Consider the following 108596-nt stretch of genomic DNA (forward strand, 5'->3'; position numbering starts at 1 on the left):
CTCAAGGCGATCTTCGAGGAACGCGGCCTCACCGAAGGCAACACCGGAGAACCCGGCGACTACGTCATCGAAAAGGCCTTCGTCGAGAAGTGAGGGCGGCGGGGAGGACGTCGAGCTCTGCCGACTCTGGATTGCTTCGCTGTGCGCGCAGTGACTCCGGTCACTCCGCGCGGGCCCCTTTCTCAGGCCCCCCCACCCGCAGGATCTCCGGATCCGCCTCGCGGTCGCTCTCGTCCTTGAGCTGCGTCCCGCTGAGCTGCAGCGCGAAGGCCTGCCTCACCAGCCAGGCGATCTTGTAGGCTGCCGCAACGGCATCGAGTCCGCCGGACCGGATGTTGGAGACGCAGTTGCGGTCGGCGTCGGTCGCCCCGACGCGCGGGCCGAAGGTCATGTAGGCGCCGAGGCTGTCCGGCGCCGACAGCCCCGGCCGCTCGCCGATCAGCATGATGCAGAGCCGTGCGCCGAGGCGCTGGCCGATCTCGTCGCCCAGCGCCACCCGCGCTCCCTGCGCCAGCACCACCGGCGCGAGACTGAGGCCCCAATGAGCCGCATAGGCCTTGAGATGCGCGAGGAGCGGAACGGCGTTGGCCGCGACCGCGCGCGAGGACAGTCCGTCGCCGATGACGATGACGATGTCGCAGCCCTTGGCCTCGTCGCCGAGAGCCCTCGCACTCTCCGGCGCCAGCCGCCGGCCGAGATCGGGCCGGCGCAGATAGACCGAGCGCTCCGTCGCATCCGAGCGGACGGACAGGCTGCGGCAGCCCAGCGCCGCGACCTCGGCCTCGAGGCTCGCGAGATCGAGCGGCACATGAATCGCGTCGCGGGCGGCGGCATGGGCGAGCTGGAAGCGCAGCACCTCCCGCGTCGGCTGGCTCGCGCCGGTGCGGCCGAGGCCGATCCGGGCCGGAGTCAGATCGGCGAGCCGCGCCCAGAGCGTCTCGGCCGGGTTGGGGGGGCGGTCGGGAGGGCTCATGCCGCAAGCCCCAGCGTGCGGGTGAGCTGCGGCAGCGCCGCCGCCTCCCCGCGCAGCCGGCCGGCGGCGTCGACGATGCCCGCCCGCTCCAGCCAGGCCTCGAACTCGGGCGCGCGGCGCAGACCAAGCACCTCGCGGATATAGAGCTGGTCGTGGAAGGAGGTGGACTGGTAGTTCAGCATCACGTCGTCGGCACCCGGAATGCCCATGATGAAATTGATCCCGGCCGTGCCCAGCAGGGTCAGGAGCGTGTCCATGTCGTCCTGATCGGCCTCGGCATGGTTGGTGTAGCAGATGTCGCAGCCCATCGGCAGGCCGAGCAGCTTGCCGCAGAAATGGTCCTCCAGCCCGGCCCTGATGATCTGCTTGCCGTCATAGAGATATTCCGGGCCGATGAAGCCGACCACGGTGTTGACGAGCAGCGGCGCGAACTGGCGCGCCACGCCATAGGCCCGCGCCTCCAGCGTCTGCTGGTCGACGCCGTGATGGGCGCCGGCCGAGAGGGCCGAGCCCTGCCCGGTCTCGAAATACATCACATTGTCGCCGACCGTGCCGCGCTTCAGCGAAAGCCCCGCCTCGTGACCTTCCTTCAGCACGGCAAGATCGATCCCGAAGGAGCGGTTCGCGCTCTCCGTTCCCGCGATCGACTGGAAGACGAGGTCGATCGGCAGCCCCTGCTCGATCAGCGCGATGGTGGTGGTGACATGGGTCAGGATGCAGGATTGCGTCGGCATCTCGAGCTTGGCGATCAGCCCGTCGAAGAGCCGCGCCAGATCGGCCATGACCTCAACGGAATCGGAGGCCGGATTGACGCCGATCACCGCATCGCCGCAGCCATACATCAGCCCGTCCACCACGGACGCCGCGATGCCGGCCCGGTCGTCGGTCGGGTGGTTGGGCTGCAACCGGACCGAAAGCCGCCCGGCCAGCCCGATCGTGTTGCGAAAGCGCGTGACCACGCTGGCCTTGCGCGCAGCGAGGATGAGGTCCTGGTTGCGCATCAGCTTGGAAACGGCCGCCGCCATTTCGGGCGTGATGCCGCGGGCGATCCGAGCCAGCACGGCGGCATCGACCGCATCGGATAGCAGCCAGTCGCGAAAGCCGCCGACCGTCAGATGCGCGATCGGCGCGAAGGCCTGCGCATCGTGGCCGTCGATGATGAGGCGGGTGACTTCATCCTGCTCATAGGGAACGAAGGTCTCGCTGAGGAAGGCCTTGAGCGGCACATCGGCGAGGCAAAGCTTGGCAGCGACGTTCTCCTGCGCCGAGCCGGCGGCAATGCCGGCCAGCATGTCGCCGGAGCGCAGCGGCGTGGCCTTCGCCATCACCTCCTTGAGGTCGGCGAAGTGCCAGCTCTGCTGCCCGATGATGGTGCGGTAGGCCATGGCGCTGGTCGTGTCCTGCTGGAGCTCGATATTACGAATGCCGATCGGTCGCATCGTCATGGCGAGGCGCGGAGCGACGAAGCAGTCCAGGGGGCTGGGTCGAACGGCCAGCCAAGTCCCCTGAATTGCTTCGCTGCGCTCGCAATGACGGGCCGTACCGGCAGCACCATCACTAGCACGAACGATGCCAGATCGTTCTACCCGGCCGCCACATGCACGCCCGGCCGGCGCCCGTCATTCCACTTCCCGCCAAGCGCGCGCTCGATCTGGGCCGCCAGTTGCAGCAGCAGCCCGTCCTGCGCCTGCGCGGCCTGCGCGTGGATGCCGAAGGGCAGCCCGTTCTCCTGCCGGCCCATCGGCAACGAGATCGCCGGGATGCCGCAGAGATTGGAGAGCGGCGTATAGGCGAAGAACTCCCAGAGATGGCCGAACCAGTCGAGCACGTCGGGATTGTCGCTCGTCGTCAGATATTCGCTCGTCCCGATTGTCGGCGTCGGCAGCGCCGTGATCGGGGTCAGGATGATGTCCCAGTCCTGGAAGAAGGCGCCGAAGCCGCGCGCCGTCGTGTTGAACACGCCCTGCATGCGGTGGCGCTCGGCATAGGCGATGTCCTTGCCCGCCTCCCAGATGCGGATGTTCATCGGCTCGATCAGCGCTTCCGGCGGCCGGGTGAGCCCGCGCGTTTCCAGAAGGCCGGCAATGACCTGCGCGAAATTGCTGATGTAGCAGGTCGTCTGCGCCGCGAAGGCGGCCCGCAGATCGACCGCCGGCAGCGCCCAGTCGACATGGTGGCCGAGCCCTTCCAGGAAGCGCCCGGCCTTTTCCAGCTCGGCCACGATGGCCGGCGTGGCGCGATAGCCGCCCCACTCATGCGAGAGCGCGATCCGCAGCCGGCCGGGGTCGCGCCGGATCAGCTGCGTGTAGGGCTCGGGCGCCGTCCAATAGGGCATGAACTCGCCGGGCGCACCGCCCCGGCAGGCATCGACGAAGGCTGCCGTGTCGCGCACCGTGCGGCTGTGGCAACCCTGCGCGGAGACATAACCGCTGATGTCGGAGAGGTTCGGGCCGATCGAGAAGACGCCCCGCGAGGGTTTAAGCCCGATATTGCCGTTGAACCCGGCCGGGATGCGGATCGAGCCACCGCCATCCGTGGCATGCGACATCGGCACGACGCCGGCCGCGACCATCGCCGCGGTGCCGGCCGAGGAGCCACAGGTGGTGTAGTCGGTGTTCCAGGGATTGCGGGTGACATAGAGCGCCGGGTTCTCGGCCGAGCTGCAGACGCCGAATTCCGGCGTCGTCGTGCGCCCCATCAGATTGAGGCCCGCCTTGCGCATCTGCCCGGTGAGGAAGGCGTCTGCCACAGGCCGGTTGCCGCGCATGAACAGCGAACCCTGCTCCTGCAGCCGGCCCTTCAGCGTCGGGCCGAGATCCTTCATCAGGAACGGCACGCCGCCGAGCGGGCCGGACGGGTCGAGCCCATCCTTCAGCGGATCGGCCACGACATCCTCGAAGACCTCGACGACGGCGCTCAGCGCCGGGTTGGTCTTCGCGATACCGGCGGCGGCCTGCGCCGCGAGCTCGGCCGCCGTCACCTCGCCTTGGCGCACCCGCTCCGCCAGAGCCACCGCGTCATGGCAGGCCCACTCCTCCCAACTCATCGCGAGCGTCATGACTCGTCCTCAGGCCGCGGACCGCGTCTCGACGAGACGCGCCAGCAGGCTCGCACCCACCGGGAGGATGCCGTCGTCGAGCACATAGGCGGGGTTGTGCACCGGCACGTCGCCGGCATGGCCGACCCAGGCATAGGCACCCGGCACCACCTGCAGCATGTCCGCGAAATCCTCGCTGCCCATCATCGCCTTGGGCTCGGTCAGCACGTTGTCCGCCCCGACGATCTCGGCCGCGGCCTCGATCACCGCCTGCGTCGGCGCCTCGTGATTGACCAGCACGTTGAAGATGTTGCGGATATCGACGTCGATCGTCACGCCGAAGGTCGCAGCCGTTCCCGCCGCGATCTCGCGCATGCGGCTGCGGATCAGGTCGCCGGTCGCCTCCGAGAAGGTGCGGATGGTGCCGGCCAGCACCGCCTCCTCCGGAATGACGTTATACGCCGAGCCGGCATGCATCTGCGTGATCGAGAGCACGGCCGCCTCGCGCGGGTCGGCGTTGCGGCTGACGATGGTCTGCAGCGCGGCTGCGAGGCTCATCGCCACGACGATCGGATCGCGCCCCATCTGGGGCATCGCGCCATGGCTGCCCTTGCCGGTGATCCTGATGTCGAAGAAGTCGGCGCCGGCCATGGCCGGTCCGGGGAAGACCGAGATCTGGCCGGGCGCGAGCTGCGGGGCGTTGTGCAGCCCGTAGATCTCGTCGCAGGGGAAGCGCTCGAACAACTTCTCCGCGATCATGCGGCGGGCGCCGCCGAGCCCCTCCTCGGCCGGCTGGAAGACGAAGATCGCCGTGCCCTTGAAGCCGCGGTTCTCGGAGAGGTAGCGCGCCGCGCCCAGCAACATCGTCGTGTGCCCGTCATGGCCGCAGGCATGCATGGTGCCGGCCACGGTGGAACGCCAGGGCAGGTTCGTGATCTCCTGGATCGGCAGCGCGTCCATGTCGGCACGCAGGCCGATGCGCTTTCCGGAACCGCCCGTTCCGTGCAGCACGCCGACCACGCCGGTCGTGCCGATGCCGCGATGCACCTCGATGCCCCAGCCCGCCAGCTTCTCGGCGACGATGCCGGAGGTGCGGACCTCCTCGAAACCGATCTCGGGATGGGCATGAAGATCGCGCCGGATCGCGGTCAGCTCATCCGTGAAGGCATCGATCTGGGGCAGGACAGGCATGGCGGCTCCGGAGGCGGACGGCGAAGGAGAGTCGGGCGAGGCGATCGGCCCGCGCCGAGGTAATCACGCAGCGCTGGCCCCTCCAAGCTGCAATTTCGCGCCCCCGCTGCGCCTTCAGCGGGCAGCTCGGCCCGGCTTGCGCGCCGAGACGATGAAGCGGTCCTGGCTCGCGCGCTCCAGCCGCTGGTGCAGCGGCATGAACTTGCCTTGCGCCCGGTGGATCGCGGAGAGGTCGCGGTCGATGCGCGCTTCCGCGAAACCCGCCTCCCCCAGCAGGCGTACGATCTCTTCCGGCCGGCAGCCTTGCGAGAAGTAGACCCTCGAGACGATGTCGTTATGGACTGCGACATGAGCGGCCGGCGGCGGCAGGTCGACGAAGCGCTTCGCCAGCTTCGCCGCGAACCGAAGCAACGCGCCGTTGCCCGGCCGCGGATTGATCATGTCGACATCGACGATCGCGACACGTCCGCCGGGCTTCAGCACCCGGAACCATTCGCGGAAGGCCCCGGGCGGGTCCGGCAGCGTCCAGACCAGATGGCGCGTGGCGACGACGTCGTAGGTCTCGGAGGGCTCGAGCGTGTCCTCGGCATCGCCCGCATAGAGGCGGATCGGCTTGCCGGCCGTCTTCGCCCGTGCGCGTGCCAGCATCGCGTCCGAAAGATCGAGCCCGGTGACCTGATAGCCCAGCTCGGCGAGGAGCAGAGAAATGACGCCCGTGCCGCTGGCGAGGTCGAGCGCCTTCGCGCCGGTCCCGACATCGCCCAGATGCCGGCGGAACAGTGCCAGCCAGCCCTGCCGCTCATCGGCCGAGAAGATCTCATGCCCCGGCATCGTATCGAAGGTTGCGGACCGGGAGGACCAGTAATCGCGGATCTCGTCCTTGAGGCTGCTGTTGTGACGCAGTGTCGGCATGGTCGTGAAGGTCCGTCTGGCGGGTCGTGCGGGCTGACCACGGCTGCGTTGCGATAAGCAAGATCGAGATGTCCGACAAGTCGATAACTTGCTTTGGAATAATTCCAGACAAGCAGATCTTGCTGGTTACAAGCATTCTAAAAGATAGTTGTTGACCCTTTCCCGCCGCTCGACCTAGAGCCGCCGCTGTCAGGCTTCGCGGCCGGCGGCAAATGTCGCCCCGGCCCGCGGAGCCCTCTTCGATCGTCCGGAAAGGCCCGAATCATGTCCCTGCGCGCCCTCGCCACTGCCGCTGCGCTCGGCCTGTCTCTGTTCGGCGTGGCCTTCCCGGCCCATGCCGAGAAGGTGAAGGTCACCGACGTGCTCGGCCGTACGGTCGAGGTCGAGGCCCCGGTCCAGCGCGTCATCCTCGGCGAAGGCCGGCAGATGTATTTCGTCGCCGCGCTCGACCGCGAGGACCCGTTCAAGCGCGTCGTGGGCTGGCGCGACGATCTGCCCAAGGCCGATCCGGACAGCTACAAGGCCTATCTCGCGCGCTATCCGCAGATCGCCAAGATCCCCACCTTCGGCGGCATCAAGGACGGCGCCTTCGATATCGAGCAGGCGATCGCGCTGAAGCCCGACGTGCTGCTGATGAACATCGAGTCGAAGGTCGCCAGCGACGAGGCGCAACTCGTCGACAAGCTCGCCTCCCTCGGAATCCCGGTCGCCTATGTCGACTTCCGCGAAAAGCCCTTCCAGAACACCGAGCCCTCGATGCGGCTGATCGGCAAGCTCTTCGGCAAGGAGAAGCTGGCCGAGGACTTCATCGCCTTCCGCTCCGCCGAGATCGCCCGCGTCACCGACCGGCTGGCCAAGGTCAAGGACCTCAAGCGCCCGCTCGTCATGATGGAGCGCGCCGGCGGCTATTCCGACGATTGCTGCATGTCCTTCGGCAACGAGAATTTCGGCAAGATGGTCGATATCGCCGGCGGCAAGAATTTCGCCAGCGATCTCATCCCCGGCACCTTCGGCACGGTGAACCCTGAGGCGGTCGTCGCCTCGAACCCCGACGTGGTGATCATCACCGGCGGCAATTGGGGCGCCTATGTCCCCGGCGGCGCCTGGGTCGGCCTCGGACCGGGCTCGGACCTGATCGAGGCCCGCCGCAAGCTCGTCAACCTGGCGCAGCGCCCGGCCTTCGCGCAGACCAAAGCCGTCAAGGACAACCGCGTCCACGCGATCTGGCACCAGTTCTACAACAGCCCCTACCAGTTCGTCGCGATCCAGGAGATGGCGAAGTGGATCCATCCGGAGTTGTTCAAGGATATCGACGCCGGCGCCACGCTGAAGACGCTTCACGAGCGCTTCCTGCCCCTGCCCTACGAGCCGGGCTACTGGGTCTCGCTCGAGCGCAAGTGAGAACCCCGTGAGCATCGCCTTGGGAACGCAGGGAGCGGCCAGCGCCCGGGAGACCTATCGGGCCCTGACCTGGCGGCGCTGCCTGATCCTGACAGGGCTCGGTGGGCTGCTGCTGGCGAGCTTCGTCGTCGACATGATGCTCGGTCCGGCACGCTTTAGCGCCAGCCAGGTGCTGAGCGCCCTGTTCGACCCTGCCGGCGTCGCCCCGGCCCTGCGCGTGGTAATCTGGGACATCCGCCTGCCCGTCGCGCTGATGGCGGTCGTCACCGGCGCCTCGCTCGCGATCGCCGGCGCCCAGATGCAGACGATCCTGAACAACCCGCTCGCCAGCCCCTTCACGCTCGGCATCTCGGCCGCGGCGAGCTTCGGCGCGGCGCTGGCCCTGGTCTTCGGGGTCGGCATCCTGCCCTTCGCGATCGACTACATCGTGCCGATGAACGCCTTCATCGTGGCGATGGGCGCCGCGCTCCTGATCCATCTGCTGAGCCAGCGCCGCGGCGTCACCACCGAGACGGTGGTGCTGCTCGGGATCGCGCTGGTCTTCACCTTCAACGCCCTGCTCTCGCTGCTGCAGTTCTTCGCCAGCGAGCAGGCACTGGGCGCGGTGGTGTTCTGGATGATGGGCTCGCTGACCAAGGCGAGCTGGCAGAAGCTCGCCATCACCTCGACCGTGCTGCTCGTCACCCTGCCCTTCTTCATCAACCGTGCCTGGGCGATGACGACGTTGCGGCTGGGAGACGACAAGGCCGCGAGCTTCGGCATCAATGTCAGGCGCCTGCGCCTGGAGGTGATGCTGCTCGTCAGCCTGCTGGCCGCGGTACCGGTCTCCTTCGTCGGCACCATCGGCTTCATCGGCCTGGTCGGCCCGCACATCGCCCGCATGGTGATCGGCGAGGACCAGCGCTTCTTCCTGCCCGCCTCGGCGCTGGCGGGCGCGGCGATCCTTTCGGCCTCCTCGGTCGTCTCGAAGTCTTTGATCCCGGGCCTGATCTTCCCGATCAGCATCGTCACGGCGCTGATCGGCGTGCCCTTCTTCTTCAGCCTGATCATGACCAGCCGGAAGCGCTCATGGTAACGCTCGCGCTCGACGAGGTCGGCGTCGCCTATGGCCGCAACATGGTCCTGCGCGGCATCACGACGCCCGCGCCGCTGCAAGGCGGCGAGATCGTCGCGGTGATCGGGCCGAACGCCGCCGGCAAGTCCAGCCTGTTCCGCCGCATCGCAGGCCTCGCCTCCGGCCCCGGCTCCGTGACGGTCGGCGGCGACAGCCTCGTGGCGGGCCGTGCCCAGCCGCGCATCTGCTACCTGCCGCAGGACACGGCGGTGAACGCCGTGCTCAGCGTCTATGAATCGATCCTGCTCGCCTTCAAGCAGGGCGGCTCCTGGTCGGTCAGCGACGCGGAACTCGCCCGCATCGACCATGTGCTGCGCGCGCTCGACATCGAGCACCTCGCCTTTCGGGGCCTGGGCGAATTGTCGGGCGGCCAGCGCCAGCTCGTCTCCATCGCGCAGACCCTGGCGCGCGAGCCCGACATCGTCCTGCTCGATGAGCCGACAAGCGCGCTCGACCTGCACCGCCAGTTCGACGTGCTGACGCTGATGTCCCGCCTCACCCGCGAGCGCGGCATCCTGACCCTGGTCTCGATCCACGACCTCAACCAGGCGCTGCGCTTCGCCGACAAGGTCATGGTGCTGGCGGATTCGACGCTGAAGGCGCTCGGCACTCCGCGCGAGGTGGTGACCTCGCAGCTTCTGGCCGATGTCTACCGCGTCAGCGCCCGGATCGAGGGCCAGCACGCATCGACCTATGTGGTGGTCGAAGGCGCGCTCTGAGCGAGAGCGCGCATCGTCTCAAGGCTTGATCAGCCCGGCCGTCTTCGGCAGCCAGAGCGCGAGCTCCGGGAAGAAGGTCACCGCCAGCACGATGCCGAGCATCGCGACGATGAAGGGCGGCACCTCGCGGAAGATCTCGGAGAGCGGCGTGCCCGTCAGCCCCGCCATGACGAACAGCAGCAGCCCGTGCGGCGGCAGCGTCAACCCCACCATCATGTTGAGCACGACGACGATGCCGAAATGCACGAGGTCGATGCCGAGCCCCTGCGCCACCGGCACGATCAGCGGCACGATGACGAGCAGGATCGTCACCTCATCGAGCACGATCGCCAGGAACAGCATCAGCAGGTCGACGATCAGCAGGAACTGCGTCGCGGTCAGGTGCCAGCCGAGCAGGGTCGACTGGATGAGCTGCGGGACGCCCTCATTGGCGACCGCATAGTTGAAGACGAAGGCGCCGCTCATGATCAGGGTGATCATCGCGGTCGCCTTCACCGTCTCGCCCATGACGTCGAGGAGCTGGCCGAGTTTCAGCGTGCGGTAGACCACGAAGGCGAGGATCAGCGCATAGCTCGCCGCGATGGCAGCCGCCTCCGTCGGCGTCGTCACGCCCGAATAGATCAGGCCGAGCAGGATGCCGGGCAGCGCGAGCGGCGCCAGCGCCCGGCCGAAGATCGCCGGCATCGCGCTCCACGGCACCCGCGCTTCGCGCGGGAAGTCGCGGCGCCGCGCGATGATGCCGATCACGAGCATGAGCGCCAGCGCCATCATGCCGGCCGGCACCAGCCCGCCGAGGAACATCGCGCCGACCGAGGCATTCGCGATCAGCGCGTAGAAGATCATCGGGATCGAGGTCGGCATCAGCGGGCCGAGCGTCGCCGAGACCACCGATGTCGCAGCGGCGAAGCCGCGCGGATAGCGGCCGTTCTTCGTCATCATCCGCGCCACGACCAGCCCGGGGCCGGAGGCGTCCGCGACGGCCGAGCCGCTCATGCCTGAGAAGATCAGGTTCGAGACGACATTCACCTGGGCGAGCCCGCCCGGCAGATGCCCCACCATGGCCGAGCCGAAGCCGAGCAGCCGCTCGATCACGCCGCTCGCGTTCATCACATTGGCGACGAAGATGAAGAGCGGCACCGCGATCAGCAGGTAGGAATTGTAGAGCCCGTTCATCGTCTGGTCGACGACGAGCCCGACATCCTGATGCGTCGAGACCATATAGGCAAAGCCCGCCGCCAGCATCGACAGGCCGAGCGGCGCGCCAAGCACGGCCGCGACCGTGAACACGCCGAGGAGAACCCAGAGACCTTCGGACATTCTCTGTGCCTCAGATGAAGGAACGCCAGCGCGGTCCCAGCAGCCGCAGCACGAGCCAGAGGCTGCGCAGGACGACCGCGACCAGGAACAGGCCGAAGCAGGAATAGATGAGGTCGAGCCTGAGGTTCAGCACAGGCGTGCGCTCGCGCCACAGGAACATCAGGTAATCGAGCGAGCCCGGAAGCGACCAGGCGAAGATGCCGCCGATAAAGAGCGCCCGCGCCAGGGCGACCCAGCGCTTCCAGCCTTCGCCGAGCGGCCGGTAGACCAGATCGAAGGTGATCTGCTCGCGGTCGCGCACGACGAAGGCGTTGGCCCAGAAGATGATCCAGATGAACAGGATCACCGAGACCTCGTCCGCCCAGGCCGCCTCGTCATGCTCCAGATAGCGCGTCACGATCTTGTAGTTGAAGATCAGGAAGACGAGCGCGAAGAGCAGCGCCGGCACGAGTGCCGCGAAGCGGCGCAGGCCGGCTTGCCAGCCCGCCTGCGCGAGGTCCTCGGTATGCCGGCCGGGCTGCATCGGCTCAGGCCCCGGCGACGCGCTTCAGCCAGGCCATGTCCCAGGCCTTGGTGATGTCGGCGCCCGCATAGGCCTTGTCGGCCGCCTCCCGGAACGGTCCGAGATCGATCTTGTCGACGCTGAGCCCCCGGCCCTGCAGCGCGTCGATGATGCCGGCCTCGTCGGCAAGCCGGCCTTCGTCGCCGGCCTTGGCCGCCTTGCGCGCCGCGGCCTGGAAGCCGTCCTGCTGCGCCTTCGACATTCTGGCCCAGACCGGCTTCGCCACCGCGAAAAACACCGGCTGCACCATATGCGAGGTCATCACGACCTGCTCCGAGACCTCGTAGAGCTTGGCCGCGTTGAAGATCGAGAGCGGGTTTTCCTGCCCGTCGACCGTGCCCGTCTTCAGCGCCAGGTAGACCTCGGGCATGCCGAGCGGCAGCGGGCTGACGCCCAGCGTGCGGCCGAGCAGCAGCCATTCCGGCCCGGCCGGCATCCTGAGCTTGACGCCCGCCAGATCGGCCGGGCCCTTTACCGCCCGCCTGGTGCGCAGCGAAACCTGCCGCGTTCCGAGATAATGCGTCGCGACGATCTCGATGCCCATCTTGTCGGCGACGATCTTGCGATAGGCCTCGCCCTCCGGCCCGTCGAAGACGCGCCTCAGCTGGGCGTAGTCCTTGAACAGATAGGCGCGGTTGAGGAAGCCCACCTCGGGGATCTGCTGCGCCACCTCGAAGGTGGTCATCGTGCTCATCTCGAGATTGCCGCGCTGCAAGGCGGGCACCTCGGTCCCCTGCTTGAACAGCGTCGACGCCGTATGCACGGCGACGTTGATCCCGAGCGAGGCCGCGGCGACCTCGCTCTTGAGCTGCTCCAGGGCCTTGGCGAGGAAATCGCTCGGCGGGGCCGCCGTCGAAATCCGGATGGTGAGCGGCGCCTGCGCTTGCGCCGGTACCTTGGCGCCCGCTCCGAGCGCCGCCAGCGCCAGCCCTGCCGTCATGCTGCGTCGTGTGATCATCGCCTCATTCCCCTCGTTGTTTGAATGCGGCCGGAGCCGGTGACAGGTCGATCAGCGCGGCTCCCGGATCTCGACCGACAACGTGCCGATGCCCTCGATCGCGGCCTCGACGCTGTCGCCCACCGCAAGGAACGTGCCCTTCGGCACGCCGACGCCTGCGGGCGTGCCGGTCAGGATCAGGTCGCCCGGATCGAGCGTCATGATCCGCGACGCGGTGGCGATCTGCTCGGCGAGCGAGAAGATCATGTCGGTGGAACGGCCGTCCTGCTTGGTCTCGCCATTGACGGAGAGCTTCAGCCCGATGTTCTGCGGATCGGGGATGGCCGAGGCCGGCACGATGCGCGGGCCGATCGGGCAGCAGGTGTCGTTCGCCTTCCCGGCCACCCAGTCGAGCTTGTAGAAGGTCTCGGGCGCCCGGTTGTGGTCGCGGGCGGAAAAGTCGATCGCGACGGTGTAGCCCGCGACATGCTGCATCGCCTGATCGACGGAAACGTTGCGCGCCGTCTTGCCGATGACGGCGGCGAGCTCGATCTCCCAGTCGAACTTCTCCGTGCCGATCGGCATGTGCACCGTCGCGCCCTCGCCGACGATGGCGTTGCGCGGCGGCTTCATGAAGAAGAACAGCCGCTGCTCCTCCTTCTTCGCGCCCGGCATGCCCATCTCGGCGAGGTGGTCGAAATAATTGGCGCCGGCGCAGAGGATCTTGCCGGGATAGAGCAGCGGCGCGAGACGGCGCGAAGGCTCGAGCCGGTCCGTCTCGTCCAGCATCCCGGCCGCACGCCCGAGCGCCGCTTCGGCCCTGCCCCAATCGGCGAACAGCCCGGCGATACTCGTCTGGCCGGCCAACCCGGCGCGCGCCAGCGAGGGCTCCAGCCGATACAGCGCACCTCGCGCCTCGATGCAGGCAACGGCCGCGCCGCCGACCTCGACCGTGGCCAGAGCCCATTCCATCGCACCTGCCGGCATGTCCGTTCCTCATTCGCGGCTTGCTATGAGATCAGACTGATTTTATAAAATGGTCAAGTCAACATGAAATCGGAGCGGCCGCCCCGCATGAGCGACACGCTCACCGACATCCGCTCGCAGGCCGAGCGGGCCTATCAGCGCCTCAGGGGCGAGATCCTGCATGGCGACCTGATGCCGGGCGAGCGACTGCGCGCCAACGATCTGCAGGACCGCTTCCAGCTCGGCCTGACGCCGATCCGCGAGGCGCTCATGCGCCTGTCGAGCGAAGGGCTGGTCTCGGCGGAGACGCATCGCGGCTCGCGCGTCAGCGAAACCTCTCTGCCGGAATTCTCGGACTTGATGGCGACGCGCCGCCAGATCGAGCGGCTGTGCCTGACGCAGGCCATCGCGCGCGGCGACGCCGCCTGGGAGGCAGAGATCGTCGCTGCGATGCACCTGTTGTCGCGCACCCCGCTGCCCGCCTCGCCCGACGACCGCGAGGCGGCGGCGCTGTGGGAGGCCCATCACCGCCGCTTCCACCAGGCGCTGGTCTCCGCCTGTGGCTCCGACTGGCTGCTGCGCTTCTGGTCGATGCTCGCCGACCATTCCGAGCGCTACCGCAAGCTCAGGCTGCTCCACCGGCACGAGGCGCAGGCCGAGGTCCGCGACGTCAACAGCGAGCATGCCGCGATCATGGATGCCGTGCTCGCGCGCGATGCCGACAAGGCCTGCGCGCTGCTCGACGCGCACCTGGCCGCCACCGAAACCAGCGTGCTGCGCCTGCTGCGGGCCGGAACAAGCGAAGAGGAGACCGCAGGATGATCATCCGTTCCGCCGTGCTCGAAGGCGATGTGCCGGAGGCCGACCGCGCCCATTTCGACCGGCAGATGGTCGAAACCGTGCTGCCCGCGATTCGCCGCTATCCCGGCATCCGCGACGTGACGATCCGCTGGCGTGCCGAGCAGGAGGACGGCGCCCCGCCGGTCTACCTGACCTTCGATCTCGTCTTCGGCAGCCTGGAGGCGATGCATGCGGCGCTCGCCAGCGAAATCCGGCAGGAGGTCCGCGCCGAGCTCGGCACGATCATGCCGTTGTTCAAGGGCCGGGTCTATCATCTGATCCTGCGGCAGGACTGACCGCCCTCCGGAAGCCCTGCGGCCCTGCCATGTGTCGGCTGCGCTTCTGCGGCCGGCCCCTTATGCCTAGCATCCATTCAGGCACCGAAGGACCGCGATTCACGCTGCCCTCTCGCTCTGGATGATGTTGATGACCAATCCGCTCGCACCCGTTCTCGATCACATCGATACGCAGCGTGACGCCTTCCTCGGCCGCCTGATCGATTACCTGCGCCACCCCAGCATCAGCGCGGAGAATATCGGGATCAACGAAGTCGGGACCCTGCTCGTCGAGATGCTGACCGGGATCGGACTGGACGCGCAGCTCGCGCCGAGCGAAGGCCACCCGATGGTGATCGGCCGCTGGGAGAAGGCGCCCGGCAAGCCGACCGTGCTGCTCTACGGCCATTACGACGTGCAGCCTGCGGACCCGCTCGACAAATGGGTCTCGCCGCCCTTCGAGCCGACGATCCGCGACGGGCGGCTCTATGCGCGCGGCGTCGGCGACAACAAGGGCCAGCATTTCGCCCAGATCCTGGCGCTCGAATCGCATCTCAAGGTCAACGGCACCCTGCCCTGCAACGTCATCCTGCTGCTGGAGGGCGAGGAGGAGATCGGCAGCCCGCATATCGCGGCCTTCGCACGCAAGAACCGCCATCTGCTCGAGGCGGACCTCTCCATCACCGCCGACGGGCCGCGCCATGCCAGCGGTGCGCCGACCATCAAGTTCGGCTCGCGCGGGGTGATCTCCTTCGAGCTGCGCTGCCGCCACGCCAGCCGCGACGTCCATTCCGGCAATTTCGGCGGCGTTGTCCCCAACCCGATCTGGACGCTCGTCCACCTGCTCGGCACCATGAAGAACGCCGAGGGCGAGATCACCATCGACGGCTTCAACGATGGCATCGAGCCGCCCGCGGCTGAAGAGCTGGCAGCGGTCGAGCGCCTGCCGCTCGATCTCGAAGCCTTCAAGCAGGGCCTCGGCCTGTCCCGCCTCGACGCGCCGGCCGACCGCCCCTTCTACGAGCGCCTCTGCTTCCGCCCGACGCTGACGATCAACGGTTTCCACGGCGGCTATGGCGGGCCGGGCAGCAAGACCGTGCTGCCGAACGAGGCCTTCGTGAAATGCGATATCCGTCTGGTGGAGGCGCAGGACCCGGTCGATATCCTGAACAAGGTCAGGGCCCATGTCGGCAAGCATGCCCCGGAGGTCGAGCTGATCGCCGAGGAGAACGGCATGCAGCCTTCCAAGACGCCGATCGCTTCCCCCTATACCGCGCCGCTCAGGCGCGCCTTCGTCGCGGCGCAGGGCCGCGAGCCGTTGCTGATGCCGGCCGGCTTCGGCAGCCTGCCGAATTACGTCTTCACCAAGATCCTCGGCATCCCGGCCTTCGTCACGCCCTATGCAAACCATGACGAGGCCAATCACGCCCCCAACGAGAACATGACGCTGGACTGCTTCCACGAGGGCGTGCGCACCGGCGCGGCCGTGCTGCACGAACTGGGGGCACTGGCAGAGCGGGACTGACCCTCGAGGCCTCGGCCTGGTCGAGCAGCCTTGCGAACGCGGTCATTCCGGACAAGCCGCCTTAGCGGCGCCGATCCGGGATCCATGCCTGAACCTTCATCGGCAACGCTCCGGCCTGGATCCCGGGTCAAGCCCAGAATGACCGAGCGCTCCCGGGCCCTTAGACACGGCGTCAGACGTCCACATCACCTCTGCGGCCGCGCCAGACGAATCCGAGCGCCCACAGGCTCATCGCCATCAGCGCGAACCAGGTCAGCGCATAGATGAGATGGGTGTTGCGGAAGGCGATGACCGTCATGCCGCCCTGCGGCGAGGGGCCGGGCTCGGACGCCGCGTCGGCATCGACGAAATAGGGCGCGACCTCGCCAGGTCCTTGCTCTCCCAGGCCCCGCGCCTGTGCGATCGCGGCGACATCGCGCGAATACCAGCGCCCAGCCGCGGGGTCGTTGCTGCGCAGGAAGCCGCCGCCGGGCTCGCTGAGGCGCAGCAGGCCGGTGACGCGCCTCGCGCTCGATGGTCCAGCAGGCGCCATCTGCCCCTCGGGCAGGAAGCCGCGATTGACCAGCACGGTGAAGCCGCGCTCGTCGCGGAACGGAGCGATCAGCCAGAAACCGGGTCCGCGCCCGGTGACGGCCTTGGTCAAGGTGCCGGCGGCGGGCAGATACCGGCCCGAAAGCGACACCCGCCGATACTCGCTGCTGGCGGCGCTGATCGAGGGCCACACCGTCGGGCCGGGCGCCGGCACAGGGTCGGCGTGGACGCGGGCATCGACGCGGGCGATCAGATCGAGCTTCCAGGCCCGCCGCTCCACCTGCCAGAAGCCGAGCACGGCAAAGGCGAATGGAAGAAGCGCCAGCAGGGCGAGAAGCGCCATGCGCGCCATGCCCCGCTTAGGCGGCATGGCGGCCGCCTCGGCCACCGCCGCCTCACATCGGATGGTTGCCGGGCGCCATCGGCATCATGTTGCTGTTGAGGTGGTACATCACCCACAGCGACCCTGCGAGCATGATCACCACGATGACGACGGTGAAGATCAGCGCCATCATCGACCATCCGCCTTCCGAGCGCGTGTTCATGTGCAGGAAGTAGATCATGTGCACCACGATCTGCGCCGCGGCGAACAGCATGATCACGATGGCGGTGGTGGTCGCGTTGCCGAGCACGTCGCCCATCACCAGCCAGAACGGGATCGCGGTCAGGATGACCGAGAGGATGAAACCCGTCAGGTAGCTTCGAAAGCTGCCGTGAGAGGCACCGCCGTGATCGTCATGGCCATGCCCGTGATCGCCATGGAGGTCATGGGCAAGGCTGCTATGGGCCTGCGTCGCGCCCACGTCGTTGTGAGATCCGCTCATTTCAGCACGCCCATCAGATAGACGAAGGTGAAGACGCCGATCCAGATGACGTCGAGGAAGTGCCAGAACATCGACAGGCACATCAGCCGGCGGCGATTCTCCGGAATGAGCCCCCGCTGGCCGACCTGGACCAGCAGCACAGTGAGCCAGATCAGGCCGAAGGTGACGTGCAGCCCGTGCGTGCCGACCAGCGTGAAGAAGGACGACAGGAAGGCGCTGCGCATCGGCGTCGCGCCTTCGGCGATCATGTGATGGAACTCGTAGAGCTCGATGCTGAGGAAGGCGAGGCCGAACAGCGCCGTGACCACGAGCCAGCCCTGGACCGCCGCCTTGCGGCCCTTCTCCATCGCCAGCATGGCGAAGCCATAGGTGATGGACGAGAACAGCAGCATGGCGGTGTTCACCGCCACCAGCTTCAGGTCGAAGAGATCGGCGCCCGAGGGGCCGGCGGCGTAGTTGCGGCCGAGCACGCCATAGGTCGCGAAGAGGACTGCGAAGATCAGGCAGTCGCTCATCAGGTACATCCAGAACCCGAGCATGGTCGAGTCGCCGGGGTGGTGGACCTCCTTGTCCTCGAAGACGTGGAAGACGGGCACGCCGCCGTCGGTCTGGTGGGCTGTCGCCTTGCTCATCGTCGGCCCCTCAGACCCGCGCCGCAGCGAGTGCGCGGCTGCGCCGCTCTTCTTCGCGCACCACCTCCTCGGCCGGAATGTTGTAGTCGCGGTCGTAGTTGAAGCTGTGGGCAATGGCCGTGACGATGATCGCGAGGAAGCTCAGCGCCGCCAGCCACCAGACATACCAGACCAGCGCCAGCCCGCAGATCGTGGCGAACGCCGAGATGATCACGCCCGCGCCGGTGTTCTTCGGCATGTGGATCGGCCTGAACCCTTCGAGCGGGCGCTGGTAGCCGCGCTTCTTCATGTCCGCCCAGCTGTCATGGTCGTGCACCATCGGCGTGAAGGCGAAGTTGTAGGCTGGCGGCGGCGAGGACGTCGCCCATTCCAGCGTGCGCCCGTTCCAGGGGTCGCCGGTGACGTCGCGCAGCTTCTCGCGGTTCATCACGCTGACGACGATCTGCACCAGGAAGCTCAGGATGCCGAACAGGATCAGAACCGCGCCGATGGCCGCGATCACGAACCAGATCTGCAGCGAGGGATCGTCGAAATGGTTCACCCGGCGCGTCACGCCCATCAGGCCGAGCACGTAGAGCGGCATGAAGGCGACGTAGAAGCCGATGACCCAGAACCAGAAGGACATCTTCCCCCAGAAGTCGTCGAGCTTGAAGCCGAACGCCTTGGGGAACCAGTAGTTGATGCCGGCGAAGGCGCCGAACACGACGCCGCCGATGATGACGTTGTGGAAATGCGCGATCAGGAACAGGCTGTTGTGCAGCACGAAGTCGGCCGGCGGAACCGCGAGCATCACGCCGGTCATGCCGCCGATGACGAAGGTGATCATGAAGGCGAGCAGCCACATCATCGGCAGCTCGAAGCGGATGCGTCCGCGATACATCGTGAACAGCCAGTTGAAGATCTTCGCCCCCGTCGGGATCGAGATGATCATCGTCGTGATGCCGAAGAAGGAGTTCACGCTCGCGCCCGAGCCCATCGTGAAGAAGTGATGCAGCCAGACGAGATAGGACAGGATGGTGATGACCACCGTCGCATAGACCATCGAGGCGTAGCCGAAGAGGCGCTTGCCGCAGAAGGTCGAGGCCACCTCCGAATAGATGCCGAAGCAGGGCAGGATCAGGATGTAGACCTCGGGGTGGCCCCAGATCCAGATCAGGTTCACGTACATCATCGGGTTGCCGCCGAGATCGTTCGTGAAGAAGTTCGTGCCGACATAGCGATCGAGCGTCAGCAGCGCGACGGTGCCGGCGAGGACCGGGAAGCTCGCCACGATCAGGACGTTGGTGCACAGCGCCGTCCAGGTGAAGACGGGCATCTTCATCATGTCCATGCCGGGCGCGCGCATCTTCACGATGGTCGCGATCAGGTTGATGCCCGACAGTGTCGTGCCGACGCCCGCGATCTGCAGCGCCCATAGATAGTAGTCCATCCCCACCCCGGGCGAGTAGGCCTTGCCCGAGAGCGGCGGATAGGCGAGCCAGCCGACCTTGGCGAACTCGCCGACGAACAGCGAGGCCATGACGAGCACGACGCCGCCGACGGTCATCCAGAACGAGAAATTGTTGAGGAACGGAAAGGCCACGTCCCGCGCGCCGATCTGCAGCGGCACCACATAGTTCATCAGCCCCGTGACGAGCGGCATCGCCACGAAGAAGATCATGATCACGCCATGGGCGGTGAAGATCTGGTCGTAGTGATGCGGCGGCAGATAGCCCTCATTGGCGCCGAAGGCGATCGCCTGCTGGCCGCGCATCATCAGCGCGTCGGCGAAGCCGCGCAGCAGCATGACGATGCCCAGCACCATGTACATGATGCCGATCTTCTTGTGGTCCACGCTGGTGAACCACTCGCGCCAGAGATAGCCCCAGGCGCCCAGCTTGGTGATGAGCGCAAAGAGGCCGAGGCCGCCGATCGCCACGGCCGCGAAGGTCGCGACCAGGATCGGCTCATGATACGGGATCGCCTCGAAGGTGAAGCGTCCGAAGACGAGAGGCCACCAGTCGGGATAGGAATTCATCGTAACCTCGGATCGCTAGTCGCAGAGCCCGCCAGCCCGGAGGCGGCGGCCCGTCGATGGTCCAGCATCTCAGTTGGCAGCGCGGGCGGGCAGGCCGTCCTTGCCGTAGACGTCGGTCGGCGAGCAGATCGCGGTGACGAAAGGCCGCGGGCCGAGCGGCTCGCCGCCGCGGCGCGTCGTCTTGTCGTAGTGGAGCGCCATCACCGTGTGGATGCCCTCCTTGCCGCCGCCGCCCTTGGCATCCATCGCCATCATGTCGCGCATGCACATCTTGGTGCGGTCGACGCACATATTGAGGACGGCGTCGAAGAGATCGGGCGCGACCGTGCCGAACTGGCGCGGCTTCTCCCGCTCGCTCGGCCGCTCCAGCACGAGATATTCCTCGCGGCCGAGCTTCTCGGTCTTTTCGCGTGCCTGCCTGACCCAGTCGTCGAAGCCGCCGCCTTCCAGCCCTTTGAAGCGGAAGCGCATGCCGGAGAAGCCTTCGCCGCTGTAATTGGCCGAGAAGCCGTCGAAATCGCCGGCGTGGTTGATGACCGCATTCAGCTTCGTCTGCATGCCGGGCATGGCGTAGATCTGCCCCGCGAGCGCCGGGATGAAGAGCGAGTTCATCACCGAGGACGAGGTGATGTGGAACTCGATCGGCTGGTTCACCGGAGCCACCACCTCGTTGACCGAGGCCACGCCCTGCTCCGGGTAGATGAACAGCCACTTCCAATCCAGCGCCACGACCTGGATGATCAGAGGCTTGCGCTCCCTGCCCTGCGCCGCCTGCTGCGAGGTCTGGATCGGCTGGCTCGCGCTGATGCGGTTGAGCGGCCGGTAGGGGTCGAGCAGATGCGTGCCCATCCAGGTGATCGCGCCCAGGATGATGACGATCAGCAGCGGGATCGCCCAGATCACCACCTCGAGCGGCAGCGAATGATGCCAGTCGGGATCGTATTCGCTTTCCGCCGCCGCCCGATAGCGCCAGGCGAAGAACACCGTCAGCGCCATCACCGGGATGATGATCGCCAGCATCAGCGCGACAGAGATCAGCATGATGTTCCGCTGCTGCAGTGCAACGTCGCCGGATGGCGAAAGGAGCACCGCCTGGCACCCGCCGAGCAGGGCAAAAAGCGGCAAAACAGCGAGAATGCGGCAGGTTCTCACAGAACCAGTCCCCCGTTTCCGGATTATTGACGGCCGTTCTAGCTCAATATCTTGCACTGCACAGAGGACAGAATGTCCCATTGGCAGTGTTTGACGCTCCGGTCATATGCGCCGTATTCATGACTCAGGTCACACCCGCAGACTACCCGGTTTCGGCGCGAACGAGGAAGCCCCTGATGAGCGCGCAAGCAGCGTCCCCCTTGGAAACGCACCTCACCGACGAAAAGGGCCGGGACCATGTCTCGCCGGGCGAGATCGCCATCGGCGTGATCATCGGCCGCACCTCCGAGTATTTCGACTTCTTCGTCTTCGGCCTGGGCTGCGTGCTCGTCTTTCCGCAACTGGTCTTCCCGATGGAAGACCGGCTGACCGGGACCATCTATTCCTTTGCGATCTTCGCGCTGGCCTTCCTGACCCGCCCGATCGGCTCGGTCCTGTTCATGGAGATCGACCGGCGTTACGGGCGGGCGACCAAGCTGACGATCTCGCTCTTCCTGCTCGGCGGCTCGACGGCCGCGATCGCCTTCCTGCCGGGCTACGAGACCATCGGTGCCTGGTCCGCGATCATTCTCTCGGTCTTCCGGCTGCTGCAAGGCATCGCGCTCGGCGGCGCCTGGGACGGGCTGTCCTCCCTGCTGGCGCTCAACGCCCCGACCGAGCGGCGCGGCTGGTACGCGATGTTGCCGCAGCTCGGGGCGCCCATCGGCTTCATCCTCGCGGCCGGCCTCTTCGCCTTCTTCGAGGGGGCGCTGTCGACGCAGGACTTCATCGGCTGGGGCTGGCGCTACCCCTTCTTCGTCGCGCTGACCATCAACGTCGTGGCGCTGTTCGCCCGGCTGCGCATGGTCTCGACCCATGAATTCGCGCAATTGATGGAGACGCGCGAGCTGATGCCGACGCCGGTCCTCCAGCTGGTGCGCAAGCGCGGCAGCGCGCTGGTGCTGGGAGCCTTCGTGCCGCTGGCCAGCTTCGCGCTGTTCCACCTCGTCACGATCTTCCCGGTGAGCTGGATCAACCTCTTCACCAACCGCTCGGTCTCCGAGTTCATGATCGTGCAGATGGCGGGCGGCGTCGTCTGCGCGGGCGCCATCGTGACCTCCGGCCTGATCGCCGACCAGATCGGCCGCCGCAAGGAGCTGATCCTGTCGGCGGGGCTCGTCGCGCTGTTCAGCGTCAGCAGCATCGTCGCCCCGCTCCTCTTCGGCGACAGCCTCGCCGGTCAGACGGTCTACGTCATCATCGGCTTCGGCCTGCTCGGTCTCTCCTACGGCCAGACGGCCGGCGCCGTCGCCTCGAGCTTCGGTGTCCAGTACCGCTATACGGGCGCGGCGCTGACGCACGACCTCGCCTGGCTGATCGGCGCGGGCTTCGCCCCCCTGGTCGCCCTGACGCTGTCGAGTCAGTTCGGCCTGGCCTGGGTCGGGGTCTACCTGCTGTCGGGCGCGGTCTGCACCCTCGTGGCGCTCTGGCTCGACCGCCGCATCGAGGCTCGCTACGGCTAAAGCTCTGAGGCGGGTCAGCGCCCGCGCCACACGGGCGGGCGCTTGGCGAGGAAGGCTTCCATCCCCTCGCGGAAATCGGCGCTGGTGTAGCAAAGGCCCACCAGATCGTCGCCGTCGAGGCCCTGTGCGGAGGCCGCAACAAGCCGGCGCATCGCCTCCTTCGTCGCTCGCAATGTCAGCGGCGCATGACCTGCGATCACCGTCGCAAGCTCGCGTGAGCGCCTCATCAGCGCCGCGTGATCGGCCAGAAGCTCGCTGTAGAGCCCGATGCGCCGCCCCTCCTCCGCCTCGACGAGCCGGGCAGTGAAGACGATGTCCTTCACCAGGGCCGGGCCGAGCAGCGCGGCGAGACGCGCATAATTCGCCATCGACAGGCAGTTGCCGAGCGTGCGCGCGATCGGGAAGCCGAAGCGGGCGCTCTCGGCCGCGATCCGCAGGTCGCAGGCAAGCGCGATCGCCGCGCCTCCACCCGTGACCGCCCCGGCGATCGCCGCGAGCGTCGGCACCGGACAGCGCTCGATCGCATCGATCACCGCCTCGATCTTCTGCTCATAGGCCAGCGCGTCCTCGGCCGTCGCGAAGCTGCGGAACTGCGCGATGTCCGTCCCGGCCGCGAAAGCCTTGTCGCCCGCCCCGGTGACGACGATGACGCGCGGGTCCCCATGCGCCTGCGGCGCCCGGCAGATCGCGGCCAGCCCGTCATACATGCCGTAGGTCAGCGCATTGCGCGCCTGCGGCCGGTTCAGGGTGACCGTGCCGATTCCATCCGCGACCTCGTAAAGAATTTCCGCATCCATCCCGGCCATCTCCCTCAGCTGCGGCCAGCGGAACCTCCCGACCGGCATCGCGCAAGACAAAAGTGATCCGTGGGCGCCCCCAGCGGCCGGAGGCGAAGGTCACCCGGCGAACGAAGCTCGCCTGCGAAACAGGCTCAAAGGCCTGGGCGACAGCACGCACAGCGGAGTGATCGATTGCAGCTCGGCCATCCAGGGTGCGTCATTTTGCAATGCGGGATGATCTGGCCACGGCCAGTGCTCTTCAACGGCGCCAAGATGGCGTCGTTTTCAGCAGGGCTATGATCGACCACAGCCGGATTGGCATAAACGCCTACCAAAAAGGCATAAAATTCGTCTCATTTGAAACCAGATACCCGCTGGACGCAGGCAGCTCCCACATTTCTGACCTGTTCCTTAAGGTCGTATGCGCAAGGCGCATAACGGAACTGAAATGGGGCCTCTGTAAAAGGCAGGCCGCCTGAGTTATATGCAGTGCACAACGAAATTATCGCTGTGGGCGCCGCCCCGGTCCGGAATTCGCAAGGAAGACCAACATGTTCGTCACCATGATCGCCGCCAAGATCCGCGCTTACCTCCGCTATCGCGAGACGGTTCGCGAGCTCTCCCGCCTGACCGATCGCGAGCTCGACGATCTCGGCCTGTCGCGTTCGGAAATCAGCTTCATCGCCCGCACCCACGCCGCGGTCTGAAGACTTCGATCTGAACCGCCGCGCAAGGGTGCGTCGCGTTCCGTGTAGTTTCTCCTGAGGCTCGTTTCCCCCTCCCCTCGAGCTTCGGTCGAAGAGCGAATGCCCGCCTCACGGCGGGCATTTTGCGTTTCCGGGGTCGCTTTTGCTTGACCTTCCGCCCGGCTGCGGACACATCCCGGCCATGACAGCCCAGACCCCCAAGCCCGTTCATGTCGTCGGCGGCGGCCTCGCCGGTTCGGAAGCCGCCTGGCAGATCGCCAGCGCCGGCGTTCCGGTGATTCTGCACGAGATGCGCCCCGTCCGGGGGACCGACGCCCACAAGACGCACGGGCTGGCCGAGCTCGTCTGCTCCAACTCGTTCCGCTCGGACGACTCGTCCAGCAATGCGGTGGGCCAGTTGCATTGGGAGATGCGCCGGCTCGATTCGCTGATCATGGCGAAGGGCGATGCCCATCAGGTGCCGGCAGGCGGCGCGCTCGCCGTCGACCGCGACGGCTTCTCGGAAGCGGTGACGGCAACGCTCGAAGCTCATCCGCTGGTCACGATCGAACGCGGCGAGATCGAAGGCCTGCCCCCGGCCGACTGGGACAATGTCGTCGTCGCCACCGGCCCGCTGACCTCGCCAGCGCTCGCCCAGGGCATCCTCTCGCTGACGGGCGCGGATGCGCTCGCCTTCTTCGACGCGATCGCCCCCATCGTCCATTTCGAATCGATCGACATGGACACCGCCTGGTTCCAGTCGCGCTACGACAAGGCGGGCCCGGGCGGCACCGGGGCCGACTACATCAACTGCCCGCTCGACCGCGACCAGTACGAGGCCTTCATCGACGCGCTGCTCGCCGCCGAGAAGACCGAGTTCAAGGAGTGGGAGGGCACACCCTATTTCGACGCCTGCCTGCCGATCGAGGTCATGGCCGAGCGCGGCCGGGAGACCTTGCGCTGGGGCCCGATGAAGCCGGTCGGCCTCACCAACAGGCACAATCCCTCGGTGAAGGCCTACGCCGTGGTTCAGCTGCGGCAGGACAATGCGCTGGGCACGCTGTTCAACATGACCGGCTTCCAGACCAAGCTGAAATATGGCGAGCAGGCCCGCATCTTCCGGATGATTCCCGGGCTGCAGAACGCCGAATTCGCCCGTCTCGGCGGCATCCACCGCAACACCTATCTCGATTCGCCGAAGCTGCTGGACGAACGGCTGCGCCTCAAGGCCGATCCGCGCCTGCGCTTCGCCGGCCAGATCACCGGCTGCGAGGGTTATGTCGAGAGCGCGGCCATCGGCCTGCTTGCCGGCCGAATGGCGGCGTCAGAGCGGTTGGGCCGCGAGTTGCCCCTGCCGCCGGCCACGACGGCGCTGGGTGCACTCGTCAACCACATCACCGGCGGCCATATCCAGACGATCGACGAGGGGCCGCGCTCCTTCCAGCCGATGAACATCAATTTCGGCCTGTTCCCGCCGATCGAGGGCGTCGCCAAGACAGGGCCGGACGGCAAGCGTCTGAAGGGCCCCGCCAAGAGCCTCGCGCGCAAGCAGGCACTCACCGTGCGGGCCAAGCAGGTCATGGATGAGTGGGCTGGGAGCGGACAGGCGGAAGCGGCCGAGTGAAGCGCTTCTCCGTCTTGGCGAGGAGCAAAGCGACGAAGCAACCCAGGCAGACCGGGTGGAACGCTCAACGCGGTCTGCCTGGGTTGCTTCGCCTCGCTCGCAATGCCGGCCTCGGCCGGCCCTAGCTCCGCCGCGCCGCTCGCCAGACGATCCATTGCCGCCGCCAGGCCGGCAGGGTGATGATGCTGCGATACGGGTCGTAGCCCGACCGCTCCATCTGCCGCAGATAGGGCTCGACCAGCGCGACGGGCAGGAAGGCGGATTTCACCGCCGCCGGAATCGTGTCCGTCAGGCTCGTCAACCGCGTCAGATGATTGCGCGCGATCTCCCGCAGCTCCTTCAGCGTGTAGAGCACGCCCGGGCCCCCTCGCCCGCGGACGATGTCGTCGCGGATGACGCCGTTGCGGGCCAGGATGTCGGCCGGCAGATAGACCTGCCCCTCCGCCGCATGCCACGGGAAGGCGCGCATCAGCCCGGTCAGCGCATAGGCCACGCCGGCATGGCCGGAGGCCGTCGCCCCGCCGGGGTCGCGCCCGCCCGCCAGCACGATGCAGGCGAGCCTGATCAGAGCGCTCGCTGTCTCTCCCGCATAGCCCTCCAGGTCGCGCAGCGAGGGCATCGGGTCGTCATAGAGGTCGAAGGTGCGGGCATCGATCAGGTTCGTCAGCGGCGCGATCGGCAGGCGATAGCGCTTGACCGTGTCGAGCAGAGCCGCTGCGACCGGGTGAGCTTGCACCTCGCCGTTCGGCTGCCCTTCGAGCAGGTCGCGCCACCATTGCAGCCTGACCTCGCCGGGCAAAGGCTCGCTGACCAGCGCCCTCACCCGAGCGATCTCGAGGCTGAAGGCATAGAGCGCGAAGAGCCCGTGGCGCCGTGCCTCGGGCGCATAGAGGCAGGTGATGTAGCGGTCATGGTCCTGCTCGCGGACCAGCGACGCGCAATGGGCGTAGGCGTCGGGCAGGCGCGCCGGAAGCGCCTCGTCGGGCTGGACGGTCTCGATCTTGGGCGTGGTCTCGCCTGGACCCGTCATCGCGGCATCGCTTTCATCGTCCCAGTCTAGGACAACGGCGCCCGCTTCGCTACGGTTGCGGAAACCGGACGGGCGAAACGTCGCAGGGCGGCTCAATCGACCGCGATCAGCGCCGCCGCCACCCGCCTGTCCTCGGCCACCAGTACATTGTAGGTCCGCGCCGCCGCCCCGGTCGCCATGCCCTCGACCGTGATGCCTGCGGCCTTCAGAGGCTCGCGCAGAGCCGGCGGGATGAAGGCGATGTCCGCGCCGGTCCCGATGATCAGGAAGTCGATGGCGCCGGCTTCGTCGAGCACCGGCTGCAGGCTCTCGACCGTGACCTCCGAGAACAGCGCCGGCGTCCAGATGCGGATGCCGGCCGGCGTCGCCAGGATCGAACCCTTGTGGCTCATCTCGGCGAAGCGGAAGCCACCGGCGCCGATCGCATCGAGCGGCCAGCGGCCAGGAACGAAGCCCTCGAAGCGCGCCATCCCGGCGCCGCCTCAGCCGGCCTTCGGCTTGGCGCCGGCCGGGGGCTTCCCGCTGGCCTTCTCGCGGGCTTCCTCGCGCGCCCCCTGGCTGCGGACGTCCATGTAGAGCAGCACCGGCGTCGAGATGAACATCGCCGAATAGGTGCAGACCACGACGCCGAACAGCATCACCAGCGCGAAGCCCTCGATCGCGGTGCCGCCGAAGATCACCAGCGCCAGCAGCGAGAGGAAGGTCGTCGTCGCCGTCATCGCCGTGCGCGACAGCGTCGAGTTCACCGAAAGGTCGAGCAGCTCGGGGATCGGCATCGTCTTGTAGCGGCGCAGCAGCTCGCGCGTGCGGTCGAACACCACGACCGTCTCGTTCAGCGAATAGCCGACGATGGTCAGGATAGCCGCGATCGAGGTCAGGTTGAATTCGAGCTGCGTGATCAGGAAGAAGCCGATCGTCAGCACGATGTCGTGCAGCGTGCCGACGATCGCGCCGATCGCGAGCGGCATCTCGAAGCGGAACCAGAGATAGACCAGCACGCCCATGATCGCGAGGACGACGCCGAGCGTGCCGGCCTGCACCAGTTCGCCCGAGACGCGCGGCCCGACCGTCTCGACGCGGCGGAAATCATACTCGGCCGAGAACGCGTCGCGCGCCTTCTGGACCACCGCCTGCTGGGCGCTTTCGCCGCCCGGCTGCAGCGCGAAGCGCATCGACAATTCGTTGCCGCCGCCAAACTCCTGCACCTCGCTCTCGCCGAAGCCGAGGCCGTTCGCGGTCTGGCGGACCTTGGCGATGTCGACCGCGCCGGACTTCGCCTGCATCTCGATCAGCGTGCCGCCCTTGAAGTCGATGCCGAAATTCAGCCCGACGGTCAGGAAGAGCACGATCACCAGGATCGAATAGGCGGCCGACAGCGGGTAGCTGAACCGCCGGAACCAGACGAATTTGAAGCGGGTATTGTCGGGAACGATGCGAAGCAGGCGCATGGCCGATCTCCTCGGAGCATTTTCAAGCGAAGTGGCGGCCGGTTCGCGTGAAGAAAATGCGATAAATCAAAAGGGCTTGCGTCAGAACGGAAGATGCTTGGGCTTGGCCCAGCGATACCAGAGCGCGATCAGCATCCGCGTCAGCGTCACCGCCGTGATGACGGTGGTCAGGATGCCGAGGATGAAGACGACCGCGAAGCCGCGCACCGGGCCGGAGCCGAGCGAGAACAGCGCGACAGCCGCGATCAGCATGGTCACGTTGGAGTCGATGATCGTCGCGAACGCGCGCTGGAATCCGGCCTCGAGCGCCGAGACCAGGCTGCGGCCGGCGTGCTCCTCCTCGCGCATGCGCTCGTAGATCAGCACGTTGGAGTCCACCGCCGTGCCGATGGTCAGCACGATGCCGGCGATGCCAGGCAGCGTCATCGTGGCTCCGAGCAGCGACATCAGGCCGAAGATCAGGCAGACATGGACCAGCAGCGCGATGCTGGCGATCAGGCCGAACACGCCATAGGTCGCCAGCATATAGATCACCACCAGCACGGTCGCGATCAGCGTCGCGAGCTTGCCGGCATGGATCGAGTCGGCCCCGAGGCCCGGGCCGACCGTGCGCTCCTCGACGATGGTCATCTTGGCGGGCAGCGCGCCGGCGCGCAGCAGGATCGACAGGTTGTTGACCTGCTGGACGGTAAAGTTGCCCGAGATCTGGCCGGAGCCGCCGGTGATCGGCGACTGGATGACCGGGGACGAGATCACCTTGTTGTCGAGCACGATCGCAAGCGGCCGGCCGAGATTCTCGGTGGTGATCTGGCCGAAACGCTGGGCGCCGCGGATGTTGAAGCGGAAATTCACGATCGGCTGGCCGGTGCGCGAATCGAAGGAGGGCTGCGCATCGACGAGGTCGGCGCCATCCACCACGGGCTGGCGCAGCACCGGAACCGGCTGGCCGCCGGCATCCTGGGAAGGCAGCATGTCGACATCCGAGCTGGTGGCGTCGCCGACGAGGCGGAATTCCAGCTTGGCGGTGTCGCCGAGGATCTCCTTCAGGCGCTGCGAATCCTGCAGACCCGGCACCTGCACCAGGATGCGGTCGAGGCCCTGGCGCTGGATGTTCGGCTCGGTCGTTCCCAGCGCGTCGACGCGCCGGCGCAGCACTTCCATCGCCTGCTCGACGGCGCGGCGGATGCGCTCGTTGGAGCCGGCTTCCGTGACACCGAGCTGGACCAGCCCGTCCGGCTGCTCCGTGATTGCGATGGACTGGTTCCCCGAGGGTCCGAAGGCGCCCAGGGTCCCGACCGGCTGCGCGAGCTCGCGCAGCTTCGGCATTACGCGGGCCCGCTCGTTGGCGTCGGGAATGCGGACCTGCACGCCACGCGTCGTGGTCTGGATGCCGCCGGGGATGCTGACGCGTTCCTCGCGCAGGATTCGGCGCGTGTCGTCGCGCAGCTGCGTCACCTGGCTCCGGACGAGATCGGCCCGGTCGATCTCGAGCAGCACATGCGAGCCGCCCTGCAGGTCGAGGCCCAGCACCACCGCGTGGGTCGGCAGCAGGAAGCGCGGGATCCAGGACGGAGCATTGGCCTCGATCGACCTGCGCGTCTCCGGCGAGAACAGGTTCGGCACGGCGAGCCCGCAGCCGAAGATCAGCACGAGCAGGACGAGAATGACCTTGCGGGCCTGGAGACGGAGCATCTGCGGATCAAGCCTTGTTGAAAGGCCGGCTCTTCAAGGAGCCGGCGGTCGTCTCTTGCAGTCGGCTCAGCTCTTGACCGGCTCGGTCTTCGAGCGGACGTCCTGGATCATGCCGCGCACGATGCGCACCCGCACGCCCTCGGCGATCTCGGCCTCGACTTCCGCATCGTCGATGACCTTCGAGACCTTGGCGATCAGCCCGCCCGAAGTGACGATGGTGTCGCCGCGGCGAACGTTCTTGATCAGCTCCTGATGGGCCTTGGCCCGGCGCTGCTGCGGACGGATGATCAGGAACCACATGATGACGAAGATCAGCAGGAACGGCACCAGCTGGATCAGCATGTCGGTGCCGCCACCGGCGCCCGGGACCTGGGCAAAAGCGGGAGTGATCACAAAAGGCTCCTTAGGGTACGGCGGCTGATGCCGCCGGCCACGGTTCGGTCGAATTCGGTGAAGCGCGGGCGAACGCCTGCCCCGGCCGCAAAATCGCGCGGACTATAGCCAGCAACGCCGTGAAATCAATCGGACATGCCTCGGAGTCGAGGCCGCATCTCACCTATGGCCTCGGCTCTCGCCGCGCAATGCTCTTGCGCAGGACGCTCGACAGGATTTATCTGGTCGCTCAGCCGTACCGGACGGTACGGTACGGTTGACCGAACCGCGGAACTGCTCCTGATGACATTGACCGCCGACGCCGCCAGCGACCCCACGCTCGCCGCCCTGTTGCGCATTGCCGCCGCGCTGGAGCGGCTGGCCCCGCCCGCGCGCAAGCCGCTCGACCTTTCAGCCGCCGACGCTTTCGTCTGGCATGCCGGCTCCGCCGAGCTCGTGCCGGTGCAAAGGGTCAACCGCGTCGCGCTTTCGCTGCTGCGCGGCGTCGATCGCGTCCGCGACACCCTGGCCGAGAATACCGAGCGCTTCGCCAGGGGGCTGCCCGCCAACAACGTGCTGCTCTGGGGCGCGCGCGGCATGGGCAAGTCCTCGCTGGTCAAGGCGGTGCACGCCGACACGAACCAGCATCTTGCGGTCGGCGAAAGGCCGCTCAAGCTGATCGAGATCCACCGCGAGGACATCGAGAGCCTGCCCGCCCTGATGGGTCAGCTCCGCAGCGATCCGCACCGCGCCATCGTCTTCTGCGACGATCTGTCCTTCGATGGCGACGACACCTCCTACAAATCGCTGAAGGCGGCGCTCGACGGCGGCGTCGAGGGCCGGCCCGACAATGTCGTGTTCTACGCCACCTCGAACCGTCGCCACCTGCTGCCGCGCGACATGATGGACAATGAGCGCGCCACCTCGATCAACCCCGGCGAGGCGATCGAGGAAAAGGTCTCGCTCTCCGACCGTTTCGGACTCTGGCTCGGCTTCCACAAATGCAGCCAGGACGAGTATCTGGCGATGATCGACGGCTATGTCGCGCATTTCGGCCTCGCCATCGCGGCCGAGGAATTGCGCCGCGACGCGCTCGAATGGGCGACGACCCGCGGCTCCCGCTCCGGCCGCACGGCGTGGCAATATATTCAGGACCTCGCCGGCCGGCTGGGGAAGCGGCTGGAGGGCTGAGGCCTCGCCGTCATTCTCGGGCGAAGCCCAGCTTCGACCCGGGATTCTCAGGCTGCAGCACTTCCGGCCGGAGGTGCTCGGGCCGAGCCCGAGCATGACGCCCCTTCACGGCTGGCGAAAAAGCAAAACGGGGCGAGCCATCCTTGGCTCGCCCCGTTCCGATTCGATCGGGAGGGTCTCGCGATACCGACCGAAGATCCAGGCTCCTGGGAGCCGTCGATGCTCAGTTGTTGAGGTAGGGCGTCGGGTCGACCGGGGTCGAGCCCTTGCGCAGTTCGAAATGGAGCTGCGGCGAGGAGACGTTGCCGGTCTGGCCGGAACTGGCGACGACCTGGCCACGCTTGACCGTGTCGCCGCGCTTCACCTTGAGCTCGCCATTATGCGCATAGGCCGAGACATAGCCGTTCGGATGGCGGATCAGCACGAGATTGCCATAGCCCTTCAGCTCGCTGCCGGCATAGGCGACGGTGCCGGCCTCGGCGGCCTTCACGGGGGTGCCGTCCGGCACGGCGATGTTGAGGCCCTCATTGCCGCCCTTGCCGGCAAAGCCGGTGATCACGCGGCCACGCACCGGCCAGCGGAAATCGGCCTTGTCGCCGCTGGAGCCGGCATCGTCCTGCTTGGGCAGGCTGGCAGTGGTCTTCGGGTCGGCGGCCGGCGCAGCCTCCGCCTTGGGCGCGGCAGCGGGTGCCGGCGTCGCCGCAGGCTTGGGCTCGACGGCCGGGGCGCTCGCAACCGCCACCGCTTTGGCCGGCTTCTCGGCGGGCACGGCGGCGACCTTGGCGGGCTTGGGCTCGGCCAGGGGCTTGGTCGTCGCGGCATGGGTCATGGGAGCAGCCTTGCGCGCCTCTGCCTTGGCCTTGGCCTCGGCGGCGAAGCGGGCTCGCGAATCCCTCATTGCCTGCGCATCGGCGGCGGCCTTGGCCTTCGCCTCGGCCTCGCCGGCCGCCTTGGCCTCCCTCGGCGAAGGCGCCTGAGCGGCGGCGACGGGACGCTGGGCCGGAGCCGCACCGCGCACGAACCCGCGCGGCTCGGCGGAAGCGACGCGCGGGGCCGGCGTGGCCGGGGCAGCGGCGACGGCGCTTGAAGCGCTCGCATTATAGACGGGAATGGTGATGCGGGTGCCCGGCGCGACATTGCCGTTCGAGAGACCGTTGGCGGAGAGCAGCGCAGCCCGCGGCACGCCATAGCGCGAGGAGATCATGTCGATCGTCTCGCCCTGCGCGATCACGACAGGCGTACCGCCCTGCGCGGTCCAGCCTGCGGCGCCGCCGCCGGACGGCTGCGGTGCCGCCATCGGCGCAGGCGCGGCCGGCGCCGGGATCGGGGCACTGGCGACCGCCTGCGGCGGAGGCAGCGCCTGCGAGCGCACGACGGGCGAAGACGGCACGGCCTGCACCGGCGCGGAGCCGATCGATCCGGTGGTCGCCGGATCGCGCATCGTCGCCGGGGCCTGCGCGGTCCGGAACGGATTGTCGAAAGGGGTTTCGGTGAAGCGCACAGCATCCGACGAGCAGGCGCTGACGCCGAGGGCAAGCAGGCACACCGTGGAAAGGCGGCTGAGGATGCGGATATCGACCGATCCGGCTTGTCTGAACATGGGCAGAGTACTCGCGAACGACGCAACTCGATGACCGCGATTAAAGTCCTGTTCAGGTTACGAAAGGGTTTCCCCGCGGAAAGGCCGATTCATTTTTCCGGATTTTTTTGCCGCTCGCGAGCAGGCAGGCGGATGACCGCTACAGAGCCTGGGCGCGGCCGGGAATCAGCGGCGGCAGGCGCACGGCCGGACCCAGCGCATGGTCGAAATGGTCCTCGTCCAGCCGGGTCACCACCACACGCCGGGCAGCGCCCTCGACCCGCAGCGCCCCGACCAGACGCCCGCCGGGCGAAAGCCGGGCCAGCAGCGCCTCCGGCACCGAGTTGGTGACGCCGTTGACGAGGATCCGGTCGAAACGCCCGAGCGTCCGGTCCGGCTGGAAGCCGTCGGCGTGGCGCATGTCGACCGTCTTGCCGAAGCCGCTGCCGGAGACGCGCTCATGCGCCGCCAGCGCCAGCGAGCGATAGCGCTCCAGCGAAACCACCTCGCCACCGAGGGCGGCCAGCAGCGCCGAGACATAACCGGAGCCGGTCCCGACCTCGAGCACCCGCGCGCCGGGCTGCATGTCGAGCGCGATGAGGAGATTCGCGACTGTGAACGGCGCCGTCATCGTCTGTCCGCAAGGCAGCGGCACGGACACGTCCTGCCGCGCGAGGTCGGCGAAGCGTGAGGGCGCGAATCGGTCCCGCGGCACCCGTTCCATCGCCCGCAGCAGCGGCAGGTCGCGCACGCCCCTCGCCCGTAATGACAGCAGGAAGGCGACGGTGCGCTCGCCCTCGCTGGCGGGCAACTCCTCGGTCATGGAGGACCCCGTTTGCGTCATTGCGAGCGCAGCGAAACAGTCCTGGAGGACCGGGCTGAACTGGCCGCCTCGGTCCCCTGGATTGCTTCCTCGCTGCGCTCCTCGCAATGACGGGGAGCCATCACCCGAAGACCCGCGCGAAGCGTGTCAGCGTCGGCTCATGCGTCAGGTCGAGTTCGAGCGGCGTCACCGAGATGCGGCTTTCCGCGAGCGCCTTCAGGTCGGTGCCGTTGCCCGGCTCCCTGCGGCTGCGCTGGAAGGCGATCCAGTAATAGGGATTGCCGCGCCCGTCCTGCCGCGGCTGCAGTTGCAGCAGCTCCTGGTCGCGCCGCCCCTGCACCGTCACCGCCACGCCCTTGACCGCGTCGGGGGCCACGTTCGGGAAGTTCAGGTTGAACAGCACATCGGCCGGAATGCCCTCCGCCAGCAGCTTGCGCAGGATTGCGGGCGCATGCTGCTCGGCGCAGTCCCAGCGGATCTGGTTGCGGTCGCCGGGGCCATAGGCCTGGCTCATCGCCACCGAGGGAACTCCCAGCAGCGTGCCCTCCATCGCCGCGGCGATGGTGCCCGAATAGGTCACGTCCTCGGCGACGTTGGAGCCGCGATTCACGCCGGAGAGCACGAGGTCGGGCCGCGCCTCGACCATCACCGAGCGCACCGCCATGATCACGCAATCGGTTGGCGTGCCGGCGACGGCATAGCGCTTCTCGGCGATCTGCCGCAGCCGCAGCGGGTTCGACAGCGACAGCGAATGCGCGACGCCGGACTGGTCGGTCTCCGGCGCCACGACCCAGACATCGTCGGAGAGCTGGCGCGCGATGCGCTCCAGCACCTCGAGGCCCTCGGCATGGATGCCGTCATCATTGGTGACGAGGATGCGCATGGCTTCAGGCCGCCTTCTCGATGCGGGTCACGCCGCGCATATAGGGCACCAGCACGTCGGGCACGGTGATCGAGCCATCGGCGTTCTGGTAGTTCTCCATCACCGCGATCAGAGCGCGGCCGACCGCCGTGCCCGAGCCGTTGAGGGTGTGGACGAAGAACGGCCCCTTGCCGTCCTTCGTCTTGTAGCGGGCGTTCATGCGCCGGGCCTGGAAATCCCCGCAGACCGAGCAGGACGAGATCTCGCGATAGGTCTTCTGCCCCGGCAGCCAGGCCTCGATGTCCCAGGTCTTCTGCGAGGCGAAGCCCATATCGCCGGTGCAGAGCGTCATGACGCGATAATGCAGGTCGAGCTTCTTCAGCACGGCCTCGGCGCAGGCGAGCATGCGCTCATGCTCCTCGCGGGATTTGTCCGGCGTCGTGATCGAGACCAATTCGACCTTCTCGAACTGGTGCTGGCGCAGCATGCCGCGCGTATCGCGCCCGGCCGAGCCCGCTTCGGCGCGGAAGCACGGGGTCAGCGCCGTGTAGCGGCGCGGCAGTTCCTCCTCGGAGAGGATCGATTCGCGGACGAGGTTCGTGAGCGGGACTTCGGCTGTGGGGATGAGCCAAAACTGTTCGCTGGTATCCGCGTGCTCAAGCAGGCTCTGCACAGTGGCCAGCGCCGAGCCGCCCGCGGGGATCTCCTGATCAAGATTAGCAAGAATCTCATTCAGTCGGTTGCCGCGCCACTCCATATCGGCCGCCATGAACTGGTCGTCCCGGAACTTCGGCAGCTGCGCGGTTCCGAACATGACCTCGTCGCGCACCATCAGCGGAGGCATCACCTCGGTATAGCCATGCTCTCCCGTGTGCGTGTCGAGCATGAACTGCCCGATCGCCCGCGAGAGCCGCGCGATCTGGTTCTGGAGCACGACGAAGCGCGAGCCGGAGAGCTTGGCCGCCGTCTCGAAATCCATCTGGCCGAGCGCCTCGCCCAGCTCGAAATGCTGCTTGGGATCGTTGACGCCCCGCAGCAGCCCACGCTCCTCCGGCTTCACGCCATGGACATGCAGCACGACATTGTCGTGCTCGTCGGCACCATCCGGCACGTCGTCGAAGGGAATGTTCGGGATCGCGGCGAGCTGCTGCTCCAACGCGTCCTTGGCGGCCTTCTCGTCGGCTTCCAGCGCTGGCTGCGCGTCCTTCAGCGCCGCGACCTCGGCCTTGAGCTGGTCGGCGAGCGCGACATCCTTCGCGCCCATCGCCCTGCCGATTTCCTTGGAGAGGGCGTTGCGGCGCTCCTGCGTGGCTTGCGCCTTGCCGATGGCGGCGCGGCGCTCATCGTCGAGCGCGAGCAGCGACGACGACAGCGGCTCCAGCCCCCTGCGCGCGAGCCCCTTGTCGAACGCCTCGGCGTTCTCGCGAATCCAGCGGATGTCGTACATCGTCTTCGGCCATTCAGCGCTGCGGAGTGCAGCGCTGATGCTCTAGACCGGGAGCGCGCGGGAGGGAACAGGCAACCTCTCTCGCCAATGGCTCCGGAACCTCCTCGTCATCCCGGCCGGAGCGAAGCGGAGCACCGGAAACCATCTTACGGGCGGCGAGCTCGACGATGGATCCCGGATCGGCGCCGCTTCGCGGCTTGTCCGGGATGCCGGTGCGGTTCCACCTCCCTGAAGAGATCGGATGTCGGGACCCGCCGCTACTGCGCCGCCGTCTCGTCCGGCTGCGGCTTGCGCTCGACCCGGCGCACCGAGAAGATCGAGAGCTCGTAGAGCAGCAGCATCGGCACGGCGAGCATCAGCTGCGAGATCACGTCGGGCGGGGTCAGCACCGCCGCGACGACGAAGACGAAGACGATCGCGTAGCGCCGCTTGTCCTTCAGGAACTGCGAATCGATGATGCCCGCCTGCCCCAGCAGCGTCAGGATCACCGGCAGCTGGAAGGCGACGCCGAAGGCGAAGATCAGCGTCATGATCAGCGAGAGATATTCGCTGACCTTGGGCAGCAGCGCGATGCCGGCCTGGGTCTCGGTCGCGGCCTGCTGCATGCCGAGCGAGAACTTCATCAGCACCGGCATGGCGAAGAAGAACACCAGCAGCGCGCCCGCCGTGAAGAACACCGGCGTCGCCACCAGATAGGGCGCGAAGGCCTGCTTTTCGTTCTTGTAGAGGCCGGGCGCGACGAATTTGTAGACCTGCGTCGCAATCACCGGAAAGGCGAAGAAGCCGGCGCCGAAGGCAGCCACCTTGATATGGGTGAACAGCAGCTCCAGCGGGCCGGTATAGATCAGCTGCGCGTTGGCCGCGTTCCCGGCCGCCCAGACATAGGGCATCACCAGGATGTTGTAGATCTGCGTCGAGAAGCCGAAGCAGATGAAGAACATGATCAGGAAGGCGATCAGCGACTTGATCAGCCGCGAGCGCAGCTCGATCAGATGGTCGAGCAGCGGCGCGCGGGAGGCCTCGACCTCGTCCTCGCCGTCCCGTGGATTGGCGACGCTCATGCCGAGTTCTCCTCGTTCTTGGTCTCGGCAGAGGTGTCGGCCTTCGGCTTGCGCCTGCGCACCGGCTTGGCCGGGGCGGGTTCGGCCACGGCCGTGACCTCCGGAAAGGGCGTGTCCGCCTCTTCCGGCGCATCGGTGACGACCTTGACGCTGCGCTTGCGCGCCGGCTTGGCCGGCGCCTCGGGCTCGGGGCTTGCCGCGGCGGCCTGCTCCGGTTGAGCCAGCTCCGGCGCCGGCTCCTCGGCCTTCGCCTTGCGGGCGCGCTTGGGCTTGGCGGCCGGCAGCGCGTCCACCTCCGGCGTCGGGGTCTCGGCTGCGATATCCAGCGGCGGCAGCTCCGGCATCGGCAGGTCGGCGAGCTTCGCCTCGGCCTGCTTCAGAGCCTCTTCCTCGGCCTTGGCGGTTTCGGCCGTGCTGGGCGCGGCGAATTCCTTCGGCTGATCGATCGGCTTGTAATCGCTGTTGAAATTGTTCGAGACGGAGCCGCCGACGTCCTCGACCTGCTTCTTCAGGTCGGCGAGCTCGGCCTCGCGCATCGCCTCGTTGAACTGGCCCTGGAACTCGGTTGCCATGCGGCGGACCTTGCCGATGGTCTGGCCGACCGTGCGCAGGACTTTCGGCAGGTCTTTGGGGCCGATCACGACCAGCGCCACCGCGCCGATCAGCACCATCTCGCTCCAGGCGATGTCGAACATCGACGGTTCTTCCTATCGGCGCGCCGCCCTCCGGTCCCCATTCGGACCGGCGAGCGGCATCAGCGCATCAGCGACGAGAGCGGCCCGGCGGGCCGCAAGGGCATCAGGCCTTGTGCTCGGCCTTGGCCTGGGCCTCGGCCTGCGCGTTGCTGGCCTTGACGTTGTCGATCACCTTGGGATCGACGGTGGCGCCCGGCGTCGGCTCGTCATCCTCCGCCATGCCCTTCTTGAAGGATTTGATGCCCTTGGCGACATCGCCCATCAACTCGGACACCTTGCCGCGACCGAACAGCAGCATCACGATGACGCCGACGACGATCCAGTGCCAAATGCTCACGCCACCCATGGCGAACTCCTCCGAAAATGGGTTTCAAAGGGGCTGGCACCAACCCGATCGCCGGCCCCGGTCGATCGTTCGGCGGCGGAACCTATTGATCCGCCGCCGGAAACACAAGGACTTCCTCGGGCGCGATCACGACGCCGACCTCATCGCCGACGATCATGGTTTCCGGCAGCGAGGTCCGCACCGCCAGGGGCCGCTCCAGCCCCTCGACCGCGACGAGCGCATGGTCGGCCTCGCCGAGGAAACGCCGCCCGGTCAGGCGACCCGCCAGCCCCTGCCCTGCAGCCGTGATCCGCACCCGATGCGGCCGGATGCACGCCACCGCGGCCGAGCCCTCTCCGAGATGCGGCACCGGCCAGCGGCCGAAGGGCAGCGAGACGGCGCCGCCCGAGACACGCGCCTCGATCTCGTTGAAGTCGCAGAAAAATCGGGCGGCAAAGAGGCTTTCCGGGCGGCGATAGAGATTCTCGGCGGTCCCCATCTGGACGATCCCGCCCGCCCTCATCAGCACGATCCGGTCGGCGATGCGCATGGCGTCCTCCGGGTCGTGGGTCACGATCATCGCGGTGGCGCCGGTCTCCCGCAGCAGCGCCGCCGTCTCCTCGCGCACGGCGTCGCGCAGCCGCCGGTCGAGATTGGAGAAGGGCTCGTCCATCAGCAGGACGCCCGGGCGCGGCGCGATCGCGCGCGCCAGCGCCACGCGCTGCTGCTCGCCGCCGGAGAGCATATGCGGGTAGGATTCGCTCAGATGCGCGAGGCCGACACGGTCGAGCGCGCGCATCGCCACCCGCTGCGCCTCCGCCGCCCGGTCGCCGCGCAGGCCGAAACGAACGTTCTCGATGACGCTGAGGTGCGGAAACAGGGCATAATCCTGGAAGACGAAGCCGATACCGCGATGCTCGGGTTCGACGAAGGCGGCCGGCGCCGAGACCTCGCGCCCGTCCAGCAGCACCCGGCCCTCGGTCGGCCGCTCGACGCCCGCGGCGAGCCGCAGCAGCGTCGTCTTGCCGCAGCCGGATTGGCCGAGAAGCGCGACGATCTCGCCCGGCTTCACCGAGAGCGAGAGATTCGACAGGGCCGTCACCGAGCCGAAGCGCTGCGTCAGAGCCTCGAAGCCGAGCGCCCGGGGGATCGCAGCGCCCATCGTGCCGCGCTGTCCCCAGCTCCGCCACCCGCTCGTCTTCACGCTGCTCGACGCCATCGTTTCCCTGAGGTCTTAAGGCCGTCACCCCTGTTGCGGGCCGCCCTCGCCATCGTCAAGCGGCGAGAACAGGTCCCCCAGAGGGTCCTCGTCGTCGCGCAGGGAGGGATCGTCGTCGGGGACCGGCACGCCGAGGTCGCGCGTCAGGCGCCCCTCGACGAGCCCTGCCCCCTTCAACTCGTCGAGCCCCGGCAGGTCGTCGATCCGGTCGAGCCCGAAATGGTCGAGGAAGCCGGGCGTCGTGCCGTAGGTTACCGGCCGCCCGGGCGAGCGCCGCCGCCCGCGCAGCCGCACCCAGCCCGCCTCCAGCAGGATGTCGAGCGTGCCCTTGGCGGTGGCGACACCGCGAATCTCCTCGATCTCGGCCCGGGTCACCGGCTGGTGATAAGCGATGATCGAGAGCACCTCGAGCGCGGCGCGCGACAATTTGCGGGGCGGCTCGGCCTCGGCCGCGAGGAGATAGCCGAGGTCCGGCGCCGTCCGGAAGGCCCAGCCGCCGGCGACCTGCCGCAGATTGACGCCGCGCGGCCGGTAGAGCGCCGCGAGATGCGCCAGCACGGGCTCGACCGCGATGCCGGCCGGCACCGAGCGCGAGAGCACCTCCGCCGAAAGCGGCACGGCCGAGGCGAACAGCAGGGCCTCGACGATGCGCAGCGCCAGAGCGAAGGCCTCGTCCTCGGCATCGCCCTGCGGTTCTCGCTGCCCTGCCGCTGCCCCGTTCATGGCGTCTCTCCGCCCGCGAAGGGCAAGGCCGGCGGCCGCGCCGAGCGGCGGCGGATGCGGATCGGCGCGAAGGGCTGATCCTGCCGCAGGTCGAGCAGGCCCTCGCGCGCCATCTCCAGCATCGCCGACAACGCCGAGGCTCGCACGGTGGCGGCCATCGCCTTGGGCGGCAGGCCGTGACGCTGCATGTATTGCATCAGATAGGGGTCGATCTCGGTCCAGTCACCGGCCTCGCCGACGAGCCGCTGCAGCGCCTCGCGCGCCTCGACGAGCGACCAGACGACGCGATGGCCGACCGAGAGATGCCCCTGCACCCGCTTCATCCGCTGCTGCGCATAGGCGGCCAGCAGGTCGTAGAGCTCGGCTTCCCAGACGGGCCGTGCGCCGGCCACGACCTCCTCCGGCGCCCCCCGTGCGAAGACGTCCTGCCCCAGCCGCTCACGCGCCGAGAGCCTGTTCGCGGCCGCGCGGATGGCTTCCAGCCGCCTGAGCCGCAGCGCCAGCGCGGTCGCCAGATCGGCCGCGCTCGGCTCGTCCGCCTTGGGCGGCTCGGGCAGCAGGAGCCGCGATTTGAGATAGGCAAGCCAAGCCGCCATCACGAGATAATCGGCGGCGAGTTCGAGCCTCAGCGCGCGCGCCTCCTCGACGAAGGTGAGATACTGCTCGGCCAGCGCCAGGATCGAGATGCGGTGGAGGTCGACCTTCTGCCGGCGCGCCAGGTCGAGCAGCAGGTCGAGCGGTCCTTCATAGCCATCGACATCGACGAGCAGCGCCGGCTCGTCCCCGGGGCGCGCGCGATCCTCCTCGAATGGCAGTTCGGCCGTCATGCTGGCCTTAGCTCCCCTTGCCCGGCAGGCAGGTTCGGCGGTTCAGGTTCCCTAGGCAAGCACCGCCGCGATCTCGGCCCTCGCCGCGTCAAGATCGACCGGCTCCGGCTCGTGCCGGATTCGGCCGAGGGCGGTGGCCGCGCGGCGGGCGCGCGCACCCGTCATCTCCGGAACCGCCCCGGCGATGGCGACCATTTCCTCCATGATGCCGTGGCAATGCAGCACGACATCGACACCCGCGCGGATCGCCGCCCTCGCCTTCGCCTCGAAGGAGCCCGACAGCGCCTTCATCGAGATGTCGTCGGTCATGATCAGCCCGTCGAAGCCGATCTCGCCCCGCATGATGTCGCGGACGATCCGCCTGGAGACGGTCGCGGGGTGTTTGGGATCGAGGGCGGTGAAGACGACATGCGCCGTCATCGCCAGCGGCATGTCGGCGAGATGGCGGAAGGGGCGGAAATCCTGCGCCCGCAGTTCCTCCAGCGTCGCATCCACCACAGGCAGGTCGTGATGGCTGTCGGCGCGCGCGCGGCCATGGCCGGGCATGTGCTTGACCACCGGCAGCACCCCGCCGGCGATCAGCCCCTCCGCCGCGGCGCGGCCGAGCCGGGTCACCTCGTCGGGGTCATGTGCATAGGCACGGTCGCCGATCACGTCATGGCTGCCGGCGGCGGGCACGTCGAGCACGGGCAGGCAGTCGACATCGATGCCGACCTGTCTGAGGTCATGCGCCATCAGCCGCGCGGAGAGACGGACCAGCTCGCGCCGCCGCAGCGGATCGTTGATGCCGAGAAACGCGCGCGCCGACGGGTATTTCGGCCAGTTCGGGGGAGCCATGCGCTGCACGCGCCCGCCCTCCTGGTCGATCAGGATCGGCGCATGCCACCCGACCGCCTCGCGCATCTCGGCGGTCAGCGCGGCGACCTGCTCCGGCGTCTGCGTGTTCCGCCGGAACAGGATGAAGCCCCAGGGGCGGGCATCCCGGAAGAACGCCCGCTCGTCGGCGGAGAGGCTCGTGCCGAGGCAGCCGGCGATGAAGGCGCGTGAGGTCATGGTCGAGGGGTAGGAAGCGTCGCGGGCGCGGTCAAGCGCGACCCGTCATTGCGAGGAGCAGAGCCACGAAGCAATCCAGGGCCGCGTCTGTCGGTCTGGATTGCTTCGCTGCGCTCGCAATGACGATGCGTATCAGCGCATCTGCTGCGCCATCTGGGCGTTGAACGCGTCGAAGGGCAGCTCGGCGACACGGAACCAGAGGTTCTCCTTCTTCCAGTACGGCAGGAAGGAATCATAGAACGTCTTGAACTCGGCGTTCTTCGCGGCGAGGTCGGCATACATGGCGAAGGCCTCCTTGAAGGCCGCCGCCATCACCTCCTGCGGGAAGGGCCGCAATTCGGCCCCCGTACCGGCAAGCCGGACCAGCGCGTCGGGGTTGCCGTGATCGTATTTGGCGACGCACAGCGCATTGGCCTCGGCGCAAGCGGCCTCGACGATCGCCTTGTAAGCGGCCGGCAGCGCGTTCCACTTCTCCAGGTTGACGAGGAAGCTGACATTGGCGTTCCCCTCCCAGAAGCCGGGATAGTAGTAGTACTTCGCGACCTTCTGGAAGCCGAGCTTCTCGTCGTCATAGGGCCCGGAGAACTCGACGGCATCGAGCGTGCCGCGCTCCAGCGCCGGATAGATGTCGCCGCCCGCGATCTGTTGGGGCACCACGCCGAGCTTGGACATGATCTGCCCGCCGAGGCCGGCAATGCGCATCTTGAGGCCCTTCAGGTCCTCCAGCGACTTGATCTCCTTGCGGAACCAGCCGCCCATCTGCGCGCCGGTATTGCCCGAGGGAATCGTGTAGAGGCCCTGCTTCTTCATGAAGGCGCGGCACAGTTCGAGCCCGCCGCCGGCATAGAGCCAGGCGTTCTGCTGGCGGGTGTTGAAGCCGAAGGGCAGCGAGGTCTCGAAGGCGAAGGCGGGGTCCTTGCCGATATAGAAGCTTGAGAGCGTATGGCTGCATTCGACCGTGCCGTTCTGCACGGCGTCGAGCGCCTGCAGGCCGGGCACGATCTCGCCCGGCGCGAAGACCTGGATCTGGAAATTCCCGTCAGTCGCCTCGGAGACGCGCTTGGCGACCTGGGTCGAGAGGCCGAACAGCGTATCGAGGCTCTTCGGATAGCTCGACGTCAGCCGCCAGCTTACCTTCGGCTGAGACTGTGCGATCGCTGGCGCTGCGATCGCTGCGCTGCCGGCGGCCCCTGCCCCGGCGACCTTGACGAATTGACGGCGATCCATGGCGTCCTCCTGAATCGGCGCGCGCTCCGATTGCGGCGGCGCCTGTTGAAGGCTTCGTCGCATGAGGAGGTCGCGCGCCGCAAGGCCGGGGCCGCCAATGAAAAAGGCGGCGCCTGGGCGCCGCCTCCATATTCGACCGACAGGGCGATCAGTTCTTGGCGATGAAGCACTGGCCGCCGGCGGCCTGAAGCTGCGTGCACATCGAGGTCGCATCCTCGCGCGAATACGGGCCGACGCGCAGACGGTAGACCGTCTTGCCCCCGGCGAGATCGGTCTTGCGGACGATCGGCGAGGTTCCGCCGAGCACGCTGCCATATTTCTTCTGCAGGGCCGCGAACGTGGCACGGGCCTCCGCCTCGCTGCCCGGCGCGGCGAGCTGGACGACGAAGTCACCGGTCCCCGCGCGGGCGGCCGGCGCCGCCGGAGCCTGGGCCGGCGGCGCGCTGGCGAGCCGCGTCGGCGCAGCCGGCGTGGTCGCGGCCGAAGGGGTCGTCGCAGGTGCGGACCGAGGCGCGGCAGGCGCCGCATTGGCCGTCGCGTTCGGCAGGGTCGCCAGGCCGCGCTGGCCGGTCGAGCCGGTGGCGAGCGGCTGGCTCGGCAGGGGCGCAGCGTTGGCGGCAGGCGCCGGCGTGCCGTCCGGGCGAATCGCAACCGTACGAACCTTGCGCGGCTCACCGAGCCCCGGCACCGCCGGCATGGGGGTCAAGGCCGGCTCCGGCTGAACGATGCTGCGTTCCGGTGCGGCCGGAGCGGCGGCGAGCGCCGTGCCCGCCGTTCCCGGGCCTGGCATCACCACCCGCGGCGGCAGCGAGCGCGCCGCCTGCTGCACGTCGACAGGCTGCTCCTCGTTGCTGACGACCTTTGTCTGGCCCTGCGGCTGCTCCGCCGTGCGCTCGTAGATCTGCTTGTTCTGGTTCGGAATCTCGGTGCCGCCCGGATTGGTCGGCTCGACCTTCACCGGCCCCTTGTCGGCAGTGATGACGGGCGGCGCGCCGTTCGTGGTGCTGGAGCCGCCACGCAGCGCCATCCAGCCGCCGACGCCGAGCACGCCGACCGCGATCACCGCGGCGGCCGCCCAGAGCCCCTTGCGGGAGCGGCGCGGCTCCAGCTCCGGAAGCTCGTCCTCGGCATAACCCTCTTCGCCGGCCTGTCCCGGCTCGTAGCCATGCCCGGAACGGGCCTCGGCATAGACCGGCTGCTGGTAGTAGCTCTGCCCGTCGTCGAGATCGCGCGCCTGGTGCAGCATGTCGGGCGTCGGCGGAGCCGGCCGCCCATATCCCGCCGGCTGCGACGCGGTCTGCCGATAATCGTCATAGGCACCGGCGTCTTCGTGCCGCTGTTCCGGCTCCGCCTCATAATGGCCTTGAGCCTGGGCCGGAGCCTCTACAGGCCGCCTCGGCTCGGTGCGGCGCAGCAAAGCCTCGAATTCATCGAGCGCGCCGCGCATCTCGGCGGGCGGCATCGTCGGCGCCGCCGCAGGCGCCCGGGGCGGAACGACGCTGAAACCCGGCTCCTGACGGGCCGGCTGCGGCGCGGGCGCGCGCCGCTCGGAGAAGATGTCCTTCAGGGGATCGTCCTGACCGACGATGCGCGTCAGCTCGGCGAGCGGATCGCTCTGCTGGCCGGGGCGCGGCGCCTGCCCCGCGGAACGGAGCTGACGCTCCAGATCCTCGAGGTCGAGCGCAAAACGGTTTCTTGCTGGCTCACTCATGGCACGATCCATTCCAGCACGAGCCGCTGCTCGATCACGAGACAAGCGAAAACCCGCGCGGTCAACCTGACCTTGTGCGCGCCGGCGGAAAATCGCCCGTCAGCGCATCTCTTCCGGCGCCGCAACTCCGGCGACAGCCAGACCGGAAGCAAGAACGCCGCGCACTGCATGCACGAACGCCAATCTCGCCAAGGTCGACTTTCGATCAGTTTGATTAACGAACCGTAATTGCGGCGAGTCTTTGCCCTTGTTCCAGAGCGAGTGGAACGCGCTGGCCAGTTCATGAACGAAAAAACCGACGCGATGCGGCTCATGAGCAGCCGCTGCGCCTTCGATCACCCGCGGGTAAGCCGCGATGATCTTGAGGATACCGACCTCCGCCTCGTCCGTCAGGATCGAAAGATCGGCCTGCGACAATGCGGCAGGCGACAGGTCGAGATCGGGAAACGCCTCGCGCGCCTGCCGGAAGATCGAGGCACAGCGCGCATGGGCGTACTGCACATAGAAGACGGGATTGTCCTTCGACTGCTCGACCACTTTAGCAAGGTCGAAATCCAGGGTCGCGTCGTTCTTGCGGAAGATCATCATGAAGCGGACCGCGTCGCGGCCGACCTCGTCGATCACCTCGCGCAGGGTGACGAAGTCGCCCGAGCGCTTCGACATCCGCACCTGCTCGCCGTTGCGCAGCAGCCGGACGAGCTGGCACAGCTTCACATCCAGCGCCCCCTGGCCGTCCGTCACCGCCTTCACCGCCGCCTGCATGCGCTTGACGTAGCCGCCATGGTCGGCGCCCCAGACGTCGATCATCTCGGCATAGCCGCGGGTAAACTTCGAGCGGTGATAGGCGATGTCGTTGGCGAAATAGGTGTAGCTGCCGTCGGATTTCAGCAGCGGCCGGTCGACATCGTCGCCGAACTGCGTGGCACGGAAGAGCGTCTGCTCGCGGTCTTCCCAATCCTCGTCCCTCTGGCCCTTGGGCGGCGGCAGACGGCCCTCATAGACGAGGTCGCGCGCCCGCAGATCGGCGATCGTTTCCCCGACGGCATCCTTGTTGCAGTCAACGGCCTGCAGCGAGCGCTCGGAAAAGAAGACGTCGTGCACGACGCCGAGCGCGGCGAGATCGTCGCGGATCATCGCCATCATGCCGTCGATCGCCGCCTGCCGGACGAGCGGCAGCCATTCGGCCTCCGGCTTGTCCTTGAGCGAGGGGCCATGGGCCTTCGCCAGAGTCTCGCCGACCGATTTGAGGTAGTCGCCGGGATAGAGCCCCTCGGGGATCGTGATCGTCTCGCCCAGCGCCTCGCGGTAGCGCAGGAAGGCGGAGCGGGCGAGCACGTCGACCTGCGCCCCGGCATCGTTGATGTAATATTCGCGGGTGACGTCATGGCCGGCGAAGGCGAGAATGTTGGCCAGCGCATCGCCGAAGACGGCGCCGCGGCCATGGCCGACATGCATCGGCCCGGTCGGATTGGCGGAAACGTATTCGACGTTGATCCTGGGCTGCGGCTTGGCGCGGCCACGCCCGTAATCGGCCCCCGCCTCGATCGCCGTCTTCAGGATGGCGGTGAAGACGGCCGGCTGTAGCGTCAGGTTGATGAAGCCGGGGCCCGCGATCTCGGCCTTGACGATCTCGGCGTCCTTCGCGAGTTCCTCGACCAGGAGCCCCGCCAGCGCGCGCGGATTGGTGCCCGCTTCCTTGGCGAGAACCATCGCCGCATTGGTGGCGAGATCGCCATGCGCCGGATCCTTGGTGGGCTCGACCACCACACGCGAGAGGTTCAAGCCAGCGGGCAGCGCCCCACGTTCCGCCAGCGCGGCGAGAGCGGCATGGATGCGGGCGGAATAGGTCTCGAACAGGTTCATCGCGGTCATCTTCGGGCTCGGCCAGTGCGGCCCTCGCCGGCGGCGAGCAGCCTCTCCTCAGCCCTCATCCTGAGGAGCGAGCTCAAGCTCGCGTCTCGAAGGATGGTCCAGGAGGCTCCGCAGCTGGCTGGAGCATCCTTCGAGACGCAACCTCCGGCCGCTCCTCAGGATGAGGGCTGTTCTTCGGAACGCGTACCTCGGTACGGCTGCCCGGCCCTATCGCAGCGCGGGAGTGGCGTCAAACAGACGGCGGTGCTCGTCGAGCGCGTACCAGTCGGTCATGCCGGCGATATAGTCGGCGATGCGCCGCATCCGCCGGGGTTCGTCGAGCCCGTCGCAGCCCGCGGCCCACTCGGCCGGCATGGTCCCGGGCTCGGCTGCGAAGCGCGTGAAAAGGTCCCGCACCACCTGCGCCGCCTTCTCCCGGATCGGCGTGATCCGAGGGTGCCGGTACATGTTGGGATAGAGAAAGCCCTTGATGTCGCGGTCGGCCGTCTCGATCGCCGGCGAGAAGGCGACGACCGGTGCGTCCGCCCGCCGGATCGCATCGGCATCGGCCGGCGCCAGCGCCGCGAGCCGGAGCTGCGCCTCCCCGATCACGTCCTCGACGAAGCGGGTGATGACGCGCCGCACCAGCTCGTTCGTCAACCGCGGCGTCTCCAGCCCCGGGTGCAGCCGCTCGATCTCCTCGAGCAGATCGCGCAGGAACGGCACCGAGCGCAATTCGGCATGCCCGAACAGTCCCGCCCGCAGCCCGTCATCGATGTCGTGGGCATTGTAGGCGATGTCGTCGGCAAGCGCCGCGGCCTGCGCTTCGGCCGAGGCGTAGCTGTCGAGCCAGAGGTCCTGCCGGTGCTGGTATTCGACGATCGCGGCCGGGATCCCGGCTTTGGCGTAACGGGCCAGCGGTTGCCCGTCATGTCCGAGCAGCGGCCCGTTGTGCTTCACCAGCCCTTCCAGCGTCTCCCAGCTCAGGTTCAGCCCGTCGAAATCGGCATAGCGCCGCTCAAGCCGCGTCACGATCCTCAGCGTCTGGGCGTTGTGGTCGAAGCCGCCATAGGCCGCCATGCAGTCTTCCAGCGCATCCTCGCCGGTATGGCCGAAGGGCGTGTGGCCGAGGTCATGGGCCAGCGCCAGCGCCTCCGCCAGATCCTCGTCCAGACCCAGCGCGCGGGCCAGGGCGCGGGCGATCTGCGCCACCTCGATCGTGTGCGTCAGCCGCGTGCGATAATGGTCCCCCTCATGCGAGACGAAGACCTGCGTCTTGTGCTTCAGCCGGCGAAAGGCGGTGGAGTGGATGATCCGGTCCCGGTCACGCTGGAATTCGCCGCGCGTGGCGGAAGCGGGCTCCCCGACGAGCCGGCCGCGACTTTGGCTCGAGCGGCAGGCATAGGGCGCACGCCAGCGCTCGCCGGGCTCCAGGCCTTCCGGCGGCAGGGCGCCCCTCGGCGGCGATTGGCTTTGAGAATGCGGCATGGCGGCCCCGTCGCGCCCGCCTGCTTGTAGCGGCGCTGGCGCGGCATTACCTTTGGCAGAGACCTGGGTGCAAGGCGCATCCGCACGAGGAGCAGAGAATGTCGACCGATCTCGCGATCAACCGGCGCGGCATCGAGGTGACCGATCAGGCCGCGAAACGCATCGTCTCGGTGATGGCGAGCGAGCCGCCCGGCTCGATGCTGCGCGTCAGCGTCGCCGGGGGCGGCTGCTCCGGCTTCCAGTACATCTTCGACGTCGATCGGGAAAAGGCGCCGGACGATCTCGTGATCGAGCGGGACGGCGCGACCGTCCTGATCGACGAGACCTCGCTCGACCTGCTGGAAGGCTGCACCATCGATTTCATCGACGATCTGGTCGGACAGTCCTTCCGCATCACCAACCCGAACGCGTCGAGCTCCTGCGGCTGCGGGACCTCCTTCGCCGTCTAGGCGGCCCGAACCGGCTTGCGCGCCCTTGGGTCGGACAAGGTTCCGAGCCCGGCGGTCGCGGCGCCGAGAACGACCTCGCCGAAGGCGCGCACAAGGTCCATGTCCAGCTTGTCGCCCATCCCGACGAGGATGCCGAACGCGTCCTCGGGGGCCATCGCCGGCTTGTAAGGCCGTCGTTCGATCAGCGCGCCGTAAATGTCGCAGATCGTGATCATTCGCACGAGATCGGGCAGCTGGTCGCCACCGATTCCGTGGGGATAGCCGGAGCCGTCGAGCAGCTCATGGTGCGAGAGCACCGCCGCCAGCGTCAGCGGCGTGAACCCGCCCTGGGCGACGAGCAGCTCGTACCCGATCTCGGGGTGGCGCCGCATCACGGCCTGCTGCCCGGGATCGAGCGGTCCCTCCTTGCGCAGGATATCGAGCGGCACCCGGGCCTTGCCGATATCGTGGAGCAGGGCCGCTCCGGCCACCTGCGCGCGGTCGGCCTCGCTGAAGCCGAGCCGCTGCGCGAAGGCGGCCGCGAGGCCGGAGACCAGCAGGCAGTGCTGGTAGGTGGCGTCGTCATGCTGCCAGACGAGGTCGAGCCACGCCCCGAGATTGCCGCCATCCGCAGCGCGGTTGAGCGCCTCGATGCTCTGCCCGATGGCGGCGACAGGCAGAGCCCGCCCCGCGCCCGCAGCATCCAGCAGATCGGCAGTGCCGGCCGAGGCTGCGATAAAGCGCTGCTGCACCGCTGCGGCCGGGCTGCCGGGGTCGATCCGCCCGAGCAGCATGCCCACCCTGTCGAGCAGGACGGGGTGCGGCGTATCGACCGGCAGGAGCAGTTTCGCCCCGAGCGCATTCGCCTGGATCTGCGCCCGCGGAGACATGTCGCGCAACAGGAACAGGCACGGTGCGCCGGAGCGGCGATGAGGTGCGAGGGCGAACCGCGCCGCGGCAATCGTGTCGCGATTGGTCAGGTCGAGATCGACGACGAACACCTGGTCCGAAGCCGCGCCGATGCCGTCGACATCGGCGGGATCGAACGCGTCGCACGCGCCCCAGATCGAGAGCGCGCGCTGCAGCGACTGGCGGTGCTGATGACGATCGCTGACGAGGACGACGATGGGACACGAACTCCGGCAAGAAGCCCCGACGGTGTCACCCGGCCATTGACGAAGCGTAAAACCGAAATCCGACAAACCGCGGCATTGTTACGCGGCCAGGTTGAAATGACGGCCGAGAACCGCGATCGCTGTGGTTGTGCCTAACAGATCCGGTCCAATTTAGTGAGAAACCGACGGACCGCCCTGCTCGAGGTGAATCTCGGCGGCCATCAGGCCCTTGGGCCCGGGCCCGTAGCGAACCAGCACGGTCTGTCCCGGCACGAGCTCGACCAGCCCGTAGCGGCGCATCGTCTCCATATGCACGAAGATGTCCGGAGCACCCTCGCCCTTGGAGACGAAGCCGAAGCCGCGGAGCCGGTTGAACCACTTCACGACCATCCGCTCGAGCCCGCTCGTCGGCGTCACCGCGACATTCGTGCGCGCCAGCGGCATCTCGGAGGGATGGCGCCCGGCCGAGGTGTCGATCGAGATCACCCGCACCGCCTGCCGGCCGCGCGGCTTCTCGACCGCTTCAAGCACGATACGAGCACCTTCCGCTATCGCGTTGAAACCGTCCCGCTTCAGGATCGTGACATGGAGCAGCACATCGGCGCCGCCGGCTTCCGGCACGACGAAGCCGTAGCCCTTGGAGACGTCGAACCACTTGACGTACCCCGCCACTTCGACGGGCACTTCCGAAGCATGGCCGCTGGGAGCATCGAGGCGCAGGACGCGATTGAGCGACTGGATGGGACCCATCGGTGGCCGCCCGCTCTCACCGAAATCGTCCGACATGTGCCGCTCACCCCAACGCCGACATTCTGATTCGCCTGAATACGATACCATCAGGGGCAAAGGGGAAAACAGCCCGGAGCAGCCCGTCCACACTCTGGGCCGGCCGGAGACGGCCGGCCGGACGTCGACGACGGCATTTTGGCGGATCGTGGCAGAAAGGTGACAGCGGCCAGGCACCGCCGGAGCCGGGAGGAGAATCACCGTCCGCACTGCTAAGGTTCTATCGCTGTCCACCTCAGCCTGAGTCTTCCATGCCCGAGACCACGACCCTCATCGTCTTCGCAGCCGCCTGCGTCGCGCTGACCATCACCCCAGGTCCGGACATGATGCTGATCGCTTCGCGAAGCCTGAGCCAGGGGCGCCTCGCCGGCCTGTTGACCTATGCCGGGATCGCGACCGGATGTTATCTTCAGGCGCTCGCTGTCGCGCTCGGGCTGTCGCAGCTCTTCCTGCTCGTCCCAGCGGCCTATGACATCCTTCGATGGATCGGGGCGGCCTACCTCGCCTGGCTGGCCTGGACGACGCTCCGCGCCGGCTCGTCGCTGTTCGCGCCGTCGGCGGATGCAGCGCGGATGCCGAGCCGGACGATCTTCCTGCAGGGCATCCTGAGCAATGTCCTCAATCCCAAGATGGCGTTGTTCATGCTCGCACTCCTACCGCAGTTCATCGAGCCGGAGGCTGGCTCCGTGGTGACGCAGGTGGTTGTGCTCGCCACGATCTTGAATGCGATCGGCTTCATTCCGAACGGCATCGTCATCTTGATGGCAGGGCGGCTCGGACGGGCCGTGGCGGCAAGACCTCGTCTCGCCCGCCTGCCACAAAAGCTGCTCGGCGCCGTATTCGGCGCCCTGGCCTTGAGGCTGGCGCTCGCCTCCAGGGACTAGGACGCGTTATTGCAGCAGCGGCGCCAGCGCCGGGCCGATCTCTGCGCGGATCACGAGATCCGCGATCGGGTCGAGTTCGGTCGGTTCGCGGTTGAGGATGACGAGCTTCGCCCCCTGCCGCCTGGCGATCACCGGCAGCGTCGCAGCCGGGAAGACCACCAGCGAGGAGCCGGCCACGAGGAACAGGTCGCATTCCAGCGCCAGCGCCTGCGCGCGCATCATCGCCTCCTGCGGCATCGCCTGTCCGAAGGAGATCGTGGCCGACTTCACCGGCCCGGTGCACATGATGCAGGACGGGGGCTCGCCGGAGGCCTCGAAGACGGGCCGGATCGCAGCGAGCTCGTGCCGCCAGCCGCAGGCGAGGCAGGTCGCGTAGGTGCCGTTGCCGTGCAGCTCGACGACCTGCTCCGAGGACACGCCGGAAGCCTGGTGCAGCCCGTCGATGTTCTGGGTCACGATGGCGGGCGAGCGGCCTTCTTGCACCAGCCTGGCGAGGGCCCGGTGCCCGATATTCGGCTGAGCCTCGCGGTAATGGTCGTCCATCGCGAATTTGCGCCGCCAGGCCTCGATCCGGGCCTCGGGACTGCTGACGAAGGCATCGAACGGGATCGGCTTGTTGGCCATCCAGGGAGAGCCGGGCGTGCGGAAATCCGGCACGCCGGATTCGGTCGAGATACCGGCACCGGTGAAGCTGACGATCCGATCCGCCCGGCCGAGCATGGCATGCAGTTCGGCGATGGCATCCTCGGTCTCGTCCTGCATCGGCCCATCCCAGGTTTCATTGGAAGCATCGGAATATGGTACCGGTCTGCGACGCTTCCAAGGCAGCCGCCTGCCCGGCGATTGACGAGCGCGCGCGGCCGCCGCAAAGCAGGAGAACCATGCCGAGCGCTCCCTCTCCCGTCCTGAACCCCGACCTCCTCGATACCGGGACGCCGCCGATTCCGCAGGCGCAGGGCTGGGCGAAGGCTTATGACGGCAGCCATGGGCCGCTGATCGACCTGTCGCAGGCGGTGCCCGGCGCGCCGCCGCCCGACGCTCTCCTGCACAGGCTCGCGGACGCCGCCGCGGACCCGGCGAACACGCGCTATGGCGCGATCACCGGCGACCTCGCGCTGCGGGAGGCTTATGCCGCCGAGATCGGCCGCGTCTACGGCGCCCCCTTCGCCGCCGGCAACGTCACCATCACCTCAGGCTGCAACCAGGCCTATGTCGTGACGATGATGGCGGTCGCACGGGCCGGCGACAACGTCCTGCTGCCGACACCCTGGTACTTCAACCACGAGATGACGCTGACCATGCTCGGCGTCGAGCCGCGCGCCTTGCCTTGTGATCCGGCTGCCGGCTTCGTGCCGGATGTCGCGACGGCGGAGGCGTTGATCGACGCGCGCACCCGGGCGATCGTCCTCGTGACGCCGAACAACCCGACCGGCGCGGTCTATCCTCCGCAGACCATCGCGGCCTTCGCCGCGCTCTGTGCCCGCCGCGGGCTGTGGCTGGTGCTGGACGAGACCTATCGCGACTTCCTGCCGGAAGGTGTTGAGAGGCCGCACGAGGTTTTCGCTACAAGCGGCTGGGAGGACTCCGTGATCGGCCTCTACAGCTTCTCGAAGGCCTATGCCGTTCCAGGCTGGCGTCTCGGCGCGATCACGGCCGGCGAGACCGTGCTCGGTGAGATCGGCAAGGTCTTGGACTGCGTCCAGATCAGCCCCGTGCGCGCCGGGCAGGCGGCGGTCACCTGGGGCATCGACGGCATCCGCAGCTGGCGCGAGGGCAACCGAACCGAGATCAACAGCCGCGCCGGCCTGTTCCGGCAGGCCATGGCGCCGTTGAACGGCTGGCGCGTGCTCTCGGCCGGCGCCTATTTCGCCTATGTCTCCCATCCGTTCGAAGGCGCCCCTGCGGCCGAGGTCGCTCGCGCGCTGGCCCTGCAGCGTGGCGTGCTCGCTTTGCCCGGGCCGTATTTCGGACCGGGCCAGGAAGGGCATCTGCGCATCGCGATCGCCAATGTCGCTGCCGACCGGATCGGTATCCTGGGCGAGAGGCTGACCGGCTTCTCGGTCTGACCGAAAACCCGGCTACATCGTCATGCTCGCCCTTGTGGCGAGCATCCACGTCCTGAACACCGCCATCGCCGGAGGCAGACGTGGATGGCCGGGACAAGCCCGGCCATGACGCGAGAGCGCTTCAGTCACGGTCAGCGGAACAGAGCCGCGTAGCGCTCGCGATAGGCCCAGAGCAGCAGCGAGCCCAGCACCACGAGCAGCACCGCGACCGGCAGGCCCTGCGGATTGATCGTCAGGTGGAACAGCACGATCACCGCCATGACGGGCGCGATCAGCGCGAGGCCGAAAGCCGGAGCGACATTCGAGATCAGGCTCAGCCCTCCGGTGAGATTGATCGCCTTGAGGAAGGGCCAGAAGAAGCCGGAATCCTGCAATGCCGTCTCGAAGACGACTCCGCGCGGGCTGGTCGGCGGATGGATCAGGTTCACGCCGGTGGCGAGCCACCAGAAGCCGTCGACGGCGCTGATGAGGAAGATGACCCCGAGCAGGACGCGAGGGATCGTGACGAGGAAAAGCGTCTTCATGGAAATTCCGGGCCGATGACAGGATGGCCCCGGCATGCGCCGGAGCCATCCTTTGTCGCAGCGGCCCTGCTCCGGGTTCAAGCGGCGCGCCGGAAAACTACATCGTCGCGCCGATCTGCCAGGGCACGTACTCGGCATCGCCATAGCCGAGCTGTTCCGACTTGCTGCGCTCGCCCGAGGCGACCTTCAGCAAGGTGTCGAAGATCTCGCGGCCCTTCTGCTCCAGCGAGACCCCGTCCAGCACGTCGCCGCAATTGATGTCCATGTCGTCGATCATGCGCTCGTAGATCGGCGTGTTGGTCGCAAGCTTCACAGAGGGCGTCGGCTTGCAGCCATAGGCCGAGCCGCGGCCAGTGGTGAAGGCGAGGATGTTGGCGCCGCCCGCCACCTGCCCCGTCGCCGCCACGGGGTCATAGCCGGGTGTGTCCATGTAGACGAAACCCTTGGATTTGACGGGTTCGGCATAGTGATAGACTGCGGCAAGCGTCTTGGTGCCGCCCTTGGCCGCGGCTCCGAGCGACTTCTCAAGGATCGTCGTCAGACCGCCCGCCTTGTTCCCCGGCGAGGGGTTGTTGTTCATGTCCATCCGGGCGCGGGCGGTGTAATCCTCCCACCACCTGATGATGCCGACGAGCTTCTCGCCGACCTCGCGGGTCGCGGCCCGGCGCGTCAGCAGATGCTCCGCGCCATAGATCTCCGGCGTTTCGGAGAGGATCGCGGTTCCCCCCTGCTCGACCAGGATGTCGACGGCCGCGCCCAGCGCCGGGTTGGCGGTGATGCCGGAATACCCGTCCGAGCCGCCGCATTGCAGCGCCAGCATCAGCTCGGAGGCCGGCACCGTCTCGCGCACCGCCCTGTTGGCGATCGGCAGCATCACCTTCAACGCGTCGATGCCGGCAGCGACGGCCTTGCGGGTGCCGCCCGTCTCCTGGATCGTCAGCGTGCGGAAGACGTCGCTTTCGGTCACGCCGTAGGCTTCCTTCATCCGGCTGATCTGGAAGCCCTCGCAGCCCAGCCCGACGACGAGGACCGCCGCCATGTTCGGATTGCAGGCATAGCCCCAGGTGGTGCGCTTCAGCACCTCGAAGCTCTCGCCATTGTAGTCGATGCCGCAACCCGTGCCGTGCGTCAGCGCGATCACGCCGTCGACATTCGGATAATCGGCCAGCAGCCCGGAGCGCTTGACCTCCTCGGCCATGAAGCGCGCGGCCGAGGCCGAGCAGTTCACCGAGGTCAGGATGCCGACATAATTGCGCGTGCCGGCCTTGCCATTGGCGCGCCGGAAGCCCTCGAAGGTCGCTTGGCTCTCGACCGGCAGGACGAATTCCGGCTTGGCCTCGGCGGCATAGGCGTAGTCGCGCTCGAAGGCATGGAAGCCGGTATTGTGCTCGTGCACCCACTCGCCCGGCACGATATCGCTGGTCGCGAAGCCGATGATCTGGCCGAATTTGCGGATCGGCTGATCCTTGGCGATCGGCGCGATCGCCATCTTGTGCCCGCGCGGGACGCGCTTCAGCGCTTCGACCCCGGCGGCTGTGACGCCGAGATCGATCGGGTCGACCGCGACGACGACATTGTCGGCGGCATTGAGCTTCAGCGTGCGGGGTGGAGCGGATTTGTCGAGCATCGAACCGGAACCTCTGGCCGCCGCGATCACGAGGCGCGCCCTAGAGATGCGCCGATCCGTCGGCCTTTTCAATCGTTTCAAGGAGCGCGGCCAGCACCGGTTCAGTCCTCGACATTCGGAATCTGAAGAACCTGGCCGCAAGCTTTGCAATGCACCGCATCGGGTTCGTGCCGCATCAGGGCACAGCGGGGACAGCGATAGGTCACCTTCCGCGGCCTGAATACAGCCTGGGCCAGGCGGACGAACAGCGAGATGCCGACGATCATCGCGATCACCGAGGCGATCCGGCCCCATGGCCCTGGCAGGGTGATGTCCCCGAACCCGGTGGTCGTAACGGTCGCCACCGTGAAATAGAGCGCGTCGAGATACCCCTCGATCCCGGGCACGCGATAGGCGAAGGCGGTGTAGACGAACCCGGTCATGACGAACAGGAAGGTGACCAGATTGACCACCGCCCGGATCATCTCCTCCCAGCGATCGAGTCCGTAGGCCCTCAGCCGGCGCCAGACGATGGGACTCCGGAACAGGGTCCAGAGCCGCAGCACGCGCAGGAAGGCCAGGTTGACGATCCACATCGGCGCCAGCAGCGCGATGAGGATGACGAGATCGACCCAGACATCCGGCCGCAGCAGCCAGCGCCTGAGATCCCGCGCCGCGAAGCCCCGCGCGATCATGTCGAAGCCGACAAGCACAGCGACGCTGTAATCGATGGCGAGGAACCAGGGATGATCGCTGAGCAGCGGGCTCGCCAGGAAGAAGGCGATGACCGCAAGATCCACGGCGATGAAGCCGGCCTGGAACCGCCGTGCCAACGGCGTATCGCCATGATACATGAGATGCAGCCGGCGCCGCAGTCTCGCCAGGGTGAGCCGGGGCTTTTGAAGAGGCCGCGATGTCATCGGCCGGTATGTAGCGCCCCCCGACGATGGCCGCCACCGAAACCGGCCACGCTGCAGCACGGCCGAACCAGAAGCGCCCCAGCCTTTGGGCCGGGGCTCGAGACTCGGCTGAGCATTCGCCTCAGCGGCAGCCCGAACCGCCTGCCGAATTCACGCCTTCGGCGCGGCCGGAGCGGCCCTGGCGATCGGCGCGATCGCCGGGTTGGGCATGCGCGCGACGCGCCTCCCGCGCTGCGCGGCGGCCCATAGGGGGCAAGATGCGCCTATCCGGCCCTCTTTTCGATCGTCTCGAGAGGCAGCGCTTCGGCCGGGCCTGAGAGCATGTCGTCGTTCCCGCGTCGCCCGAAAAGCGGCGAATTGCATCCCCGACCGGAGCGGCTCGGCGGAGCGAAACCGGTCGAACGAGCAGCCCCCTGCCGCACACGGAACGCATGGAAGCCGCATCATGACGCAAGGTCCCGCGACCGCGGCCCAGCGGCGTTAACAATCGATTAAAATTAGCGTTTCGAGCGCTGGACGACCAGTCCACGGGCTGTTACATCTGCGTCACGGAAATATAACGACTCAAGTCGACCCTTCGCCTCTGCTTTTCACCGCGTTCCGAAAGCTTTCCTGCCGGAAAGTCAGCCGAGCATTGTTCGCCGGCCTTTCCGCTCGGGATAGTGAATCCGTGATCGCGAATCCGCCATTGTCGCAGATGATGGCTGGAAGGCGGTGGTCCGGCGGGCCGCACCCGGAACGGGCGACATCATGGCGTGGAAAACCTTCCGCAGTGTTCTTTCCGGTGCTTCCACCGCGCGAGCCGAGGCTGGGCCCGAGACGCTCAGCGACAGCCGGGCCTCCGTGCCGCATCAGAATCCGACCGCCCATCAGCAACCTTTGACTCTCGACGCCATCGGTCAGCGTGACGAGCTGGTGAGGCAGCGCATCAGCGCGATGCTGGACCGGCTCGACGATCTGCGCAGCCTGCGGGACGACTTCTCGTCGATTCTCGAGCCCCTTGTGCAGATCAGCGACGAATTGCCCCGTTCCGGGATGCGGATCGCCGAGCTGGAATCGTCACTGGCCCAGGAGCGCCAGTCCCACGCGACCGTCAGGCAGGACCTGAGCGGCGCCCTGCTGAAGTCGGGCGCGCTGGCCAATGAACTGGCCGATGCGCTGGCCCGCGCCGACAAGGCCGAGGAAGACCTCATCGAGCGCGAGCGGACGGTTGCGGAGCAGGCGATCGCCTTGCGCGACAAGCTGCTCGCCGTCGAGAACCTCGAGCGTCAGCTTTTCGGCGAGAGCGAGCAGAACAGGGCGCTGACCGGCGAGAACAAGGCCTTGCGGCTGGAGGCGCAGGCCGCCGATTCGGCGCTGTCGCGTTCCGAGCACGAGCTTCTCACGGCCCGCGAGCGCCTGGCCATCCTCGACCAGGACAGCCGCAAGCTTCAGATCCTCAGCGAGGAGCAGAGCGCTCATCTCGCCGAGCTCACGGCGCGCCACAAGGACCTCGAGGCGACGGCAGATGCCAACCGGCAGAGGCTGCGTGCGGTCGAGAGCGAATTGGTGGCGGAGAAGGAAGCGCGGGAGCGGGCCGAGGCGCAGTACGAGGTCGAGCTCGGAAGCTACAAGAGCGAGCGGGCAGCGCTCTTAATGAAGCTCGAAGCTGCCGAGAACCGCGCCGGGACCAACGAGCAGCTGCTTGCCCAGACGCGCAATCTCCTGCGCGAGAAGGACGAGGCGCACCGGATCGCGGAGCGAAACCTCAAGGAGGCGAGCATTGCGCGCGCGACGGCGGAACGGCGCGTCGAAGCCCTGCAGGCAGACCTTCTGCGCCAGACCGAGCGTTTCCAGGAGGCGCAACGCGTCAGGGCGGAGCTCGACAGCCGTGCCGCCATGATCAACAAGGCGCTGGCGGCCAAGGATTCGGCTCTGGAGCAGGCCGTCATCCGCAACACGAACCTGACCGACCGTATTGCCGAGTTGACCCGCAAGCACGAAACGGTGCGCAGCGAGCTGGAGTTCGGCAACAGGCGCCTGGCGGAGGAGCTCGAGAACGAGCGATCCGAGCGGGCCCTGCTCCAGGGTGCGCTCGACATCGCGCGGGAAACCCGGGTGGCGCTTCAAAAGCAGCACGAGGCATTGAAGCGCTCGGGCAGAACCTGGCGTAGCGACGCGAAGGCAGAGGCCGACGGCGAGATCGAACCGGCCGAAAGCGACAGCAATGTCCACCCCTTCGCACCGCCAGGCAAGCCCGCCTGAAGATGTCCAGCCCCCGTCCCAACCGATTCCAGAGCAGGGTTAGACCGTGACAGATCAAGCGCCCAAGGGCATCGCCGCCCCCCTTTCCGCCGGTACCACCACGGTGTTGCGCGCCCGACCGGTACCGTCGCTGAATCTGGGCGACAAGGTGGTTTCCCTGGCCCTGCCCGCCATCGATGAATTTGTGGCGAAGGTGGAGCAGCCTGCCGTCCGCGACTGGGCCTCCGCTCTCGAGCTCGTCCGCGAAGCCAGCGAGGCGATCCGTGTGGGCGAGGAGCGGGCCGACCAGCTCGAGGAGCATCTCGCCGAGGTTGTGAGGGAGGCCAGCGCCGAGATCAAGCGTCTCAGCGATCTTCTCGCGGAGAGTGAACAGAAGGTCGCTCAGACCGAGGCCAAGGCGGATGCGGCCGAGGCCCGCGCCGTGGAAGCCGAGCGGTGGCTGGCCAAGCTGCACGATGCTGTCGTCGAGTCGTTCACGCCTGTTTTGGGCAGGAACCAGGCGGCGCGCGTCTCGGAGGATGAGCGACGTTCGGCTGTGAGCGGCTGAAAGATCCGGGCTCGCCGTCTCGGCGGGCAGGTCAACGCCGTCTCCGATCGATGGGGGAAGCGCGGCGCCGCGTTTCCTCTCTCCCAAGTTCTTTGAACGACGTCACGATATTGGCTGCGGTAAACGATATGGCCGAGAGCGCGAGATCCCTGGCACTGGTGCCCGAAGCGGTACCTGCAGCTGAACCAGCCGATGGAAACGCGGCTACGAACGCGGCCAAGCTACGCAAGGATCCGGCCTTTCACGCCACGCTTGTCTGCGTCGAGCGCGCAGCGGAGATGATCCGCACCTTGCAGCGGGACAACGAGACGGCCAGCCGCCAGATCGCCAGTCTGCGCGAACAGCTGCGCCGCGAGCAGAATGAAAGACAAGCCGAGGCCGACAAGCTCGAGCAGTTGATCAGGGACTGGCACGGCAAGGTCAAAGCCGCAGAAAGCGGCAGGGCCGAAGCGAATGCCCTGGCGGTGGCGGCCGTCACGCGCTGTGAGGAGATGGCTGCGAACGAAGCGGAATTGCTGAAGCGGCTCTCAAGGGCGCAGGCGCGCACAGCGGAGGCAGAAAATTACTTGGTCGGATTGCAGAAGGCGATCGAGTTCGAGCTCTCCGACATCGTGAAATGACCGGCCGATGAGTCTCGATCGACCCGAGCCATCCGCGACGTTTCCCCTGCTGGGCCGCGAAGAGGCCGACGTCTTCGCCCGCTTTGCCAAGCTGGTCGCGCGATCGGCAGATCCGACCGGCCCGTCATCCGAGCCTCCGCCGTTGCAGCCGAACTGGTCGGCTTCGCTGGACCTCATCCGTGATGTCGGCCACCGCCTTCGCGAAACCCAACGGCGCTCCGATCAGATGATGCGCAATGCCTTGGAGATCGCGCAGAAGGCCGTCACCGCGATGCACGAGGCCGAAGAGCGGGCCCAGCTCGCCGAAGCCGAAGCCGCATCCGCATCGGCGAGAGCACAGGCTGCGGAAAGCGAGCTGGAGGCGATGATGAGGCGCCAGCGCGAACCGGGCGAGCCGCTCATCACCGAAGTGGATCAATGGCTTCGCCAGGCCCATCGTCAGCTGCAGCAGGCGCGGGACGCGCGGACGGACCTATAGCGCCCGACTCGCCGAAGGCCCCTGTCTGGCCATACCGAACCGACATGCCTCAGGCCCGCGAGTTGCCTGGCAAGCGAAAGCCCCGGCCTGACGGACCGGGGCTCCCGAACATCGTAGAACGCGCCAGCGGCAAAACCGCCGGCAGTCGCCATCACGCCTTCGTCGTGGCCGGGATGGCCTTGGCGACGATGCCTTCGAACGGCTTGTAGGCGTCCTTGGCCATCGCCTGGTAAAGCTCGCCCATCTTGGTGAACTGGGCGACAGCGCCCTCGAAGGCGGTCTTGACGTAGTCGGCCTGGATCTCGAGGGCCTTGTCGAAGGTCTTCACGCCGGCGAGCTTCTCGAGCGTCGCGGTGGACGCCTCGAACGACTTCTTGGCATAGTCCGAGGCCTCGACGGCGATGGTCTGCACACCCTTGGAGGTGGCGCCGAAAGCCTTCAGAGCGGCGTCGACATTCTCCTTGGAGGCCTTCTGGAACGTTTCGAACTGCGGGATCATGATCGTCTCCTTGGTACGCTCGGGTCGTTGTTGAACAGGCGGGATAGGGTCCAGCCCGCTGCCCCGACTCGGATGAGAGCTCACCAACGGGGTCTGGCCTCATATTGTGCACTGCAACATGAATGTCAAGAGCATGCCGCAATGCACCAGACGCAGATCGTTCCGATCGCAACGATTCAAGTTTTAACCGCTCCGTAACCGCACGCTCCTAACCTCTCCAACTGTGTCCTTCTCGCCACGTCACCAAGGCGGAAGGGGCGGACTTTAGGTTGTGAGTTCGGGGCGTTTCATGGTGTTGGGTTGCGTTGTGTTCCGGCGGCCGCGTCTGCGGGCCGTCGTCGGGTTGATTGGCATCGCCGCCCTCGCGGCGACGATGGCGACCTCCCCCGCCGAGGCGCGCAAGCGCCGGCATCATGCCGGCGGCGGCTATACCCCTCCCTATGCCGCCATGGTCGTGGACGCCCGCACGGGGCGCACGCTCCATGCCGTCAACGAGGATGCGCCGCGCATCCCGGCCTCCCTGACCAAGGTGATGACGCTCTACATGCTCTTCGAGCAGATGGAGCGCGGCCGCTTCGACATGGATACGCAGCTCAAGGTCTCATCCTATGCCGCCTCGCAGCCGCCGACCAAGATCGGCCTTCGCCCGGGCTCGACCATCTCGGTCAGCGATGCGATCAAGAGCATGATCACGCTCTCGGCCAACGACGCCTCCGTCGTCGTCGCCGAGAACATCGCCGGCTCCGAGGAGGCCTTCGCCGATCAGATGACGCGCAAGGCGCGCTCGCTCGGCATGAGCCAGACCCGCTTTTCCAACGCCAACGGCCTGCCGGCGTCGCCGCCGAACATCACCACGGCGCGCGACCTCACGGTGCTCGCCCGCGCCATTCAGGAGCGCTTCCCGAAATACTACCCGATGTTCTCGATGCGCGCCTTCCAGTACGGCAGCCGCACGATCCGCGGGCATAACCGCCTGCTCGGCAAGGTCGAGGGTGTCGACGGCATCAAGACCGGCTACACCCGCGCCTCGGGCTTCAACCTGATGACCTCGGCCAGGTCGGAAGGCCGCCACATCGTCTCCGTCGTGCTCGGCGGGCGCTCCGGCGCCTCGCGCGACAAGATCATGACCGATCTCGTGCTCGCCAGCCTGCCCCGCGCCGCCACCTCCGGCCGCGCCATGGTCGCGGAAGCTGCCGAGCGGGAAGCTCCCGAGGAACGCCTGAAGCCGGTCGAGCGGCCGCGCATCGCCGCCGCCGAGCCTGCGCCGATCCCGGTTCCGCGCCCGGAGGCCGTCGCCGCGGCTCCGCAGCCGATCCCGGCCGCCGCCCGCGCCTATGCGCCGATGCCGACGCAGACCCCGATGGCTCCGCCGCGCCCGGTGGCCGCCGCCGGCCAGCCGCTGCAGCTCTCCGGCATGCGTCCGGTCACCGCCACCACGACGCCGTCGGCCATGCGCTGGTCGATCGGCGCCCAGCCGGCCGACGCCAAGGTCCTGCGCCCGCCGGCGAATGTCGACACCACCTCCTCGATCGCCAAGGTTGCCGAGCCCGCGCCGCAGCCCGTGCAGGTCGCCGAGGCCAAGGCCGTGCCCGAGAAAGCCGACACCACCGCCAGCATCGCCCGCAAGAGCGAGGCTGCGGCCAAGTCCGCCGCGGCCGAGCCCGCCGCGGTCTCGCATCAGGCAGCCGTCGTCGCCTCGGGGAAGTGGGTGATCCAGCTCGGCGCAACCGACGACGAGGCCAAGGCCAGGGAAATCCTGGCCCGCGCCAAGGCGGCTGCTCCGCTCGGCGGCGTCGCCGGGTTCACGGAGAAGGTCGCCAAGGGTGGTTCCACCCTGTTTCGCGCCCGCTTTGCCGGCTTCGACGACTCGAAGGAAGCCCAGAGCGCCTGCGCCAAGTTGAAGCGGGGCGGCTTCTCCTGCTTCGCCACCAAGAGCTGACGCGAACGGATCAGGAGAGGAGTCCACGCCATGTCGCAGACGTACTCCGGCCACCCCGCGCTATCGCCGCTTCAGCAGGACGTCCTTGGCCTCGTTGACGCGAGCGGCAAGGCCACTCGTTCCCCCCGTATCCGGGTGGATGCGCTTCATCAGGGACCGATGGGCCTCGCGGATCGCCTCCTCGCCCGCCCCCGGCTGAAGCCCCAGGATCTCGTGGGCCTCCTTTTGCGACATCGCGCCCGGGCGCGCCGCGCGGCCCTGCCCCGCGTCGCCGTGACGCTCAGCGTCTTCACCCCAGCCGGGCGGCCGGCGGTGGAGATATGCCTGTAGCAGCCGCGCGCCTTCGGGGTCCTGCGCCAGCAACTCCCGCATCAGCGCTGTCATCTCGGCGGCGCCGAGCCCGTCGAGATCACGCCCGGCAAAGGCGCCTTTCTTGACCCGGCCGCCCTGCGCACTGCCATCCGGCGCCAGATCGACCACGAGCAAGGCCGATTCCGCTACGGACGGCGCGCCGCCCCAGGGAAAGCGAATGCCGCCCGGCCCGGTGGCGCTCCAGCCGAGCAGCCAGGCGCCGACGCCGCCCAGCACCATCGCCATATCCATCCGCCCCCTTAGCATCAGCAGCCCGGCGGCCCCCAAAGCGGCGAAGCCGCCGCCGGTCTTGGCCACCTTGGCGAGCTTTTTCGGGTCGCTCCCGGCGAAGAACTTGAGCACCCACCAGATCAGGATGAGGGTGGCCACGCCATAAAGCAGACCCATCAGCGGCACCCGGTCCCGTGCGGGCGAACCGACCGTCCGCACCGTCGCCCGGCTCCCTGTCCCATCGACCTGCCCATATCCGCCTGAATCGCTTTCATCGCCAAGATATTGGCCATCGGCAGCGCATTTGCTAGCCAGCGCCGCCCCGGGAGACCGGCATGACCGCCATCGCGATCCCGGCACCGTCGCGGCCCTGCGCATGGCGATCACCGGCCGGCGCTACAGCAGCCCAAGCCCCGCCAGTTCGCGCCGCAGCGCCTCCGGCATCTCGCCGAAATCGCTATCCTCGCCGGACAGGTCGCGCGGCGCCTCCTGGTCCAGCAGGTAGCGCCAGCCCTGGAACGGGCGGAACGGACGCGGCGCCACCGGCACGACCACCGGTTCGAGCACCAGATGGCAGCGGCCGATACCGTCGGCATCCTTGAACGGGCGGATATCCGTCAAACGCTGCCGGGCGGCGATCTGCCCCTTGATCACCCAGTAGAGCGAGCCGCCGGCGAGGATCTCCTCGACTTTCTTTGGCACCATCCGCGTCGTGTGGAACTGCTCGAGCGGCTCGCCGCAGGCGCGGCGGAGCGCCATCCGTTCATCGATCCAGCCTTCGAGATCGCCGATCGATTCGGCGCCGACGCAAAGCTTGAGAAGATGAAGCGGCATGATCGCGGCAAACTAGCGCCGCCGCGCGCGGCAGGCCAGCCTGACAGGCCCTTCTCCACAAGCACAGCGTCGACAGCAGCCGATGCGGGGGTGCCCGGCATCCTTGCCGGTGCGAAACGGTTTCGTCGCCGCGGGCATCGCCGCTAGCATGGTCGCATGCGAGCGGCGCCCGGCGCCGACACCATCTGACGGATAACCGATCATGCGCGGACTAGCAGGCAAGGCCATTCTGGTGACGGGCTCCTCCAGCGGCATCGGCCTTGCCATGGCCGAGCGGCTGGTCGCCGAAGGCGCCCGTGTCCTGGTTCATGGCCGCGATCAGTCCGAGATCGACAGTGTGGTCGCCCGGCTCGGCCCCTCCAGCAGCGGCTTCGCCGCCGATCTCGCCGAGTCGGAGACCGCGCAGGAGCTCGTGGACGCCACCATCGCCGCCTTTGGCCGCATCGATGGCCTCGTCAACAATGCCGGCATCTATCCGCGCGGCGTGCTGGGGGAGACGACGGCATCCTTCTTCGACCATGTCTTCGCCATCAACACCCGCGCCCCGCTGCTCTGCGCGGAGGCTGCGATCAGCGCTTTCCGCGCCCAAGGCTCGGGCGGCGCCATCGTCACCGTCGGCTCGATCAACGCCTGGTGCGGCCTCTCGACGCTGACGGTCTATTCGATGTCGAAGGGCGCGCTGATGACGATGACGCGCAACATCGCGGATGCGGTCGGGACCGAACACATCCGCGCCAACCAGCTCAATGTCGGCTGGACCTGGACCGCCAACGAGGACGCGACCCAGCAGAAGGAGGGCAAGCCGCCCGGCTGGGAAAAGAACGTGCCCAAGCGCAATGCGCCGACCGGCCGCATCATGCAGCCGGAGGAAATCGCCGCGCACACCGCCTTCTGGCTCTCGGACGACAGCGCCCCCGTCTCGGGTCAGATCTATGAGGTCGAACAGTTCCCGGTGATCGGGCGCGGCTGACGCCGGCGGTGACATTGACGCATCCCGGCGAAAGGCTACGGTCGAGACCATGTCGTAAGGGAAGGACTGTCTCAGATGCACCATTTGATTGTACTCGTTGCCGCAGGCGTCCTGTGCACCAGCCCCGCACTCGCCAGCGACAAGCCTGTTGCCAAGTCGGAGCTTCAAAAGCTGGTCTCTGGGAATACGATGAGGGTCGGCAGTTCATCAGCGTCTTATGGCGCAGATGGCAAATACTCGTTCAATGGCGGAAGCCTCGGCAGATACCGGGTTGATACCGGCCGCATCTGTGTCGATTTTGATTCCGGACAGGCCCGTTGCGACAAAATCGTCAAGGACGCCGGGAATTATTATCTGATCAACGCACAGGGCCAGCGCTACCAGTTCAGGCCTTGATCCCGGCTTCGCGCTTCACTCCCCCAGCACCACGACCTTCGCGCCTTCGGCGACCTGCATGCCGGGCTCGCCGGCAACCTCGGTGACCGTGCCGTCGCGCGGGGCGGTCAGCACATGTTCCATCTTCATCGCCTCGACGATGGCGAGGCGCTGCCCTTTGACCACCGCCTCGCCGGCCGCGACGAACAGTGCGACCAGCTTGCCGTGCATCGGTGCCTTGATGACACCGCCAGCGCCCGCCGCCGCGTCGAGGTCGACGCCGAACGGGTCGAACAGCGCAACGGCGGTCTGTCGGCCGCGATGCAGCGCGTACCAGGTGCCGCGCTCGCCTTCCGCCAGCGCGACCTCGTGCTCGCCCTCCCCGATCTCATGGCCCGGAAGGGTGACGCGCGCGTCTCCTTCGTGCCATTCGATCCGCGCCTCGATCCGCTCGCCATCGACCGCCAGCGGCAGGCCGAGCGGCAGGCGCGGCATCAGCGAAAAGGCGTCCGCCTCGAGCCAGGGCGAGCGCGCCTCGCCATCCGCCCGCTCGGCAGCGCGCATCAGGCCGCTCATCTGCCGCTCCTCCTCGAGTTGCAGGGCCGCCGCTGCCACCGCCGCCGCATCGAGCGGTTGCGCCTCGGCCCCGAGCGCCGACATGTTGCGGTCGATGAAGCCGGTGTCGAAGGGGCCGTTCCGGAAACCCTCGGCCTCGGTCAGCTTCTTCAGGAAGGCGAGATTGGTCCGCGGGCCGGCGACCACCGTCTCGCCCAGAGCCACGCCCAACCGGTCGAGCGCCTGTTCGCGTGTCGATCCATGGGCGATCACCTTGGCGATCATCGGATCGTAGAATGGCGTCACCGTATCGCCGGCCTCGACACCGGCGTCGATGCGGATACCCTCGCCGGCCGGGAATTGCAGCGCCCAGAGCTTGCCGGTCGAGGGCAGGAAGCCTTTTTCGGGATCCTCGGCATAGAGCCGTGCCTCGACGGCATGGCCGTTTGCATGAACATCGGCCTGCGCGAAGCCGAGCGGCTCGCCCGCTGCGACCTTCAACTGCAACTCGACGAGATCGAGCCCCGTGATCGCCTCCGTCACCGGATGCTCGACCTGCAGGCGCGTGTTCATCTCCATGAACCAGAAGCCGTCCGGCTTCAGCCCGTCGCGGCCATCGGCGATGAACTCCACCGTGCCGGCCCCGACATAGCCGACCGCCCGCGCCGCCTCGGTCGCAGCCTTGCCCATGGCGGCACGGACTTCCGGCGTCATGCCGGGCGCCGGCGCCTCCTCGACCACCTTCTGGTGGCGCCGCTGCAGCGAGCAGTCGCGCTCGTAGAGATGGACGACGTTGCCGTGGCCGTCGCCGAAGACCTGGATTTCGACATGGCGCGGCGAGAGGACGTATTTCTCGACCAGCACCCGCGCATCGCCGAAGGCGCTGGCCGCCTCGCGCTGGGCGCTGCTCAGCGCATCGGCGAAGTCTTCCGGCCGGTCGACCTTCTTCATGCCCTTGCCGCCACCGCCGGCGACGGCCTTGATCAGCACGGGATAGCCGATGCGGTGCGCCTCTCCCCGCAGGAAGTCGGCGCCCTGCTCGGCCCCATGATAACCCGGCACCACCGGCACGCCGGCCTTTTCGACCAGCGCCTTGGCGGCATCCTTCAGGCCCATCGCCCTGATGGCGGAGGCCGGCGGGCCGACGAAGACGATCCCGGCGGCCGCACAGGCCTCGGCGAAATCGGCATTTTCGGACAGGAAGCCATATCCCGGATGGATGCAGGCCGCGCCCGTCTTCTTTGCCACGGCCAGGATCGTCGCGGCGTCGAGATAGCTCTCGCGCGCCGGGGCAGGGCCGATGCGCCACGCCTCGTCCGCCATCTGCACGAACAGCGCCTCGGCATCGGCATCAGAGTGCACCGCGATGGTGCGCAAGCCCAGCCGCCGCGCCGTGCGGATGACGCGGCAGGCGATCTCGCCGCGATTGGCGATCAGGATGGAAGGCAGCTTGGCGGCGATCGTCATCGGCGGCGTCATCCTTGGAAGCGTGACTTTCGGTTATAGCCCGGCCGCCGCGCCTGTCTGCGCGGCGTTGCGCACATCCGGCTGGGAAGCCGCCCTCAGCCTCGCCCGACGAAGGGCGCCTTGGTCGCCATCACCGTGACGAAGAGCACATTCGCCTCCGGCGGCAGCGACGCCATGTGGAGCACCGTGGAGGCAACGTTCTCCACATCCATCACCGCCTCGACCTTGGTCGAACCGTCCGCCTGCGGCACGCCGGTGGTCATCTTGCGTGCCATTTCGGTCAGCGCGTTGCCGATATCGACCTGGCCGACCGCGATGTCGTATTTGCGCCCGTCGAGCGAGGCCGTCTTGGTCAGGCCGGTGATGGCGTGCTTGGTGGCGGTATAGGCGACGGAATTCGGCCGCGGCGCATGGGCCGAGATCGAGCCGTTGTTGATGATACGGCCGCCCTGCGGGCTCTGCTCCTTCATCGCCTGGAAGGCGGCCTGCGTGCACAGGAAGGGGCCGGTCAGGTTGGTGTCGACCACCTTCTGCCAATCCTCCAGCGAGAGGTCCTCCAGCAGAACTCCGCCCGGCGCGTTGACGCCGGCATTGTTGAACAGAACGTCCACCCGGCCGAAGGCCTCCTTCGTTCGCGCGAAGAGATTGGCGACCGAGGCCTTGTCGGTGACATCGGTCGGGACCGCCAGCGCCTGGCCGGACTGCGCGCCGGAGAGCGCGATGGTCTCCTCCAGCGCATCGGGCCGGCGGCCGGCCAGGACGACGCGATAGCCGTCCTTCAGAAAGGCGATCGCGACGGCGCGTCCCACGCCCGAACCGGCGCCGGTGATGATCGCGACCTTGTTGTGTCCGGACATGCGTTTCCTCGGTGTTTTGTTGGATTTAATCGTTTCAGGCCGAAATTCCCGGCTGGCTCAGCATAGCAGGCGGCCGACACAAGGGAAGCGCGCGCCATGCATCGGTCAGGCACGGCACTGCCTGCCGCCTACATCCGGAACACGCCGAATTTCGTCTCGGGAATCGGCGCATTCAGGGTCGCGGAAAAGGCGAGCGCCAGAACGCGGCGCGTCTCGGAGGGCAGGATGATGCCGTCGTCCCAGAGCCGCGCCGTGGCGAAATAGGGCGAGCCTTCCGCCTCGATCTTGTCGCGGATCGGCTTCTTGAAGGCCTCCTCCTCCTCCGCGCTCCAGGGCTTGCCCTCGGCCTCGATATTGTCGCGGCGCACGGTGGCGAGCACGCTCGCCGCCTGCTCGTGCCCCATCACCGAGACCCGCGAGTTCGGCCAGGAGAACAGGAAGCGCGGCGAATAGGCCCGTCCGCACATGCCGTAATTGCCGGCGCCGAACGACCCGCCGACCAGCACGGTGATCTTGGGCACCCGCGCCGAGGCCACCGCCGTGACGAGCTTGGCGCCATCCCGGGCGATCCCCCGCGTCTCCACGTCGCGCCCGACCATGAAGCCGGTGATGTTCTGCAGGAACAGGAGCGGGATGCGCCGCTGGCAGCAGAGCTCGATGAAATGCGCGCCCTTCAGGGCGCTCTCCGAGAACAGGATGCCGTTATTGCCGATGATGCCGACCGGGATGCCGTGGATGCGGGCGAAGCCCGTGACCAGCGTCGTGGCGTAGAGCTTCTTGAACTCGTCGAATTCCGAGCCGTCGACGAGCCGCGCGATCACCTCGCGGATGTCGTACTGCTTCTTGAGGTCGGTCGGCACCACCGCCTCGAGCTCGGCCGGATCGTAGAGCGGCTCCACCGCCTCGGCGATGTCGATATCCGGCCGCTTCACGCTGTTGAGATTGCCCGCGATGCGCCGCGCGATGGCGAGGGCATGGGTGTCGTCGCCGGCATAGTGGTCGGCGACGCCGGAGAGCCGCGCATGGACATCGGCGCCGCCGAGGTCCTCGGCCGAGACAACCTCGCCGGTCGCCGCCTTCACCAGCGGCGGGCCGCCGAGAAAGATCGTGCCCTGCTTCCTGACGATGATCGTCTCGTCCGACATTGCCGGCATGTAAGCGCCGCCGGCAGTGCAGGAGCCCATGACCACGGCGATCTGCGGAATGCCCTCCGCGGACAGCGTCGCCTGATTGTAGAAGATGCGTCCGAAATGCTCGCGATCGGGGAAGACCTCGGTCTGGTGCGGCAGGTTCGCTCCGCCCGAGTCGACCAGATAGAGGCAGGGCAGCCGGTTCTCGCGCGCGATCTCCTGCGCCCGCAGATGCTTCTTCACCGTCATCGGGTAGTAGGTGCCGCCCTTGATCGTCGCGTCGTTGCAGACGATCATGCATTCGCGGCCCGCGACCCGGCCGATGCCGGCGATCATGCCGGCGCCGTGGACATCGCCCTCATACATCCCGTAGGCGGCGAGAGAGCCGATCTCGAGGAAGGGCGAACCCGGATCGGTCAGCCGCAGCACGCGCTCGCGGGGCAGGAGCTTGCCGCGCGCCGTGTGGCGCTCGCGCGAGCGGGCGTTGCCGCCAAGGGCCGCTGCCGCACGGCGCTCTTTCAGTTCATCCCGCAACCCGGCCCAGGCGTCGGCATTGGCGCGCGTCTCGGCGGAGTTGAGATCGACCTTGCTCTCGATGATCGGCACCGGCGCACTCCCTTGGGCTTCTTTGGACCAAGGTTATGGCCCGGCCTCGGCGAAAGGCCAACCGGCGCGGACGCCATGACGCGACCGCGCAATTGCGCGCAGGATGGGCGCGGGGTCAGGCCGAAACGGTCGGGCCGAAGACGCGCTCGAAACTCTCCCGGAGCATCGAATCGACCTCCGGCATCGTCACCGGCAATCCGAGGTCGACGAGCGAGGTCACCCCATGACGGCTGACGCCGCAGGGCACGATGCCATCGAAATGCGTCAGGTCCGGATCCACGTTGAGCGAGATGCCGTGAAACGACACCCAGCGCCGGACACGGATGCCGATGGCTGCGATCTTGTCCTCGACCTCGGCGCCCTTCTCCGGCCGGCGCACCCAGACGCCGACGCGGTCCTCGCGTCGTTCGCCCCGGATGTTGGCCTCGTCGAGCGTGCCGATCAGCCAGCTTTCCAGCGCGGCGACGAAGCGGCGCAGATCGGGCTGCCGGCGCTTCAGGTCGAGCATGACATAGGCCACGCGCTGGCCGGGTCCGTGATAGGTGAACTGCCCGCCCCGACCGGAACGATGCACCGGAAATCGCTCGGGCGCGATCAGGTCCTCGTCCTTCGCGGATGTCCCGGCGGTGTAGAGCGGCGGGTGCTCGACCAGCCAGATCCGCTCCCGCGCCTGCCCGTCGGCGATCAGGGCCGCGCGCGCCTCCATCTCGGCGACCGCCGCGTCATAGCCGGTCAGCCCGTCGCTCACGACCCACTCGACCGGCTCGGAGCCGGGCTCCGGCAGGAAGGTGACCGCAAGGTCCTCGCGCAAATTCACCATGGCTTAACCATGTTCCGTTCAAGCTCGTCTTGTCGGTTCGATGACCGGCCGATCCCTGCGATGCCTCTTGCGCCCAAATCCGGCGGACAGGCAAGTTTCGTTGGTCGAATGTCGAAGTAGGGTCCCGGAGGCAGGGTTTGAAGGCCGATCTCGATCTCGTTCCCGTCGAGCTGACCGTCGTGCTGGGGCAGACGGAGATGCCGATCTACAAGCTGCTGCGACTCGGCCGCGGCGCGATCATCGAGCTCAATGCGAGCGAGACCGACGAGGTCCAGATTCTCGCCAACAACCATCCCTTCGCCAAGGGAATCGTCGTCGTCAGCGGCTCGAAGATCTCGGTCGAGATCACGCAGATGCTGAAGCGCCCCACCGTCTACACCATGCAGACGGTCGCCGAGGCCGCCTGAGCCCGTTTTTTCGCAGCTTTCGACGGAAAGCGAAGAAGCCGGCTCTTTTCCTCGCGCTTGCTCTTGTGGTCGCGGAATCGATTTGCTAGATCGACGCCGCTCCCGGTGGCTCTGCCCGCTGCCGGAACCGAGCTGCGGTCGTGGCGGAACTGGTAGACGCACTACCTTGAGGTGGTAGCGGGGAGACCCGTGGAGGTTCGAGTCCTCTCGACCGCACCAAATTCGGACGACAAGTCCCTGAAACGGCGACCCTCGCGGGTCGCCGTTTTCGTTTGCGCGCTGGCGCCCTGAAAAAGTCACGCAGCCCTGCCACTGGCGCCGTCACAGCCTGGACAAGATGCGGCTCAACGAGGCGCGGGGAGGCCGATTCGCAACCGCCCGACGCCAGGAGCCGAACGCATCCGCGGCTCGTCAGAACTTTGGTAACGTAAATCGGCCATTTCATAGTCACGACGAACCCGAGACGATCGCCCCGCCCGATGCTCCGCCTCCGCGCCCTGCCCTTCCTGGCCGCCGCCGCCTTCGCGATCATCGGAGGCTGCACCGCCATCGATCATCTCGGCGATGCGCGTCCCCATTCCGGCGTCGCGGAAGCGCACAGCTACCCGATCCACGGCATCGACATCTCGCGCTGGCAGGGGAACATCGACTGGGCTTCGGTCAAGGCTTCCGGCGTGCGCTTCGTCTACATGAAGGCGACCGAGGGCGGCGACCATGTCGACCCGTCCTTCCGGCGCAACTGGGAAGGGGCCCGCCAGGCCGGCATTGCGCGCGGTGCCTATCACTTCGTCTATTGGTGCCGCCCTGCCCATGAGCAGGCGATCTGGTTCAAGCAGCAGATCCCGAACGATCCCGACGCGCTGCCGCCGGTGCTCGACGTCGAATGGAACGGCCACTCGAAGACCTGTCCCCGGAAGGTCAGCCGCGAACTCGCGCTGGAGAAGATCCAGCTCATGCTCACCGAGCTGGAGCAGCTGACCGGCAAGAAGCCGGTGATCTACACCGACATCACCTTCCATCGGGAGGTCCTGGAAGGCCAGTTCAACGACTACCCCTACTGGATCCGCTCGACGGCGGCGAAGCCGGAGACGCGCTACAACAACCGGACCTGGTCGTTCTGGCAGTTCACCACCACCGGGCGCGTACCGGGAATCCGGGGCGACGTCGATCGCAACGCCTTCTTCGGCACCGAAAGCCAGTTCCATGGCTGGCGCCGCGGCGAGTTCGACATTGCGACCCGCCGCTGGGAGCGCCGCCAGCAGGAACAGCCGACGCCCGCTCCCGCCATGCCGGCGGCCCCGGCTCCCTCGCCCTTCACGCCCCCGGCCTCCTCCCCGCCCGACAATCTCGAGGAGGTGCCGGTGGCCCGCATGCCGGGCAGCGCGCCGGCCGTCGCGTCGGCCTTCCAGCCGCTCGGCGACCCCGAGGTGACCGACTGACCATCGCGTGCATGGCCGCGCCGGTTAACCAAACCTGAAAAACATCGATCGAAGCCCGCGCGACTCTAACGACCGCTTAACCGACATCTCCGCATCTGGACCTGTGATGCAGGAGAGCCACATGCCAGCGCGCGAGCTGACCACGCAGCAGAGCCCCCGGAAGCACCCTGTCGGCGCCGCCGCCGTGCTGGCCTTCCTCGCCACCCTCTTCTGCCTGGCGGAGCCATCGCTCGCCTACTACCCCAAGAAGGGCGACAGCGCCCCGCATCACGGCGTGCGCGATGCGCGCCGCAAGGTCATCCAGGGCATCGACGTCTCGCGCTGGCAGGGCGAGATCGACTGGGAAAAGGTCAAGGGTGCGGGCACGCGCTTCGCCTTCATCAAGGCGACCGAGGGCGGCGACCATCTCGATCCGAATTTCCGCCGCAACTGGGCCGAGGCGAAGCGGCACGGCATCCCGCGTAGCGCCTATCATTTCGTCTGGTGGTGCCGCTCGGCCAAGGATCAGGTCCGCTGGATCAAGAAGCACATCCCGCGCGACCCCGACGCGCTGCCGCCGGTGCTGGACGTCGAATGGCAGAACGGCTCGCAATGCGCCAAGCGCATTTCACGGCAGGAGGCGCTGGACAAGATCGAGGTGATGCTCAAGGGCCTGCGCGAGCACACCGGCAAGAAGCCGGTGATCTACACCGACATCAACTTCCATGAGGATATCCTGGAGGGGCAGTACAACGACCACCCCTACTGGCTGCGCTCCACCGCCGCTCCGCTGGCCAAGCGCTATGCCCGCGACCGTTGGGAATTCTGGCAGTTCACCACGACGGGCCGCGTGCCCGGCATCACCGGCGACGTCGACCGGAACGCCTTCTTCGGCACCGAGCGTGAGTTCGAGGCCTGGCGGCAGGGCCGCTTCGACATCGGCACCCGGACCTGGCACGGCGGCGGACCGAAGACCAAGGTCGCCAGCCGCATTCCGCCGGCAACGCCCGCCGGCCTGCGCGCGCCCAAGGGAGCCGGCGGAACCAAGCTGAAATTCGCGCCGCCCGGCCGCATCCCCGCCCGCACCGCCGATAACCGCGACGTCGAGCGTACCGGCACCGTCCGGCGCAACTGAACATCGCGCGGGAGTGTCACGCGCCTGTCATATCACCGTCGCCTTGTCCGGCCGATTTTGGAAGGCGGACGCGATGCCGAGTGACCAGCAGGGCGATCTTCAATCCCGCTACGGAATCATCTGGGCCTACCGCTTCGATGACGATGGTCGCCCTGCGCTTGTCGAGAGAGAGCTGCTGCCCGAACTGGCGCCGACGGAAGGCTTCGTCTGGCTCCATCTCGACCTGGTCCATACCCGCGCCCAGAGCTGGATCGGCGAACAGGACCTGCCGGATGCGGCGCAGGAGGTCTTCCTCTCTCAGGAGGCGCATCAGCGGCTCGACCATTCCGCCAGCCTCGCCTGGGGCGTCTCGCACGATCTGACCCGCGGTGTCGCCGAGAAGTCGGACAGCGTCGGCGCGCTGCGCTGGATCGTCGGCGAGCGCTTCCTGCTGACGGGCCGGCGCGAAGCGCTGCAGGCGATCCGCATGATGGCGGAGGCGCTGAATCGCGGTGAACCCGCCGAGAGCCCGAGCGTGCTCTTCGAGCAGATCATCGAGTACATCATCGACGACGTGACCGACAGCGTGGTGCGCCTCGTGGAGGAAACCGACACGGTCGAGGACCATATCCTGCTCGACAGGCTGCATAACGGGCCCGGCCGCGTCGGCTCGGTCAGGCGCACCGCCGTGCGGCTTCATCGCCAGCTCAGCGGGCTGCATGTCCTGTTCCGCCGCTTTGCCGAGACCCATTCCGGCCGCAGCGCGCCTGATGCGGTCAAGGCGACGGCGCTGCGCCTGCTCCAGCGCGTCGATACGCTGCATCACGACGTCCAGTCGGTGCAGGACCGGGCGCGACTGCTGCAGGACGAGATCGCGGCCCGTTCCGTCAGCCGCACCAACCGCCAGCTCTATGTGCTCTCGATCCTGACGGCGCTGTTCATGCCGGCGACCTTCATCACCGGCCTGTTCGGCATCAATGTGAAGGGCCTGCCCTGGGTCGAATCGGAGATCGGCGCCTTCAATGTCGCGCTGGCCTGCATCGGCGCTGCTGTTTTGACGCTCGTCATGCTGCGGCGGCGTGGCGTGATCGGCGACTGAATCGCGAAGACAAGGGCGGGCCTTCTGCCCAGCCGGACGTTGCGATTTTCGCACGCTCCGGCGCCGCGCGCTTCTGGGCTATGATGGGCGGCAGAACGGCCATAGTCGCCGCATAGCCCCGGGAGGTCTCCATGCTCGCCAACGCGCCCCGCCCCTTCGATTTCGATCTTGGCGAAACCGCCGACGCGATCCGCGACACCGTCCATGCCTTCGCCCAGGAAAAGATCGCCCCGCGCGCCGAGGAGATCGACCGCACCAACCAGTTCCCGCGCGATCTCTGGCCGCAAATGGGGGAGCTCGGCCTGCATGGCATCACGGTCGAGGAGGAACTGGGCGGTGCCGGCCTCGGCTATCTCGAGCACTGCGTCGCGGTGGAGGAGATTTCCCGCGCCTCGGCCTCGGTCGGTCTCTCCTACGGCGCCCATTCCAATCTCTGCATCAACCAGATCCGCCGCAACGGCAGCGAGGCGCAGAAGCGCAAATACCTGCCCAAGCTGATCTCCGGCGAGCATGTCGGCGCGCTTGCGATGTCCGAGCCGGGTGCGGGCTCCGACGTCGTCTCGATGAAGACGCGGGCCGAGAGGCGTGGTGACCGTTACGTCCTCAACGGCAACAAGATGTGGATCACCAACGGCCCGATCGCCGAGACGCTGGTGGTCTACGCCAAGACCGATCCGGAGGCCGGCTCGCGCGGCATCACCGCCTTCCTGATCGAGAAGGGGATGAAGGGCTTCTCGACCCACCAGAAGCTCGACAAGCTCGGCATGCGCGGCTCCGACACCTGCGAGCTCGTCTTCCAGGACTGCGAGGTGCCGGAGGAGAACGTGCTCGGCCAGGTCGGGCGCGGCGTCAACGTGCTGATGAGCGGGCTCGACTACGAGCGCGTGGTGCTGGCGGCCGGCCCGCTCGGCATCATGCAGGCGGCGCTCGACGTGGTGATGCCCTATGTCCACGAGCGCAAGCAGTTCGGCCAGAGCATCGGCGAGTTCCAGCTCGTCCAGGGCAAGCTCGCCGACATGTATGTCGCGCTGAACTCCTGCCGAGCCTATGTCTACGCCGTCGCCAAGGCCTGCGATCGCGGCCAGACCACGCGCGAGGACGCCGCCGGCGCGATCCTGCTCGCGGCCGAGAAGGCAACGCAGGTCGCGCTCGACGCCATCCAGCTGCTCGGCGGCAACGGCTACATCAACGACTACCCGACGGGGCGCCTGCTCCGCGACGCCAAGCTCTACGAGATCGGCGCCGGCACCAGCGAGATCCGGCGCATGCTGATCGGGCGGGAATTGTTTCAGAAGACGAAGTAGGATGAGAACACAACCACGTCGTCATTCCGGACAAGCCGCGAAGCGGCGCAGATCCGGAATCCATGCCTGAACTGTTCCGGCATGGAATCCCGGGTCTCCGCTTCGCTCCGCCCGGGATGACGGCGTCTTTGATCAGCCCCCTGCACGAAACACCAAGCCGCTTCCATGCCCCTCTACTTCGCCTACGGCCTCAACATGGACCCCGCCGGGATGGCGCAGCGCTGCCCGCGCGCCCGCGCGATTGGCCCGGCCCGGCTGCCGCGCCACCGCTTCATCGTCACGCGGGACGGCTACGCCTCGGTGACCCGCGATGCGCGCGAGGAGGTCCATGGCGTGCTCTGGGACTGCACGCTCGCCGACATCCGCGTGCTCGATAAGTTCGAGGACGTCGCCAGCGGCCTCTACGTCAAGATCAACCAGCCCGTGATCGTGCCGGGAGGGGCCAAGCGCGCGCTCATCTATATCGGCCGCTCGGGAGAGCCCGGAAAGCCGAAGCCAGGCTATATGGAGACCGTGATCGAAAGCGCCAAACACTGGTCCCTGCCAGAGAGTTATGTAGCCGGCTTGAATCGTTTTCTCAGCAAGCCGAATCTGGATGTGAAGTCGCTGAACCCGAGCGCGGGCGATCTCCCTCCGGGGCCGGTGAAGGGCGTGCGGCCGCGGGCGCTGGCGCCGAAGTGACGGCGCGTGTACCAAGCAAGCAGCCGGAACGGGCCAATGCTGCCGTGTGGCAAAGCTCCTGCCCATCCACGGTGATGGCGAACGAACACAGCAAAGTACTGATTTCAATCAGCCGCAAGGAGTGCCCGTGAACGCTGCTCGTGACTTCTTTCTCGACGGTCTCAGGCGGAAGTGGTGGGTTTGGCCGATGGCTGCAAGCGTTGGCTTTGTCGTATCCATCTCAAGCTGGAGGGACGGTGCGCGGATCCAGCAGATCGCGGTCGAAGGCATCAAGGCGCAGGCCTCCGTCGAAAGGATCTCCCGAAAGCGCACACGCAGTGGAACCGAGTACGCATTGGACCTAGCCTGGACAGACACCGCCGGCCAACCGCGAAAGGCCGCGACGGTCTCAATCTCAGGGCACCTGGCACAACGCATCCTTCCCAATGACAAGCTGGCGGTGGACACGCTGCCCGTCCGATACCTACCCGGCGAAACGTCCGAATCCAGCGCCGTCCTCGAGGATGACGCTGAAACTCAGCGCAAGCATCAGGACGTTCTGACCAACTGGGGAATTGCCTTGAGCGCGGTCGGGCTCAGTGGGTTGGCCGTAATCTTTTTCATTAGGCGGCGGCATGTCGTGAGCAAGGAAACGGCCTGACGAGACGACGCGCCACTGGGGGAGGCGCCGGGGTGAGGTGCGGTCACTTGCCGCTGCGAAAGAGGATGGCAGCGCGAAGCGCTGACGGATGAGGGCAGAACCACACCGGACAAAGGAAAAGGGCCGCTCGCACGGCCCTTCCCTCATCCGTCTGCTCCGCAGACACCTTCTCCCCCCGAGGAGAGAAGGACATCGCTACATCGCCAGCCCCTTGGCCAGTTCGCTGACCTGCTTCTCGAACAGCCCGCGATAGGCGCCGTTCTCCTTGGTCAGCAGCGCCTCGTGCGGCCCCTCCTCCACCACCCGGCCGCGGTCGAAGACCAGGATCCGGTCCATCGCCCGCACCGTCGAGAGCCGGTGCGCGATCACGATGGTGGTGCGGCCTTCCATCAGCCGCTCCACCGCCTGCTGGATCAGCGCCTCCGATTCCGAATCGAGGCTGGAGGTCGCCTCGTCCAGGATCAGGATCGGTGCATCCGCCAGGAAGGCGCGCGCGAGCGCGACGCGCTGGCGCTCGCCGCCGGAGAGCTTGATGCCGCGCTCGCCAACGAGCGTGGCATAGCCCTTGGGCAGGCGCATGATGAACTCATGCGCATTGGCGAGCCGCGCCGCCTGCTCGATCTGCGCCATCGAGGCCCCGGGCCGGCCATAGGCGATGTTCTCCGCCAGCGAGCGGTGGAACAGCACCGGCTCCTGCTGCACGATCGCGATCTGCCGGCGCAGGCTCTCCTGCGTCACGGCCGCGATGTCCTGCCCGTCGATCGCGATGCGTCCGCCCGTGACGTCGTAGAGCCGCTGCACGAGCTTGACGAAGGTCGTCTTGCCCGAGCCGGAGCGCCCGACGAGCCCCACCTTCTCGCCGCCGCGAATGGTCAGCGAGAAGTCGCGATAGAGCGGGTCGGCATGGCCGCCATAGTGGAAGGTCACGCCATCGAAGGCGATTTCGCCCGCCGTCACGCCCATCTCCCGAGCGGCCTTCCGATCCGGGACGCCATAGGGAAGATCGTGCATCGCGACGAGCTCCTCCATGTCGTTGACCGAGCGCTGCAGGTTGTGGATGTGCTGGCCGACATCGCGCAGATAGCCATGCACGACAGCGTAGGCCGTCAGCACGAAGGCGACGTCTCCTGCGCCGGCTCGCCCCTCGATCCACAGCCAGATCACCAGCCCGATCACGGCCGCGCGCAGGGCGAGCAGCACCGCCAGTTGCGCGGTCCCCGACCAGGTGCCGCGCAGCCAGCCGCGCCGTGTCCTCAGGCTCCATTTCGCCAGCACGGTCGCCAGCCTCAGATCCTCGCGGTTTTCGGCGCCATAGGCCTTGACCACGGGGTTGCAGGTGATGGCATCGGCCAGCGCCCCGCCGACGCGCGTGTCCCAAGCATTGCCGAGCCGCGAGGCAGGGGCGACATAGCGCAGCGAAAGCCCGAGCGTGAGCGCGATATAGGCGATCGCGCCAGCCGCCACGACCAGCCCCATCACCGGCCAGTGCCACGCCAGCACCACCGTCATGCCGAGCAGGATCACGAGCGAGGGCAGCAGCGCGATCAGGATCGTATCGGTCAGCAGGTCGAGCGCCCACATGCCGCGCGTGATCTTGCGCACCGTTGAGCCGGCAAAGTTGTTCGCATGCCAGTCCGTCGAGAAGCGCTGCAGCCGTGCGAAGGCCTCGCGCGCGACGTTGCCCATCGTGAACAGGGTCAGCCCCGTCAGGCCGACGAAGGCGAAATGCCGCCCCGCCACCGTCACGGCCGCGAGCGCCATCATCGCCGCAAGCGCGGCGAGCGCCATCGGCACCCCCTCGCCTGCTCCGACGGCAACGGCATCGACGAGCCGGCCGGCATAGAGCGGGATGAACAGTTCCGCGAGCGTCGCGGCGATGGTGACGCCTGCGATCCAGGCGACATAACCCGGCCGGCGCGCCCAATGCTGGAAGGTAAAGCCGAGAACGGCGCGGAACGGCTCCCGCCGCCCGGTCTTGAGATCGAGAGACATGATGTCATTCGGTGCGAGGCACCGACTCCAAATCAGGCGGAGACCGCGCCGAGGCGGGGCTCCGGAAAACGAACAGGTGTTGAAAGAAGGCTCTGGAGGCCGCCGGTGGCGGGCCTCGGGCGAGGCCGGCCTAGTGGCGGGCTGGTCGCATGGGAGGAGCGATGGTCATGAACGTCATTCAGCCCTCCCTTTCCTGAGTTGGAGCCAAGGCTGAAGAAGATGCCCGAGTTGACGCGGCAGCGCAAGTCGGGTCGCGCTGCGGTCGTGATGCCTCCTACCAGAACAGGGCGAGCAGCCGCAGCGCGATCACCAACAGGAAGGCGGCGATGACGGTTCCCATCACCTGCTGGCGCTTGGCGCGGTTGGGGAACTGCCGCGCCAGCAGCCGGCCGAGCGGCTTGCGGAAGATGAAGGCGGCGACCAGAAGGACGATGACGATATGGGACAAGGCGCTCTCGGGTCCTTCGACGTCGCAATGCGGTCTCGATCCGCTCGGCAATCTCTTGCTAGGGCATGGCCGACAGCGCAAGCTGCTTGCCTCGGCGGGCCATGGAATGGCAGAGCGGCGGCATGATCGGATTCACCAATCTCGACCTGATCGCGCTGGTCTTCTTCGGCGCCTCCTGGCTCGGCTATCACTATGCCGTCGAGCTCGGCCCGCACGCGGCCAAGAGCCTCAACATGCGGATGAACCTGCGCCGCGCCCGCTGGATTCGCGAATCGCTCGGCCGCGACAACCGCATCGTCGACACGCAGGTGATGAACGGCCTGCAGAACGGCACCGCCTTCTTCGCCTCGACCTCGATGATCGCGATCGGCGGCACCCTCGCCCTGCTGCAATCGGCCGAGCGCGTCGTCGCGATCTTCGCCGACTTGCCGCTGAACGGCACGCCGACACGCGGGGTGTGGGAGCTCAAGGTGATCGGGCTCGCGATGATCTTCGGCTACGCCTTCTTCAAATTTGCCTGGTCCTACCGGCTGTTCAACTACTGCGTCATCCTGATCGGCGCGCTGCCGCCCGCGCGCGGGCATGATCCGGAGGATGCGCAGCGGGCCGTCCACGAGACGGTCGAGATGAATCTCGCCGCCGGCCGTCACTTCAACCGCGGCCAGCGCGCCTTCTTCTTCGCGCTCGCCTATATGGGCTGGTTCCTCGGCCCGGTGAGTTTCATCCTCTTCACGGGCGCCGTGCTGGTCGCGATGTATCGCCGCCAGTTCGCCTCGGACGCGGCCCGCGTCTTCCGCTATCCGGGCAGCACCGGCCCGTCGGAAAAGCCATGAACGATCGCGAGACCGACCTCGAGACGGCGATGCTGCGGCTGGTGACGGAGCGCGGCGCCGGCAAGACCGTCTGCCCCTCGGAGGCCGCGCGGGCAGTGGGCGGAGACCACCCAGATGGCTGGGGCCCGCTGATGCAGCCGGCGCGAAAAGTCGCCGTGCGGCTGATGAAGGAGGGCCGCCTCGTGATCACCCGCAAGGGCCGGCCGGTCGACCCGGACGATTTTCGCGGCGTCTATCGGCTGAGGCTGCCGGATGGCACGCCTTCCGAGGACTGATGTCTCACGGTTTCGGAAAAAGCTCGTCGCTGTAGCCGGCGAGCCGGTAGGCCAGAAGCCCGACCCATTCCTTGAAGCCGTTATCGGCAATCTCGAGCGCACGCGGCGCACGGCTATAGGGACGCAGGAAATCGTCGGGCTTGCCGCGCGACCAGTAGTCGACTGGAAAGGCCTCGATCGGAAAGCCCGCCTTGCGGAACACACCGATGGCGCGGGGCATGTGCCAGGCGGAGGTCACGAGCAGCCAGCGCTCGCCGGGCTTGGGCTCGACGAGGCGGCGGGTGAAGGTGGCATTCTCCCAGGTGTTGCGGGACTTGTCCTCCATCACCAACCGCGCCGGTTCGAGGCCGAGCCCTTCGAACAGCCGGCGCGCGCCATCGGCCTCGGTGTACTGCACCGCCGAGACGAGATTGGCCGCTCCGCCGGTGAAGACGACCTTGGCCTGAGGATGCAGCCGCGCCAGTTCCACCGCCTTCGTCATGCGCGACGCCGAGGCATTGAGCACCACATCGCCACGGGCCATGCCGACCGCGCCGCCGAGCACGACGATGCCGGTCACCGGCCCCTTGGCCGCGTCCTGCTGCGGGAAGCGATCCTCCAGCGGGCGGATCACCGCGCGCGGCAGCGGACTGAAGGCCAGCAGGACCAGCACCGCCATCGCCACGGCGCCGAGCCACCGCGCGAGGCGGGCGAAGCGCGTGAAAGCCAGGACGGCGGCAAGCCCGGCGGCCAGGATCGCGCAATTGACCGGCGAGCCGAAGAACCAGACGATCTTGGACAGGACGAAGAACATCGCGGCTCCGCTGCGGCACCCGGCGGCAAGGCCGCGTCAGGCTCCATAGACCGCGAATGCTGACAGGCCGCTAACGCATCCGCTTACCGAGCGCTCGGGGCCCATCGGCGCCACGGGACCACACCCATGGCAGAGCGGCTTCCGAGCCCTCAGGCCACCGGCAGCGGCAAGGCGACTTGTGCCGCCGGCCGCGCCATGAGCGTCGCATACCACCGCTCGACCGACGGCCGCGCGATCCGCTCGACCGGCATGTTGAGCCAGCGATGGGCGCCGCAGCCGACCGTGATGTCGGCGACGCCGAAACGCTCGCCGCCGAGAAAGGGCCGGTCGGCGAGCTGGTCTTCGAGGATCGCGATCTTGGCCTCGGCGCGCGCGACCGCCGCCGCGATCTGCGCGGGCTCGGTATAGCCCGGCAGCTTGCGGACAGTGCCGAACAGCACTGGCGCCATCGCCGGCTGCAATTCGGAGAGCATCCAGTCCATCCAGCGCTCGGCCTGCGCCCGGCCGACCGGATCGGCGTCGATCAGCCCCTCGCCGTAGCGGGCGGCAAGATAGCGTACGATGGTGTTCGATTCCCACAAGGTGACGTCGCCGTCGCGCAGCACCGGGATCTGCCGGTTGGGGTTCATCGCGCCATAGTCCGGCGTGTCGAGCCCTCCGAACGGACCGCCGACATCGATGCGCTCGAACGCCTGCCCGACTTCGCCGGCAGCCCAGACCGCCTTCTGCACGTTGACCGAGCTCAGCCGGCCCCAGATCGTCAGCATCGGCGTCTCCCGCTCACGCGAATTCCATGATCACGGCATCGACGGCCAGCGAATCACCTTCCTTGGCGAGAATCTTGGCGATCGTCACGTCCTTCTCGGCGCGCAGCACGTTTTCCATCTTCATCGCCTCGACCATGGCCAGCGGCTCGCCGGCCTTGACCTCCTGGCCTTGGGTGACCGCGATCGACTTCACCAGCCCCGGCATCGGGCAGAGCAGCACCTTGCCCGTGTCAGCTGCGGCCTTCTCCGGCATCAGCGCGGCGAGCTCGGCTTCGCGCGGCGTGTAGACCCGCGCCTGCGCATAGGCGCCGGCATGGCCGAGCGAGACGCCGTTGAGAATCGGCCGCACCTGCGCTGCCACCTTCACCCCGTCCAGCGCGCCGTGCCAGACCGGCTCGCCCGGCACCCAGTCGCTGACGACGCTGATACTGCGCTCCGACAAGGCGACGGTGATCGCTTCGCCCTGCTCCGTGACCTCGCCCTCGAAGCGCTGCCCAGCGAGCTGGACGACGCGCTGGCGGTCGAAGGCGACCCTGCGCCAGCCCTCCATCTGCGCCGAGACGTTGCGCTTGCGCTGGTTCATCCGGTGGTCGCAGGCGATGGCGATCGCCGCCATGCGCAGCGCCGTCTCGCCCTGCGGCGCCGGCAGCGAGAAGCCCTCCGGAAACTCCTCCGCGATGAAGCCGGTCGAGAGGTTTCCGGCGATCCAGCGTGGATGCTGCATCACCGCTGCGACGAAGGGGATGTTGTGGCGGATGCCGTCGATGGCGAAGGCATCGAGCGCGCGCGACTGCGCCTTGATCGCCGCCTCGCGCGTCGGGGCATGGGTCACGAGCTTGGCGATCATCGGGTCGTAATAGATCGAGATCTCGCCGCCCTCGAAGACGCCGGTGTCGTTGCGCACCATCGCCTCGCCATCCGGCCCCTCGCTCGGCGGGCGGTAGGTGACCAGCCGCCCGGTCGAGGGCAGGAAGTTGCGGGTCGGATCCTCGGCATAGACCCTGGATTCGACCGCCCAGCCGTCGAGCTTCACATCCTCCTGCCGGATGGCGAGCGTCTCGCCATAGGCGACGCGGATCATCTGCTCGACGAGGTCGATGCCGGTGATCATCTCCGTCACCGGGTGCTCGACCTGGAGGCGGGTGTTCATCTCGAGGAAATAGAAGGACTTGTCCTGCCCGGCGACGAACTCGACCGTGCCGGCGGAATCGTAGTTGACCGCCTTGGCCAGCGCGACCGCCTGCTCGCCCATCGTCCTGCGGGTGGCCTCGTCGAGCAGTGGGGAAGGCGCCTCCTCCAGCACCTTCTGGTTGCGGCGCTGGATCGAGCATTCGCGCTCGCCGAGATAGATGACGTTGCCGTGCTTGTCGCCGAGGACCTGGATCTCGATATGGCGCGGATCGACGATGAACTTCTCGACGAAGACCCGGTCGTCGCCGAAGGACGACGCCGCTTCCGACTTCGCCCGCGCGAAGCCTTCTGCCACCTCGCCCGAAGAATGGGCGATGCGCATGCCCTTGCCACCGCCACCGGCCGAGGCCTTGATCATCACCGGATAGCCGATCTCATCGGCGATCGTGACGGCGTGCTCCGGGCTCTCGATGATGCCGAGGAAGCCCGGCACGGTCGAAACCTTGGCTGCGGCAGCCGCCTTCTTCGATTCGATCTTGTCGCCCATCGCGGCGATGGCGCCGGGATTGGGACCGATGAAGACGATGCCGTTATCCTTCAGCGCCTGGGCGAACGCCTCGCGCTCGGAGAGGAAGCCGTAGCCCGGATGAACGGCCTGCGCGCCCGTCTGCTTGCAGGCGGCGACGATCTTGTCGATCTGGAGATAGGATTCAGCGGCGGGCGCGGCGCCGATATGCACCGCTTCGTCGGCCATCTCGACATGCAGCGCGTCGCGGTCCGCGTCGGAATAGACGGCGACCGTCTGGATGCCCATGCGCCGTGCCGTCTTGATGACCCGGCAGGCGATCTCGCCCCGGTTCGCGATCAGGATCTTCGTGAACATGGGCGGCGGCCCCCGGCTTCGACCACATTGGAATAGCCGGGGTGTATGGGACACAGCAACCGGCGTCCACCGATGCGAAAGTCGTGGCCTCGCCTTTCCGATGTGCAGCGATGCGCAGATCGGGAAAGCGGCGGCTCAGCTCGCCAGCAGCATCCGCTGGGCGGAGGCGGCGACGGACTGGCCCGCGCCCTTGGCGAAGGCGAAGGCAAGGAGGGTCTCGTCGCAATGCTCGGCCTCGCGAGCGATCTCGAAGGCGATGCGCTGGGCCGTCGCCGTGGGCCCCTCGCCGACCGACAGCGTCGCGACCAGCCAATGCGCCTTGTCGCGATCGATCACGCCGGTCGGACGGTTCTCCCAGACCGCGAAGTCGACGACGAGCGCCACCAGATAATCCGAAAACGCAGCGCAGGCCTTCGGCACGGCACGGTCGAGGGCAATCAGCACATCCACCATGTCGCGTGTCATCACGGTGTCGCTCAAGATGTCATGCTGGAGAAGCTTGACGTCCTGATCGTCGATCGCGTGACAATCCATCACGCGATCGACGAATTCACGAAGCTCATGTCCCATCATCTTCGCACCTCTGTCCGGCGTTGTTTTGTGCCGGTGTTTCCCTGTTGTGGGAACACCATGAACCCGCGCCGGGCAGTAGGTGGTTAACGCGCAAAGCTGAACGGTTATTCAGGTTAAACGGTCCTGAGTCGATGTGGTTGCGGGGATATTACCGCGCAGGCCGTAGGCAGACACCGGGCGACGGCCCGCACGGGCGGGCCGATCGCGCGCGCCACTCGGAAGACCTCGTGCCGAGCCAGAAAGCGGGTGGCGGATCGGGGCCGCCGCCGAGCTTATCGCATCCTGTCGTTTCCAAAAGCCGCCGAGCGAGCCAGCCATGACCTCCCCCGCCCCGACCGCTCTGCCACCGGCCTTCCGCCGCATCGGCTGGTCCAATCTTGCCGCCCAGTTTTCCGAACAGATCGCGCTCGCGGCGGCGCCGCTGGCCGCCGTGCTCCTTCTTGGTGCGGGGGCGGCGGAAACCGGTTGGCTCCAGACCGCGCAGACCCTGCCGTTCCTGCTGCTCTCGATCCCCGCGGGGCTCGCTGTCGATCGCATGTCGCGGCGAGGGCTCATGGTCGGGGCGGAGGCAATCCGCGCTCTTTCGCTGCTCGCGATCCTGGCGTTGCTGGGCCTCGGCAACCTGTCCATGCCCTGGCTCGCGGCACTCGGCTTCCTCGGCGCGATCGGCACGGTCGTCTACAGCGTCGCGGCGCCCGCCCTTCTGCCGACACTCGTGCCACGCGCCCAGCTGGCCGCGGCCAACCGCTGGCTCGAGCTCGCCCGCAGCACCGCCTATGCCGGCGGGCCGGCGCTCGGCGGCGCCCTCGTCGGCTGGACCGGGGCACCGGCTGCCTATTCGCTGGCGACGACGCTGTCCGTCCTCGCGGTCATGCTGCTGGCGGGTCTGCCGCGAGAGCCCGCACAGCCCCATGCCAGGCGAAAGCTCGTGCATGACATCGCGGAGGGCGCCCGCTTCGTCGCAGGCCATGCGCTGCTGCGGCCGATCGTGCTGACCGCGATCCTCTTCAACACCGGCTGGTTCGTGCTGCAGGCCGTCTATGTCGCCTATGCCGTGCAGCACCTGGACATGAGCGCGACCGAGGTCGGTGTCTCGCTCGGCATCTATGGCGGCGGGATGGTACTCGGCGCCTTGGGCGCGCCCCTGCTCGCGTCCCGCATCTCCTTTGGTACGACGATCGCGATCGGCCCCCTCGCCGCCCTCTGCGCGGCAAGCGCGATGGCGCTGACGATCCATTGGCCGAGCCCGGCGCTCGCCTATCTCGGCTTCTTCCTGTTCGGGGCCGGCCCCGTGCTCTGGTCGATCACCACGATGACGCTGCGCCAGGCGGTGACACCATCGGGCATGCTCGGGCGGGTGTCCGCCTTGATCATGACCGCAACCTTCGGCACTCGCCCGCTCGGGGCCGCGATCGGCGCCCTGGTCGCCCAGCGCTTCGGCGCACCGGCATGCCTGCTGGTATCCCTCGCCGGCTTCGCGGCCCAGTTCCTCGTCATCATGGCCTCCAGGGTGCCGCAGCTCCGCGCAGTGCCCGACGCGGAGCCGGCGTGACAGCCCGCCAGCATCCGGAACCCGGCGGGAATGGACGTCAGTCGGTACCGGCCATGCCCAGCGCTGCCGGCAGCTCATCCATCCGCTGCAGCACATGCCGCGCGCCGAGCGCGACCAGGCTCGCCGCCGGCTGGAAGCCCCAGGACACCGCGACCGGGACCGCTCCGGCGGCAACCGCCATCTCGATGTCGAAGGAGCTGTCACCAACCATCGCCGTGCGCTCCGGCGAGGCGCCAGCCGCCGCCATCGCGTTCAGGATCATGCCGGGGTGCGGCTTGGACGGAGCATCGTCGGCTGATTGCACGACATGGAAGAGGTCCTCCCAGCCATGCCGCGCCACGATGAACTCCGCTCCCTTCCGCGACTTGCCGGTCGCGATACCGAGCTTCACGCCCGGCATTGCCCGGAGCGCCGCCATCGTCTCGGCCACTCCGGGAAAAAGCGGCTCATCCAGTGACGGGTCGGTCAGGGCCTGCTGACGCATCGCGGTGAACACCTCGCGATAGGTCTGCGTGAGCCTGTCGTCCGGGACCTCCAGCCCCGCAAGACGGGCCAGCGCGATATCGAGCGAGAGCCCGACGATGCCCAGCCCCGCCTCGCGGCCCGGATGCGGAATGCCGCAGCGTCCGAAGGTCTCGTATTGCGCACCGAGGATGATCGCCTCGGAGTTGATCAGCGTGCCGTCGAGATCGAAGATGATGAGGTCCATGCCGGCGCTTTAACCCGAACCTCGCGGCTCGGCCACCTCCGCATCGGCATGACGCCCTCCCATCCCCGCCTCGGCCGATCTCGCCGGCTCAGCCCCTGCCGTCGCGCGCACAGGCCTCGACGGCCTTGCGCAGATCCGTCCCGTCGAGCCCCTTGGCGCGCGCGTCCTTGCGGCACTCGGCCCGCTGCGCGAGGTCCGGACGCTTGCCGTTGAAGCAGGCCGTCAGCGCCGCGACGCGCTCCGATCCCTGCAGCCCCCGGCCATCGACCTCGTCCTTGCAAAGCTTCCGCGCCGCGACCGCGGTCGGCTTGCCGTCCCGCGTCAGGCCGTCCTTGGCGTAGAGCTGCACGCCCGGAAACTTGCCCTCCATGCACAGCCGCATCGCGGCCCGCAGGTCGTCACCGGAGAGCGCGACGTTCTCGGAAAGGCAATCCTGCCGGGCCTTGGCCCGCTCGGCGCGAGGAATCGGCCCTTCGGCCATCGGGGCCGCCGGAGCAGCCTGCGCCGCGATGGCGGCGGGCGCCGGCTTCGGCGCCGAGGCGCCTTGCGCCTGGGCCGCCCCGGCCAGCATCAGACACGACATGGATGCGATAACGATGGAACGCATGAGACCCTCCCTGCCCAAAAGAGAACATAGTTAGAACAGAATTGAATCTGTTCCGCAACTGTTCTCATACGGGCCGGCGAGGATTCGCCTCTACTCGTCCGGGGCCTCGACGATGGGATCGTAAGGCGCGTCGTCGAAGCCGAGCAGGTTCCAGCTCTGGCGCATATGTGGCGGCAACGGCGCGCTGACGTCGATCGTGCCCTTGCCGCGCGGATGCGGCACGACGATGCGCCGCGCCAGCAGATGCAGCTTGTTCTGGATGCCGCCGGGCAGCTCCCAGTTCTGGATGTTGAAATATTTCGGGTCGCCGACGATCGGATGGCCGATATGGGCCGCATGGGCGCGCAGCTGGTGGGTGCGCCCCGTCACCGGCTTCAGCGAGAGCCAGCCGAGCTTCTGTGCCGCCGTCTCGACCACGGCGTAATAGGTCACCGCATGCATGGCGCCGTCCTCGCCATGCTGGGCCACCGCCATGCGCTGGTCGCCGTCATAGGCCTCCTCCCGCGCGAGATAGGTGGAGATGCGTCCCTGCTTGACGCGGGGCACGCCGGCGACGAGAGCCCAATAGACCTTGCGGGCCGATCGCGAGCGGAAGGTCTTGGCCAGCGTCGCTGCAGCAAAACGCGACTTGGCGATGACGAGGCAACCTGCCGTATCCTTGTCGAGCCGATGGACGAGACGCGGCTTCTGCCCGTCCTTGTCGGTCAGCGCTGACAGCATCTGGTCGACATGGCGGGTCGTGCCCGATCCGCCCTGCACCGCCAGCCCCGCCGGCTTGTTGAGGACCATGACGTCGTCGTCCTCATAGAGCGTGATCGAGTGCAGGAAGCCGATCGTGTCGGCATCGGCCTTGTGGGAGCGCGGCCGCTCCGCCTGCTGCTCGAGCTTGAGCGGCGGGATGCGCACGGTCTGGCCTTCGGCGAGCCGGTCCTTGCTGTCGGCGCGCTTGCCATCGACGCGCAGCTCGCCCTTCCGGACGATGCGCTGGATGTGGCTGAAGGAGAGCTGCGGAAACCGGGTTTCGAGGAAGCGGTCGATCCGCATCTCGTTCTCGTCCGCCGTCACCACGAGCTGCTGAACGCCGGTCGCGAGAACCTGGGAGGCCTCGGCCTTCACCTCGGCGCGCGTGCGCTTGGGCGCCTCCGTGGCCCGTTCCGGGCGCGGAGCGCGAACCGGCTTCTCGCCGGCGACAATGGAGATGGCGCCTGGCTTCTTGCGCGCGGCGGCCTGCCGGCGCGCGTCATGGCTCGGCCGTTTGCCGCGCGGCGCATCCGCGACGGGCGCCCGGCCCTTGCGAGGGCCGTTGCCGCCCCTGCCTGTTCGATTGCTGGTCATGGCGTCGGCATAGAATGGCGGCGCGCCGCGCACAAACGAAATCCGCCGTCAGCGCCCCCGCCGCAGCCGGGGGACCACATAGAGTTCCACGGCAATGGTCAGCACCACGAAGACCAGCGCGATCGCAAACGCGATCACCCAATAGGCGACGTCGTCGGGCGAGACGAACCAGCCGGCGATCAGTGAGGGAACGATCAGCAGGAGACGTGCCAGCAGGGCCATGACCGGGTTCCACGAGAGCGGCGGATGAAAAGCCATCCTATGCCGGCCCGCGCCCGACCGGAACGACTTTGATGTCGGAATGCCGCGCTCACCTCGCCTCTGCATGGCGTCCGCGCCCTTGCGGGCGGGCGATGAAGCTGAAAGGTGTAGCCTCATGGAATCGGGATCGGCCGGGGGGCGACCGAAAGCAATGGGGCGGGCTGCCGAAGCCATCGGGACCGGGCGAAGCGGCCTGTACAGCTCGCTGCTCGCGCTGGCCGTCGCGGTGGCCAGCCTGCCTGGCGCCGCCGCCACGACGCGCCCGGCCAAAGCCAGAGCGCCTGAATTCGCCCGCAGCTGCCGGGTCGAGCCGCCGGATCTCGGGCCGGTGTGGCAGAGCGAGACAGCCCGGAAGAGCGCCGACGAGGATGACGAGGACGACGGAAAGCCGGACGGCAGCGCCGACTCGGACGGCGACGACGACGACGACACGGTTCCCGGGCTGATCGTTCCGGGCTCCGCCACCTGTCTCGCCATCTCGGGCACGGTGACGGCCGGGCTCCAGTTCGACAGTTACCGCGTGCCCAAGGCGGGCGATGCCGTTCCCCGCCCCAGCTTTTCCTGGCCGACCACCGCCAATCTGCGGATTGCCACCGCGCAGCTGCTTCCATCGGGCCTCTATGTCGGCACGGCTTTCGAGGTCTCCACCGCACCCGCCGCGGGACAGCCCGACACATCGACGATCCAGGAGGCGACGGTGAGCGTCGGCCCGATGCTGTTTGGCCTCGCCGGCTCCCGCTTCAGCTTCTGGACGGGCGAGGATTTCGCCTTCAGCGCCCGCTCGCCCGGTCGCAATGTCGGGCTGATCGCCTGGGAAAGGGACCTGACCGAGCGCTGGAACCTGGCGCTGGCGCTGGAGGACCCGACCGCGGCGACGACCACCAGCATCCCGGTCAGCCGGGGCCGCGTGCCCGATGGCGTCGCCCGCCTGGTCTATACGCAGGGCGCCCTCACCTTGCATCTCGCCGGCGCGCTGCGCGACGTGCCGGGCCAGCCGGCGAAGCTCGGCCGCGCCGGGATCGTGGGAGCAACCTACAAGGTCACGGCCCTCGGCCGGCCCGGCGAGGTCACCGCCCAGATCGCGCGGGCCGTCGATGCCGCCGCCTATATCGGCTCGTCGCTGGATACGACGATCGTGCGGCAGGTCCTGGCCCCGGCTGATTCCGCACGCGGCTTCTCGGCCGTCCTCGCCGCGAAGCGGGAATGGACCGACGAGCTGGCCAGCAATATCTATGTCAGCCGCTACCAGATCGCCGTGCCCTTCACCGATGCGAGCAAGGGCAAGCTGCGCATCGACCGGCTCAGCGCCAACCTCGTCTGGACGCCGGTGGAAGGCTTCAAGGCGGGTATCGAGGGCTCGATCGCGCAGACACGGGCCGCCTTTCAGAGCCGCGCCCTGCCCGCGACGATCGGCGGCCGGTTGCTCTCCGGCCAGATCTTCATCGAACGGTCGTTCTGAGGAGAGCTGGCAGCCGATCGCCGTCTCTCATCGCCTCGTCGGCCGCTCGCCCAATCAAGCCGCCAGGGGCCAGCGGCCTCAGCTCTTCCGGAGATTGGTGAAGACGGGGACGCCGCTCAGCATTCCCGTGATGCCTTTGCGGTAGGCGACAGGCTGGAAATACTGCCCAGCCGGGACATAAGGCACGTCCTGCATCGCCTGGATCTGGATTTTCGCGGCGATTGCCCGCTGCGCGACAAGGTCCGGCGCCTCGAGCCATTGCGCCCGCAACGCCTCGATCTCGGGGCTGGTCGGCCAGCCCGGGCTGGCCTTCGCGCCATTGCCGCGCAGCGGCGAATTGGTCGCCGGCGAGCCGAGATCCAGCCCCGACCAATAGGTGACATAGCAGCTCCAGCCGCCCGCTTCGACGGGGTCGCGCTTGGTGATGCGCTGCAGGACGGTGCCCCAGTCGGCGGCGACGAAATCGACATTCGCGCCGAGCTTGCGCAGCATGTCGGCCGCGACTTCCGCCACCTGCGAAATGCGCGGCACGTCCTGCCCCGAGAGAAAGACGATCCGCTCGCCCTTGTAGCCAGCGTCCGCCAACTCCCGTTTGAGTGCGGCATAGTCCTTCGGCGCCTTCAGCGCCTCGATGCCGGCGTCGTTCGCCATCGGCGAGCCGGACGGAAAGAACCCCATCGTCGAACGCCGCACCTCCGGATCGCCGCCGCAGACCGCGTCCATGCAGGCCGTCTGGTCGAGCGCCTTGAGGACCACGCGCCGGATCGCGGGATTGTTGAACGGCGCCTGCAGGTGATTGAGGCGGACCTGCCCCGCCATGCCGGTCGGGTCCTTGACCTCAACCACGATGTTCGGGTCCTTGCGGAGGATCGGCAGCATGTCGATCAGCGGCTGCTCGACCCAATCGACCTCGCCGGCCTGCAGCGCGCTCACCGCGGTCGCCGGATCGGGCATCACCGTGAATTCGACACGGTCGAGATAGGCGATGCGCGGCCCCGCGGTGAAGCTCGGCGTGCCGCTCGCGCGCGGCACATAGCCGGCATGGCGCGCATAGACATGCCGTGCGCCCGGAACCCGCTCCTCCTTCACATAACGGAACGGCCCGGAACCGATCGCCTCGGGAATCTGCTTGAACGGGTCGGTCTGCGCCAGATGCTCGGGCATGATCGCCGCGACGAGCGCGCTCGGCCGCGCCAGCGCCGCAGGCAGGTTCGGGAACGGCCTGTTCAGCCGGAAGACGATCGTGCGGTCGTCCGGCGCGGTGAGCTCGTCGGTCGCCGTCATCAGCGCCTGCCCGAACGTGTCCCGCGCGCCCCAGCGCTTGATCGAGGCGACCGCATCGCGCGCCAGAACCTTGCTGCCGTCATGGAAGACGAGACCGGGCCGCAGCGTCAGCGTCCAGCGCCTGCCGGCATCCTCGACGACATGTCCCTCGACCATTTGCGGCTGCGGCTGCAGCCTCTCGTCGAGGCCGTAGAGCGTATCCCACACCAGAAGCGCGTGGGTGCGGGTGGAGTAGCCGGTCGTCCAGATCGGGTCGATGATCGCGACGTCCGAATAGGGAACGAACCGCAGGGTCTGCCCGGCCTGCGCACGGGCTGCGCAAGGCAGAGACAGCATCGCGCCGGCTGCGGCCGAAGCCTTCAGGAACTGGCGTCTGTCCATTCCGATCACTCCCGGTGGCATCGGCGACCGCCCGGCCGCCAGCTTCGTCCACATTGCGATGGGAATGATGCAGAACCGGCGCCGGGCCTCAAGGGCCGGTCTGCCGCAATGCTGCGCGGCTGCGCCCGAATTTTGGCGGGATCGCTGAACTCTGCCCCGGATGGAGGCACCGGGTGCGGGGTCCCGTCCCCGTCGCGCGAGGGTGGGAGTGGCGACCCGCCTCGGATGGGATCCCGCAGGCGGCCTACGGCTGGCCGCCGCGCTCCAGCCTGAGCTTCTCCCAATACTCCAGCCGCTTGCGGAGCTCGCGCTCGAAGCCGCGCTCCGGAGGATCGTAGAAGCGCTGGCGACCGAGCAGGTCGGGCCAGTAGTTCTGGCCGGAGAAGGCCTCCGGCTGGTCGTGGTCATAGGCGTAATCGGCGCCGTAGCCCTCGTCCTTCATCAGCCGCGTCGGCGCATTGAGGATGGTCTTGGGCGGCATCAGCGAGCCGCGGTCCTTCGCAACGCGGACGGCGGCCTTGTAGGCCTTGTAGGCCGCATTCGATTTCGGCGCGGTCGCCAGGTAGATCACGCAATTGGCCAGCGCCAGCTCGCCCTCGGGAGTGCCGAGCTGCTCATAGGTCTCGGCGGCGGCGCGGGCATGGATCAGCGCCTGTGGATCGGCCAGCCCGATATCCTCGACCGCCATCCGGACCAACCGCCGCGCCAGGAAGCGCGGATCCTCGCCGGCGTCGAGCATGCGGGCGAAATAGTAGAGCGCCGCATCGGGGTCGGAGCCACGAATCGTCTTGTGCAGCGCGGAGATCAGGTTGTAGTGGCCGTCCTGCGCCTTGTCGTAGATCGGCGCGCGGCGCTGGATCACCTCGGACAGGCCATGCTCGTCGAGGATCTCGCCGGGCTTGGCGGCGCGCCAGAGCTCCTCGGCCAGTGTCAGCACTGCGCGGCCGTCGCCATCGGCGAAGCGGGCGAGCGCGAGCCTCGCCTCCGGCGTCAGCGGCAGCTCCCGGTTCTCCAGCACCTCGGCCCGGCCGAGCAGGAAGAGCAGCGAGCCCTCGTCCAGCGCCTTGAAGGTCATCACGCGGGCCCGCGACAAGAGCGCGGCATTGAGCGCGAAGGATGGGTTCTCGGTCGTGGCGCCGATCAGCGTGATCGTGCCATCCTCCATCACCGGCAGGAAGGCGTCGAGCTGCGCCCGGTTGAAGCGGTGAATCTCGTCGACGAAGAGCAGGGTGCCCTTGCCGCCGAGCCGGCGCCCGCGCGCCGCCTCGAACACCTTCTTGAGGTCGGCGACGCCGGAAAAGATCGCGCTGATCTGCTCGAAGCCGAGATCGACCTGCCCGGCGAGCAACCGCGCCACCGTCGTCTTGCCGGTCCCCGGCGGCCCCCAGAAGATCAGGCTGCCGAGCGTACCCGACGCAACGAGCCGCGTCAGGGCGCCATCCGGCCCCGTCAGGTGCTCCTGTCCCGCCACCTCGGCGAGCGTCGTCGGCCGCAGCCGGTCTGCGAGCGGGCGCGGGCCTGACTTGTCCAGCCCCGAAGCGGAAAACAGATCGCTCACCCGGGGAAGACCGAGGTGATCGTCTGGCCGCCGCGCGTGATCGTCACCTCCCAGGCGCGCCGGCGCTCCTTCAGCGCTGCCTCGACATCGCGGGAGCTCAGCATCTTCTCGCCGTTGAGCGCCTTGATCAGGTCGCCCTTCTGGAAGCCGACCTGCGCCGCGGTGCTGCCCTCCTCGATCTCGGCGACGATGACGCCTTCATTGCCGGTCTCGACCGAGAGCTCTTCGGCGAGCGCAGGCGAGAGATTCGCCACGGTCAGCCCCGCCAGCGGCGAGCGGCTGGTCAGCTTCACCATCTCGCGCGGCCGCGTCTCGGGCGCCGGGACGAGCTTGACCGGCACCGAGATGCGCTTGCCGCCGCGCAGCACGGTGAGCATCGTGGTGCCGCCGATCGGCCGCGTCGCGAAGCGGTAGCCGAAAGCCTCCGGATCGTCCGCCGGCACCCCATCGACCGCCAGGATGACGTCCGAGCGCCGCAGGCCCGCCTGATCTGCCGGCCCCCTCTCGACCACGCTGGCGACGACCGAACCCGCCGGGCGGTCGAGGCCGAGCCCATCGGCGACATCCGCAGTGAGCGCCTGCAGCCGTGCGCCGAACCAGGGGCGGCGCACCGTCTTGGCGCCGGCCTTCGCGCTGTCCACGACGAGGCGCACCATCGCCGAAGGAATGGCGAAGCCAATGCCGACGCTGCCGCCCGAGCGCGAATAGATCGCCGTGTTGATGCCGACCACGCGCCCCTTCATGTCGATCAGCGCGCCGCCGGAATTGCCCGGATTGATCGCGGCATCCGTCTGGATGAAGGACTGCGCGTCGCCCACGCCGATCTGCGTGCGCGCCAGCGCCGAGACGATGCCCTGCGTGACCGTCTGGCCGACGCCGAAGGGATTGCCCATCGCCAGCACGATGTCGCCCACCTCCAGCTCGTCGGCATCGGCAAGCTCGATCGCCGTCAGGTTCTTCGTGTCCGCGACCTTGAGCACCGCAAGGTCGCTGCGTGGATCGCGCAGCAGGATCTTCGCCTCGACCTCGCGCTTGTCGGCGAAGGCGACCTTCACCTCGCTCATGTTCTCGATGACGTGGTTGTTGGTGACGACCAGCCCGGCAGCCGCGTCCACCACCACGCCCGACCCGAGCGAGCGCTGCACCCGCTCGCGCTCGACGCCGAAACCGCGGTCGCCGAAGAAGCGGCGGAAGAAGGGATCGTCCATGAACGGGTTCTGCGGGCGCTTCTCGACGCGCGCGCCATAGACGTTCACCACGGCGGGAGCCGTGCGCTTGACCAGAGGCGAAAAGGAGAGCGTGACCTGCTCGCGACTTTCCGGAACCTGCCGTGCCGGGGCCTGCGCAACGGCAGGGCCGGTCAAAGCCAGCGTCGCGAGCAGGACAACGGCAAGGGGGCGGCGGGCGGCCATGATGTCTCTCCGGCGAAGCAGTCTCCGGAGAGATAGGTCAGCGGCCGCGCTTTGACCAGCGAGCCTATATGTCGGTGCTGCGCGACGCGGCGAAATCAAGCGCAAGATTGATCAGCCCCTCGCCGTCGAGCTTCCGCTGCCACCCTTTGGAATCGAGTCCGCGCCGCAGCAGGATCTCGCGATCGTGGATGGCCTCGATCATGGCGCCGCCCATCGCCCAGCCCTCGAACTGCCTCACCCGCCGTTCCCGATAGCCGAGCAAGACGATGTCGCGATGCCGTGGGTCATCCTTGATGCGCGCGATGGTCGCATCCACCACCCTGGGGTCGCCCTCGAGCACCTGTGCGAAATAGTGCCTGTCGAAGAGCAGGTAGCCACTCAGTCCGTTTGCGCGGTTGTTGCGCTGGGATACCGTGAGGATATCGCGGAACATGGAGAGGACACGCCCATCCGCGCCCGCTTGGCACAGGCTGACATAACAGGTCTGCTTGATCATCTCGCTGTCTACCGCCTCTGCCCCGCCTGTGCATGGCCCCCTCGCCAACGACGCCGTCTCAAATGCTAACGCCGAAGTAAAAAAGGCGGCCCGGAGGCCGCCTTTCTCTCATTCGTGAACAAGGCCGGGCCGATCAGGCCGCCTCGTCGTCCGCCGTGAACACCGGGCCCGAATCCTGTCCCTTGGCGTCAACGTCGCGATCCACGAACTCGATGATCGCCATCGGAGCGTTGTCGCCGAAGCGGAAGCCCGCCTTCATGATGCGCAGATAGCCGCCATTCCGCTCCTTGTAGCGCGGGCCGAGCACCGCGAAGAGCTTGCCGACGAGAGCGGCGTCCTTGATTTGCGCGATCGCCTGGCGGCGGGCATGCAGGTCGCCGCGCTTGCCGAGCGTCACCAGCTTCTCGACGACGGGACGCAGGTCCTTGGCCTTCGGCAGCGTGGTGGTGATCTGCTCGTGCTTGATCAGGGCCTGGGCCATGTTGGCGAACATCGCCTGGCGATGCTCGACCGAGCGGTTGAAACGACGACCGCGGAAACCGTGACGCATTTGGCTCTCCTATGATTTTCCGGTCGCCGTGCCACGGAACGACCGGTCGTTGTGATGGTGGGCAATCGGCAACAGGCAATGGGCAGTCGGGAAAGGCGCCGGAAACCGACTGCCTAGGGCCGACTGCCCACCGCCGTTCTCAGTAGTGCTCCTCGAAGCGCTTCGCGAGCTCTTCGATGTTCTCCGGCGGCCAGCCCTGGACGTCCATGCCCAGATGCAGGCCCATGGTGGCGAGCACTTCCTTGATCTCGTTCAGCGACTTGCGGCCGAAGTTCGGGGTGCGCAGCATCTCGCCTTCCGACTTCTGGATGAGGTCGCCGATATAGACGATGTTGTCGTTCTTCAGGCAGTTCGCCGAGCGGACGGACAGCTCCAGCTCGTCGACCTTCTTGAGAAGAGCCGGGTTGAACGGAAGCTGCGGCGCGGTCGAGACGGCCTCTTCCTTGCGCGGCTCCTCGAAGGTGATGAACACCGCGAGTTGGTCCTGAAGGATGCGGGCGGCCAGCGCCAGCGCGTCCTCGGGCGTGACCGAACCATTGGTCTCGATCTGCAGCGTCAGCGAGTCCTTGTCGAGGTTCTGGCCCTCGCGGGTGTTCTCGACGCGGTAGGAAACCTTCTTGACCGGCGAATACAGGCTGTCGACCGGAATAAGGCCGATCGGCGCATCCTCGGGCCGGTTCTGCTCGGACGGAACATAGCCCTTGCCGGTGTTGACCGTGAACTCCATGCGGATCTCGGCGCCCTCGTCGAGCGTGCACAGCACCAGCTCCGGATTGAGGATCGAGACGTCGCCGACCGTGTTGATGTCGCCCGCGGTGACGGTGCCGGGGCCGGACTTGCGCAGGGTCATGCGCTTGGGGCCCTCGCCCTGCATCTTGACCGCGATGGCCTTGATGTTGAGCACGATGTCCGTCACGTCCTCGCGGACGCCGGGGATCGAGGAGAACTCGTGGAGAACGCCGTCGATCTGGACGGCGGTCACGGCCGCGCCCTGGAGCGAGGAGAGCAGCACGCGGCGCAGCGCGTTGCCGAGCGTCATGCCGAAGCCGCGCTCGAGCGGGCGTGCCACCACGGTCGCCTGACGCTTCGGATCGTCGCCGACCTTCACTTCGAGCTTGTTGGGCTTGGAAAGATCCTGCCAGTTCTTGCTGATCACGACCGCACTCCTGGTGCTGAATTCATCTGGCGGCCACCGCCGCCCCGGACAGGCGCCCGCCCTTGCGGGCGCCTCATGCAATGGCGGGCGTCAGACGCGGCGACGCTTGCGCGGACGGCAGCCATTGTGCGGGATCGGAGTCACGTCCCGGATCGAGGTCACGGTGAAGCCCGCGGCCTGCAGAGCGCGCAGCGCCGATTCGCGGCCCGAACCCGGACCGGTCACTTCGACCTCGAGGGTGCGCATGCCGTGCTCGGCAGCCTTGCGGGCGGCGTCCTCGGCAGCGACCTGAGCGGCATAGGGGGTCGACTTGCGCGAACCCTTGAAACCCATCGTGCCGGCGGACGACCACGAGATCGTGTTGCCCTGCGCGTCGGTGATGGTGATCATGGTGTTGTTGAACGAGGCGTTCACATGCGCGACGCCGGAGACGATGTTCTTGCGTTCGCGACGACGGACGCGCTGGGCTTCCTTGGCCATGTCTTCTCTTGTCCTTCAGGCGCGCCCGTCATGCCAGGCGCTGGGGAATAGATCGGCAGTCGGCAATTGGCAGCCGGCAATCGCAAAACGACTGCCTGTTGCCGACTGCCAACTGCCCGAAAATTACTTCTTCTTGCCGGCGATCGGCTTCGCCTTACCCTTGCGGGTGCGGGCGTTGGTATGGGTGCGCTGGCCGCGGACCGGCAGCGAACGGCGATGGCGAAGGCCGCGATAGCAGCCGAGGTCCATCAGGCGCTTGATGTTCATCGAGACTTCGCGACGCAGGTCGCCCTCGACGAGGTAGTCGCGGTCGATCGTCTCGCGGATCTGAAGCACTTCGGCGTCGGTCAGCTGGTTGACCCGGCGCTCATCGGCAATACCGACCTTCTGGCAGATTTCCTGGGCCTTGGCCGCGCCGATGCCGTGGATGTACTGCAAGCCGATGACGACGCGCTTGCCGGTAGGAATGTTGACGCCTGCGATACGAGCCATGCTCTCGTCTCCATGTTGGCCCCAGCGCCCGATGGCCCTGCGGCTCGTGAAAGAAGCCCCGCGCCGGTGGAGGCCGGCCCTTGCGAGGCGTTGAACGGCTCCATGCAGTAACGCGACGTCGTCCCTTCTCGCGAAGGCAACGGCATCGCTCCCATGAAACCGGATGGCGGGTCGTTAACGGCTGGACCGCCGCGAGTCAACCCGTCTACCCAAGAAACATGCCAGACGAGGCATGCTGCCGAAAGGAGGTCGAAACCTCCTTCCCAGGTGGATCAGCGGGTCTCGGCCGCCGCGCTGAGCGCCGTCTCGATCGCAATCGTGACCTCGTCGATCGGCTTCATGCCGTCGATCTTGGTCAGCTGGCCGCGCTTCTCGTAATAGGGAGCCACGATCGCGGTATCGCGGTTGTAGGCGTCGAGCCGGGTCTTGAAGACCTCCGGATCGTCGTCCTTGCGCACTGGCTGGCCGGCGGCCTTCGCCTCTTCGGCGCGCTTGACGATACGATCGACGAGCTTGCTCTGGTCGACGACCAGCTCGAGCACGGCGTCGATCTTCAGGCCCTTGCTCTCGAGCATGCCGTCGAGCGCCTCGGCCTGGGCCAAAGTGCGCGGGAAGCCGTCGAGGATGAAGCCCTTCCGGGCGTCCGCCTCCTCGATCCGGTCGGCGACGATCCCGATGACGATCTCGTCCGAGACGAGCCCGCCCGAATCCATCACCGCCTTGGCCTTCTGGCCGACCGGCGTGCCGGCCGCCACCGCGGCCCGCAGCATGTCCCCGGTGGAGAGCTGCGGAATGCCGTGCTTCGCGACGATGCGCGTCGCCTGAGTGCCTTTGCCCGCCCCCGGCGGCCCCAGGAAAATCAGTCGCATCTTACCTTCGCGCTCCTCGCAGCTTGGCCTTCTTGACAAGGCCTTCGTATTGATGGGCCAGCAGATGGCCGTGCACCTGCGCCACGGTATCCATCGTCGTCGTCACCACGATGAGCAGCGAGGTGCCGCCCAGCAGGATGATCGGGATCTGAGCATAGGTGATCATGAACTCGGGGATAAGGCAGACGATCGTCAGGTAGCCTGCGCCCAGAACCGTGATGCGGGTCAGCACGCGGTCGATATGCTCGGCCGTGCGCTCGCCGGGGCGAATGCCCGGCATGAAGCCGCCATGCTTCTTCAGATTGTCGGCGGTCTCGACCGGGTTGAACACGATCGCGGTGTAGAAGAAGCAGAAGAAGATGATCAGCGCGGCGTAGAGCACCATGAACAGCGGCCGGCCATGCGCGAGATAGGTCGCCACGGTCGACAGGAAGCCGGTGCCGCCCTGCGCCTGCGAGAAGCTGGCGATCGTCGTCGGCAGCAGCAGCAGCGAGGAGGCGAAGATCGGGGGAATGACGCCCGAGGTGTTGAGCTTCAGCGGCAGGAACGAGGTCTGGCCCTCATACATGCGGTTGCCGACCTGGCGCTTGGGATAGTTGATCAGCAGGCGGCGCTGCGCGCGCTCCATGAACACGCAGAAGGCGATGACGCAGATCGCCATCAGCAGGATGCCGAGCAGCAGGCCGGTCGAGATCGCACCCTGGCGGCCGAGTTCAAGGGTCTGGGCGAGCTGCGAAGGGAACTCCGCGATGATGCCGGCGAAGATGATCATCGAGGTGCCGTTGCCGATGCCGCGGCTGGTGATCTGTTCGCCGAGCCACAGCAGGAACATCGTGCCACCGACCAGCGTGATCGTGGTCGAGACCAGGAAGAACGGGCCGGGCTCGAGCACAAGGTTGCCGGAGCCCTGCAGGCCGACGCCGATCGCGTAGGCCTGGAACACCGCCAGCACGAGCGTCAGGTATCGGGTGTACTGGTTCAGGATCTTGCGGCCCTGCTCGCCTTCCTTCTTCAGGTTCTCGAAGGTCGGGATCACGCTGGAGAGCAGCTGGACGATGATCGAGGCCGAAATATACGGCATGATCGCCAGCGCGAAGATCGCGAGCCGGCCGACCGCGCCGCCCGAGAACATGTTGAACATGCCGAGCATGCCGGACTGCGTCTGCCGGAAGAGATCGGCGACGGCATCGGGGTTCATCCCGGGCAGCGGGATATAGGTTCCCAGGCGATAGACGATCAGCGCGCCCAGCGTGAACCAGATCCGCTTCTTGAGTTCGTCAGCCTTGGCGAGCGCCCCGAAGTTGAGGTTCGCCGCGAGCTGTTCAGCCGCCGATGCCATGCGTCTGGTCCCTGAATCTCGTCAGTGAAGCACGCCGTCATCCGGATCCGCTCTGCGAATCGCGGGGGCATGCCTTGCGTCAAACAGTCGAACGGCGGCCGAGGCGCAAGGGCCTGGCCGCCGTTCGCTAACATCATTTAAGCGTCAGGCTCACGCCTGTGAAGCGGCAGCCAGGATCTTGACCGAACCGCCGGCCTTCTCGATCGCCTCGACGGCCGATTTCGACGCACCGGCGACCTCGAAGGCAAGCTTCGTCTTGAGCTCGCCCTGGCCGAGGATCTTCACGCCGTCCTTGGCCTGACGGGTGATCACACCGGCGGCGACGAGCGCCTCGATGGTCACGGGGCCCTTGGCGTCCAGCTTGCCGGCTTCCACCGCCTGCTGGATGCGCCCGAGGTTCACCTCGTTCAAATCCTTGGCGAAGAGGTTGGTGAAGCCGCGCTTCGGCAGGCGACGATACAGCGGCATCTGGCCGCCTTCGAAGCCCTTGACCGCCACGCCGGCGCGGGCCTTCTGACCCTTGACGCCGCGCCCACCGGTCTTGCCTTTGCCGGAGCCAATGCCACGGCCGACGCGGATGCGCGACTTGGCCGCGCCTTCGTTGTCACGAATCTCATTGAGTTTCATGTGTCTGCCTCCTCACTTCGCGTCGACGACGCGCACGAGGTGCTTGACCTTCTCGACCATGCCACGCACCGCGGGGGTGTCCTGGAGGGTCGAGCGGCGGCGAATCTTGTTCAGCCCCAGACCGATCAGGGTCTGGCGCTGGCTGGCGTCGCGGCGGATCGGGGAGCCGATCTGCTCGACGGTCACGGTGGTGTTCTCAGACTTTGCCATCGAACCCCTCCTCACGCTTCCGCAGCCGCATCCGTGCCGGCATCGCGGCGACGGGTCTGCAGGGCCGAAACCTTGAGCGAGCGACGAGCCGCGACCGAGCGCGGGCTGTCTTCGTTCTTCAACGCGTCGAAGGTGGCGCGCACGAGGTTGTACGGGTTGGAGGAGCCGAGCGACTTCGACACGACGTCCTGCATGCCGACCGCTTCGAAGACAGCGCGCATCGGGCCGCCGGCGATGATGCCGGTACCCGCGGGCGCCGCACGCAGCACGACCTTGCCGGCGCCGTGGCGGCCCTGGACGTCGTGATGGAGGGTACGGCCCTCGCGCAGCGGAACGCGGACGAGGCCGCGCTTGGCAGCTTCCGTCGCCTTGCGGATCGCCTCGGGAACTTCACGGGCCTTGCCATGGCCGAAGCCGACGCGGCCCTTCTGGTCGCCGACGACGACGAGGGCGGCAAAGCCGAAGCGACGGCCACCCTTCACCACCTTGGCGACGCGGTTGATGTGGACGAGCTTGTCCACGAACTCGGAAACCTCTTGTTCCCGGTCCCTACGCTCACGCGGCTCTCTAGCCATGTCTGTCCTCTTACTTGCGCGGACGAGGCTGCTGCCCCGCCGCTCGCTCGAGCCTGTCCCCTCGCCTCATTGCGCGGGGAAGCCTGAAAACGGGCGCCGCCCGGCCGGCAGCGAATGCCGGGCCGGGCGGAACCCGAAAACCTCAGAAGCTGAGGCCGCCCTCGCGGGCCGCATCGGCCAGCGCCTTGACGCGGCCGTGATAGCGGTAGGAGCCGCGGTCGAAGACCACGTCCGTCACGCCGGCCTTGACCGCGCGCTCGGCGAGGACCTTGCCGATCTGGCCGGCTGCCTCGACATTCGCGCCGGACTTGATGTCCTTGCGCAGGTCCTTGTCCAGCGACGACGCCGACACCAGGGTCACCCCCTTCACGTCGTCGATCACCTGGGCGTAGATCTGCTTGCCGGTGCGGTGCACCGAGAGGCGCGGACGGCCGTTGGCGACCGCCTTGATCGCGCGCCGGACGCGAGCCTTGCGGCGCGCAGTCACATCGTTCTGCTTGCTCATGGCTGGCGTCCTTACTTCTTCTTGCCTTCCTTGCGGAAGATGAACTCGCCGGCGTACTTGACGCCCTTGCCCTTGTAGGGCTCGGGGCCGCGGTAGTCGCGGATCTCGGCGGCGATCTGTCCGACGACCTGCTTGTCGATACCGGCGACGACGATCTCGGTCGGCTTCGGCACCGTGATCGAAATGCCCTCCGGGATGGGGTAGTCGATGTCGTGGCTGTAGCCCAGCGACAGCTTCAGCACCTTGCCGGCCAGAGCGGCGCGATAACCGACGCCGTTGATCTCGAGGCGCTTTTCGTAACCGGCGGTCGTGCCGATCACGAGGTTGTTGATGCGGGCGCGCGAGGTGCCCCAGAGCGAGCGGGCGCGCTTCGACTGCGAACGCGGCTGAACCGCGATCGAGCCGTTCTCCATGGCCACCGAGACATCCTCGGGAACCAGGAAGGAGAGCTCGCCCTTGGAGCCCTTGATCTTGACCAGCTGGCCGTCGACGTTGGCGGTGACGCCAGCGGGAACGGGAACCGGCTTTTTACCGATACGAGACATTGGATCTCTCCTGAAAATGAGCGGCGTCCGAAAGGTCAGAAGACCTTGCAGAGCACTTCGCCGCCCACGTTCTGCTCGCGGGCCACATGATCGGCCATGACGCCCTTCGGGGTCGAGACAATCGTCACGCCAAGGCCGTCGGCCACGCGCGGCATGGTCTCGACCGACGAATAGACGCGTCGGCCGGGCTTCGAGACACGGGAGATCGACCGGATGACCGGCTGGCCCTCGTGATACTTCAGCTCGATGTCGAACTCGGTCCGGCCATTGCCGAACTCGGTCGTCGAGTAGCCGCGGATGTAGCCCTCGGACTGGAGGACATCGAGCACGCGGCCCCGCAGCTTCGAACCGGGGGTGGACACGCGGGACTTGCGGCGCATCTGCGCATTGCGGATGCGGGTCAGCAGATCGCCGAGCGGATCAATGATCGTCATTGTCCTGTCTCCTTACCAGCTCGACTTCACGAGGCCGGGAACCAGCCCCTTGTTACCGAGCTCACGCAGCGCGATACGCGACATCTTGAGCTTGCGATAGAAAGCGCGGGGACGGCCCGTCACCTCGCACCGATTGCGGATGCGGGTCTTGGCCGAATTGCGCGGCAGTTCGGCGAGCTTCAGGCGAGCGAGGAAACGCTCGTCCATGGGCTGGTTTTCGTCATTGGCGATCGCGAGAAGGCGTGCGCGGCGGCCGGCGAATTTCTTCACCAGCTCCCTGCGGCGCTCGTTCGTCTCGACGGAGCTTTTCTTAGCCATCGATCTCTCCTGGTTTCCGCGTTTGAACGGTCAGTTCACTGCCGGAACGGGAAGTTGAAGTGCTTGAGCAGAGCGCGTGCCTCGTCGTCCGACTTCGCAGTCGTGCAGACGATCACGTCCATGCCCCAGACCTGGTCGACCTTGTCGTAGTTGATCTCGGGGAACACGATGTGCTCCTTGATCCCGAGCGCGAAATTGCCGCGCCCGTCGAACGACTTCGGGTTGAGACCACGGAAGTCGCGCACGCGGGGCAAGGCGATGGTGACGAGCCGGTCGACGAACTCGAACATCTTGGTCTTGCGCAGCGTGACCTTGCAGCCGACCGCCATGTTCTCGCGCAGCTTGAAGCCGGCGATCGCGAGGCGGGACTTGGTGATGACGGGCTTCTGCCCGGCGATCATGGCAAGGTCCCCGGCAGCGTTGTCGACCTTCTTGCGGTCGGCAGTCGCTTCACCAACGCCCATGTTGATGACGATCTTCTCGATCGTCGGCACTTCCATGGCGTTCTTGTAGCCGAATTCCTTGATCATCGCGGGACGAACGACGTCCTCGTAATGCTGCTTCATGCGCGGCGTAAGCGCGCTGGTCTGAGCCTCAGCCATCGATCAGATCCCCCGAACGCTTGGCGAAACGAACCTTGCGGCCGTCATCGAGCACCTTGAATCCCACGCGGGTCGCCTTGCCGTCCTTGGGATCGGCGACGGCGATGTTCGACAGGTCGATGGTGGCCTCTTTCGAGATGATGCCGCCTTCGGACGTCTGCGACTGCTTGGTATGACGCTTCACCAGGTTGACGCCACGCACCACGGCGCGGGCATCCTTCGGCATCACCTGCAGGACTTCACCGGTCTTGCCCTTGTCGCGACCAGCGAGCACGACGACCTTGTCGCCCTTCTTGATCTTCGCAGCCATTACAGCACCTCCGGCGCCAGCGAGATGATCTTCATGTGGTTCTTGGCGCGCAGCTCGCGCGGAACCGGTCCGAAGATACGCGTGCCGACAGGCTCTTTCTGGTTGTTGATCAGCACGGCCGCATTGCGGTCGAAGCGGATCACCGAACCGTCGGCGCGCTTCACGTCCTTGGCGGTGCGAACGACGACCGCCTTCATGACGTCGCCCTTCTTCACGCGACCGCGCGGGATGGCTTCCTTGATCGAAACGACGATGATGTCACCGACACCCGCGTATTTGCGCTTCGATCCGCCGAGAACCTTGATGCACATCACGCGGCGCGCGCCCGAATTGTCGGCGACGTCGAGATTCGTCTGCACCTGGATCATGGCCTTGATCCTTCCTAGTGGTATCAGGCGGTTTCCCGCGCGGCATCAGCGCCGGCGGGACTACGACTGACGGGGGTCGATCGCCCCCTGGCCTCAAAACAAAACATGATCCGCAAAAGTGCGTGGCACCTTTGCGGAGACACATGCCCGGCTTCTTTCCGCCCCGCCCTGCCCCGTGATTCGGGGCCGGACGAAGCCGTCCCGAATCACGCCTTGGGGGCGTCCTCGAGCACAACCCAGCTTTTCAGCTTGGAAATCGGCTTGGACTCCTCGATCCACACCGTGTCGCCGATCTTGAACACACCCGCCTCATCATGGGCGTGGTAGTTCTTGGTGCGGCGAACCGTCTTCTTGAGGAGCGGGTGCGTATAACGCCGCTCGACCTTCACGACAACAGTTTTGTTTTGCTTGTCGCTGACGACGACGCCTTGCAGGACGCGCTTCGGCATTTCTCTCTCCTCACGCGCTCGCGGCGACGGTCTTCGACCGCTGCAGCGTCCGGATGCGCGCGATGTCCTTGCGGACCTCGGTGACGCGGGCGGTGTTTTCCAGCTGGCCGGTGGCGCGCTGGAAACGCAGGTTGAACTGCTCCTTCTTGAGCTTCAGAAGCTCGTCATGGAGCTGATCGGTGCTCATGCCCTTCAGGTCGGACAGACGCTGTGTGCTTTTCATGTCGTCCTCCCTTACTCGGCGATGCGCTGGATGAAGCGCGTCTTGATCGGCAGCTTGGCGGCACCGAGACGAAGCGCCTCGCGGGCGATCTCCTCGGACACGCCGTCGAGCTCGAACATGATCCGGCCGGGCTTGACCTTGGCGGCCCAGAACTCGGGCGAACCCTTGCCCTTACCCATGCGGACTTCGGTCGGCTTGGCGGAGACCGGCACGTCCGGGAACACCCGGATCCAGACACGGCCGACACGCTTCATGGCGCGGGTGATCGCGCGGCGGGCCGCCTCGATCTGCCGGGCGGTGATCCGCTCCGGCTCCTGGGCCTTCAGGCCGAACTGGCCGAAGTTGAGGTCCGTGCCGCCCTTGGCGACGCCGTGGATGCGTCCCTTGAACTGCTTGCGGAACTTGGTGCGTTTTGGTTGCAGCATGGCTCTTCTCGATCAGCCTTACGCAGCCTGTTCGCGACGATCGCGATCGCGGTGGTCGCGATCACGGCCGCCGGAGCGGCTGCCTTCGTCGGAAAGGCGCTTGTCCTGGGCCATCGGGTCGTGTTCGAGGATCTCGCCCTTGAAGATCCAGACCTTGATGCCGCACGTCCCATAGGTCGTGAAGGCGGTGGCGACGCCGTAATCGACGTCGGCGCGCAGCGTGTGAAGCGGCACGCGGCCCTCGCGATACCATTCGAGGCGCGCGATCTCGGCGCCGCCGAGACGGCCCGAGCAGTTGATGCGGATGCCCTCGGCGCCCAGACGCATCGCCGACTGAACGGCGCGCTTCATGGCGCGACGGAAAGCGACGCGGCGCTCGAGCTGCTGGGCGATCGAGTCGGCGACCAGCGTGGCGTCGATCTCGGGCTTGCGCACCTCGACGATGTTGATCGTCACGTCGGCCTTGGTGAGCTTCGAGACTTCCTTGCGGAGCTTCTCGATGTCGGCGCCCTTCTTGCCGATCACCACGCCCGGACGCGCCGAGTGGATGGTGACGCGGCACTTCTTGTGCGGGCGTTCGATGATGATCTTCGAGACCGCGGCCTGCTTCAGCAGCTTCATGAGGGCGGCGCGGATGGCCATGTCCTCATGCAGCAGCTTGCCGTACTCGCCCTTCTGGGCGAACCAGCGCGAATCCCAGGTGCGGTTGATCCCGAGGCGCAGGCCGATCGGATTGATTTTCTGACCCATCGTTCTCTCCTCAGGCCTGCGCAGCCTGGACTTCGCGCACCACGATCGTGATGTTCGAGAACGGCTTCATGATACGGGCGCCACGGCCGCGGGCGCGGGCGTGGAAGCGCTTCATGACGAGCGCCTTGCCGACGAAGGCCTGGGCGACGACGAGATCGTCGACGTCGAGGTCATGGTTGTTCTCGGCATTGGCGATCGCGCTCTGCAGGCACTTGCGAACGTCGGTCGCGATGCGCTTGCGGGAGAACTCGAGATCGGCCAGCGCCGTCCCGACCTTCTTGCCGCGGATGAGCTGAGCGACGAGGTTCAGCTTCTGCGGCGAGACGCGAAGATTGCGGGCGACCGCTTTGGCTTCGTTCTCCGGCAGCGCACGGGGGGCGGATGCTTTACCCATGGCTTACTTCCTCTTCGCCTTCTTGTCGGCGGCATGGCCGTGGAAGGTGCGCGTCGGCGAGAACTCACCGAACTTGTGGCCCACCATCTCCTCGGACACGGCCACCGGCACGTGCTTCTGTCCGTTGTAAACGCCGAACGTCAGACCGACGAACTGCGGCAGGATCGTGGAGCGACGGCTCCAGATCTTGATCACTTCATTACGGCTCGAGGTCCTGGCGACCTCGGCCTTCTTCAGGAGGTATCCGTCGACAAACGGACCTTTCCAAAGCGAACGCGCCATGACGGACCTCAGTTCTTCTTCTTGCGGGCGTGACGGCTCGACACGATGAACGTATCGGTCCGCTTGTTCGAGCGGGTCTTCTTGCCCTTGGTCGGCAGACCCCAGGGCGTGACCGGATGACGGCCACCCGAGGTGCGGCCTTCGCCGCCGCCATGGGGATGGTCGACCGGGTTCATCGAGACACCGCGGTTATGCGGACGGCGGCCGAGCCAGCGAGAGCGACCTGCCTTGCCGTCGTTGCGGTTCATGTGATCCGGATTCGAGACCGCGCCGACCGTAGCGTAGCACA

General features: G+C 67.4%; 117 protein-coding genes, 1 tRNA gene and 1 pseudogene (1 of these 119 running past the window's edge). 34 read left to right on the top strand and 85 right to left on the bottom strand.

Annotation, left to right across the window (positions count from 1 at the left end; translation table 11 throughout):
- Window positions 1-93 (top strand): annotated as a pseudogene (locus tag BW981_RS22560) (ferredoxin--NADP reductase); the annotation flags it as partial.
- A 67-nt stretch (window positions 94-160) separates the two neighbouring features.
- Here the strand turns inward: BW981_RS22560 and eutC are convergent.
- The 5 genes from eutC to BW981_RS10820 form a co-directional block, all read right to left on the bottom strand.
- Window positions 161-973, bottom strand: coding sequence for an ethanolamine ammonia-lyase subunit EutC (gene eutC, locus BW981_RS10800; protein ID WP_076439006.1), 813 nt, complete (start codon window positions 971-973; stop codon window positions 161-163).
- Window positions 970-2358 carry an ethanolamine ammonia-lyase subunit EutB gene (locus BW981_RS10805; protein ID WP_076439504.1) on the bottom strand — a complete coding sequence of 463 codons (1389 nt, stop codon included), beginning with the start codon at window positions 2356-2358 and terminating at the stop codon, window positions 970-972. The genes eutC and BW981_RS10805 overlap by 4 nt, the downstream gene beginning before the upstream one ends.
- A 197-nt stretch (window positions 2359-2555) precedes the next feature.
- Entirely contained in the window at window positions 2556-4031 is a 1476-nt protein-coding gene (locus BW981_RS10810; protein ID WP_076439008.1) for an amidase, read from the bottom strand.
- 9 nt (window positions 4032-4040) lie between these two features.
- Window positions 4041-5201, bottom strand: a complete 1161-nt coding sequence (locus BW981_RS10815) for a M20 aminoacylase family protein (RefSeq protein WP_076439010.1) — start codon at window positions 5199-5201, stop codon at window positions 4041-4043.
- Window positions 5202-5315: 114 nt separating this feature from the next.
- Window positions 5316-6113: a class I SAM-dependent methyltransferase gene (locus BW981_RS10820; RefSeq protein ID WP_076439012.1), complete on the bottom strand. Its 798-nt coding sequence runs from the start codon at window positions 6111-6113 to the stop codon at window positions 5316-5318.
- A 264-nt stretch (window positions 6114-6377) separates the two neighbouring features.
- On the opposite strand from BW981_RS10820, the gene BW981_RS10825 reads away from it, so the two are divergent.
- The 3 genes from BW981_RS10825 to BW981_RS10835 are packed head-to-tail and all read left to right on the top strand — an operon-like array spanning window position 6378 to window position 9347.
- Window positions 6378-7514, top strand: a complete 1137-nt coding sequence (locus BW981_RS10825) for an ABC transporter substrate-binding protein (RefSeq protein WP_076439014.1) — start codon at window positions 6378-6380, stop codon at window positions 7512-7514.
- 7 nt (window positions 7515-7521) lie between these two features.
- A complete protein-coding gene (locus tag BW981_RS10830) occupies window positions 7522-8589 on the top strand; it encodes a FecCD family ABC transporter permease (RefSeq protein ID WP_210188663.1) in 1068 nt (355 codons plus the stop codon).
- Complete coding sequence (locus tag BW981_RS10835; RefSeq protein ID WP_076439016.1) at window positions 8583-9347, top strand: ABC transporter ATP-binding protein; 765 nt, start codon at window positions 8583-8585, stop codon at window positions 9345-9347. Before BW981_RS10830 ends, BW981_RS10835 begins: the two co-directional genes overlap by 7 nt.
- Before the next feature lie 18 nt (window positions 9348-9365).
- On the opposite strand, the gene BW981_RS10840 is transcribed toward BW981_RS10835, so the two are convergent.
- Genes BW981_RS10840 through BW981_RS10855 form a run of 4 tightly spaced genes read right to left on the bottom strand, consistent with a single transcriptional unit; the run spans window position 9366 to window position 13150 of the window.
- Window positions 9366-10664 carry a TRAP transporter large permease gene (locus BW981_RS10840; RefSeq protein WP_076439018.1) on the bottom strand — a complete coding sequence of 433 codons (1299 nt, stop codon included), beginning with the start codon at window positions 10662-10664 and terminating at the stop codon, window positions 9366-9368.
- A 10-nt stretch (window positions 10665-10674) separates the two neighbouring features.
- Entirely contained in the window at window positions 10675-11187 is a 513-nt protein-coding gene (locus BW981_RS10845) for a TRAP transporter small permease (RefSeq protein WP_076439020.1), read from the bottom strand.
- Window positions 11188-11191: 4 nt separating this feature from the next.
- A complete protein-coding gene (gene dctP, locus BW981_RS10850; protein WP_076439021.1) occupies window positions 11192-12184 on the bottom strand; it encodes a TRAP transporter substrate-binding protein DctP in 993 nt (330 codons plus the stop codon).
- Between the two features lie 51 nt (window positions 12185-12235).
- A complete protein-coding gene (locus BW981_RS10855; protein ID WP_244560291.1) occupies window positions 12236-13150 on the bottom strand; it encodes a fumarylacetoacetate hydrolase family protein in 915 nt (304 codons plus the stop codon).
- An 87-nt stretch (window positions 13151-13237) separates the two neighbouring features.
- Between BW981_RS10855 and BW981_RS10860 the strand changes: the two genes are divergently transcribed.
- The 3 genes from BW981_RS10860 to BW981_RS10870 all read left to right on the top strand — a co-directional run bounded on the left by BW981_RS10860 (window position 13238) and on the right by BW981_RS10870 (window position 15769).
- Window positions 13238-13951 (top strand): GntR family transcriptional regulator, encoded by a 714-nt coding sequence (locus BW981_RS10860; RefSeq protein ID WP_076439509.1) that lies wholly within the window; start codon window positions 13238-13240, stop codon window positions 13949-13951.
- Complete coding sequence (locus tag BW981_RS10865) at window positions 13948-14265, top strand: EthD domain-containing protein (protein WP_076439025.1); 318 nt, start codon at window positions 13948-13950, stop codon at window positions 14263-14265. The genes BW981_RS10860 and BW981_RS10865 overlap by 4 nt, the downstream gene beginning before the upstream one ends.
- A gap of 124 nt (window positions 14266-14389) precedes the next feature.
- Window positions 14390-15769 carry a M20/M25/M40 family metallo-hydrolase gene (locus tag BW981_RS10870; RefSeq protein WP_076439510.1) on the top strand — a complete coding sequence of 460 codons (1380 nt, stop codon included), beginning with the start codon at window positions 14390-14392 and terminating at the stop codon, window positions 15767-15769.
- A gap of 172 nt (window positions 15770-15941) precedes the next feature.
- Here the strand turns inward: BW981_RS10870 and BW981_RS10875 are convergent, their stop codons facing one another.
- The 5 genes from BW981_RS10875 to cyoA all read right to left on the bottom strand — a co-directional run bounded on the left by BW981_RS10875 (window position 15942) and on the right by cyoA (window position 20925).
- Complete coding sequence (locus tag BW981_RS10875) at window positions 15942-16652, bottom strand: SURF1 family protein (RefSeq protein WP_076439027.1); 711 nt, start codon at window positions 16650-16652, stop codon at window positions 15942-15944.
- Between the two features lie 43 nt (window positions 16653-16695).
- Entirely contained in the window at window positions 16696-17124 is a 429-nt protein-coding gene (gene cyoD / locus BW981_RS10880) for a cytochrome o ubiquinol oxidase subunit IV (protein ID WP_083712294.1), read from the bottom strand.
- The gene (gene cyoC, locus BW981_RS10885) at window positions 17121-17756 is read right to left on the bottom strand and encodes a cytochrome o ubiquinol oxidase subunit III (protein ID WP_076439031.1); all 636 of its coding nucleotides are present in this window, start codon (window positions 17754-17756) and stop codon (window positions 17121-17123) included. Before cyoC ends, cyoD begins: the two co-directional genes overlap by 4 nt.
- Before the next feature lie 10 nt (window positions 17757-17766).
- Window positions 17767-19773 carry a cytochrome o ubiquinol oxidase subunit I gene (gene cyoB / locus BW981_RS10890; RefSeq protein ID WP_076439033.1) on the bottom strand — a complete coding sequence of 669 codons (2007 nt, stop codon included), beginning with the start codon at window positions 19771-19773 and terminating at the stop codon, window positions 17767-17769.
- Between the two features lie 69 nt (window positions 19774-19842).
- Complete coding sequence (gene cyoA / locus BW981_RS10895; protein WP_076439035.1) at window positions 19843-20925, bottom strand: ubiquinol oxidase subunit II; 1083 nt, start codon at window positions 20923-20925, stop codon at window positions 19843-19845.
- A 176-nt stretch (window positions 20926-21101) separates the two neighbouring features.
- Here cyoA and BW981_RS10900 point away from each other — a divergent pair, with 176 nt between their 5' ends.
- Window positions 21102-22427 (top strand): MFS transporter, encoded by a 1326-nt coding sequence (locus BW981_RS10900; protein ID WP_076439037.1) that lies wholly within the window; start codon window positions 21102-21104, stop codon window positions 22425-22427.
- Window positions 22428-22441: 14 nt separating this feature from the next.
- On the opposite strand, the gene BW981_RS10905 is transcribed toward BW981_RS10900, so the two are convergent.
- Complete coding sequence (locus BW981_RS10905; RefSeq protein ID WP_076439512.1) at window positions 22442-23233, bottom strand: enoyl-CoA hydratase; 792 nt, start codon at window positions 23231-23233, stop codon at window positions 22442-22444.
- A 524-nt stretch (window positions 23234-23757) separates the two neighbouring features.
- Between BW981_RS10905 and BW981_RS10910 the strand changes: the two genes are divergently transcribed.
- Together BW981_RS10910 and trmFO are read left to right on the top strand one after the other, a co-directional pair.
- Complete coding sequence (locus BW981_RS10910; protein WP_139333722.1) at window positions 23758-23913, top strand: DUF1127 domain-containing protein; 156 nt, start codon at window positions 23758-23760, stop codon at window positions 23911-23913.
- A 181-nt stretch (window positions 23914-24094) separates the two neighbouring features.
- Window positions 24095-25516 (top strand): methylenetetrahydrofolate--tRNA-(uracil(54)-C(5))-methyltransferase (FADH(2)-oxidizing) TrmFO, encoded by a 1422-nt coding sequence (gene trmFO, locus BW981_RS10915; RefSeq protein WP_076439039.1) that lies wholly within the window; start codon window positions 24095-24097, stop codon window positions 25514-25516.
- A gap of 121 nt (window positions 25517-25637) precedes the next feature.
- Here trmFO and BW981_RS10920 read toward each other — a convergent pair whose 3' ends face one another.
- The 5 genes from BW981_RS10920 to yajC all read right to left on the bottom strand — a co-directional run bounded on the left by BW981_RS10920 (window position 25638) and on the right by yajC (window position 30079).
- A complete protein-coding gene (locus BW981_RS10920; RefSeq protein ID WP_083712296.1) occupies window positions 25638-26546 on the bottom strand; it encodes a phytoene/squalene synthase family protein in 909 nt (302 codons plus the stop codon).
- A gap of 92 nt (window positions 26547-26638) precedes the next feature.
- Entirely contained in the window at window positions 26639-27016 is a 378-nt protein-coding gene (locus BW981_RS10925) for an Mth938-like domain-containing protein (protein ID WP_076439041.1), read from the bottom strand.
- A 12-nt stretch (window positions 27017-27028) separates the two neighbouring features.
- Complete coding sequence (gene secF / locus BW981_RS10930; protein WP_076439043.1) at window positions 27029-27994, bottom strand: protein translocase subunit SecF; 966 nt, start codon at window positions 27992-27994, stop codon at window positions 27029-27031.
- 81 nt (window positions 27995-28075) lie between these two features.
- On the bottom strand, window positions 28076-29686 hold the full coding sequence (secD, locus tag BW981_RS10935; protein ID WP_076439045.1) for a protein translocase subunit SecD: 1611 nt from the start codon (window positions 29684-29686) through the stop codon (window positions 28076-28078).
- Window positions 29687-29752: 66 nt separating this feature from the next.
- Window positions 29753-30079 (bottom strand): preprotein translocase subunit YajC, encoded by a 327-nt coding sequence (yajC, locus tag BW981_RS10940; RefSeq protein ID WP_076439047.1) that lies wholly within the window; start codon window positions 30077-30079, stop codon window positions 29753-29755.
- A gap of 282 nt (window positions 30080-30361) precedes the next feature.
- Between yajC and BW981_RS10945 the strand changes: the two genes are divergently transcribed.
- The gene (locus BW981_RS10945) at window positions 30362-31249 is read left to right on the top strand and encodes an ATP-binding protein (protein WP_076439048.1); all 888 of its coding nucleotides are present in this window, start codon (window positions 30362-30364) and stop codon (window positions 31247-31249) included.
- 223 nt (window positions 31250-31472) lie between these two features.
- On the opposite strand, the gene BW981_RS10950 is transcribed toward BW981_RS10945, so the two are convergent.
- The 15 genes from BW981_RS10950 to BW981_RS11020 all read right to left on the bottom strand — a co-directional run bounded on the left by BW981_RS10950 (window position 31473) and on the right by BW981_RS11020 (window position 48140).
- Window positions 31473-32849, bottom strand: coding sequence for a LysM peptidoglycan-binding domain-containing M23 family metallopeptidase (locus BW981_RS10950; protein ID WP_076439050.1), 1377 nt, complete (start codon window positions 32847-32849; stop codon window positions 31473-31475).
- Between the two features lie 139 nt (window positions 32850-32988).
- A complete protein-coding gene (locus tag BW981_RS10955; RefSeq protein WP_076439051.1) occupies window positions 32989-33651 on the bottom strand; it encodes a protein-L-isoaspartate O-methyltransferase family protein in 663 nt (220 codons plus the stop codon).
- A 121-nt stretch (window positions 33652-33772) separates the two neighbouring features.
- Window positions 33773-34534, bottom strand: a complete 762-nt coding sequence (gene surE, locus BW981_RS10960) for a 5'/3'-nucleotidase SurE (RefSeq protein ID WP_076439053.1) — start codon at window positions 34532-34534, stop codon at window positions 33773-33775.
- Between the two features lie 4 nt (window positions 34535-34538).
- Window positions 34539-35960, bottom strand: coding sequence for a serine--tRNA ligase (serS, locus tag BW981_RS10965; protein WP_076439055.1), 1422 nt, complete (start codon window positions 35958-35960; stop codon window positions 34539-34541).
- Between the two features lie 257 nt (window positions 35961-36217).
- Entirely contained in the window at window positions 36218-37021 is an 804-nt protein-coding gene (gene tatC, locus BW981_RS10970; RefSeq protein WP_076439057.1) for a twin-arginine translocase subunit TatC, read from the bottom strand.
- Entirely contained in the window at window positions 37018-37716 is a 699-nt protein-coding gene (tatB, locus tag BW981_RS10975; protein ID WP_076439059.1) for a Sec-independent protein translocase protein TatB, read from the bottom strand. The genes tatC and tatB overlap by 4 nt, the downstream gene beginning before the upstream one ends.
- A gap of 103 nt (window positions 37717-37819) precedes the next feature.
- Complete coding sequence (locus BW981_RS10980; protein ID WP_076439061.1) at window positions 37820-38062, bottom strand: twin-arginine translocase TatA/TatE family subunit; 243 nt, start codon at window positions 38060-38062, stop codon at window positions 37820-37822.
- An 82-nt stretch (window positions 38063-38144) separates the two neighbouring features.
- Entirely contained in the window at window positions 38145-39260 is a 1116-nt protein-coding gene (locus BW981_RS10985; RefSeq protein WP_076439063.1) for an ABC transporter ATP-binding protein, read from the bottom strand.
- Window positions 39261-39284: 24 nt separating this feature from the next.
- Window positions 39285-39983: an SMC-Scp complex subunit ScpB gene (gene scpB / locus BW981_RS10990; protein WP_076439065.1), complete on the bottom strand. Its 699-nt coding sequence runs from the start codon at window positions 39981-39983 to the stop codon at window positions 39285-39287.
- The gene (locus BW981_RS10995) at window positions 39980-40810 is read right to left on the bottom strand and encodes a segregation and condensation protein A (protein WP_076439067.1); all 831 of its coding nucleotides are present in this window, start codon (window positions 40808-40810) and stop codon (window positions 39980-39982) included. Before BW981_RS10995 ends, scpB begins: the two co-directional genes overlap by 4 nt.
- Before the next feature lie 51 nt (window positions 40811-40861).
- A complete protein-coding gene (nagZ, locus tag BW981_RS11000; protein ID WP_076439069.1) occupies window positions 40862-41863 on the bottom strand; it encodes a beta-N-acetylhexosaminidase in 1002 nt (333 codons plus the stop codon).
- A 132-nt stretch (window positions 41864-41995) separates the two neighbouring features.
- Window positions 41996-43090, bottom strand: a complete 1095-nt coding sequence (gene dctP / locus BW981_RS11005) for a TRAP transporter substrate-binding protein (RefSeq protein ID WP_076439071.1) — start codon at window positions 43088-43090, stop codon at window positions 41996-41998.
- A gap of 148 nt (window positions 43091-43238) precedes the next feature.
- Entirely contained in the window at window positions 43239-44801 is a 1563-nt protein-coding gene (locus BW981_RS11010; protein ID WP_175624096.1) for an SPOR domain-containing protein, read from the bottom strand.
- Window positions 44802-44900: 99 nt separating this feature from the next.
- Window positions 44901-46664 carry an arginine--tRNA ligase gene (argS, locus tag BW981_RS11015; protein ID WP_076439517.1) on the bottom strand — a complete coding sequence of 588 codons (1764 nt, stop codon included), beginning with the start codon at window positions 46662-46664 and terminating at the stop codon, window positions 44901-44903.
- A 216-nt stretch (window positions 46665-46880) separates the two neighbouring features.
- Window positions 46881-48140 (bottom strand): deoxyguanosinetriphosphate triphosphohydrolase, encoded by a 1260-nt coding sequence (locus BW981_RS11020; protein WP_076439075.1) that lies wholly within the window; start codon window positions 48138-48140, stop codon window positions 46881-46883.
- A gap of 98 nt (window positions 48141-48238) precedes the next feature.
- Here BW981_RS11020 and BW981_RS11025 point away from each other — a divergent pair, with 98 nt between their 5' ends.
- Window positions 48239-48589: a HesB/IscA family protein gene (locus tag BW981_RS11025; protein ID WP_076439077.1), complete on the top strand. Its 351-nt coding sequence runs from the start codon at window positions 48239-48241 to the stop codon at window positions 48587-48589.
- Here the strand turns inward: BW981_RS11025 and BW981_RS11030 are convergent.
- A complete protein-coding gene (locus BW981_RS11030; RefSeq protein WP_139333723.1) occupies window positions 48586-49458 on the bottom strand; it encodes an HD-GYP domain-containing protein in 873 nt (290 codons plus the stop codon). The two genes, BW981_RS11025 and BW981_RS11030, sit on opposite strands and share 4 nt — an antisense overlap.
- A gap of 39 nt (window positions 49459-49497) precedes the next feature.
- On the opposite strand from BW981_RS11030, the gene BW981_RS22565 reads away from it, so the two are divergent.
- On the top strand, window positions 49498-49839 hold the full coding sequence (locus BW981_RS22565; RefSeq protein ID WP_139333724.1) for a hypothetical protein: 342 nt from the start codon (window positions 49498-49500) through the stop codon (window positions 49837-49839).
- A gap of 15 nt (window positions 49840-49854) precedes the next feature.
- On the opposite strand, the gene BW981_RS11035 is transcribed toward BW981_RS22565, so the two are convergent.
- Window positions 49855-50469, bottom strand: coding sequence for a cold-shock protein (locus tag BW981_RS11035; RefSeq protein ID WP_076439079.1), 615 nt, complete (start codon window positions 50467-50469; stop codon window positions 49855-49857).
- 251 nt (window positions 50470-50720) lie between these two features.
- On the opposite strand from BW981_RS11035, the gene BW981_RS11040 reads away from it, so the two are divergent.
- Window positions 50721-51353 (top strand): LysE family translocator, encoded by a 633-nt coding sequence (locus tag BW981_RS11040; RefSeq protein ID WP_076439081.1) that lies wholly within the window; start codon window positions 50721-50723, stop codon window positions 51351-51353.
- A gap of 6 nt (window positions 51354-51359) precedes the next feature.
- Here the strand turns inward: BW981_RS11040 and BW981_RS11045 are convergent, their stop codons facing one another.
- A complete protein-coding gene (locus BW981_RS11045; protein ID WP_076439083.1) occupies window positions 51360-52115 on the bottom strand; it encodes an SIR2 family NAD-dependent protein deacylase in 756 nt (251 codons plus the stop codon).
- A 119-nt stretch (window positions 52116-52234) separates the two neighbouring features.
- Here BW981_RS11045 and BW981_RS11050 point away from each other — a divergent pair, with 119 nt between their 5' ends.
- The gene (locus BW981_RS11050) at window positions 52235-53419 is read left to right on the top strand and encodes an aminotransferase (RefSeq protein ID WP_076439085.1); all 1185 of its coding nucleotides are present in this window, start codon (window positions 52235-52237) and stop codon (window positions 53417-53419) included.
- Between the two features lie 131 nt (window positions 53420-53550).
- Here BW981_RS11050 and BW981_RS11055 read toward each other — a convergent pair whose 3' ends face one another.
- From BW981_RS11055 to BW981_RS11065, 3 genes are all read right to left on the bottom strand, one after another.
- Window positions 53551-53943 carry a hypothetical protein gene (locus BW981_RS11055; protein ID WP_076439087.1) on the bottom strand — a complete coding sequence of 131 codons (393 nt, stop codon included), beginning with the start codon at window positions 53941-53943 and terminating at the stop codon, window positions 53551-53553.
- A gap of 97 nt (window positions 53944-54040) precedes the next feature.
- On the bottom strand, window positions 54041-55570 hold the full coding sequence (locus BW981_RS11060) for a UxaA family hydrolase (RefSeq protein WP_076439089.1): 1530 nt from the start codon (window positions 55568-55570) through the stop codon (window positions 54041-54043).
- Between the two features lie 101 nt (window positions 55571-55671).
- Window positions 55672-56403 (bottom strand): potassium channel family protein, encoded by a 732-nt coding sequence (locus BW981_RS11065; protein ID WP_244560292.1) that lies wholly within the window; start codon window positions 56401-56403, stop codon window positions 55672-55674.
- Window positions 56404-57219: 816 nt separating this feature from the next.
- On the opposite strand from BW981_RS11065, the gene BW981_RS11070 reads away from it, so the two are divergent.
- From BW981_RS11070 to BW981_RS11085, 4 genes are all read left to right on the top strand, one after another.
- A complete protein-coding gene (locus BW981_RS11070) occupies window positions 57220-58713 on the top strand; it encodes a chromosome partitioning protein ParA (RefSeq protein ID WP_076439092.1) in 1494 nt (497 codons plus the stop codon).
- 46 nt (window positions 58714-58759) lie between these two features.
- On the top strand, window positions 58760-59260 hold the full coding sequence (locus BW981_RS11075; protein WP_139333725.1) for a hypothetical protein: 501 nt from the start codon (window positions 58760-58762) through the stop codon (window positions 59258-59260).
- A 92-nt stretch (window positions 59261-59352) separates the two neighbouring features.
- Complete coding sequence (locus tag BW981_RS11080) at window positions 59353-59880, top strand: hypothetical protein (RefSeq protein WP_139333726.1); 528 nt, start codon at window positions 59353-59355, stop codon at window positions 59878-59880.
- Window positions 59881-59887: 7 nt separating this feature from the next.
- On the top strand, window positions 59888-60358 hold the full coding sequence (locus BW981_RS11085) for a hypothetical protein (RefSeq protein ID WP_076439098.1): 471 nt from the start codon (window positions 59888-59890) through the stop codon (window positions 60356-60358).
- A 151-nt stretch (window positions 60359-60509) separates the two neighbouring features.
- Here BW981_RS11085 and BW981_RS11090 read toward each other — a convergent pair whose 3' ends face one another.
- Window positions 60510-60857 carry a phasin family protein gene (locus BW981_RS11090; RefSeq protein WP_076439100.1) on the bottom strand — a complete coding sequence of 116 codons (348 nt, stop codon included), beginning with the start codon at window positions 60855-60857 and terminating at the stop codon, window positions 60510-60512.
- A gap of 373 nt (window positions 60858-61230) precedes the next feature.
- Between BW981_RS11090 and BW981_RS11095 the strand changes: the two genes are divergently transcribed.
- Window positions 61231-62796 carry a serine hydrolase gene (locus BW981_RS11095; RefSeq protein WP_244560293.1) on the top strand — a complete coding sequence of 522 codons (1566 nt, stop codon included), beginning with the start codon at window positions 61231-61233 and terminating at the stop codon, window positions 62794-62796.
- A 60-nt stretch (window positions 62797-62856) separates the two neighbouring features.
- Here BW981_RS11095 and BW981_RS11100 read toward each other — a convergent pair whose 3' ends face one another.
- Together BW981_RS11100 and BW981_RS11105 are read right to left on the bottom strand one after the other, a co-directional pair.
- Complete coding sequence (locus BW981_RS11100) at window positions 62857-63555, bottom strand: J domain-containing protein (protein ID WP_076439521.1); 699 nt, start codon at window positions 63553-63555, stop codon at window positions 62857-62859.
- Between the two features lie 219 nt (window positions 63556-63774).
- Window positions 63775-64212: a DUF1489 family protein gene (locus BW981_RS11105; protein ID WP_076439104.1), complete on the bottom strand. Its 438-nt coding sequence runs from the start codon at window positions 64210-64212 to the stop codon at window positions 63775-63777.
- 202 nt (window positions 64213-64414) lie between these two features.
- Between BW981_RS11105 and BW981_RS11110 the strand changes: the two genes are divergently transcribed.
- Window positions 64415-65182, top strand: coding sequence for an SDR family NAD(P)-dependent oxidoreductase (locus BW981_RS11110; RefSeq protein WP_076439106.1), 768 nt, complete (start codon window positions 64415-64417; stop codon window positions 65180-65182).
- 75 nt (window positions 65183-65257) lie between these two features.
- Window positions 65258-65578, top strand: a complete 321-nt coding sequence (locus BW981_RS22570; RefSeq protein ID WP_139333727.1) for a hypothetical protein — start codon at window positions 65258-65260, stop codon at window positions 65576-65578.
- A 15-nt stretch (window positions 65579-65593) separates the two neighbouring features.
- Here BW981_RS22570 and BW981_RS11115 read toward each other — a convergent pair whose 3' ends face one another.
- From BW981_RS11115 to lipB, 4 genes are all read right to left on the bottom strand, one after another.
- Window positions 65594-67579: an acetyl-CoA carboxylase biotin carboxylase subunit gene (locus BW981_RS11115; protein ID WP_076439523.1), complete on the bottom strand. Its 1986-nt coding sequence runs from the start codon at window positions 67577-67579 to the stop codon at window positions 65594-65596.
- A gap of 95 nt (window positions 67580-67674) precedes the next feature.
- Window positions 67675-68436 carry an SDR family oxidoreductase gene (locus BW981_RS11120; RefSeq protein WP_076439108.1) on the bottom strand — a complete coding sequence of 254 codons (762 nt, stop codon included), beginning with the start codon at window positions 68434-68436 and terminating at the stop codon, window positions 67675-67677.
- Window positions 68437-68564: 128 nt separating this feature from the next.
- Window positions 68565-70172 carry a carboxyl transferase domain-containing protein gene (locus BW981_RS11125; RefSeq protein ID WP_076439110.1) on the bottom strand — a complete coding sequence of 536 codons (1608 nt, stop codon included), beginning with the start codon at window positions 70170-70172 and terminating at the stop codon, window positions 68565-68567.
- 115 nt (window positions 70173-70287) lie between these two features.
- Window positions 70288-70992 carry a lipoyl(octanoyl) transferase LipB gene (lipB, locus tag BW981_RS11130; RefSeq protein ID WP_076439112.1) on the bottom strand — a complete coding sequence of 235 codons (705 nt, stop codon included), beginning with the start codon at window positions 70990-70992 and terminating at the stop codon, window positions 70288-70290.
- Window positions 70993-71129: 137 nt separating this feature from the next.
- On the opposite strand from lipB, the gene BW981_RS11135 reads away from it, so the two are divergent.
- The 8 genes from BW981_RS11135 (at window position 71130) to BW981_RS11170 (ending at window position 77655) form a co-directional block, all read left to right on the top strand.
- On the top strand, window positions 71130-71399 hold the full coding sequence (locus BW981_RS11135) for a FliM/FliN family flagellar motor switch protein (RefSeq protein ID WP_076439114.1): 270 nt from the start codon (window positions 71130-71132) through the stop codon (window positions 71397-71399).
- A 134-nt stretch (window positions 71400-71533) separates the two neighbouring features.
- Window positions 71534-71618 (top strand) — tRNA-Leu (locus BW981_RS11140).
- A gap of 260 nt (window positions 71619-71878) precedes the next feature.
- On the top strand, window positions 71879-72838 hold the full coding sequence (locus BW981_RS11145) for a glycoside hydrolase family 25 protein (RefSeq protein WP_076439116.1): 960 nt from the start codon (window positions 71879-71881) through the stop codon (window positions 72836-72838).
- 121 nt (window positions 72839-72959) lie between these two features.
- Window positions 72960-73952, top strand: coding sequence for a glycoside hydrolase family 25 protein (locus BW981_RS11150; protein WP_083712317.1), 993 nt, complete (start codon window positions 72960-72962; stop codon window positions 73950-73952).
- Between the two features lie 73 nt (window positions 73953-74025).
- Entirely contained in the window at window positions 74026-75030 is a 1005-nt protein-coding gene (locus BW981_RS11155; RefSeq protein ID WP_076439120.1) for a CorA family divalent cation transporter, read from the top strand.
- 131 nt (window positions 75031-75161) lie between these two features.
- Window positions 75162-76334 (top strand): isovaleryl-CoA dehydrogenase, encoded by a 1173-nt coding sequence (locus BW981_RS11160; RefSeq protein ID WP_076439122.1) that lies wholly within the window; start codon window positions 75162-75164, stop codon window positions 76332-76334.
- Between the two features lie 165 nt (window positions 76335-76499).
- Window positions 76500-77015: a gamma-glutamylcyclotransferase family protein gene (locus tag BW981_RS11165; protein WP_076439123.1), complete on the top strand. Its 516-nt coding sequence runs from the start codon at window positions 76500-76502 to the stop codon at window positions 77013-77015.
- Window positions 77016-77142: 127 nt separating this feature from the next.
- Window positions 77143-77655, top strand: a complete 513-nt coding sequence (locus tag BW981_RS11170) for a hypothetical protein (protein ID WP_139333728.1) — start codon at window positions 77143-77145, stop codon at window positions 77653-77655.
- A 195-nt stretch (window positions 77656-77850) separates the two neighbouring features.
- On the opposite strand, the gene BW981_RS11175 is transcribed toward BW981_RS11170, so the two are convergent.
- Window positions 77851-79647 carry an ABC transporter ATP-binding protein gene (locus BW981_RS11175; protein WP_076439125.1) on the bottom strand — a complete coding sequence of 599 codons (1797 nt, stop codon included), beginning with the start codon at window positions 79645-79647 and terminating at the stop codon, window positions 77851-77853.
- A gap of 274 nt (window positions 79648-79921) precedes the next feature.
- A complete protein-coding gene (locus BW981_RS23040; protein ID WP_175624098.1) occupies window positions 79922-80095 on the bottom strand; it encodes a hypothetical protein in 174 nt (57 codons plus the stop codon).
- Window positions 80096-80217: 122 nt separating this feature from the next.
- Between BW981_RS23040 and BW981_RS11180 the strand changes: the two genes are divergently transcribed.
- Both BW981_RS11180 and BW981_RS11185 read left to right on the top strand, forming a co-directional pair.
- Window positions 80218-80928: a DUF599 domain-containing protein gene (locus tag BW981_RS11180; protein WP_076439525.1), complete on the top strand. Its 711-nt coding sequence runs from the start codon at window positions 80218-80220 to the stop codon at window positions 80926-80928.
- Complete coding sequence (locus tag BW981_RS11185) at window positions 80925-81203, top strand: DUF3253 domain-containing protein (protein WP_076439126.1); 279 nt, start codon at window positions 80925-80927, stop codon at window positions 81201-81203. The genes BW981_RS11180 and BW981_RS11185 overlap by 4 nt, the downstream gene beginning before the upstream one ends.
- A gap of 4 nt (window positions 81204-81207) precedes the next feature.
- Here the strand turns inward: BW981_RS11185 and BW981_RS11190 are convergent, their stop codons facing one another.
- The 4 genes from BW981_RS11190 to BW981_RS11205 form a co-directional block, all read right to left on the bottom strand.
- The gene (locus BW981_RS11190) at window positions 81208-81996 is read right to left on the bottom strand and encodes a YdcF family protein (RefSeq protein WP_076439128.1); all 789 of its coding nucleotides are present in this window, start codon (window positions 81994-81996) and stop codon (window positions 81208-81210) included.
- A 149-nt stretch (window positions 81997-82145) separates the two neighbouring features.
- Window positions 82146-82763 carry a glutathione S-transferase family protein gene (locus BW981_RS11195; protein ID WP_076439129.1) on the bottom strand — a complete coding sequence of 206 codons (618 nt, stop codon included), beginning with the start codon at window positions 82761-82763 and terminating at the stop codon, window positions 82146-82148.
- 13 nt (window positions 82764-82776) lie between these two features.
- Window positions 82777-84777: an acetyl-CoA carboxylase biotin carboxylase subunit gene (locus BW981_RS11200; RefSeq protein ID WP_076439131.1), complete on the bottom strand. Its 2001-nt coding sequence runs from the start codon at window positions 84775-84777 to the stop codon at window positions 82777-82779.
- A gap of 135 nt (window positions 84778-84912) precedes the next feature.
- The gene (locus tag BW981_RS11205; protein ID WP_076439132.1) at window positions 84913-85350 is read right to left on the bottom strand and encodes a hypothetical protein; all 438 of its coding nucleotides are present in this window, start codon (window positions 85348-85350) and stop codon (window positions 84913-84915) included.
- Between the two features lie 316 nt (window positions 85351-85666).
- On the opposite strand from BW981_RS11205, the gene BW981_RS11210 reads away from it, so the two are divergent.
- The gene (locus BW981_RS11210) at window positions 85667-86902 is read left to right on the top strand and encodes an MFS transporter (RefSeq protein ID WP_076439135.1); all 1236 of its coding nucleotides are present in this window, start codon (window positions 85667-85669) and stop codon (window positions 86900-86902) included.
- Between the two features lie 37 nt (window positions 86903-86939).
- On the opposite strand, the gene BW981_RS11215 is transcribed toward BW981_RS11210, so the two are convergent.
- From BW981_RS11215 to BW981_RS22575, 4 genes are all read right to left on the bottom strand, one after another.
- On the bottom strand, window positions 86940-87611 hold the full coding sequence (locus BW981_RS11215) for an HAD-IA family hydrolase (RefSeq protein WP_076439137.1): 672 nt from the start codon (window positions 87609-87611) through the stop codon (window positions 86940-86942).
- 88 nt (window positions 87612-87699) lie between these two features.
- On the bottom strand, window positions 87700-88218 hold the full coding sequence (locus BW981_RS11220) for a hypothetical protein (protein WP_139333729.1): 519 nt from the start codon (window positions 88216-88218) through the stop codon (window positions 87700-87702).
- 90 nt (window positions 88219-88308) lie between these two features.
- The gene (locus BW981_RS11225) at window positions 88309-89553 is read right to left on the bottom strand and encodes an RluA family pseudouridine synthase (RefSeq protein ID WP_076439527.1); all 1245 of its coding nucleotides are present in this window, start codon (window positions 89551-89553) and stop codon (window positions 88309-88311) included.
- A 48-nt stretch (window positions 89554-89601) separates the two neighbouring features.
- Entirely contained in the window at window positions 89602-89811 is a 210-nt protein-coding gene (locus tag BW981_RS22575) for a hypothetical protein (RefSeq protein ID WP_139333730.1), read from the bottom strand.
- 154 nt (window positions 89812-89965) lie between these two features.
- On the opposite strand from BW981_RS22575, the gene BW981_RS11230 reads away from it, so the two are divergent.
- The gene (locus BW981_RS11230) at window positions 89966-91273 is read left to right on the top strand and encodes a hypothetical protein (RefSeq protein WP_076439141.1); all 1308 of its coding nucleotides are present in this window, start codon (window positions 89966-89968) and stop codon (window positions 91271-91273) included.
- Between the two features lie 78 nt (window positions 91274-91351).
- On the opposite strand, the gene BW981_RS11235 is transcribed toward BW981_RS11230, so the two are convergent.
- From BW981_RS11235 to rplB, 27 genes are all read right to left on the bottom strand, one after another.
- A complete protein-coding gene (locus BW981_RS11235; RefSeq protein WP_076439143.1) occupies window positions 91352-92938 on the bottom strand; it encodes an ABC transporter substrate-binding protein in 1587 nt (528 codons plus the stop codon).
- Between the two features lie 244 nt (window positions 92939-93182).
- Window positions 93183-94496: a replication-associated recombination protein A gene (locus BW981_RS11240; protein ID WP_076439145.1), complete on the bottom strand. Its 1314-nt coding sequence runs from the start codon at window positions 94494-94496 to the stop codon at window positions 93183-93185.
- Window positions 94493-95908, bottom strand: coding sequence for a DegQ family serine endoprotease (locus BW981_RS11245; protein WP_076439147.1), 1416 nt, complete (start codon window positions 95906-95908; stop codon window positions 94493-94495). The genes BW981_RS11240 and BW981_RS11245 overlap by 4 nt, the downstream gene beginning before the upstream one ends.
- A gap of 64 nt (window positions 95909-95972) precedes the next feature.
- Complete coding sequence (locus tag BW981_RS11250) at window positions 95973-96404, bottom strand: BLUF domain-containing protein (RefSeq protein WP_076439149.1); 432 nt, start codon at window positions 96402-96404, stop codon at window positions 95973-95975.
- 133 nt (window positions 96405-96537) lie between these two features.
- Entirely contained in the window at window positions 96538-96954 is a 417-nt protein-coding gene (gene rplQ / locus BW981_RS11255) for a 50S ribosomal protein L17 (protein WP_076439151.1), read from the bottom strand.
- Between the two features lie 139 nt (window positions 96955-97093).
- The gene (locus BW981_RS11260) at window positions 97094-98110 is read right to left on the bottom strand and encodes a DNA-directed RNA polymerase subunit alpha (protein WP_076439153.1); all 1017 of its coding nucleotides are present in this window, start codon (window positions 98108-98110) and stop codon (window positions 97094-97096) included.
- A 90-nt stretch (window positions 98111-98200) separates the two neighbouring features.
- Window positions 98201-98590: a 30S ribosomal protein S11 gene (rpsK, locus tag BW981_RS11265; protein ID WP_043237079.1), complete on the bottom strand. Its 390-nt coding sequence runs from the start codon at window positions 98588-98590 to the stop codon at window positions 98201-98203.
- Between the two features lie 123 nt (window positions 98591-98713).
- The gene (gene rpsM / locus BW981_RS11270) at window positions 98714-99082 is read right to left on the bottom strand and encodes a 30S ribosomal protein S13 (RefSeq protein ID WP_076439155.1); all 369 of its coding nucleotides are present in this window, start codon (window positions 99080-99082) and stop codon (window positions 98714-98716) included.
- A 272-nt stretch (window positions 99083-99354) separates the two neighbouring features.
- A complete protein-coding gene (locus BW981_RS11275; RefSeq protein ID WP_076439157.1) occupies window positions 99355-99951 on the bottom strand; it encodes an adenylate kinase in 597 nt (198 codons plus the stop codon).
- Window position 99952: 1 nt separating this feature from the next.
- Window positions 99953-101290: a preprotein translocase subunit SecY gene (secY, locus tag BW981_RS11280; protein ID WP_076439159.1), complete on the bottom strand. Its 1338-nt coding sequence runs from the start codon at window positions 101288-101290 to the stop codon at window positions 99953-99955.
- Window positions 101291-101440: 150 nt separating this feature from the next.
- Window positions 101441-101917 carry a 50S ribosomal protein L15 gene (rplO, locus tag BW981_RS11285; protein WP_076439161.1) on the bottom strand — a complete coding sequence of 159 codons (477 nt, stop codon included), beginning with the start codon at window positions 101915-101917 and terminating at the stop codon, window positions 101441-101443.
- A 12-nt stretch (window positions 101918-101929) separates the two neighbouring features.
- Window positions 101930-102127: a 50S ribosomal protein L30 gene (gene rpmD / locus BW981_RS11290; protein WP_076439163.1), complete on the bottom strand. Its 198-nt coding sequence runs from the start codon at window positions 102125-102127 to the stop codon at window positions 101930-101932.
- 11 nt (window positions 102128-102138) lie between these two features.
- Window positions 102139-102702: a 30S ribosomal protein S5 gene (rpsE, locus tag BW981_RS11295; RefSeq protein ID WP_076439165.1), complete on the bottom strand. Its 564-nt coding sequence runs from the start codon at window positions 102700-102702 to the stop codon at window positions 102139-102141.
- Window positions 102703-102844: 142 nt separating this feature from the next.
- The gene (gene rplR / locus BW981_RS11300; protein WP_076439167.1) at window positions 102845-103207 is read right to left on the bottom strand and encodes a 50S ribosomal protein L18; all 363 of its coding nucleotides are present in this window, start codon (window positions 103205-103207) and stop codon (window positions 102845-102847) included.
- An 11-nt stretch (window positions 103208-103218) separates the two neighbouring features.
- Window positions 103219-103752 (bottom strand): 50S ribosomal protein L6, encoded by a 534-nt coding sequence (rplF, locus tag BW981_RS11305; protein ID WP_076439170.1) that lies wholly within the window; start codon window positions 103750-103752, stop codon window positions 103219-103221.
- 35 nt (window positions 103753-103787) lie between these two features.
- Window positions 103788-104186 (bottom strand): 30S ribosomal protein S8, encoded by a 399-nt coding sequence (rpsH, locus tag BW981_RS11310; RefSeq protein WP_076439172.1) that lies wholly within the window; start codon window positions 104184-104186, stop codon window positions 103788-103790.
- A 12-nt stretch (window positions 104187-104198) separates the two neighbouring features.
- Entirely contained in the window at window positions 104199-104504 is a 306-nt protein-coding gene (rpsN, locus tag BW981_RS11315) for a 30S ribosomal protein S14 (RefSeq protein WP_076439174.1), read from the bottom strand.
- Window positions 104505-104539: 35 nt separating this feature from the next.
- Window positions 104540-105106: a 50S ribosomal protein L5 gene (rplE, locus tag BW981_RS11320; RefSeq protein WP_076439176.1), complete on the bottom strand. Its 567-nt coding sequence runs from the start codon at window positions 105104-105106 to the stop codon at window positions 104540-104542.
- Window positions 105099-105416, bottom strand: a complete 318-nt coding sequence (rplX, locus tag BW981_RS11325; protein WP_076439178.1) for a 50S ribosomal protein L24 — start codon at window positions 105414-105416, stop codon at window positions 105099-105101. The genes rplE and rplX overlap by 8 nt, the downstream gene beginning before the upstream one ends.
- Complete coding sequence (rplN, locus tag BW981_RS11330) at window positions 105416-105784, bottom strand: 50S ribosomal protein L14 (RefSeq protein ID WP_055730187.1); 369 nt, start codon at window positions 105782-105784, stop codon at window positions 105416-105418. Before rplN ends, rplX begins: the two co-directional genes overlap by 1 nt.
- A 206-nt stretch (window positions 105785-105990) precedes the next feature.
- Entirely contained in the window at window positions 105991-106233 is a 243-nt protein-coding gene (gene rpsQ, locus BW981_RS11335) for a 30S ribosomal protein S17 (protein ID WP_076439180.1), read from the bottom strand.
- 10 nt (window positions 106234-106243) lie between these two features.
- Complete coding sequence (gene rpmC, locus BW981_RS11340) at window positions 106244-106456, bottom strand: 50S ribosomal protein L29 (protein WP_076439182.1); 213 nt, start codon at window positions 106454-106456, stop codon at window positions 106244-106246.
- An 11-nt stretch (window positions 106457-106467) separates the two neighbouring features.
- A complete protein-coding gene (rplP, locus tag BW981_RS11345; protein WP_076439184.1) occupies window positions 106468-106881 on the bottom strand; it encodes a 50S ribosomal protein L16 in 414 nt (137 codons plus the stop codon).
- An 18-nt stretch (window positions 106882-106899) separates the two neighbouring features.
- Entirely contained in the window at window positions 106900-107631 is a 732-nt protein-coding gene (gene rpsC, locus BW981_RS11350) for a 30S ribosomal protein S3 (protein ID WP_076439186.1), read from the bottom strand.
- Window positions 107632-107641: 10 nt separating this feature from the next.
- On the bottom strand, window positions 107642-108025 hold the full coding sequence (gene rplV, locus BW981_RS11355) for a 50S ribosomal protein L22 (protein ID WP_076439188.1): 384 nt from the start codon (window positions 108023-108025) through the stop codon (window positions 107642-107644).
- 3 nt (window positions 108026-108028) lie between these two features.
- On the bottom strand, window positions 108029-108307 hold the full coding sequence (gene rpsS / locus BW981_RS11360) for a 30S ribosomal protein S19 (RefSeq protein WP_076439190.1): 279 nt from the start codon (window positions 108305-108307) through the stop codon (window positions 108029-108031).
- 8 nt (window positions 108308-108315) lie between these two features.
- Window positions 108316-108596 carry the 3' portion of a 50S ribosomal protein L2 gene (gene rplB, locus BW981_RS11365; protein WP_076439192.1) on the bottom strand. Its footprint extends 562 nt past the window's final position, so 281 of the gene's 843 nt are visible here — the last part of the coding sequence; the start codon falls outside the window, past its right edge — the gene reads right to left on this strand; it ends in the stop codon at window positions 108316-108318.

It is taken from the genome of Allobosea sp. TND4EK4, assembly GCF_900156025.1.
Lineage (GTDB): Bacteria > Pseudomonadota > Alphaproteobacteria > Rhizobiales > Beijerinckiaceae > Allobosea.

What these genes read in the sequence shown, in the direction of transcription:
- eutC (WP_076439006.1), bottom strand. Translation starts at nt 973, where the DNA reads ATGAGCCCTCCCGACCGCCCCCCCAACCCGGCCGAGACGCTCTGGGCG.
- BW981_RS10805 (WP_076439504.1), bottom strand. Translation starts at nt 2,358, where the DNA reads ATGGCCTACCGCACCATCATCGGGCAGCAGAGCTGGCACTTCGCCGAC.
- BW981_RS10810 (WP_076439008.1), bottom strand. Translation starts at nt 4,031, where the DNA reads ATGACGCTCGCGATGAGTTGGGAGGAGTGGGCCTGCCATGACGCGGTG.
- BW981_RS10815 (WP_076439010.1), bottom strand. Translation starts at nt 5,201, where the DNA reads ATGCCTGTCCTGCCCCAGATCGATGCCTTCACGGATGAGCTGACCGCG.
- BW981_RS10820 (WP_076439012.1), bottom strand. Translation starts at nt 6,113, where the DNA reads ATGCCGACACTGCGTCACAACAGCAGCCTCAAGGACGAGATCCGCGAT.
- BW981_RS10825 (WP_076439014.1), top strand. Translation starts at nt 6,378, where the DNA reads ATGTCCCTGCGCGCCCTCGCCACTGCCGCTGCGCTCGGCCTGTCTCTG.
- BW981_RS10835 (WP_076439016.1), top strand. Translation starts at nt 8,583, where the DNA reads ATGGTAACGCTCGCGCTCGACGAGGTCGGCGTCGCCTATGGCCGCAAC.
- BW981_RS10840 (WP_076439018.1), bottom strand. Translation starts at nt 10,664, where the DNA reads ATGTCCGAAGGTCTCTGGGTTCTCCTCGGCGTGTTCACGGTCGCGGCC.
- BW981_RS10845 (WP_076439020.1), bottom strand. Translation starts at nt 11,187, where the DNA reads ATGCAGCCCGGCCGGCATACCGAGGACCTCGCGCAGGCGGGCTGGCAA.
- dctP (WP_076439021.1), bottom strand. Translation starts at nt 12,184, where the DNA reads ATGATCACACGACGCAGCATGACGGCAGGGCTGGCGCTGGCGGCGCTC.
- BW981_RS10855 (WP_244560291.1), bottom strand. Translation starts at nt 13,150, where the DNA reads ATGCCGGCAGGTGCGATGGAATGGGCTCTGGCCACGGTCGAGGTCGGC.
- BW981_RS10860 (WP_076439509.1), top strand. Translation starts at nt 13,238, where the DNA reads ATGAGCGACACGCTCACCGACATCCGCTCGCAGGCCGAGCGGGCCTAT.
- BW981_RS10865 (WP_076439025.1), top strand. Translation starts at nt 13,948, where the DNA reads ATGATCATCCGTTCCGCCGTGCTCGAAGGCGATGTGCCGGAGGCCGAC.
- BW981_RS10870 (WP_076439510.1), top strand. Translation starts at nt 14,390, where the DNA reads ATGTTGATGACCAATCCGCTCGCACCCGTTCTCGATCACATCGATACG.
- BW981_RS10875 (WP_076439027.1), bottom strand. Translation starts at nt 16,652, where the DNA reads ATGGCGCGCATGGCGCTTCTCGCCCTGCTGGCGCTTCTTCCATTCGCC.
- cyoD (WP_083712294.1), bottom strand. Translation starts at nt 17,124, where the DNA reads ATGAGCGGATCTCACAACGACGTGGGCGCGACGCAGGCCCATAGCAGC.
- cyoC (WP_076439031.1), bottom strand. Translation starts at nt 17,756, where the DNA reads ATGAGCAAGGCGACAGCCCACCAGACCGACGGCGGCGTGCCCGTCTTC.
- cyoB (WP_076439033.1), bottom strand. Translation starts at nt 19,773, where the DNA reads ATGAATTCCTATCCCGACTGGTGGCCTCTCGTCTTCGGACGCTTCACC.
- BW981_RS10900 (WP_076439037.1), top strand. Translation starts at nt 21,102, where the DNA reads ATGAGCGCGCAAGCAGCGTCCCCCTTGGAAACGCACCTCACCGACGAA.
- BW981_RS10905 (WP_076439512.1), bottom strand. Translation starts at nt 23,233, where the DNA reads ATGGCCGGGATGGATGCGGAAATTCTTTACGAGGTCGCGGATGGAATC.
- BW981_RS10910 (WP_139333722.1), top strand. Translation starts at nt 23,758, where the DNA reads ATGTTCGTCACCATGATCGCCGCCAAGATCCGCGCTTACCTCCGCTAT.
- trmFO (WP_076439039.1), top strand. Translation starts at nt 24,095, where the DNA reads ATGACAGCCCAGACCCCCAAGCCCGTTCATGTCGTCGGCGGCGGCCTC.
- BW981_RS10920 (WP_083712296.1), bottom strand. Translation starts at nt 26,546, where the DNA reads ATGACGGGTCCAGGCGAGACCACGCCCAAGATCGAGACCGTCCAGCCC.
- BW981_RS10925 (WP_076439041.1), bottom strand. Translation starts at nt 27,016, where the DNA reads ATGGCGCGCTTCGAGGGCTTCGTTCCTGGCCGCTGGCCGCTCGATGCG.
- secF (WP_076439043.1), bottom strand. Translation starts at nt 27,994, where the DNA reads ATGCGCCTGCTTCGCATCGTTCCCGACAATACCCGCTTCAAATTCGTC.
- secD (WP_076439045.1), bottom strand. Translation starts at nt 29,686, where the DNA reads ATGCTCCGTCTCCAGGCCCGCAAGGTCATTCTCGTCCTGCTCGTGCTG.
- BW981_RS10945 (WP_076439048.1), top strand. Translation starts at nt 30,362, where the DNA reads ATGACATTGACCGCCGACGCCGCCAGCGACCCCACGCTCGCCGCCCTG.
- BW981_RS10950 (WP_076439050.1), bottom strand. Translation starts at nt 32,849, where the DNA reads ATGTTCAGACAAGCCGGATCGGTCGATATCCGCATCCTCAGCCGCCTT.
- BW981_RS10955 (WP_076439051.1), bottom strand. Translation starts at nt 33,651, where the DNA reads ATGACCGAGGAGTTGCCCGCCAGCGAGGGCGAGCGCACCGTCGCCTTC.
- surE (WP_076439053.1), bottom strand. Translation starts at nt 34,534, where the DNA reads ATGCGCATCCTCGTCACCAATGATGACGGCATCCATGCCGAGGGCCTC.
- serS (WP_076439055.1), bottom strand. Translation starts at nt 35,960, where the DNA reads ATGTACGACATCCGCTGGATTCGCGAGAACGCCGAGGCGTTCGACAAG.
- tatC (WP_076439057.1), bottom strand. Translation starts at nt 37,021, where the DNA reads ATGAGCGTCGCCAATCCACGGGACGGCGAGGACGAGGTCGAGGCCTCC.
- tatB (WP_076439059.1), bottom strand. Translation starts at nt 37,716, where the DNA reads ATGTTCGACATCGCCTGGAGCGAGATGGTGCTGATCGGCGCGGTGGCG.
- BW981_RS10980 (WP_076439061.1), bottom strand. Translation starts at nt 38,062, where the DNA reads ATGGGTGGCGTGAGCATTTGGCACTGGATCGTCGTCGGCGTCATCGTG.
- BW981_RS10985 (WP_076439063.1), bottom strand. Translation starts at nt 39,260, where the DNA reads ATGGCGTCGAGCAGCGTGAAGACGAGCGGGTGGCGGAGCTGGGGACAG.
- scpB (WP_076439065.1), bottom strand. Translation starts at nt 39,983, where the DNA reads ATGAACGGGGCAGCGGCAGGGCAGCGAGAACCGCAGGGCGATGCCGAG.
- BW981_RS10995 (WP_076439067.1), bottom strand. Translation starts at nt 40,810, where the DNA reads ATGACGGCCGAACTGCCATTCGAGGAGGATCGCGCGCGCCCCGGGGAC.
- nagZ (WP_076439069.1), bottom strand. Translation starts at nt 41,863, where the DNA reads ATGACCTCACGCGCCTTCATCGCCGGCTGCCTCGGCACGAGCCTCTCC.
- dctP (WP_076439071.1), bottom strand. Translation starts at nt 43,090, where the DNA reads ATGGATCGCCGTCAATTCGTCAAGGTCGCCGGGGCAGGGGCCGCCGGC.
- BW981_RS11010 (WP_175624096.1), bottom strand. Translation starts at nt 44,801, where the DNA reads ATGAGTGAGCCAGCAAGAAACCGTTTTGCGCTCGACCTCGAGGATCTG.
- argS (WP_076439517.1), bottom strand. Translation starts at nt 46,664, where the DNA reads ATGAACCTGTTCGAGACCTATTCCGCCCGCATCCATGCCGCTCTCGCC.
- BW981_RS11020 (WP_076439075.1), bottom strand. Translation starts at nt 48,140, where the DNA reads ATGCCGCATTCTCAAAGCCAATCGCCGCCGAGGGGCGCCCTGCCGCCG.
- BW981_RS11025 (WP_076439077.1), top strand. Translation starts at nt 48,239, where the DNA reads ATGTCGACCGATCTCGCGATCAACCGGCGCGGCATCGAGGTGACCGAT.
- BW981_RS11030 (WP_139333723.1), bottom strand. Translation starts at nt 49,458, where the DNA reads ATGTCTCCGCGGGCGCAGATCCAGGCGAATGCGCTCGGGGCGAAACTG.
- BW981_RS22565 (WP_139333724.1), top strand. Translation starts at nt 49,498, where the DNA reads ATGAGGTGCGAGGGCGAACCGCGCCGCGGCAATCGTGTCGCGATTGGT.
- BW981_RS11035 (WP_076439079.1), bottom strand. Translation starts at nt 50,469, where the DNA reads ATGTCGGACGATTTCGGTGAGAGCGGGCGGCCACCGATGGGTCCCATC.
- BW981_RS11040 (WP_076439081.1), top strand. Translation starts at nt 50,721, where the DNA reads ATGCCCGAGACCACGACCCTCATCGTCTTCGCAGCCGCCTGCGTCGCG.
- BW981_RS11045 (WP_076439083.1), bottom strand. Translation starts at nt 52,115, where the DNA reads ATGCAGGACGAGACCGAGGATGCCATCGCCGAACTGCATGCCATGCTC.
- BW981_RS11050 (WP_076439085.1), top strand. Translation starts at nt 52,235, where the DNA reads ATGCCGAGCGCTCCCTCTCCCGTCCTGAACCCCGACCTCCTCGATACC.
- BW981_RS11055 (WP_076439087.1), bottom strand. Translation starts at nt 53,943, where the DNA reads ATGAAGACGCTTTTCCTCGTCACGATCCCTCGCGTCCTGCTCGGGGTC.
- BW981_RS11060 (WP_076439089.1), bottom strand. Translation starts at nt 55,570, where the DNA reads ATGCTCGACAAATCCGCTCCACCCCGCACGCTGAAGCTCAATGCCGCC.
- BW981_RS11065 (WP_244560292.1), bottom strand. Translation starts at nt 56,403, where the DNA reads ATGTATCATGGCGATACGCCGTTGGCACGGCGGTTCCAGGCCGGCTTC.
- BW981_RS11070 (WP_076439092.1), top strand. Translation starts at nt 57,220, where the DNA reads ATGGCGTGGAAAACCTTCCGCAGTGTTCTTTCCGGTGCTTCCACCGCG.
- BW981_RS11085 (WP_076439098.1), top strand. Translation starts at nt 59,888, where the DNA reads ATGAGTCTCGATCGACCCGAGCCATCCGCGACGTTTCCCCTGCTGGGC.
- BW981_RS11090 (WP_076439100.1), bottom strand. Translation starts at nt 60,857, where the DNA reads ATGATCCCGCAGTTCGAAACGTTCCAGAAGGCCTCCAAGGAGAATGTC.
- BW981_RS11095 (WP_244560293.1), top strand. Translation starts at nt 61,231, where the DNA reads ATGGCGACCTCCCCCGCCGAGGCGCGCAAGCGCCGGCATCATGCCGGC.
- BW981_RS11100 (WP_076439521.1), bottom strand. Translation starts at nt 63,555, where the DNA reads ATGGGTCTGCTTTATGGCGTGGCCACCCTCATCCTGATCTGGTGGGTG.
- BW981_RS11105 (WP_076439104.1), bottom strand. Translation starts at nt 64,212, where the DNA reads ATGCCGCTTCATCTTCTCAAGCTTTGCGTCGGCGCCGAATCGATCGGC.
- BW981_RS11110 (WP_076439106.1), top strand. Translation starts at nt 64,415, where the DNA reads ATGCGCGGACTAGCAGGCAAGGCCATTCTGGTGACGGGCTCCTCCAGC.
- BW981_RS22570 (WP_139333727.1), top strand. Translation starts at nt 65,258, where the DNA reads ATGCACCATTTGATTGTACTCGTTGCCGCAGGCGTCCTGTGCACCAGC.
- BW981_RS11115 (WP_076439523.1), bottom strand. Translation starts at nt 67,579, where the DNA reads ATGACGATCGCCGCCAAGCTGCCTTCCATCCTGATCGCCAATCGCGGC.
- BW981_RS11120 (WP_076439108.1), bottom strand. Translation starts at nt 68,436, where the DNA reads ATGTCCGGACACAACAAGGTCGCGATCATCACCGGCGCCGGTTCGGGC.
- lipB (WP_076439112.1), bottom strand. Translation starts at nt 70,992, where the DNA reads ATGGTGAATTTGCGCGAGGACCTTGCGGTCACCTTCCTGCCGGAGCCC.
- BW981_RS11145 (WP_076439116.1), top strand. Translation starts at nt 71,879, where the DNA reads ATGCTCCGCCTCCGCGCCCTGCCCTTCCTGGCCGCCGCCGCCTTCGCG.
- BW981_RS11150 (WP_083712317.1), top strand. Translation starts at nt 72,960, where the DNA reads ATGCCAGCGCGCGAGCTGACCACGCAGCAGAGCCCCCGGAAGCACCCT.
- BW981_RS11155 (WP_076439120.1), top strand. Translation starts at nt 74,026, where the DNA reads ATGCCGAGTGACCAGCAGGGCGATCTTCAATCCCGCTACGGAATCATC.
- BW981_RS11160 (WP_076439122.1), top strand. Translation starts at nt 75,162, where the DNA reads ATGCTCGCCAACGCGCCCCGCCCCTTCGATTTCGATCTTGGCGAAACC.
- BW981_RS11165 (WP_076439123.1), top strand. Translation starts at nt 76,500, where the DNA reads ATGCCCCTCTACTTCGCCTACGGCCTCAACATGGACCCCGCCGGGATG.
- BW981_RS11175 (WP_076439125.1), bottom strand. Translation starts at nt 79,647, where the DNA reads ATGTCTCTCGATCTCAAGACCGGGCGGCGGGAGCCGTTCCGCGCCGTT.
- BW981_RS11180 (WP_076439525.1), top strand. Translation starts at nt 80,218, where the DNA reads ATGATCGGATTCACCAATCTCGACCTGATCGCGCTGGTCTTCTTCGGC.
- BW981_RS11185 (WP_076439126.1), top strand. Translation starts at nt 80,925, where the DNA reads ATGAACGATCGCGAGACCGACCTCGAGACGGCGATGCTGCGGCTGGTG.
- BW981_RS11190 (WP_076439128.1), bottom strand. Translation starts at nt 81,996, where the DNA reads ATGTTCTTCGTCCTGTCCAAGATCGTCTGGTTCTTCGGCTCGCCGGTC.
- BW981_RS11195 (WP_076439129.1), bottom strand. Translation starts at nt 82,763, where the DNA reads ATGCTGACGATCTGGGGCCGGCTGAGCTCGGTCAACGTGCAGAAGGCG.
- BW981_RS11200 (WP_076439131.1), bottom strand. Translation starts at nt 84,777, where the DNA reads ATGTTCACGAAGATCCTGATCGCGAACCGGGGCGAGATCGCCTGCCGG.
- BW981_RS11205 (WP_076439132.1), bottom strand. Translation starts at nt 85,350, where the DNA reads ATGATGGGACATGAGCTTCGTGAATTCGTCGATCGCGTGATGGATTGT.
- BW981_RS11210 (WP_076439135.1), top strand. Translation starts at nt 85,667, where the DNA reads ATGACCTCCCCCGCCCCGACCGCTCTGCCACCGGCCTTCCGCCGCATC.
- BW981_RS11215 (WP_076439137.1), bottom strand. Translation starts at nt 87,611, where the DNA reads ATGGACCTCATCATCTTCGATCTCGACGGCACGCTGATCAACTCCGAG.
- BW981_RS11220 (WP_139333729.1), bottom strand. Translation starts at nt 88,218, where the DNA reads ATGCGTTCCATCGTTATCGCATCCATGTCGTGTCTGATGCTGGCCGGG.
- BW981_RS11225 (WP_076439527.1), bottom strand. Translation starts at nt 89,553, where the DNA reads ATGACCAGCAATCGAACAGGCAGGGGCGGCAACGGCCCTCGCAAGGGC.
- BW981_RS22575 (WP_139333730.1), bottom strand. Translation starts at nt 89,811, where the DNA reads ATGGCTTTTCATCCGCCGCTCTCGTGGAACCCGGTCATGGCCCTGCTG.
- BW981_RS11230 (WP_076439141.1), top strand. Translation starts at nt 89,966, where the DNA reads ATGGGGCGGGCTGCCGAAGCCATCGGGACCGGGCGAAGCGGCCTGTAC.
- BW981_RS11235 (WP_076439143.1), bottom strand. Translation starts at nt 92,938, where the DNA reads ATGGACAGACGCCAGTTCCTGAAGGCTTCGGCCGCAGCCGGCGCGATG.
- BW981_RS11245 (WP_076439147.1), bottom strand. Translation starts at nt 95,908, where the DNA reads ATGGCCGCCCGCCGCCCCCTTGCCGTTGTCCTGCTCGCGACGCTGGCT.
- BW981_RS11250 (WP_076439149.1), bottom strand. Translation starts at nt 96,404, where the DNA reads ATGATCAAGCAGACCTGTTATGTCAGCCTGTGCCAAGCGGGCGCGGAT.
- rplQ (WP_076439151.1), bottom strand. Translation starts at nt 96,954, where the DNA reads ATGCGTCACGGTTTCCGCGGTCGTCGTTTCAACCGCTCGGTCGAGCAT.
- rpsK (WP_043237079.1), bottom strand. Translation starts at nt 98,590, where the DNA reads ATGGCCAAGGAAGCCCAGCGCGTCCGTCGTCGCGAACGCAAGAACATC.
- rpsM (WP_076439155.1), bottom strand. Translation starts at nt 99,082, where the DNA reads ATGGCTCGTATCGCAGGCGTCAACATTCCTACCGGCAAGCGCGTCGTC.
- BW981_RS11275 (WP_076439157.1), bottom strand. Translation starts at nt 99,951, where the DNA reads ATGCGACTGATTTTCCTGGGGCCGCCGGGGGCGGGCAAAGGCACTCAG.
- secY (WP_076439159.1), bottom strand. Translation starts at nt 101,290, where the DNA reads ATGGCATCGGCGGCTGAACAGCTCGCGGCGAACCTCAACTTCGGGGCG.
- rplO (WP_076439161.1), bottom strand. Translation starts at nt 101,917, where the DNA reads ATGAAACTCAATGAGATTCGTGACAACGAAGGCGCGGCCAAGTCGCGC.
- rpmD (WP_076439163.1), bottom strand. Translation starts at nt 102,127, where the DNA reads ATGGCAAAGTCTGAGAACACCACCGTGACCGTCGAGCAGATCGGCTCC.
- rpsE (WP_076439165.1), bottom strand. Translation starts at nt 102,702, where the DNA reads ATGGCTAGAGAGCCGCGTGAGCGTAGGGACCGGGAACAAGAGGTTTCC.
- rplR (WP_076439167.1), bottom strand. Translation starts at nt 103,207, where the DNA reads ATGAGCAAGCAGAACGATGTGACTGCGCGCCGCAAGGCTCGCGTCCGG.
- rplF (WP_076439170.1), bottom strand. Translation starts at nt 103,752, where the DNA reads ATGTCTCGTATCGGTAAAAAGCCGGTTCCCGTTCCCGCTGGCGTCACC.
- rpsH (WP_076439172.1), bottom strand. Translation starts at nt 104,186, where the DNA reads ATGACGATCATTGATCCGCTCGGCGATCTGCTGACCCGCATCCGCAAT.
- rpsN (WP_076439174.1), bottom strand. Translation starts at nt 104,504, where the DNA reads ATGGCTAAGAAAAGCTCCGTCGAGACGAACGAGCGCCGCAGGGAGCTG.
- rplE (WP_076439176.1), bottom strand. Translation starts at nt 105,106, where the DNA reads ATGGCTGAGGCTCAGACCAGCGCGCTTACGCCGCGCATGAAGCAGCAT.
- rplX (WP_076439178.1), bottom strand. Translation starts at nt 105,416, where the DNA reads ATGGCTGCGAAGATCAAGAAGGGCGACAAGGTCGTCGTGCTCGCTGGT.
- rplN (WP_055730187.1), bottom strand. Translation starts at nt 105,784, where the DNA reads ATGATCCAGGTGCAGACGAATCTCGACGTCGCCGACAATTCGGGCGCG.
- rpsQ (WP_076439180.1), bottom strand. Translation starts at nt 106,233, where the DNA reads ATGCCGAAGCGCGTCCTGCAAGGCGTCGTCGTCAGCGACAAGCAAAAC.
- rpmC (WP_076439182.1), bottom strand. Translation starts at nt 106,456, where the DNA reads ATGAAAAGCACACAGCGTCTGTCCGACCTGAAGGGCATGAGCACCGAT.
- rplP (WP_076439184.1), bottom strand. Translation starts at nt 106,881, where the DNA reads ATGCTGCAACCAAAACGCACCAAGTTCCGCAAGCAGTTCAAGGGACGC.
- rpsC (WP_076439186.1), bottom strand. Translation starts at nt 107,631, where the DNA reads ATGGGTCAGAAAATCAATCCGATCGGCCTGCGCCTCGGGATCAACCGC.
- rplV (WP_076439188.1), bottom strand. Translation starts at nt 108,025, where the DNA reads ATGGGTAAAGCATCCGCCCCCCGTGCGCTGCCGGAGAACGAAGCCAAA.
- rpsS (WP_076439190.1), bottom strand. Translation starts at nt 108,307, where the DNA reads ATGGCGCGTTCGCTTTGGAAAGGTCCGTTTGTCGACGGATACCTCCTG.